This window comes from Paenibacillus sp. FW126-R14, from assembly GCF_058789495.1.
In genome coordinates this window covers 112,654-227,996 of the sequence record NZ_JBYTBS010000005.1, presented here as the reverse complement: position 1 = coordinate 227,996, position 115,343 = coordinate 112,654, and the positions used below count along the sequence as shown (strand labels likewise).

General features: G+C 47.8%; 105 protein-coding genes and 1 tRNA gene (2 of these 106 only partly in view). 26 read left to right on the top strand and 80 right to left on the bottom strand.

Translation table 11 applies throughout. From position 1 onward, the window contains the following. Both AC3WRW_RS05700 and AC3WRW_RS05695 read left to right on the top strand, forming a co-directional pair. On the top strand, positions 1-242 hold the end of the coding sequence (locus AC3WRW_RS05700) for a YqhG family protein (protein WP_492545379.1). It extends 748 nt beyond the left edge of the window; the window shows 242 of its 990 coding nt (coding positions 749-990); its start codon lies off the left edge, out of view; its stop codon occupies positions 240-242. Between the two features lie 116 nt (positions 243-358). Continuing rightward, on the top strand, positions 359-1,321 hold the full coding sequence (locus AC3WRW_RS05695) for a hypothetical protein (RefSeq protein WP_492545378.1): 963 nt from the start codon (positions 359-361) through the stop codon (positions 1,319-1,321). An 82-nt stretch (positions 1,322-1,403) separates the two neighbouring features. Here AC3WRW_RS05695 and AC3WRW_RS05690 read toward each other — a convergent pair whose 3' ends face one another. From AC3WRW_RS05690 to AC3WRW_RS05670, 5 genes are all read right to left on the bottom strand, one after another. Further along, complete coding sequence (locus AC3WRW_RS05690; RefSeq protein ID WP_171683522.1) at positions 1,404-1,595, bottom strand: YqzE family protein; 192 nt, start codon at positions 1,593-1,595, stop codon at positions 1,404-1,406. A gap of 79 nt (positions 1,596-1,674) precedes the next feature. Then, positions 1,675-1,956 (bottom strand): hypothetical protein, encoded by a 282-nt coding sequence (locus AC3WRW_RS05685; protein WP_492545377.1) that lies wholly within the window; start codon positions 1,954-1,956, stop codon positions 1,675-1,677. Positions 1,957-2,088: 132 nt separating this feature from the next. Next, positions 2,089-2,742 carry a Bax inhibitor-1/YccA family protein gene (locus AC3WRW_RS05680; RefSeq protein ID WP_492545376.1) on the bottom strand — a complete coding sequence of 218 codons (654 nt, stop codon included), beginning with the start codon at positions 2,740-2,742 and terminating at the stop codon, positions 2,089-2,091. Between the two features lie 96 nt (positions 2,743-2,838). Continuing rightward, positions 2,839-3,660, bottom strand: coding sequence for a DUF695 domain-containing protein (locus AC3WRW_RS05675; RefSeq protein WP_492545375.1), 822 nt, complete (start codon positions 3,658-3,660; stop codon positions 2,839-2,841). Between the two features lie 214 nt (positions 3,661-3,874). Next, positions 3,875-4,591 (bottom strand): TetR/AcrR family transcriptional regulator, encoded by a 717-nt coding sequence (locus AC3WRW_RS05670; protein ID WP_492545374.1) that lies wholly within the window; start codon positions 4,589-4,591, stop codon positions 3,875-3,877. Between the two features lie 127 nt (positions 4,592-4,718). Here AC3WRW_RS05670 and AC3WRW_RS05665 point away from each other — a divergent pair, with 127 nt between their 5' ends. Continuing rightward, complete coding sequence (locus tag AC3WRW_RS05665) at positions 4,719-6,134, top strand: serine hydrolase domain-containing protein (protein WP_492545373.1); 1,416 nt, start codon at positions 4,719-4,721, stop codon at positions 6,132-6,134. Between the two features lie 149 nt (positions 6,135-6,283). On the opposite strand, the gene AC3WRW_RS05660 is transcribed toward AC3WRW_RS05665, so the two are convergent. After that, complete coding sequence (locus AC3WRW_RS05660; RefSeq protein WP_492545372.1) at positions 6,284-7,246, bottom strand: helix-turn-helix domain-containing protein; 963 nt, start codon at positions 7,244-7,246, stop codon at positions 6,284-6,286. Between the two features lie 381 nt (positions 7,247-7,627). On the opposite strand from AC3WRW_RS05660, the gene AC3WRW_RS05655 reads away from it, so the two are divergent. Next, positions 7,628-7,810: a hypothetical protein gene (locus tag AC3WRW_RS05655; RefSeq protein WP_492545371.1), complete on the top strand. Its 183-nt coding sequence runs from the start codon at positions 7,628-7,630 to the stop codon at positions 7,808-7,810. A 167-nt stretch (positions 7,811-7,977) separates the two neighbouring features. Beyond that, on the top strand, positions 7,978-8,898 hold the full coding sequence (locus tag AC3WRW_RS05650; RefSeq protein WP_492545370.1) for an oxidoreductase: 921 nt from the start codon (positions 7,978-7,980) through the stop codon (positions 8,896-8,898). 174 nt (positions 8,899-9,072) lie between these two features. Here AC3WRW_RS05650 and AC3WRW_RS05645 read toward each other — a convergent pair whose 3' ends face one another. Both AC3WRW_RS05645 and AC3WRW_RS05640 read right to left on the bottom strand, forming a co-directional pair. Beyond that, positions 9,073-9,192 carry a winged helix-turn-helix transcriptional regulator gene (locus AC3WRW_RS05645; protein ID WP_492545369.1) on the bottom strand — a complete coding sequence of 40 codons (120 nt, stop codon included), beginning with the start codon at positions 9,190-9,192 and terminating at the stop codon, positions 9,073-9,075. Between the two features lie 53 nt (positions 9,193-9,245). Further along, positions 9,246-9,332 (bottom strand) — tRNA-Leu (locus AC3WRW_RS05640). Positions 9,333-9,453: 121 nt separating this feature from the next. Between AC3WRW_RS05640 and AC3WRW_RS05635 the strand changes: the two genes are divergently transcribed. Next, positions 9,454-9,633 (top strand): hypothetical protein, encoded by a 180-nt coding sequence (locus AC3WRW_RS05635; protein WP_492545368.1) that lies wholly within the window; start codon positions 9,454-9,456, stop codon positions 9,631-9,633. A 57-nt stretch (positions 9,634-9,690) separates the two neighbouring features. On the opposite strand, the gene AC3WRW_RS05630 is transcribed toward AC3WRW_RS05635, so the two are convergent. Together AC3WRW_RS05630 and AC3WRW_RS05625 are read right to left on the bottom strand one after the other, a co-directional pair. Next, complete coding sequence (locus tag AC3WRW_RS05630) at positions 9,691-10,407, bottom strand: adenosylcobinamide amidohydrolase (protein ID WP_492545367.1); 717 nt, start codon at positions 10,405-10,407, stop codon at positions 9,691-9,693. A 25-nt stretch (positions 10,408-10,432) separates the two neighbouring features. Beyond that, positions 10,433-10,693, bottom strand: coding sequence for a hypothetical protein (locus tag AC3WRW_RS05625; protein ID WP_492545366.1), 261 nt, complete (start codon positions 10,691-10,693; stop codon positions 10,433-10,435). Between the two features lie 144 nt (positions 10,694-10,837). Between AC3WRW_RS05625 and AC3WRW_RS05620 the strand changes: the two genes are divergently transcribed. Then, on the top strand, positions 10,838-11,155 hold the full coding sequence (locus AC3WRW_RS05620) for a hypothetical protein (protein WP_492545365.1): 318 nt from the start codon (positions 10,838-10,840) through the stop codon (positions 11,153-11,155). A 253-nt stretch (positions 11,156-11,408) separates the two neighbouring features. Here AC3WRW_RS05620 and AC3WRW_RS05615 read toward each other — a convergent pair whose 3' ends face one another. Then, complete coding sequence (locus AC3WRW_RS05615; protein WP_079413697.1) at positions 11,409-11,735, bottom strand: hypothetical protein; 327 nt, start codon at positions 11,733-11,735, stop codon at positions 11,409-11,411. An 80-nt stretch (positions 11,736-11,815) separates the two neighbouring features. Beyond that, a complete protein-coding gene (locus tag AC3WRW_RS05610) occupies positions 11,816-12,385 on the bottom strand; it encodes a xanthine phosphoribosyltransferase (RefSeq protein WP_492545364.1) in 570 nt (189 codons plus the stop codon). Positions 12,386-12,656: 271 nt separating this feature from the next. Here AC3WRW_RS05610 and AC3WRW_RS05605 point away from each other — a divergent pair, with 271 nt between their 5' ends. After that, complete coding sequence (locus tag AC3WRW_RS05605; RefSeq protein WP_492545363.1) at positions 12,657-13,370, top strand: superantigen-like protein SSL4; 714 nt, start codon at positions 12,657-12,659, stop codon at positions 13,368-13,370. Positions 13,371-13,429: 59 nt separating this feature from the next. On the opposite strand, the gene AC3WRW_RS05600 is transcribed toward AC3WRW_RS05605, so the two are convergent. Continuing rightward, positions 13,430-14,062 carry a DedA family protein gene (locus tag AC3WRW_RS05600; RefSeq protein ID WP_492545362.1) on the bottom strand — a complete coding sequence of 211 codons (633 nt, stop codon included), beginning with the start codon at positions 14,060-14,062 and terminating at the stop codon, positions 13,430-13,432. A 115-nt stretch (positions 14,063-14,177) separates the two neighbouring features. Between AC3WRW_RS05600 and AC3WRW_RS05595 the strand changes: the two genes are divergently transcribed. Then, positions 14,178-15,218, top strand: coding sequence for a YkvI family membrane protein (locus tag AC3WRW_RS05595; protein ID WP_492545361.1), 1,041 nt, complete (start codon positions 14,178-14,180; stop codon positions 15,216-15,218). Here AC3WRW_RS05595 and AC3WRW_RS05590 read toward each other — a convergent pair. The 5 genes from AC3WRW_RS05590 to AC3WRW_RS05570 all read right to left on the bottom strand — a co-directional run bounded on the left by AC3WRW_RS05590 (position 15,159) and on the right by AC3WRW_RS05570 (position 21,658). Beyond that, complete coding sequence (locus tag AC3WRW_RS05590; RefSeq protein WP_492545360.1) at positions 15,159-15,590, bottom strand: hypothetical protein; 432 nt, start codon at positions 15,588-15,590, stop codon at positions 15,159-15,161. The two genes, AC3WRW_RS05595 and AC3WRW_RS05590, sit on opposite strands and share 60 nt — an antisense overlap. Positions 15,591-15,620: 30 nt before the next feature. Then, positions 15,621-15,896: a hypothetical protein gene (locus AC3WRW_RS05585; protein WP_492545359.1), complete on the bottom strand. Its 276-nt coding sequence runs from the start codon at positions 15,894-15,896 to the stop codon at positions 15,621-15,623. Positions 15,897-15,969: 73 nt separating this feature from the next. Continuing rightward, a complete protein-coding gene (locus AC3WRW_RS05580; RefSeq protein WP_492545358.1) occupies positions 15,970-19,194 on the bottom strand; it encodes an AAA family ATPase in 3,225 nt (1,074 codons plus the stop codon). Further along, entirely contained in the window at positions 19,191-20,468 is a 1,278-nt protein-coding gene (locus AC3WRW_RS05575) for a metallophosphoesterase family protein (protein ID WP_492545357.1), read from the bottom strand. The genes AC3WRW_RS05580 and AC3WRW_RS05575 overlap by 4 nt, the downstream gene beginning before the upstream one ends. A 26-nt stretch (positions 20,469-20,494) precedes the next feature. Further along, positions 20,495-21,658 (bottom strand): glycosyltransferase family 4 protein, encoded by a 1,164-nt coding sequence (locus AC3WRW_RS05570; RefSeq protein ID WP_492545356.1) that lies wholly within the window; start codon positions 21,656-21,658, stop codon positions 20,495-20,497. Between the two features lie 173 nt (positions 21,659-21,831). Between AC3WRW_RS05570 and AC3WRW_RS05565 the strand changes: the two genes are divergently transcribed. Next, a complete protein-coding gene (locus AC3WRW_RS05565; RefSeq protein ID WP_492545355.1) occupies positions 21,832-22,968 on the top strand; it encodes a GGDEF domain-containing protein in 1,137 nt (378 codons plus the stop codon). Between the two features lie 292 nt (positions 22,969-23,260). On the opposite strand, the gene AC3WRW_RS05560 is transcribed toward AC3WRW_RS05565, so the two are convergent. Then, entirely contained in the window at positions 23,261-23,881 is a 621-nt protein-coding gene (locus AC3WRW_RS05560) for a DUF2306 domain-containing protein (protein WP_492545354.1), read from the bottom strand. Between the two features lie 186 nt (positions 23,882-24,067). Here AC3WRW_RS05560 and AC3WRW_RS05555 point away from each other — a divergent pair, with 186 nt between their 5' ends. Then, on the top strand, positions 24,068-25,507 hold the full coding sequence (locus AC3WRW_RS05555; protein WP_492545353.1) for an ABC transporter substrate-binding protein: 1,440 nt from the start codon (positions 24,068-24,070) through the stop codon (positions 25,505-25,507). 58 nt (positions 25,508-25,565) lie between these two features. Here AC3WRW_RS05555 and AC3WRW_RS05550 read toward each other — a convergent pair whose 3' ends face one another. From AC3WRW_RS05550 to AC3WRW_RS05485, 14 genes are all read right to left on the bottom strand, one after another. Continuing rightward, complete coding sequence (locus AC3WRW_RS05550) at positions 25,566-25,865, bottom strand: DUF6509 family protein (RefSeq protein ID WP_492545352.1); 300 nt, start codon at positions 25,863-25,865, stop codon at positions 25,566-25,568. 69 nt (positions 25,866-25,934) lie between these two features. After that, positions 25,935-27,026 (bottom strand): Gfo/Idh/MocA family protein, encoded by a 1,092-nt coding sequence (locus AC3WRW_RS05545; protein ID WP_492545351.1) that lies wholly within the window; start codon positions 27,024-27,026, stop codon positions 25,935-25,937. After that, positions 27,023-28,129, bottom strand: coding sequence for a Gfo/Idh/MocA family protein (locus tag AC3WRW_RS05540; RefSeq protein WP_492545350.1), 1,107 nt, complete (start codon positions 28,127-28,129; stop codon positions 27,023-27,025). The genes AC3WRW_RS05545 and AC3WRW_RS05540 overlap by 4 nt, the downstream gene beginning before the upstream one ends. 3 nt (positions 28,130-28,132) lie before the next feature. Next, entirely contained in the window at positions 28,133-29,095 is a 963-nt protein-coding gene (locus AC3WRW_RS05535) for an acetylxylan esterase (RefSeq protein ID WP_492545349.1), read from the bottom strand. A 6-nt stretch (positions 29,096-29,101) separates the two neighbouring features. Further along, positions 29,102-29,587 (bottom strand): NanQ anomerase/TabA/YiaL family protein, encoded by a 486-nt coding sequence (locus tag AC3WRW_RS05530; RefSeq protein WP_492545348.1) that lies wholly within the window; start codon positions 29,585-29,587, stop codon positions 29,102-29,104. Beyond that, complete coding sequence (locus AC3WRW_RS05525; RefSeq protein ID WP_492545347.1) at positions 29,584-30,564, bottom strand: ROK family protein; 981 nt, start codon at positions 30,562-30,564, stop codon at positions 29,584-29,586. Before AC3WRW_RS05525 ends, AC3WRW_RS05530 begins: the two co-directional genes overlap by 4 nt. Next, positions 30,564-31,256 (bottom strand): N-acetylmannosamine-6-phosphate 2-epimerase, encoded by a 693-nt coding sequence (locus tag AC3WRW_RS05520; protein ID WP_492545400.1) that lies wholly within the window; start codon positions 31,254-31,256, stop codon positions 30,564-30,566. Before AC3WRW_RS05520 ends, AC3WRW_RS05525 begins: the two co-directional genes overlap by 1 nt. A 37-nt stretch (positions 31,257-31,293) precedes the next feature. Continuing rightward, the gene (locus AC3WRW_RS05515; RefSeq protein ID WP_492545346.1) at positions 31,294-32,211 is read right to left on the bottom strand and encodes a dihydrodipicolinate synthase family protein; all 918 of its coding nucleotides are present in this window, start codon (positions 32,209-32,211) and stop codon (positions 31,294-31,296) included. Positions 32,212-32,308: 97 nt separating this feature from the next. Next, positions 32,309-33,637 (bottom strand): ABC transporter substrate-binding protein, encoded by a 1,329-nt coding sequence (locus AC3WRW_RS05510; protein ID WP_492545345.1) that lies wholly within the window; start codon positions 33,635-33,637, stop codon positions 32,309-32,311. 111 nt (positions 33,638-33,748) lie between these two features. After that, the gene (locus AC3WRW_RS05505; RefSeq protein WP_492545344.1) at positions 33,749-34,579 is read right to left on the bottom strand and encodes a carbohydrate ABC transporter permease; all 831 of its coding nucleotides are present in this window, start codon (positions 34,577-34,579) and stop codon (positions 33,749-33,751) included. Between the two features lie 18 nt (positions 34,580-34,597). Further along, entirely contained in the window at positions 34,598-35,491 is an 894-nt protein-coding gene (locus tag AC3WRW_RS05500; protein WP_492545343.1) for a carbohydrate ABC transporter permease, read from the bottom strand. A gap of 210 nt (positions 35,492-35,701) precedes the next feature. After that, positions 35,702-37,300 (bottom strand): response regulator, encoded by a 1,599-nt coding sequence (locus tag AC3WRW_RS05495; protein WP_492545342.1) that lies wholly within the window; start codon positions 37,298-37,300, stop codon positions 35,702-35,704. Beyond that, positions 37,272-39,056 (bottom strand): sensor histidine kinase, encoded by a 1,785-nt coding sequence (locus AC3WRW_RS05490; protein WP_492545341.1) that lies wholly within the window; start codon positions 39,054-39,056, stop codon positions 37,272-37,274. The genes AC3WRW_RS05495 and AC3WRW_RS05490 overlap by 29 nt, the downstream gene beginning before the upstream one ends. Positions 39,057-39,342: 286 nt before the next feature. Beyond that, on the bottom strand, positions 39,343-39,555 hold the full coding sequence (locus tag AC3WRW_RS05485) for a helix-turn-helix domain-containing protein (protein WP_171683552.1): 213 nt from the start codon (positions 39,553-39,555) through the stop codon (positions 39,343-39,345). 319 nt (positions 39,556-39,874) lie between these two features. On the opposite strand from AC3WRW_RS05485, the gene AC3WRW_RS05480 reads away from it, so the two are divergent. Further along, the gene (locus AC3WRW_RS05480; protein WP_492545340.1) at positions 39,875-40,261 is read left to right on the top strand and encodes a helix-turn-helix domain-containing protein; all 387 of its coding nucleotides are present in this window, start codon (positions 39,875-39,877) and stop codon (positions 40,259-40,261) included. Between the two features lie 645 nt (positions 40,262-40,906). Here the strand turns inward: AC3WRW_RS05480 and AC3WRW_RS05475 are convergent. Together AC3WRW_RS05475 and AC3WRW_RS05470 are read right to left on the bottom strand one after the other, a co-directional pair. Next, on the bottom strand, positions 40,907-41,209 hold the full coding sequence (locus AC3WRW_RS05475) for a Dabb family protein (RefSeq protein ID WP_492545339.1): 303 nt from the start codon (positions 41,207-41,209) through the stop codon (positions 40,907-40,909). A gap of 20 nt (positions 41,210-41,229) precedes the next feature. Continuing rightward, positions 41,230-41,919: a metal-dependent hydrolase gene (locus tag AC3WRW_RS05470; protein WP_492545338.1), complete on the bottom strand. Its 690-nt coding sequence runs from the start codon at positions 41,917-41,919 to the stop codon at positions 41,230-41,232. A 156-nt stretch (positions 41,920-42,075) separates the two neighbouring features. Here AC3WRW_RS05470 and AC3WRW_RS05465 point away from each other — a divergent pair, with 156 nt between their 5' ends. The 4 genes from AC3WRW_RS05465 to AC3WRW_RS05450 all read left to right on the top strand — a co-directional run bounded on the left by AC3WRW_RS05465 (position 42,076) and on the right by AC3WRW_RS05450 (position 47,913). Then, complete coding sequence (locus AC3WRW_RS05465) at positions 42,076-42,408, top strand: PadR family transcriptional regulator (protein ID WP_492545337.1); 333 nt, start codon at positions 42,076-42,078, stop codon at positions 42,406-42,408. Continuing rightward, positions 42,405-42,641: a permease prefix domain 1-containing protein gene (locus AC3WRW_RS05460; RefSeq protein ID WP_492545336.1), complete on the top strand. Its 237-nt coding sequence runs from the start codon at positions 42,405-42,407 to the stop codon at positions 42,639-42,641. The genes AC3WRW_RS05465 and AC3WRW_RS05460 overlap by 4 nt, the downstream gene beginning before the upstream one ends. Further along, entirely contained in the window at positions 42,562-43,722 is a 1,161-nt protein-coding gene (locus tag AC3WRW_RS05455; RefSeq protein WP_492545335.1) for an FtsW/RodA/SpoVE family cell cycle protein, read from the top strand. Before AC3WRW_RS05460 ends, AC3WRW_RS05455 begins: the two co-directional genes overlap by 80 nt. A 471-nt stretch (positions 43,723-44,193) precedes the next feature. Continuing rightward, positions 44,194-47,913: an alpha-L-fucosidase gene (locus AC3WRW_RS05450; RefSeq protein ID WP_492545334.1), complete on the top strand. Its 3,720-nt coding sequence runs from the start codon at positions 44,194-44,196 to the stop codon at positions 47,911-47,913. Positions 47,914-47,974: 61 nt separating this feature from the next. Here the strand turns inward: AC3WRW_RS05450 and AC3WRW_RS05445 are convergent, their stop codons facing one another. Beyond that, entirely contained in the window at positions 47,975-49,066 is a 1,092-nt protein-coding gene (locus AC3WRW_RS05445; protein ID WP_492545333.1) for a threonine aldolase family protein, read from the bottom strand. 99 nt (positions 49,067-49,165) lie between these two features. Here AC3WRW_RS05445 and AC3WRW_RS05440 point away from each other — a divergent pair, with 99 nt between their 5' ends. After that, positions 49,166-49,462: a Rieske (2Fe-2S) protein gene (locus tag AC3WRW_RS05440; RefSeq protein ID WP_492545332.1), complete on the top strand. Its 297-nt coding sequence runs from the start codon at positions 49,166-49,168 to the stop codon at positions 49,460-49,462. A gap of 75 nt (positions 49,463-49,537) precedes the next feature. Beyond that, positions 49,538-50,875 carry an amino acid permease gene (locus AC3WRW_RS05435; protein ID WP_492545331.1) on the top strand — a complete coding sequence of 446 codons (1,338 nt, stop codon included), beginning with the start codon at positions 49,538-49,540 and terminating at the stop codon, positions 50,873-50,875. A 2-nt stretch (positions 50,876-50,877) separates the two neighbouring features. On the opposite strand, the gene AC3WRW_RS05430 is transcribed toward AC3WRW_RS05435, so the two are convergent. Next, the gene (locus AC3WRW_RS05430) at positions 50,878-51,504 is read right to left on the bottom strand and encodes a LysE family transporter (RefSeq protein ID WP_492545399.1); all 627 of its coding nucleotides are present in this window, start codon (positions 51,502-51,504) and stop codon (positions 50,878-50,880) included. 163 nt (positions 51,505-51,667) lie between these two features. On the opposite strand from AC3WRW_RS05430, the gene AC3WRW_RS05425 reads away from it, so the two are divergent. Then, positions 51,668-52,432, top strand: coding sequence for a MerR family transcriptional regulator (locus tag AC3WRW_RS05425; protein ID WP_492545330.1), 765 nt, complete (start codon positions 51,668-51,670; stop codon positions 52,430-52,432). A 174-nt stretch (positions 52,433-52,606) separates the two neighbouring features. Here the strand turns inward: AC3WRW_RS05425 and AC3WRW_RS05420 are convergent, their stop codons facing one another. The 3 genes from AC3WRW_RS05420 to AC3WRW_RS05410 all read right to left on the bottom strand — a co-directional run bounded on the left by AC3WRW_RS05420 (position 52,607) and on the right by AC3WRW_RS05410 (position 55,991). Beyond that, a complete protein-coding gene (locus tag AC3WRW_RS05420) occupies positions 52,607-53,989 on the bottom strand; it encodes an MATE family efflux transporter (RefSeq protein ID WP_492545329.1) in 1,383 nt (460 codons plus the stop codon). 136 nt (positions 53,990-54,125) lie between these two features. Further along, positions 54,126-55,145 (bottom strand): Gfo/Idh/MocA family protein, encoded by a 1,020-nt coding sequence (locus AC3WRW_RS05415; RefSeq protein ID WP_492545328.1) that lies wholly within the window; start codon positions 55,143-55,145, stop codon positions 54,126-54,128. Between the two features lie 3 nt (positions 55,146-55,148). Beyond that, positions 55,149-55,991 carry a sugar phosphate isomerase/epimerase family protein gene (locus AC3WRW_RS05410; RefSeq protein ID WP_492545327.1) on the bottom strand — a complete coding sequence of 281 codons (843 nt, stop codon included), beginning with the start codon at positions 55,989-55,991 and terminating at the stop codon, positions 55,149-55,151. Positions 55,992-56,145: 154 nt separating this feature from the next. On the opposite strand from AC3WRW_RS05410, the gene AC3WRW_RS05405 reads away from it, so the two are divergent. Further along, positions 56,146-57,051, top strand: a complete 906-nt coding sequence (locus AC3WRW_RS05405; RefSeq protein ID WP_492545326.1) for an AraC family transcriptional regulator — start codon at positions 56,146-56,148, stop codon at positions 57,049-57,051. A 590-nt stretch (positions 57,052-57,641) separates the two neighbouring features. Here AC3WRW_RS05405 and AC3WRW_RS05400 read toward each other — a convergent pair. From AC3WRW_RS05400 to AC3WRW_RS05360, 9 genes are all read right to left on the bottom strand, one after another. Next, entirely contained in the window at positions 57,642-59,351 is a 1,710-nt protein-coding gene (locus AC3WRW_RS05400) for a hypothetical protein (protein ID WP_492545325.1), read from the bottom strand. Between the two features lie 36 nt (positions 59,352-59,387). Further along, positions 59,388-60,686: an efflux RND transporter periplasmic adaptor subunit gene (locus AC3WRW_RS05395; protein ID WP_492545324.1), complete on the bottom strand. Its 1,299-nt coding sequence runs from the start codon at positions 60,684-60,686 to the stop codon at positions 59,388-59,390. 11 nt (positions 60,687-60,697) lie between these two features. Further along, positions 60,698-63,802 (bottom strand): efflux RND transporter permease subunit, encoded by a 3,105-nt coding sequence (locus AC3WRW_RS05390; RefSeq protein ID WP_492545323.1) that lies wholly within the window; start codon positions 63,800-63,802, stop codon positions 60,698-60,700. 115 nt (positions 63,803-63,917) lie between these two features. Further along, positions 63,918-65,315 carry a sensor histidine kinase gene (locus tag AC3WRW_RS05385; protein WP_492545322.1) on the bottom strand — a complete coding sequence of 466 codons (1,398 nt, stop codon included), beginning with the start codon at positions 65,313-65,315 and terminating at the stop codon, positions 63,918-63,920. Beyond that, a complete protein-coding gene (locus tag AC3WRW_RS05380) occupies positions 65,312-65,989 on the bottom strand; it encodes a response regulator transcription factor (protein ID WP_492545321.1) in 678 nt (225 codons plus the stop codon). Before AC3WRW_RS05380 ends, AC3WRW_RS05385 begins: the two co-directional genes overlap by 4 nt. 37 nt (positions 65,990-66,026) lie before the next feature. Further along, entirely contained in the window at positions 66,027-66,731 is a 705-nt protein-coding gene (gene queC / locus AC3WRW_RS05375; RefSeq protein WP_492545320.1) for a 7-cyano-7-deazaguanine synthase QueC, read from the bottom strand. Positions 66,732-66,792: 61 nt separating this feature from the next. Continuing rightward, complete coding sequence (locus AC3WRW_RS05370) at positions 66,793-67,473, bottom strand: 7-carboxy-7-deazaguanine synthase QueE (RefSeq protein ID WP_492545319.1); 681 nt, start codon at positions 67,471-67,473, stop codon at positions 66,793-66,795. Continuing rightward, on the bottom strand, positions 67,473-67,946 hold the full coding sequence (queD, locus tag AC3WRW_RS05365) for a 6-carboxytetrahydropterin synthase QueD (protein WP_492545318.1): 474 nt from the start codon (positions 67,944-67,946) through the stop codon (positions 67,473-67,475). Before queD ends, AC3WRW_RS05370 begins: the two co-directional genes overlap by 1 nt. A gap of 69 nt (positions 67,947-68,015) precedes the next feature. Beyond that, positions 68,016-68,297: a hypothetical protein gene (locus AC3WRW_RS05360; protein ID WP_492545398.1), complete on the bottom strand. Its 282-nt coding sequence runs from the start codon at positions 68,295-68,297 to the stop codon at positions 68,016-68,018. A gap of 220 nt (positions 68,298-68,517) precedes the next feature. Between AC3WRW_RS05360 and AC3WRW_RS05355 the strand changes: the two genes are divergently transcribed. Then, positions 68,518-69,147, top strand: coding sequence for a nitroreductase family protein (locus AC3WRW_RS05355; protein WP_492545317.1), 630 nt, complete (start codon positions 68,518-68,520; stop codon positions 69,145-69,147). An 82-nt stretch (positions 69,148-69,229) separates the two neighbouring features. Here the strand turns inward: AC3WRW_RS05355 and AC3WRW_RS05350 are convergent, their stop codons facing one another. Further along, entirely contained in the window at positions 69,230-70,411 is a 1,182-nt protein-coding gene (locus tag AC3WRW_RS05350) for a hypothetical protein (protein ID WP_492545316.1), read from the bottom strand. Positions 70,412-70,466: 55 nt separating this feature from the next. Here AC3WRW_RS05350 and AC3WRW_RS05345 point away from each other — a divergent pair, with 55 nt between their 5' ends. Next, positions 70,467-70,550: a YjcZ family sporulation protein gene (locus tag AC3WRW_RS05345; protein ID WP_274467423.1), complete on the top strand. Its 84-nt coding sequence runs from the start codon at positions 70,467-70,469 to the stop codon at positions 70,548-70,550. Positions 70,551-70,610: 60 nt separating this feature from the next. On the opposite strand, the gene AC3WRW_RS05340 is transcribed toward AC3WRW_RS05345, so the two are convergent. From AC3WRW_RS05340 to AC3WRW_RS05310, 7 genes are all read right to left on the bottom strand, one after another. Beyond that, positions 70,611-72,044 (bottom strand): glycosyltransferase, encoded by a 1,434-nt coding sequence (locus tag AC3WRW_RS05340; RefSeq protein WP_492545315.1) that lies wholly within the window; start codon positions 72,042-72,044, stop codon positions 70,611-70,613. Positions 72,045-72,050: 6 nt separating this feature from the next. Continuing rightward, positions 72,051-73,922 (bottom strand): hypothetical protein, encoded by a 1,872-nt coding sequence (locus AC3WRW_RS05335; protein ID WP_492545314.1) that lies wholly within the window; start codon positions 73,920-73,922, stop codon positions 72,051-72,053. Between the two features lie 116 nt (positions 73,923-74,038). After that, on the bottom strand, positions 74,039-74,839 hold the full coding sequence (locus AC3WRW_RS05330; protein WP_492545313.1) for a Cof-type HAD-IIB family hydrolase: 801 nt from the start codon (positions 74,837-74,839) through the stop codon (positions 74,039-74,041). Positions 74,840-74,910: 71 nt separating this feature from the next. After that, positions 74,911-81,891 (bottom strand): PKD domain-containing protein, encoded by a 6,981-nt coding sequence (locus AC3WRW_RS05325; protein WP_492545312.1) that lies wholly within the window; start codon positions 81,889-81,891, stop codon positions 74,911-74,913. Positions 81,892-81,951: 60 nt separating this feature from the next. Further along, positions 81,952-83,067, bottom strand: coding sequence for an S-layer homology domain-containing protein (locus AC3WRW_RS05320; protein WP_492545311.1), 1,116 nt, complete (start codon positions 83,065-83,067; stop codon positions 81,952-81,954). 137 nt (positions 83,068-83,204) lie between these two features. Continuing rightward, entirely contained in the window at positions 83,205-83,957 is a 753-nt protein-coding gene (locus tag AC3WRW_RS05315; protein WP_492545310.1) for a pseudouridine synthase, read from the bottom strand. Positions 83,958-83,963: 6 nt separating this feature from the next. Continuing rightward, on the bottom strand, positions 83,964-85,508 hold the full coding sequence (locus tag AC3WRW_RS05310) for an RsmB/NOP family class I SAM-dependent RNA methyltransferase (RefSeq protein WP_492545397.1): 1,545 nt from the start codon (positions 85,506-85,508) through the stop codon (positions 83,964-83,966). Positions 85,509-85,655: 147 nt separating this feature from the next. On the opposite strand from AC3WRW_RS05310, the gene AC3WRW_RS05305 reads away from it, so the two are divergent. Continuing rightward, positions 85,656-86,165, top strand: a complete 510-nt coding sequence (locus AC3WRW_RS05305; RefSeq protein ID WP_492545309.1) for a thioredoxin family protein — start codon at positions 85,656-85,658, stop codon at positions 86,163-86,165. A gap of 41 nt (positions 86,166-86,206) precedes the next feature. Here the strand turns inward: AC3WRW_RS05305 and AC3WRW_RS05300 are convergent, their stop codons facing one another. The 15 genes from AC3WRW_RS05300 to AC3WRW_RS05230 form a co-directional block, all read right to left on the bottom strand. Continuing rightward, positions 86,207-87,304, bottom strand: a complete 1,098-nt coding sequence (locus AC3WRW_RS05300) for a GerAB/ArcD/ProY family transporter (RefSeq protein WP_492545308.1) — start codon at positions 87,302-87,304, stop codon at positions 86,207-86,209. 5 nt (positions 87,305-87,309) lie between these two features. Next, positions 87,310-87,549, bottom strand: a complete 240-nt coding sequence (locus AC3WRW_RS05295) for a hypothetical protein (protein ID WP_492545307.1) — start codon at positions 87,547-87,549, stop codon at positions 87,310-87,312. A 4-nt stretch (positions 87,550-87,553) separates the two neighbouring features. Next, complete coding sequence (locus AC3WRW_RS05290) at positions 87,554-88,753, bottom strand: Ger(x)C family spore germination protein (RefSeq protein WP_492545306.1); 1,200 nt, start codon at positions 88,751-88,753, stop codon at positions 87,554-87,556. 15 nt (positions 88,754-88,768) lie between these two features. Then, on the bottom strand, positions 88,769-90,370 hold the full coding sequence (locus tag AC3WRW_RS05285) for a spore germination protein (protein ID WP_492545305.1): 1,602 nt from the start codon (positions 90,368-90,370) through the stop codon (positions 88,769-88,771). 148 nt (positions 90,371-90,518) lie between these two features. After that, a complete protein-coding gene (locus AC3WRW_RS05280; protein ID WP_492545304.1) occupies positions 90,519-91,304 on the bottom strand; it encodes an ABC transporter permease in 786 nt (261 codons plus the stop codon). A gap of 21 nt (positions 91,305-91,325) precedes the next feature. Beyond that, positions 91,326-92,141: an ABC transporter permease gene (locus AC3WRW_RS05275; protein WP_492545303.1), complete on the bottom strand. Its 816-nt coding sequence runs from the start codon at positions 92,139-92,141 to the stop codon at positions 91,326-91,328. Continuing rightward, a complete protein-coding gene (locus AC3WRW_RS05270; RefSeq protein ID WP_492545302.1) occupies positions 92,138-93,142 on the bottom strand; it encodes an ABC transporter ATP-binding protein in 1,005 nt (334 codons plus the stop codon). Before AC3WRW_RS05270 ends, AC3WRW_RS05275 begins: the two co-directional genes overlap by 4 nt. Further along, entirely contained in the window at positions 93,135-93,563 is a 429-nt protein-coding gene (locus tag AC3WRW_RS05265) for a DUF309 domain-containing protein (protein ID WP_492545301.1), read from the bottom strand. Before AC3WRW_RS05265 ends, AC3WRW_RS05270 begins: the two co-directional genes overlap by 8 nt. Positions 93,564-93,566: 3 nt before the next feature. Then, positions 93,567-94,364, bottom strand: a complete 798-nt coding sequence (yjbM, locus tag AC3WRW_RS05260) for a GTP diphosphokinase (RefSeq protein WP_492545300.1) — start codon at positions 94,362-94,364, stop codon at positions 93,567-93,569. 26 nt (positions 94,365-94,390) lie between these two features. Then, positions 94,391-95,488, bottom strand: coding sequence for a quinone-dependent dihydroorotate dehydrogenase (locus AC3WRW_RS05255; protein WP_492545299.1), 1,098 nt, complete (start codon positions 95,486-95,488; stop codon positions 94,391-94,393). A 153-nt stretch (positions 95,489-95,641) separates the two neighbouring features. Next, positions 95,642-96,475, bottom strand: coding sequence for a PRD domain-containing protein (locus AC3WRW_RS05250; RefSeq protein WP_171683594.1), 834 nt, complete (start codon positions 96,473-96,475; stop codon positions 95,642-95,644). Positions 96,476-96,554: 79 nt separating this feature from the next. Continuing rightward, positions 96,555-98,009, bottom strand: coding sequence for a PTS transporter subunit EIIC (locus AC3WRW_RS05245; RefSeq protein ID WP_492545298.1), 1,455 nt, complete (start codon positions 98,007-98,009; stop codon positions 96,555-96,557). A gap of 136 nt (positions 98,010-98,145) precedes the next feature. Beyond that, positions 98,146-98,985, bottom strand: coding sequence for a carbohydrate ABC transporter permease (locus AC3WRW_RS05240; protein WP_492545297.1), 840 nt, complete (start codon positions 98,983-98,985; stop codon positions 98,146-98,148). A gap of 45 nt (positions 98,986-99,030) precedes the next feature. Then, positions 99,031-99,936: a carbohydrate ABC transporter permease gene (locus AC3WRW_RS05235; RefSeq protein ID WP_492545296.1), complete on the bottom strand. Its 906-nt coding sequence runs from the start codon at positions 99,934-99,936 to the stop codon at positions 99,031-99,033. Between the two features lie 87 nt (positions 99,937-100,023). Next, positions 100,024-101,382, bottom strand: coding sequence for an ABC transporter substrate-binding protein (locus tag AC3WRW_RS05230; RefSeq protein WP_492545295.1), 1,359 nt, complete (start codon positions 101,380-101,382; stop codon positions 100,024-100,026). A gap of 367 nt (positions 101,383-101,749) precedes the next feature. Here AC3WRW_RS05230 and AC3WRW_RS05225 point away from each other — a divergent pair, with 367 nt between their 5' ends. Next, positions 101,750-101,884 (top strand): hypothetical protein, encoded by a 135-nt coding sequence (locus tag AC3WRW_RS05225; RefSeq protein WP_492545294.1) that lies wholly within the window; start codon positions 101,750-101,752, stop codon positions 101,882-101,884. Positions 101,885-102,033: 149 nt separating this feature from the next. Here AC3WRW_RS05225 and AC3WRW_RS05220 read toward each other — a convergent pair whose 3' ends face one another. The 7 genes from AC3WRW_RS05220 to AC3WRW_RS05190 all read right to left on the bottom strand — a co-directional run bounded on the left by AC3WRW_RS05220 (position 102,034) and on the right by AC3WRW_RS05190 (position 111,486). Beyond that, positions 102,034-103,563, bottom strand: coding sequence for a L,D-transpeptidase (locus tag AC3WRW_RS05220; protein ID WP_492545293.1), 1,530 nt, complete (start codon positions 103,561-103,563; stop codon positions 102,034-102,036). Between the two features lie 129 nt (positions 103,564-103,692). Continuing rightward, positions 103,693-105,300, bottom strand: a complete 1,608-nt coding sequence (locus AC3WRW_RS05215) for an NHL domain-containing protein (RefSeq protein ID WP_492545292.1) — start codon at positions 105,298-105,300, stop codon at positions 103,693-103,695. 32 nt (positions 105,301-105,332) lie between these two features. Continuing rightward, positions 105,333-107,354 carry a FecR domain-containing protein gene (locus AC3WRW_RS05210; RefSeq protein ID WP_492545291.1) on the bottom strand — a complete coding sequence of 674 codons (2,022 nt, stop codon included), beginning with the start codon at positions 107,352-107,354 and terminating at the stop codon, positions 105,333-105,335. Positions 107,355-107,380: 26 nt separating this feature from the next. After that, complete coding sequence (locus AC3WRW_RS05205) at positions 107,381-109,228, bottom strand: CHASE2 domain-containing protein (protein WP_492545290.1); 1,848 nt, start codon at positions 109,226-109,228, stop codon at positions 107,381-107,383. A 142-nt stretch (positions 109,229-109,370) separates the two neighbouring features. Next, entirely contained in the window at positions 109,371-109,604 is a 234-nt protein-coding gene (locus tag AC3WRW_RS05200) for a ferredoxin (RefSeq protein ID WP_029193460.1), read from the bottom strand. A gap of 66 nt (positions 109,605-109,670) precedes the next feature. Then, complete coding sequence (gene mobB / locus AC3WRW_RS05195; RefSeq protein ID WP_492545289.1) at positions 109,671-110,177, bottom strand: molybdopterin-guanine dinucleotide biosynthesis protein B; 507 nt, start codon at positions 110,175-110,177, stop codon at positions 109,671-109,673. Positions 110,178-110,184: 7 nt separating this feature from the next. After that, on the bottom strand, positions 110,185-111,486 hold the full coding sequence (locus AC3WRW_RS05190) for a DNA polymerase IV (protein WP_492545288.1): 1,302 nt from the start codon (positions 111,484-111,486) through the stop codon (positions 110,185-110,187). A gap of 214 nt (positions 111,487-111,700) precedes the next feature. On the opposite strand from AC3WRW_RS05190, the gene cimA reads away from it, so the two are divergent. Further along, positions 111,701-113,320 (top strand): citramalate synthase, encoded by a 1,620-nt coding sequence (cimA, locus tag AC3WRW_RS05185; RefSeq protein ID WP_492545287.1) that lies wholly within the window; start codon positions 111,701-111,703, stop codon positions 113,318-113,320. A 59-nt stretch (positions 113,321-113,379) separates the two neighbouring features. Here cimA and AC3WRW_RS05180 read toward each other — a convergent pair whose 3' ends face one another. Further along, on the bottom strand, positions 113,380-113,913 hold the full coding sequence (locus tag AC3WRW_RS05180; protein ID WP_492545286.1) for a TlpA family protein disulfide reductase: 534 nt from the start codon (positions 113,911-113,913) through the stop codon (positions 113,380-113,382). A gap of 191 nt (positions 113,914-114,104) precedes the next feature. Here AC3WRW_RS05180 and AC3WRW_RS05175 point away from each other — a divergent pair, with 191 nt between their 5' ends. Then, on the top strand, positions 114,105-115,343 hold the 5' portion of the coding sequence (locus tag AC3WRW_RS05175) for an MFS transporter (RefSeq protein ID WP_492545396.1). It continues 6 nt past the right edge of the window; the window shows 1,239 of its 1,245 coding nt (coding positions 1-1,239); it begins with the start codon at positions 114,105-114,107; its stop codon lies beyond the right edge, outside the window.

Genomic DNA, 115,343 nt, shown 5'->3' with positions numbered 1-115,343 from the left:
GCGCCTATGATCATTCTTGGGCGGACGAAGCCAACGAGCAGCACCGCAGCGAAATCGACCGTGTGGAGTCTTACTATAACGGTCTTCTGCTAAGCGCAGAACCGGATAAAAGAGACGAAATCGAAACGCAATGCCGGAACCGCCTCAAAGAAATCGACTGGCAGCATAAGCCGCGCATCGCCGTTTCTGTCATCAATTGCGGACTGTTCCATTTGAACGCCGGACGTTCACCCAGGAACTGACGCTAGTCGCTAAAACATCCAAAATTAACACTACAGGTTCTAACAATCTTTTTATAGCATAAGAATTACAATAGATTCATACAAATGAGAGGTTAGCGATAGGCAGGTGAACACGAATGAAGTTGTGGACTGCATGGACAGCAGCCTGCTTCATATGTATAGGCAGCTTAATATTCATACCGGCGCAAAGTTCTGCAGGCGATAATCCCGACCGGACAAGCCTCGTGCACAATGCCGGACAAGCCGCAGCTGACAGCACGCTTTCTGCTGCAGCGAAGCCTGTGCCGGATCTGCGAAGCGAATCCACCTTGAATGCCACCATCGACAAGTGGCGTTTGACGCTCGCTCGCGAAGAAGGGTTCAAGGGCTGGCAAACAGCCTCTTGGAACAGTTACCCGCTAGGCCCCGGCACACACGGCTGGGTCGTCATTCTCACGGATCACGGCGAGGATATCGGGTATATGATTGTACATGCCACAGAAAACGGCTCTTTCCGTTTAACGGAGTATGGAACAGGCAAGCATCCGCTTTTCAGCTTGACCACGCTGTATCGCTCTTTGGTACAGCAGGAACTCATCCCAACTGCTACTTCTTATTCTGATTTTACCGCTGATAACACGATTGCCAAAGAACGCTTATATATGGATGCCCTAACTGCTGTTTGGAAAATCAAACTTCAAAACCAAACCTATTACTTAGATGCCAAATCAGGCGAGGTGCTTCCTCTAACGGAAGACCCGGCGCCGAAGTCATTGGACAAGGACAACGTCCTCCCTGCCACAGATTTGAAGGGCGAAGCCACTACAGCTCTGCATGCGGCATTCGACCCTTATGACCGGATGCCTTGGATTCTAGGCAAACCGCTTCAGGTCGCAAGCCTTGCAGAACTTCAAGGCGCGCTCGAAACGCATACGAATCTGACCTATGTCACTGAACTTTATGAAAATAAGGTCACATTGCCTCTCGCTGTTCTTGGCTATCAAGCCTGGCAGGAAGACTCGGCATATCTTGTTTTGGATCATGAGGGACCGAGGTACGTCCGACTGGCGACTGCGCTCCAAACGGGCCGTGTCTATTAAAGCCTCCGGTACGGTCGCAGGCACAAAATAAAAGCTGTCTCTCAGGTCTTGCAGACCTTTGCAGACAGCTTTTTTGCGCCGTTTATTTTTTGGGCTTGAACTGATCAAACAGCATCCGTGCTGCTAAGGGCAGCATGCCGAACCAGCGTGTTTGCCAATGCTCGCGCTTCTCTTTGTTCATTGCTTTTGCCTGCTGACGAACATCCCGAGGCGTGTCTATATAGGTCACGACTTGCTGTGTTATGTACTTGACCAGCTCATCACTTTTGGCCATACGCCCACCTGCCTTTTTCTCCCTATTGTAACCAGAGAGCTCCGGGCTTAAACGGCACAGACAGGTGGAAGCCATGGATTCAACTGACTTTTCCGCCGCTCTCCGCAACAATTTTATCCGCAAATGATTTAATCGTACTGCAGCCCAGCAGCATCGGCTTGTTATCACACTGCAATAGCAAGGTTTGCGCATTCATATCCCAAGCATATTGGAAACCGACATTCATGCCAACTACGGTGATCATGAATTTGCCCGATGCCGCATTAGGAATCGAGAATCCCTGTTTCTTTCCTACTTGTTGTAACGATCGAAATACCGAAGACGAAATCCCTCTATACGTCCAAGTACTGCAAGCCGCCATAGGTCAATCTCCTCTCTCCCTTTTAGGATCACTAAATTGTATGAAGAGAGGGCGCAAATCGTGCTTGTATCAATTAAAAAGCACCCTCGATCCCCTAAGCGGGTTCGAAAGTGCTTTTTCATGCGTTACATCCTAATCTCTGCTGATGCCGACAATAGAAGCTATGAAACGCAAGATGTACAGGAACAGATTAATGAAATCCAAATAAATATTGAGCGCTGCCAGCGGAACCTCTTCCGATGCTACGCCATTGCGATATTGCGCTACATCGTAAAGCACCCAGCCGCTGAAAATTAAAATGCCGATCATCGACCAAACCAGGTTCGTTACCGAGCCGAAGTTAACGAACATGCCGATTACGCTCATCAGCACAAGTCCGATCGTGCCTGCGAACAAGAAACCGCCCAGGAAGCTGAAATCACGCTGCGAACGGTGTGCATAGAAGGCTAGACCGCCGAATATTGCCGCTGTGGCGAAGAAGGCGCCGGATACGACATTGGCTCCCAGCATGCCGCCGTATGCCATAATGACCGGATACAGGGTCACACCGGAAATCGCAGTAAAGGCATACAGAAATCCGTACCCGATATTTTTGCCGCGAATCCGAATCACGATAGCTGCAATGAGCATCACCACTTCAGCGACAACGAAAAACATGATCATAGAAGGCGGAACAACCATAGCTCCGATTAATGTTCCGAGAAAGGAGATCAGGAGCGAAACGGCAAATGTTTGAAGCACATGAGCAAAACTGCCTGTATGGGATACCGTCACTGTTCTATCCATGAAACTGTCAACTCCTTTAATGAATACTTGTACGATCTATACTATGTATTATACCTAAATTCCATGAGAACTGCTATACTCCCGAAGGCCAGGCTTTTATTTGAAGGCGGAAAATAGTCGCAGGATCGTCCTTTTAAAATAGGCGCGCACTTTCGCAGGAAACTTTAGAATAAGCCGCGTTCCCCAACCGTCATAAGTCCCGCCGGCCTCAGAAGCAAGAACGAACAATTCTTTCGTAATGGCATTGACCGTGGGAACATCCAGCGTGTGCAGCTTGCTCAGGTGAAGGACGTACGGCTCATCTACTTTTCGCGTAGTTTCCACTTCCGGAACAATGACGATGTAGCCAAGCTTGCCGACTTTGCTCTTCATCTCATTCATCCGCGCGGAATCCGGAAAATGAAGCCAATGCTGAACCTCTCTGGCTATGGCCAAATTGTCCCCCCGGCGCTTCAGCGCATAGGCGATTTTCGCATTGCGCATCCACTGTTCCTCTAACGGAGACGGGGCCATTTCTTCCAGGTAGAAACTCCAGTCTTGATCTGCCGTCATCACAGAATAGTAGCGAAAGCTTGGAAAATCCGCCATGATCCGCTTCAATTCCGGTTCCCAGTCCCCGTCATCCTTCGCATAGAAGAACATTTCCATTTTATTATGTGAAGAAATACGCCCAGCATATATGGCATATCCTCTATGTTTCATACGTGAAATGAGCTTATCTTCCAGCTCGTAAAACAGCTGCTGCGCCTTTTGCGTCGAGCTCCCGGAGATATCCCACAAACTATACATATTGAATACGATCGTAATTCGTTGGCCATAACCTATGAATGGGGCCTTCGTCTTCAAAGCAGTGTTCATAAAAACCAGAACCTGCTCCCGATCCCGGATGCGCTCAAATAAATTCCAATCTTCTTCCATAGGATGACCCCCTATTTGCCGCCAGATGATATTTATTATATAAGGCTTAGAGCAAGCTGCCTACCCCACCTGCTTGTCCATCGCACATAAAAAGCGCTCTCTGCTAACCTATGCGTCATTTCCCAGGCAATAAAGAAACGACCCCTTCAGATTTGAAGGGGCTGCTACGATGGATGCGGCCAAGCGGACTCGAAGTCGATTTCAAGCCGCTTCCTCAAAGATTTTTTGAACGTTTGCTGGCTGCCATTGCCTCCAAGCCAGCCATTAGGAGGTCTGTGCCGAACTCAAAATGACGTTCCGTTTCGACGCGAGCAGCAATATTCGGGGCTGCTTCAACGAGCCATGGATATTGTTGCTGCGGAAGGTCTCCATAGAACCCCCTCAATTTAGCCCCCCATACCTGGCGCTCTTCTTCCGACCCTTGTACGTATCCATCCCCCGTCACAACTAGCGACACCACTAGATTTAGCAAATGTTCAAAAATCAAGAATGCTTCTTGTGGCTCGAAGCCGGCGCTGCGAAGGACGCCAAGCGAAGTATCGAAAATTTTGAGCCTGTTCGTTGAAGGCAGAGATCGCCTGGACAGCAAGTTTCTGCCTGATGGATGTACGAGCAACACCTGACGCAGAGCGTAAAGTAAACCCCTCACCTGATCCCGCCAATCCGCCTCTTGTACTGCCGAGGTATCGAATGAAGCCAGCATATGTTCGGTCATAGCGTCTAACAGGTCATCCTTATTGCGGACATGCCGATAGATGGCCATGGGAGTTACGCCGAACCCGTGGGCTAAGCGTCGAAAACTTACTGCTTCAATTCCTTCCGTATCCGCAATATGCAATGCCAGCCCTACGATTACCTCTCGACTAAGGCGAACAGGAGCTTTCTGGTTATGCGTTCCTCCAGAAATTTGATCATTGTTATTGTGAACCAAAACTCAACGCCCCCGAAAGAAAAATGATAATAATATTATAACACAAGACAGTTGACGAGTATACACTGTATACGTATAATACCCTGTATACGGCGTATACTTTTGGATTCGAGGAGTTGGGCGCGAAATGACATTCCACAAAAAACGCAGATTTACTTTGCTTGCAATCGCAGTCATTTTAACACTATTCGTTAGCTCAGGGTTTGTGCTTTATCAACCATTGATGGTTGCTTCAGGTTATACCAGTAAAGAAGTCTGTTCTGGAACCTTTGTTTCGGGCATGGATGCCAATCAGGTTTACGCGGACATGGTCATGCCTGAAGGGGCCATCAGCCTCATCAGCAGTTTGATCCACATCAACGTTGACCATGAAAAGCGCGATGTAACAACGACAATAGCAGGACTTTACAAAACTCAGGCAGTGTACGGCGATGGGCTGGGGTGCATGTTGGTGCATTCACCCGAGGACGTTACTCTAGCTACAACTGCTGATTCGAATTCTATCGACGGCCCGTCGGATTCGCAAGCTCCAGAAATAGCCGGACCCGCCGTGGTTGTGCCTAAAAACGAACAACTTGCCGCCGCGCTCGACCGGGCTTTTGCAGAACGTGAGCAACCGCCTTATATTCGCACCCAAGCGATCGTTGTGGCCAAAGACGGAAAAATCGTTGCCGAGCGTTATGCTCCTGGCATAGGCGTAGATACGCAATTATTGGGATTCTCGGCGACAAAATCCTTCACTAACGCGCTGATAGGCATTCTGGATCGGCAGGGAAAACTGAATGTCGGCCAACCCGCACCTATTGCAGCATGGCAAAATGAAAAAGATCCGCGTCGCATGATCACAACAGATGAATTGTTGCGGCAAACAAGCGGACTCGCGCTTAAACAAACCAGTACAGGATTCGATCCTGCATCCAGAATGATATTTCTCGAGCGAGACATGGCGGGCTTCGCCGAGAAGGCTAAACTAATTGCTGCGCCCGGAACCCAATGGGCTTATACCGACGGCAACTTTATACTTCTCTCACGCATTATCCGCGACGCCGTCGGTGGTCAGGCCTCTAATGTCAGACAGTTTGCACAGCGTGAGCTTTTCGGGCCGACCGGCATGAAACACGTGACGCTGGAGTTTGATGCGACCGGCACACCAAACGGTGCGATGTCCATGTTAGCATCTGCTCGCGATTGGACTCGTTTTGGGCTCTTATACCTGAACGACGGCTTGGTGGGAAGCGACCGCATCCTGCCGGAAGGGTGGGTGAAATACTCATCCTCACAAACGCTGGATACAGGCTATGGAGCTGGATTTTGGATTAACCTTGCTGTGAGTGGCAATGCGCCGTATGGTCTTGCTTGGGGGATGCCCCATGTGCCGCATGATGCATTTTTCGCCATGGGCAATATGGGGCAGTATGTTGTGATCGTACCGTCCCAGCATCTGGTCGTCGTACGATTGGGGATGACCTCTTATCCAGACGGTCTTATCGCTGGAACCGACCGGTTGGTTGCCGATGTCATCGCGGCGCTTCAAGCAAATTAATTAAAAGTAATAGAACTTTTTTGCCTTCCGCTACCAAACCAATAACCGAGGCTATCTGCTGTTGTCGTTTCGACGATGCCACCTTATGGTTGGCGAGGGCGATTGCATTGGCCATTCATGATTGAGTTTCCTCATGAAATTACCCTGAATCACTCAGCTTTCATCTTTCTATAATCAACGGGACTCACACCTAGCTGCATTTTTATAAACTTGGTGAAACTGGATGGTTGTTCAAAGCCAAGCCTCTCTGCAATCAGATATATGGGTTCTTTTGTTGTCAGAAGTAGCCGTTTAGCAGTCTCCAATATGTGCAATTTTATAAATTCTTGTGCCGTTTTCCCCGTTTCTTTTTTTAGCATATCCGAAAGATAGTTAGGAGAATACCCCATCGCTTGAGCGAGTCTTTTTACGCTGGGCATCCCCGCTTTTTCAATGGCTTCTGTAGAGCATTTCTCCTGCAGAAGCCTCTCAAATTTGGCAACGGAGTCTTTGACGACGGCCGTTCTTGTAATAAATTGTCTCCCATAAAAGCGCCTGGCATAGTTCAGGAGCACTTCCAGATTTGATATAAGCAGGTCGTTGCTGTATGTGTCCAGATTTCCGCTATATTCAACCTGAATATGGTTGACGATACGTTCCACAATTTCTTTTTCCTGATTCGAAAGATGCAAAGCTTCATTTGCCTCATATTCAAAAAAACTATATTCAGACATTTTATGCCACAATGCGCTGCCTCTAATCAGATCGGGATGGAAACAAAGCACCCAACAGTCCGATTTCTGGTTGCTATTCCCGTTTCCATTGGCGAGTATTTGTCCAGGTGCTGCAAACATAAGGCTACCTTCACGAAAGTCGTAATACTTTTTCCCATATAGTAGTTCGCACTCTTCGGCATTAGTTTTCAAAGAAATCATATAGAAATTCAGCTTGACTGGGACGTTGTAATATGAATCATGAGGATTCATTGTACTGTAATCTATCAACGTGATTAATGGATGCTTAGGTTTTGCATAGCCCAAAATGTCATGCAGTACGGATATCGATTCTATATTTACCATTTGTAAAAAACTCCCTTTAAGCAAAGCGCGAATGTGAATTTTGCCGATAGTCATTTCAAATTCAATGTAATTATACACTTGGATTTACGCCTAATACATAGTCAAATCTACGATGAACTTGTGCCAATTACGGCTTTTAACCCATCAGTAATTCAGACAAATTGTTCTGTAATCAGGATATGTAACAGCAGGGGATTTACGTTTAATGTTAAGAATAGAAACAAAAAAATGAGACCGCTAAGGTCAGAAAAAGGAGAATGCTACGTTATGAAGGATTTTACATTCTACAATCCGTCGAGAGTTGAATTCGGAAAAGATAAAGAAAACTTATTCGGCAGTTACATGGCACCCTTATGGCGTTAAAAACGCTCTTCTTGTTTACGGCTCGGAGAGAATACAAGCATCCGACTTGTTCGATAGAGTCGCGAAATCGCTGTGCTTGATACGGCAAAGGTTATCGCGGCCGGAGTCATATACGATGGCGATGTATGGGACTTGTGCAGCTATAAGAAATATCCGGATGCTTTGCTGAAAATTTTCGATATTTTGACCTTGTCGGCAACCGGCAGTGAAATGAACGTGAAGCACATTTGCCGAGATGGAAGGAAATCGCTATGACACCCATATAATTGAGCATTTTCTTTCGGCCTTGTACGATGTGCGCCATGGCGCGGGTCCGAAAGAAACGATTGCAGAATTGTCGAATCGTATGTAAAGAACTTTCCGAGTGAATAGTCTCTTTCAAGGGGCTATTCATTCGTATTAATATGACGGAGGTCAAGTATATGAGCAACAGATGGACAAAAGATAATATTCCCAATTTGTCGGGTAAAGTTGTGGTGATCACAGGTGCAAACAGCGGAATCGGGTTCGAGACAGCGTCCGTATTGGCAGAGAAGGAAGCAACGGTTATTCTTGCCGTCCGAAATGCGGATAAGGGCCAAGCGGCGCTCCATAGAATCAAATCTGTCAACCCTACAGCTAAAGTGGAGCAAATGAAACTCGATCTTGGCGACTTAAGCAGCATTAGAACGTTTGTAAACTTATTTAAACAGAAGTATGAGTCCCTATCCATTCTTATTAACAATGCAGGCATTATGAATACCCCTTATGGATTAACCAAGGATGGCTTTGAATCTCAGTTTGGCTGCAACCATCTGGGACATTTTGCATTAACTGGATTGTTGCTGCCTCTGTTGGTTGCTACTCCTTCTTCAAGAGTGGTCACATTAAGCAGCTTGGCCGCTCACAACGCCGCCATTGCATTCGATAATCTAGACGGTTCCAAGGGATACAGCGCCTTTAAATTTTATGGTCAAAGCAAGCTGGCGAATCTGCTCTTCGCCAGAGAGTTGCATTACAAGCTCAGTCACAATGAAATGAATCCGAAAAGTATCGCCTGCCATCCAGGATATTCGAATACCAATCTCGCTTCATTTGGTTCGGGAAAACGTCCCAATCTTGGGATGCGACTACTAGCATTTTTCATGTCACAGCCGGCGCATATGGGCGCATTGCCCTCGTTGTATAGCGCCACATCACCTGATCTTAGTGGCGGGGAGTATATTGGGCCGGACGGAAGAAGAGGCTTAAAAGGTTTTCCAAAGAGCGATCCCATAATCGAGAAGCTGTATCATTCTACAGAAGCAAAAAAACTATGGGAGGTTTCCGAAAAATTAACAGGAGTTTCCTACAACTTGGATTGACTTTTGAGATTAGAGGGGTTCAGCCACGGATCTTCGGAGGGGATGCATTGTGATTGAACAACAGAAACCGGATAAGACATCAAACTATCGCTTATCCGGGTTATCCATAACGATCACAAACGCGCCATTTGCTCCCCGACTTTTATCATTTGCTCCTGAACGGGTTCCAAGCTTTTACCAAAATCGGTTAATGTGCATTTCAACCTTCGGCGGTATCGTTAAAAATGCGGTGCGTTGAACGATACCGTCTTCTTCCAGCTTCCGCAGTTGTACAGTCAGAACATGCCTGGACACATCCTTAGATCAAAAAGAAAAACCCTTCCTAAGAAGAGTTTCATTTGTAGGTATGGTGCGGTCAAGAGGACTCGAACCTCCACGGGGGTAAGCCCACACGGACCTGAACCGTGCGCGTCTGCCAATTCCGCCATGACCGCGTATGATGTTTTAACAAAAATAAATATAACACGGGACTTGAAAGCTCGTCAACGAAACTTTTACAAATCGTGCATAAATCCGAAGACCGCTCCTAACCCTATTGCCAAAGGAGGGATGACGATGGATAAAGAAGACATCAAAGCACTTGAACCCAAATATACAGGCAATGAGCGGCATCTCACGGAAGGTGAAGCTGAAGGAATCGTGCATGATCCGAATTTCAAAAACGAAGAAAACGAAGCAGACGGCACTGATGCCATGGCAACCGGGCTTGCCTACGGCGTTTTTCGCAGAACATAAAGCGTTTTATACTGCCGTCATAACATTCAAAAAAACGCGCTACAGCATCCTTACGGATCAGTAGGGCGTTTTCTCATACAATTGTCCCGACGCCATAATGGCTTCGTAAACCGTCCTTCCAATCAAGTGCCCCAACACGGTGGCTGTACCCGCATAGCTGCACATTTGGCCGCGGCATGTGGTCGCGATGAGCACAGCATCCGTCGTCGTTCCCGTAGCAGGCTGTCCATCGACCTCAATGCCTAAAGCCTGAAGCGCAGCCGTCTTCGCTTCGGTTGCCGTAATGACCGCGTTAACCATCGCGGCATCGGTTAGCTGCCCATTGATCACGACGATTGTATTAATCGTGCCGGGATAAAGCGAGGCAGCCGGCAGCTCAGCTCCGGCCCTGGCTTTATTTCCTAGACCAACCGTAACCCATGCGCAAACGTGGAGGCGCTCCTCCCCCTCTGTCTCTTCACCATGCGCAACCCCATGACAGCTGAGATCCTGGACGCTGTCTCCCATCCAGGTTAAGGTGCTGTACCCGACATCTTTGACCTTAGCCGCTGTAAGCATACCGGCCGTTTCGAGCGGGTTCAACCCTTCGCGCTTAATGAAAACGTCCATCTCGCCCAGGGGATCCGCTTCATTGTAATGCTTGTCCACCTGCCGGTTCATCAGCGTTCTATGCATCCCGAATCCCCCGCCCCAAGGCGAAGAATTTAACGTCCTCAGCGGGCTATCGCTGCGAATTAGCACGTAGCTGCCGTATTCGGAATTCACCAACTTCATTCGAATTTCGGGGATTGGAATCCCCCTATTCATCGTCAGAGGCATCGTCCGGTTCGATCGGTTCCTGCGGGAGCATATATTCCGGCGGTCGTTCCGCCTCATAAGGCTGATAGACATAGCCCCTTGAAAGCTTGACGACCCGACGATTTTTTTTACGTATTAAAACACTCTCATCATCCCAAGCGACAACAATGCCGCGGACATCGTTCCTGGGACTCACATCGCGAATAACGCGGAGCAGTGTGCTTTCAACACGATAAAGATCCAACTGATCTTCCGATATCATTTCATTTTACCTCCAAACATCCATTATACACCTTTAGCATACACCAATTCCGATCCAGTTGAAACTTACATAATTCCGCTAGACTCGGGTTAACTTAATGAAGACGAAGCAAAGAACGCCATCTTAGCCATGGGGGTTTTGATTTTGATCAAAAAAACGTACTACGTGAATGTCGGCACAGGCGAAGTATTGGAAGACAGCACCGCGCTCAATTATGAATTTGTCATATCCGCCACGGATGAGGAACTTGATCAGCTCATGGAGCTATTTGAGGAAACGGATAACACTTCTCAAGCCGGCTATGCGACCTCTTGGCTTCCTTGGAAGGTCTATTACTCCAACGGGGTCAATCAAGAATACGATTATTATTTGACCGAGATCTATCGGACCTTGCACCGGTTAGGCAACGAACAAACAAAAAGGCATATAGAAAGCATGAATGTTCTACAGAATGGCGTCTAACGCTCTGATTGAAGGACCTCCATTCCCTTCGGCGAAAAGCGGAATATCGGTCGGCCGTGGGGAACTACAGGGTCTTATCTGCCTTGCATCGCCCACATATTTATCCAGCTTAACGAAATAGCGGACCCTAGTTCTCGTCCCCTCACCTAAAGGGCAGTTTTCAGAAAAATAGCACCCTGTAGTTCCCCCTAAAAAATAAAAGGCCAACGCATCCGCAACGGATCCATTGGCCTCTTGCCTATTGGGCTATCTTTTAGCTTACATGCTCTTTAGAGTCATTCGTTTCGAACCAGAAATCAAGAACCTTGCTTGACATTACACGCTTCTGAATATATTCCACTTGCGCCGCCGAAAATTGCTGCTCCCATTCAATGGTCAACTCTGTGCAGAGCTTCACGATGGTTAACAACTCCGACCAAGCGACATAGCGTTTGTACCAGAAAAATTGAGGATGTTCGATCATATACGGATATAGATCATCAAATTCTGTATGCTTACAATCAAGAGCACGTTCAAAATGTGTTTTGGCTTCACCAAGCTTAGTCATGAAATATTCAATGGAACCATTTTCGATACCCATAGATGCCAGCCTCCTCTCTTACCTTGTAACCATTATAATGGATAATTGAGTTTCAGGGAAGTCACCGACGGGATGTAAAATCAGTCAAAAGTGATTTGCCCGTTGGCCAAAGAGGCGATCCGCGCCAGCGACTCCACTCGAATGCCGCGCTCTCTAATCGAACTGCCGCCGGACTGGAACGATTTCTCCACGGCGATGCCGACTCCGACCAATTCAGCCTCCGCTTTCTCAATAATACGAATCAAGCCGCGTGCGGCGTCACCATTCGCAATAAAATCATCGATCAGCAAAACGCGCTCCCCTTTGTGAAGCAAATGAGAGGAAACCATAATGTCCGTCACAATTCCTTTGGTAAAGGACGGTACCCGTTCACTATACGTATCTTGATCCATCGTTAAAGTCTTCTTGCGGCGTGCGAAAATCATAGGGATTTCAAGATGCAAAGCTGTTGTAAAGGCAATTGGAATGCCAGACGACTCTACGGTCAACACCTTGTCCGGCTTGGTTTCTCTAAAAAGTCTTGCAAACTCCCGTCCCATCTCCATGGTCAGAACCGGATCCACCTGATGATTAAGAATGGCATCCAGCTTAAGTACTTTATCCGATACAACGACACCGACCTCTTGGATCCGCTGTTTTAACAATTCCATGTTACTGGCCCCCTTAATCCTGTCTATTATGAGTAAGTTACCATAATGATGAAGTAGGTTTCAAGTCCCAATTTGCGAATATCGCTCATTAAGGTGAAACTTTTCTTGCCTATTAGGTGTCTATATTCATATAGGGACTTAAATTTTTTAATATTTGTACATAAATGCTCACAATTAGGCTGTAAGATCCATTGTGATTAACAACAAGAACGCAGTATGATTAGTAATGTTGTTTTTTTGAATAAATATTCGGCAGAAAGGATAGATGAAGATGAAGAATGCTATGAGACCTGTTATGCTTGGCTTTGTGCCTGTTGCATTTGCTTCCCTTATCGTAGCTGGATGCCAAGATTCATCTGCTCCTTCCGCTCAGCCTTCCATAGATCCATCGGTGTATGTGCAGAATCACAGCACATCCCCGGTCAGCACACCTCCAGCGTTTGTTGTGGAAACTCCGACTGCTTCGCCAACACCGGAAGACACAGCAAAACACGAAGCGCAAGTTGCGAACACGAACAAAACGGACTTGTCGGACCTGCCGCAAACCTCGGCAAACGCGAAACCGACGTCAAAGCCGAAGGTGAAAGATGAGGATGCCTATCAGCTGGAGAAGCCGACCCTTATGGGGCTAAAGCTTGGAACGAGTAAGAACTTGGTATTGGACCGCTTCGGCAAAGCAAAGAAACAATTCGTCATGGATGAAGACGACGACGCCATGCAAGTGTATGAATTCGGCGATTTTTCCGTTGGCTTCAACGCCAAAGACGCTTTGGAATTCGTGGATGTACACTCCGCCGAGATCGATCCTGGGCTACGTGGCCTGCACCTCGGTCAGAAGGCTGAAGATGCCCTCAAAATCCTAGGCAAACCGGATTCAAACACCACCTACGTGCTTTCTTACAAGTCGCAAGGCACCCTGTTGAAAATCGACGTAGACCCGAACGAGAACAAGATTCAATCGATTAAGCTTTTCGCAGACCGTTAAATGAACAACGAAGACCATGCCGTCTCCGCAAGGATGACACGCATGGTCTTTATTTGCGTTTAGACCGCTCTCCTTTTGCGAAAGCGGAAATAAATAGCGATCACAACCGCAGCGACAACCGCGATAATGATGAGACTGAAACCTAAGTATTGATGTATCAACTCAAACAGGCCTTCCAAATTGCTGCCGATAAAATGGCCCAAGGTCAGGAACGTCGTACACCACAGCAGCGCCCCTGTTCCCGCGTAAAGCATGTATTTGTAGAACTTTACTCCGCTTACCCCAGACAAATAACAAGTAAAATGACGTACCCCCGGTACAAAATATCCGAAGAAGACGGTCCAAAGTCCGTATTTATGAAACCAGCCTTCCGCCTTTTCAATCCGTCCAGGTGTTAATTTGAACCATTTTCCGTAGCGGTATAGAAACGGCTTGCCCACCCGGTGACCAATGAGATAACTCACAATCATTCCCGTCATCGTTCCGGCATAAATCACCATCAACGTAGGCGCAAACTCAAATGGACCCCCGGGTGCGGTCAGAGAGCCCACAAAAGCCATCAAGGTTTCATCAGGTATCGGCACGCCAACGATCCCGGCGGATAATAAGAGATAGAGTGCAATATAACCATAATGCCCAATAAAATCATAAAGAGCTTCTTTCACCAAAGACACACTCCCAAATTCGTTCATCTTCCTGTTCATGACTATTTTACCAAAAATGAGGACTTGCCCCAAGTTGCAGTCATGCCGCTGTCTTTGCGAACATACCTTGTACTATACCAAACGAAAGAAAGCGGGGCAATCCATGCGAACAAGCTCACAGATCGTCCGAATTGCCTTTACCTATATTGGAACTGTCGTTGGAGCAGGCTTTGCTTCCGGACAAGAGATTTTGCAATTTTTTACGCGGTATGGCTGGATAGCTACCTTAACTATCGCCTTATCCAGCGTTCTGTTCATATGGATTGGCATTAAGCTCATGCTGATGGCTCATGAATTGAAAGCTGATTCTTACGAGGATCTGAACCGGGTTATTTTTGGCCCGAAAATCGGAAATGGGATCAGCTTGTTTACCATGCTTGTCCTGTTCGGAATTACTACCGTCATGCTTGCCGGCGGAGGCACTGTTTTCGAAGAACAGCTTCATTTGTCGTATCAAACGGGTCTTTTGGTCACCTTGGTTCTTTCCTATTGGGTGCTGTCCCGAGGGATTGGAGCCATTATGACCGTCAATTCGATCGTCGTTCCCATCATGCTGCTTTTCAGTGTCGTTATCGTCGTCTATACGTGGCATTCTCCGTCTTCGGGAAACTGGCTGCGAATCACAAGCGATGAATCGCTGGGACAAATATGGTTCGCCCCCTTCCTCTACACGGCCTTTAATTTGGCCATGGCACAAGCCGTTCTCGTACCGATGGGCGCTTCCATTCAGAAGCGGTCCGATCTTTACTGGGGCGGACTTATCGGAGGGGCAGGCATCGGGCTGCTGCTCCTCTCGGCCCACTATGCACTGTCAGCTCAAATGCCCGGCATCGCGCAGTATGAGATTCCAATGGGAAATATCATTAACCGGTTGGGCTCCATCCCGCAAATCGCCTATTTGCTCGTGATCTACGGAGAGATTTTCACGACGTTTATCGCAGACGCGTACGGCTTGTCCTTGCAGCTGCAGCAGCGCACCAAACTTAACCCCAAGCTGCTGCTTCTCGGCATTCTTGCTTGCAGCTATTTGGTCAGTCAAATTGGTTTTAAAACGCTGCTCGCCGCCCTGTACCCTATATTCGGCCTAGTTAGCGTGGTTTGGCTCGTCCTGATGATCTGGCGCAACCGCAACCGTGCGGTGTAAGGCGCCTGTATCGGCAAAGCCGAGAACGACAATCAAACGGGCAACCAGCAAGAGCATCCCCATCCCGCAAAAAATAAGGCCTGTAAGCAAATACGAAAATTGAAAATTGGCTGCCGCCGACGTTTGATCGCGCAGGATCGCAAACAACTCAGCCAAAAGCAGCAAAAGACCGATGATAAACAGCCCGATCACCGCATAATCCATGACAGTCCAGCGCGAGAAATATTTCACTGCAATTTCCACTTGGCTTAATGGCTTTGGCGCCGCAGCCTGCTGACGCCAAAGCTGATGGACCATCCAAGCCGTATAAAGCGCAGCGCCGGTTACAAACAAACCCAGAAGACCGCCAATAATCGCTAATAGCATATTCATGCCTGAATCCTCCCCTTCCTTGACTGCTTGCTACCCGTGCCGCAGCCCATAAATGAGTATAAGCGTTAAACCAAAGCATAGAACCGGAAGCGCATAAAGCAGCGGGAGCATCATCCAGTTTGGAAGCTTCATAGCCGGCTGCCACAGAAGCCGAAGCTGTTGATCGCCGGCGTCCTCCGGACGATCAACTGATTTTACGGCCAGCGCTTCCGACGCCCCTTCATTCCACTCGATCTTGCCTTTCTTCCAACCGACCTGGTAGGTAATCTCCCGATGCTCTTTCTTCTTCTCGCTTCCTGATTCCACGTTCATTCCTCCAGCTTTTTTCTTCAACGTATATGATCGTTCGCCGCTCCCCATGCCACAAGGGACAACGCTGCTACAAGTTTATTAATCGATGATTCGCAATGACGCGTGCGGCCGCATCCCGCACATGGCCATGACACGTGAACAACAGCACTTGATGCCTGCTGCTCAACTCAGCAAGAACGCGCAAGCAGCTCTCCATCCGTTCCTCGTCGAAGTTAACGAGAATATCATCCATAACCAGCGGCAGCACCGCTCTGCCGGCGTATTCTTCCACAAGCGCGAAACGCATGGATAAATAGAGCTGCTCCGCAGTTCCCCGGCTGAGTTGACTCGTGTCCATCGACTGTCCGTTCGACCGGATCGCAACAAGACGCTGTTCGCCCAGCGGCGCTTTGACGTGCGTGAAGGCTCCGTTCGTCAGCTTCGCCAAATAATCGGAAGCTCGCAGAAGCACGCCGGGCTGGCGCTCCTGCTCATACACTTCGCGGGCTTTCTTCATCAGCAGGGAAGCAAAGGACGCAGCTGCGTACTGATCCACCTGCCCCCGGATCGAAGCCCGGTAAGCTTCTGCCTGGAGCAGGCCGTCAGCATGCTCGGACCCCTGCTCCATCTGTTCGATCTGCGCTGTCAGCTTGCCGGCCGCTTCACGGAGCTCATTCGTTTGGCTCGCGGTTTCTGCCAGCTGCTGCTCAAGAATGTCCAAACGGTGCGTCATGGCCGCTTCCCCGAGCGTCTCCAATAGCTCCGTATAATCGGCAAGCGAAGAACGGCTAAGCAGTGCCTCCAGCGACGATTCCAGCAGCTTCTGTTCTTCTACTAGCCTCTTGCGCTCTTCTTGCTCTCTTTCCTGAAGACGTAGCACTTCTCCGTCCTGCGCAGAAGCTTCCTGCAGCAAACTGGTTAGCCGCTCGCGAGCACGCTGCCCGGCAGCGTCCAGAAGCTGCAGCTCCTGCTCAACTTCCGCATGAAGCCCTTCGCCATGCGTCAGCTCGGCAAGCAGCCTCAACTGCTCCCGCTCCTGCTCTTTCCAGCGTTTAAGCGCAAATAAAGGCTCCTGTCCCGGGGAGAGCTGCAGCCGCAAAACGATTGCCTCCTCATACTGCGCTACGCTCGCTCTCAAGGAAGAAAGCTTCGCTTCCAACTTCTGGAGTTGGCGAAGATTATCCTGTCCCTGTTCAATCGTTTGCATCGTTTCCATCGCGGCATCCGGCGACAATCGCCCGCTTAAGCCGAGCGATTTCAACCAATCGCTCCACTCGCTTTGCAGCTGCTCCAGTCCGGCTGCCAGCTGCTCATACACAGCCACCCGCTGTTCTTCTTGGTGCTGCAACGACTGCCGCACTTCCTTAGCATCCTGCAGCTTCTCCGCCTTCCGAAGCTGCTGGCTGAGCTGTTGTTTGTTCAGCTCGGCTTCTCTCATCCATGCGTCCAGCTGCGGCTGTAAGGTTTGGAGAGCCAGGCCCGTCCGCTCTGAAGACGAGGGATTGAAGGCGGACGCAGCAGCCGCTTCGTTAAAGCCCGTTTGCGGTACCGATGTTTTCATATACGCATGGATTTGATCTTGCAATCGCCCTTCCAACTCTCGAAGCTCCCGCACCGCTTCGTTCAGAGAGGACTCCTCACTCGTGGACGAAACCATCGCCCGGGATGAGCGGTTGTCCGAAGACGAACGATCCCCGAACCGGATATAGAGGGCCGCCCCGGCAAAAAGCAGGATCGCACAGACGGCTATCGCCCAGCTCCCTTGCCACGCCAACAGAATGGGAGCAATTACTGCAAGCATCCCGATTAAAGCGGCCATCCGCCCGCGAAGCTTCTGCGAAGAGGCTTTTCCCGCTTTGGCGGCTTCTTCCAAGCTAAGCTTGAACTGGGTCTGCACCGCATCGCTCTCTTTACGGTGTTGAACTTCCTTCACCAGCAGCTGCCATCCGGCGTAATCTCTTGCTATTCTTTGCAGCGCCGCCGAAGGGTCCAGCCCTCCCGGCAGGGAAGGGGCAGACCGCAAGTCGGCCTCCAGCATGCGAATGCCGTCTTCCGCACGAATGAGCTGCTGTTCCAGGCTTTCCAGCTCTGTTCGAACACGCAGTTCATCGCCCCGGCGCTTGAGGAACTGTTCCTTGTACCAGCGAATTTGCTCGCGAAGGGAGATCGACACTGCAAAAGCGCCTACATCCAGCGCCGACTCCCCATCGTGAGCTTCTATTTGTTGAAGCAGCCTGTCGATCTGCGCGTGCTGGTGCTCCTGTTCCACGCGCAGCCCATCCAGACTGCGCTTCTGCTCTTCATACGTGGCTGCTTGTTCCAGCCAGTGATTCAGCTCCGTCTGATGCTCAAGCACATCAGGCTGAATGCGGATCGCGCCAAGCTGATCCGCCAATGCCTGCCGCCGCAGGCTGAGCCGCGAGCGCTCCGCATGCAGGCGCTCCAGCTCCGCCTCCAGCGCGTCCAGCCTCGCCGAGGCGCGCTCGGGGAAGCCTGCGAGCTCCGGCAGCGCCGCCAGCTCCTGGCCGACCTGACGCAGCCGGATCCATCCGCTGCGCGCTTTGCCGGCCAGGCTGAGCCGCATCTGCTCCGCGCGCAGCGCCTCCTGCTGCTCCTCCAGAGCGGCAATGCACTCCTCCGCGGAGCGGCGCTCTCCCTGCAGCCGGTCATAATCGGCTGCCATGTCACGCCTGCGGCGCAAAGACTGCTCCAGACCCTCAAGCTCCTTCAGGAGACGATTCATCTCCTGGTTGCGTCCGCGGGGTCTGTACAGGCCTTCGGCCTGCGCCGCCAGCTTGCGCTCGGCCTCCATAATGGCCGAGCCGCTTACGCCGAGACCGGCGCTGTATAAATAGCCGCTGAGCTCGTCCGTCTGCAGGGTGCGGAGCTCCTGCAGCTCGGTTAGCCCGAAGGCGAACAAGCTGCGGAAGAGGTCGGCCGAGAGGCCGCCCAGCAGCGTGTTCAGCAGTTCCTCTCCCCCGGTGGCGCCATCGCCGAGGGTGACCTTAACGAGCCCCGCGGAGGCTCGTCTGCCGCCTGCGGCAGGCGCGTCGTAGCGCTCGACGCGAATCGTTTGACCCTGCTCGTCCAGCAGGGTCAGCGCGCCTCCATGGGCGCCTCCGCCCAGCGGCTCGTAGCGTTCCGACCGGTTCTGACGGGTCGGAAAGCCGAACAGCACCGCGCGGATGAAGCCCATGAGCGTGCTCTTGCCCGCTTCGTTGGCGCCATAGAACAGCGTAAGCGGGCTATCCGTGTCAAGCTGCCGCTGCCGGAGGCTGCCGAAGCCATCCACCTGGATGGAAACGATTTTCATCCAGGCCACCCCCCATCCGCGGACAGCAGATCCGCGGCCATTTCTTCTGCGGCGCGCAGCCATTCGCGCAGCCGCTCGGGATCAGCCGCAGCCGGATTCCCGGCTGTCTGCGGCAGGCTTTGCAGCGCGGCGAGCGCCTCGCTGGCGAATGCTTCCAGCGCCGCGTCGTCGCTCCGCAGCATAGCCGAAATCCGCAGGAGATCGCCAAGAAAGCTCTTCTCCTGCTGCAGCGCCTCCAGATCGAGCATGCTTGCCGTGCGGTCCTCGATCGACTCCACCCAGACGAAGCGGCTTATCTCCGCTTCGTCCAAGCGAAGCTCAGCGGTCAGTTCCTGCAGCACGCGCCCTTTGCGGAGCAGGCCGGATATCGCGCTGCGCCCTTCCAGAACCATTCGGACGACGGCATCCCGTCCGTCTGCCGCAGTCCTCACTTTTTCCATCTGCTCGTCTATGCGATCTTTCAATTCTTGCTCCGTCTGAATGTCGGTTACAGACAGCCGCTGCTGAAACCATCGCACCTGATCAAGCGGACGAAAGTCGAGCTCCGCCCGTCCGTCTTCGGACATCTCCACGATATAACAGCCGCGCGGCCCTGTTTCCCGGATATTCCGCCCTTGCAGGTTGCCCGGGTATACGATAGCCGGGTGTTCATGAAGCACATTTCTTGTATGTACATGACCTAATGCCCAATAGTGCATACCCGCCTTCAGCAAATCTTGCTTGCTGCAAGGCGCATAGTTATCATGACCGAGGTCCCCGTCGACATTTGTATGTAAAAGCGCGATTTGCGCCGCATCTTCCTGACCAGCCTTGAATTGCAGGGCTAAATTATCCGTAACCGCTGAGCTGCGGTACGAAATCCCGTGGATCTGGGCGATAACGCCTCGATCCGGCTTCACGACCGTCAGCGTCTCCACGCTGTCGCACGCAAAAAAATGGACGTCTGCCGGCCAAACCAGCTTCGCGGCGCGTCCATCCTCCGGGTCATGATTACCATGAATAATATAAGTAGGGATTCCATGCGCGGCCAACTGCTCCAAAGCTTTCTGAAAGCGAATTTGCGCGCGAAGGGAACGGTCCGACAAATCGTAGACATCTCCGCTGACCAGTACAAAATCCACTTGCTCCTGAACAGCTGTCGCCACGAGCTCTTTGAGCGCGCCAAACGTCGATTCGCGCATTCGCTCGCGGACTCGTTCAGGCAGCGCCGACATGCCTTTGAACGGAGAATCCAAATGCAAGTCGGCGGCATGCATAAACCGCAGTCGTTTCATCTCTCTAACGCCTTCCTGCTTTAGCTTTATTCGTTCTGCTCACGAGGAGTATCCGCTGCATCTTCCTCAATATGATAGCTCTCATACACACTTTTCAGCTGCCGCAGCACGCGGTTCAAGGAATAGGTCTTTTTCGCCTTTTCCCATGCGGTACGGGCCAGATTGTAGCGGAACGTCGGATCGATGACGACCTTCTCCAACGCGTGGCTTAGAGCCGCCGCATCACCGACAGGCACGAGCAAACCGTTATGCCCGTGTTCAATTTGCTCTGCAATCCCGCCGACATCGGTACCGATCAAGGCTAGCCAGCATAACGCGGCTTCTGCAAATACGGAGCCGAATGCTTCTGCGCGGGACGGCAGTACGAACACATCGAAAAATGGCATGAACTCCTCGGGATGCAGCATATAGCCGTAAAAAATCGTATCTTCATAAATATTTTGCTGAATAGCCAGTTTTTCCAGTTCTTCCCGGCTCGGTCCGTCCCCAATGATATGTAAAACGAAGGGATGACCTCGCTTTTTCAGCTCGCCGCAAGCAATCAGCAGCGTATCCAGCCCTTTGGCAGGAACCAGACGACACACGGTTATGAATTGCGTTACGGCATTTTCATGGGAAATCGGACGGAAGCGCTTCTCATCAAATCCGTTCGGGATGACCCCGATTCTTTCGCTATCCTGCACATAATCCGCGATGTATTGCTTGAACGAATTCGACACGGTGATGATCTGATCGACCTTTGCTTCAAGCTCGCCATAAATTTGAGTAAGAAACTGATGCTCTATCCCATTCTCCTGAATTCGCCCGTTCAGAACGAGCTCCCGCTCAAAACTGGAGTGAATGGTCAGGATAACCGGTGTTTCCGGATAAATTTGCTTCATTGCCATTGCTGCAATCGGATGATGCGCATGGATAATATCATACTTCTTGGTAATTCTCAGCTTCGTCCACCATACATAATCCTTGTAAGTCTGAATGTATTTATCAACGATCGGGTTTCCGGCATACTTCCGCCAATCGAAAGTGGCGAATTCCACTTCCTCTGTGCCCTTGTTCCGAATCCGCTTAGGCAGCGAAAATAGTTCCATTTCCCATCCCTTTTTATTAAAACGGTCCAAAATATAGGGAACCATGGATGACACCCCACCCGGTTGTTCCGGGGGGAAAAATAATGCTTGCAAGATGTTCATTGCATGAGCCCCTCTCCCAAATCCTTGAGCTTTCCTTCTTATTGTAACTTGTGCGCGCCGAATAGAAAAGAGAACAACAGAAGAGCCTCATGAATCGATTCTATCCCTCTCTCCCAATTTCCTTTATAATAGAATCACTACTTGTCGAAAAATAGGTTTTTTTGGGGGAAAGCATGGGCACTGTTGATCTCTTATTCGGTGATTTGGCATTATTATTATCGAATGCTATCGTATTGGTCATTGTTACACTTATGTTTGTCATTTCTCTTCGGTTATTTTTGGATCGTCGCAAAAAGGGCTACATGTCGATGACCGTTTCGCTTATTTTCGTTGGCATTCATTATCTGCTTAAGTTATATGTCTTGCTCACGGCTCTGGATACCAGTCTAACGACTTACCTGCTGCTTATGCTGAAAATTGTTTCGTTCATTCTCTTGAACTTGGGTATCTATCAACTATACAATCGCACGAACCGCAATCAGTATGTCTTCTTCTATGGACTGATCATCATGGGGTTCGTCGTTTCCGTTCTTCATTTCAGCGGACCGCAAATGTACAGCGGAACCGTTCATCAAGTCAGACTGTTGCAGGACATCGGTCTTGAACTGTATGTGTTTGTGCTGATCTTCCTCTGCTTTTACATGGTTCCTCCCTATATCGGCCAGCAGGTGAAATATCAAGCTGCACTCACGATCTACTTTTTCATGCAATCCGCGCATCTCGTCAATGTCTATATGTATGGCGATGCGCAAATTTGGCTAACTCTGGCAGGCAATATTTTGCCGATTGTCTTTTACTTTTTATTATTTACACTGCTGTTCGACCGCGTGGTTGAGCTGATGCAGGCCATCTACAATTCGTCCATTACGGACGGGCTAACCCGTTTGTATAACCGCAAATTTTTCTATAATCGTGTTACGCAATATGTAGGAAGGCATCTACCCGTGTATATCTTGTTTAGCGATATTGATAATTTCAAGAAATTAAACGATACAAAGGGCCACCAAATGGGCGACGATGTACTGAAGCAAGTAGCTCAAATCATGAAGGAAGAAGTCGAGGAGTGCGGCATTGCCGGACGATACGGAGGGGAAGAGATGGTGCTTATGGTCACGGACCCGAGTGTCAAAATGGATGCTTTTGCGGAGCGCGTCCGCAGCCGGATCGAGAAGGAAACGATTGTTACCGCCAGCATCGGGTACAGCAAATACAAAAACGGCGTAAGCGCCGAGGAACTGATCAAGCAAGCGGATGAGGCGATGTATAAGGCCAAAACAACCGGCAAAAACAAAGTCGTCAAATATGCCTAGCTGAATGGCCTGTTTGTTCGACACACTTAACTCCGTCGCGTCCCCCTGCCTGTTACGGACTGCAAACTGGTTTGGGGCAAGCTCATCTTGGGATCCGCCAGATTGGAGGAACTCCATTCCTTTATTTTGCCGTAATGCAGGATTATGAGGGGGAAGGGGAACTGCAGTCTCTTATTAAGCCTCATTCCTCCAATTCCTGTACAGAATGGAAAAATAACGCCCCCCTGTTCCCTCTCCCTAGCTTATTGGGCTGTTTTTGGCAAAATACAGCCCCGTAGTTCCCCTCTTGATCTCATTTTCGGTATCTGATGATGATCTCCATCACCAATAGATTGGGAATCCAACACAGCCAGGCCACAGTTTGATAAGCGGAGATAAAATTACCTCCGTAAGCAAGCAGCAGCAAGGGCAGCCAAACTCTCAGTGTAACGGCAGCAAAAGTGAGCGAGTAGCTGCGCAGCATCCACTGCCTATGTTTCCGGATATCCTTGTCTGCTATTATTTTTTTCACACTGATCCAAGTTGCGGCCATCCACAGGACATCGAGCGTTAAGAAACCGAGTCCTGCCGTCCACCCGCCTGTCGCGTAAAGCGATAAATAAATGCTGACGAGCCCGCTAATCGAAATCGACAGAACGTACAAATAGCCGAGCAGGCGGTGTCTCCTACTCCCCTTCAAGCCAACAGGCTTCCAAAACAATTGAAACGGGCCGATCGCAATAGCCAGGACCGCGGTCACGATATGGACATACAGGACATAAACCCACGGTTCCAGGGAAAAATCGGGCTTTCTCAGCTTGATAGAAACAAAGCCGGCATCTTTGGCGTTCATAAAACCGTATTGAATCAGAGCATAGGCACCCAAAGCAAAAGCCAAAACAAAGACAACCGCGCGAAGTGTGATTTTACTCAACGACACAACCTCCTCTATGCTTTCCCTCATTAAAGTTAGACGTTTCCCGTAATCGTTTCACTGCAGTATTTTCCATGCTTCAACTCTACTAATTTTGGCATAATTTGTATTTTCATCGGGATCTGTGTATGATAGTGATAGTTTCGTTACAATATTTGGAAATAGAAACAATGTGGAGGGAATCAAATGAAACGTTGGATGTGTACACTCGCTGCCATCGCGGTAACCGCCTCGCTGACGGGGTGTAATTTTTCGGCGAAGGCTGGCGGCAGTGCAAGAGAAGCCGGATCGCTTAAGAAATTGGGGAAAGACGAGAAAGCCACGATTAAAGTGATGTATTATGACAAAAATTCCTTTTACCAACAGTATGGCAATCTGTTCATGGCCAAAAACCCGAATATCGACGTAGAGGTCATCTCAAATCAAGGCATTTATGGAGCAGGCAAAGACCCTCAGGAAGAGCTTGAAAAACTGGTCGATGAAGAAAAACCGGATGTCCTCTTTGTTAACGGTACCGACCAGCTTGAAAAGTTCGTTCAAAAAGGACGCCTGTATGCACTCGACGATGTCATAAAACAGGATAAATTCGATATCGAACATATTCTGCCTGCTTCGCTGGAAACGATTAAGCTCAAAGGCGAAGGCAAGTTATATGGACTTTCACCGGAGTTTTTCAGTCAAGCTCTGTACTATAACAAAGATCTCTTCGAGCAGTATGGCATAGAGCTTCCGAAAAATAAAATGAGCTGGGAAGATGTGATGAATCTCGCCAAACGATTCCCGACCGACGGTCAGGGGGATCAGCGAATTTACGGGTTTTCCGCTTACTCTTATATGCGTGAAGGAGTCGCTTATCAATACATGAGCAGCATCGGTACGACGCTGGGTTTGTCTTTCATCGATCCTGAGCAAATGAAGCTGACGATCCAGACAGATGCTTGGAAGAAGGCGCTGCAGCTTACCGTCGACTCGTTGAAATCCGGTGCGTTATATATGCCAAATAGTCAAAATACCGATTCTAATACACCACGCATGTATGAGGATTATCTCAAAGAGAATTTGTTCGCCATGGGCAAGGTCGCGATGACGATTGACGGCACCTATATGATTCAAAACCTGCAAGCGGCCAAAGACCGCCTCAAAGATGTTAAGCCTGTCAATTGGGATATTGTCACGGTTCCCGTCGATCCGCAAAATCCGGACTTTTCTGAATCGGTTTCCGTATCCAATGTATTCGGGATTAATGCCGAGTCGCCGAATACGCGTGCAGCCTGGGAATTCATTAAATATATCAACAGCGACGAATTCGCTAGAGTCATGTCCAAATCTTCGAGCGGCCTGATGACGCGCACCACATACTCCAAAGAGAGGGATGGCCATAATCTCGAGCCGTTTTATCTCCTGAAACCTAATCCTGACAAGAGTTTTAAAGGCTACGAGAAAATCCCGGGCGGCTTCTATCAGCCGTTCAGTATGCTTGCCAATCAAGAGATTCAGGCTGTCTTAGATGGGAAGAAATCAGCTGATGAAGCACTGAAGGCGATTCAAGACAAGGGACAGGAACAATTAGTGCAGGCTAAACAAGCGGATGATGCCCAGAAAGAGGCGCAGTCCAAGCAGAAATAAAAACCAAGGGCTGCCTCCTAGGTTGTTTGCAACCTTCCGAGACAGCCCTTCGTTCGTTCTATTCGTCGTCCGCTTCCAGCACATGCTCTTTGCAAAATGCTTCCACGGCTGCGACTTCCTCATCCTCAAGATCAAAATCCAAATAAATTTGCGTCGTTTTCTCATAAAGCTCGTACTTCAGCAAACCTGATTTGCCTTCATCCACGTTATAAATGGCGCGAATATACAACCCGCTCTCGGAGTATAGCTCATCATCTTCCTCAACTTCGATATCTATGAGAAATTCGTATCGCTGCCCGCTCAAGATGCCAAACGGATCTTTGATCACTTCAACCGTATAACTCGTAATCGTAAACATCGTATCCCCCCTTTTTCATCTGCAGGCTATAGTATACCTGATTATGGGAAGATTCGCACACAACTACGGTCAGGGTAAGGTTATCCAAGATTGCTCCTTGAGCGAAACCATAGCGGCCTCTGCGGTTGCGATCGAAGAACGGGCCGAGGTTCCGTCAAAGAGTGGGATGTACGCCGGATCCACCGGCTTGCCTGCGATCGCATTGCGAAAGCATCTCATTTCCGCTGCCATCGGCTTTCTTAAGAAAAGAGGCGGCCGGGTTTGAGGGCTTGTAAACACCACTTTCCCTTCGACTCGCCTATAGTCATTGACCCGGTCCTCATCTTCATCCGGTTGTCCGTTAATACCGAACGTTTCTATGTGATCGCCGCTTTTCACAACAATGGCGGACTGTTTAAAGTCGATAAGCACAGCGCCTTCCGTTCCGTTGATCTTGACGAAGTGCCCGCCTTGCCGGAATCCGGAGCCATATTGCATCGTGCCCAGAGCCCCGTTCGCAAAGGCCATCGTCAGCAGCAAATGATCGGGATTACCGGAAGCCTGCAGTGCCCTATCTATCCAAGACCCTGCCAAGACAACGGATGACGCTGGCCCAAGCAACGTTTGGACCAGATCAAGCTCGTGGATAAAATGAAATAATGTTCCTCCGGTCTGCGCAGAATCATGTTTCCAGCTGCTGCCGGCCCGCTTATCCTGCCAACCCGTTCGTTCCGCGTGCGCGACAATCGGCTTCCCGATTGCTCCCTGCTCGATCAAGCGCTTAAGGTGCTGCAGACCGCTCATAAAATGAAGGATATGCCCGGCCATCATGTGAACAGAGGCGCTCCGGCAAGCCTCCATCATAGCCTCGCAGTCCCCCAAAGACAACGCGACCGGCTTCTCGCAAAACACGTGTTTGCCGTGCTCCGCCGCGAGCATGACATGCCGCTTGTGCAGATGGTTCGGACTGGCCACAATGACGGCGTCCACATCATCGCGAGCGACCAATTCCTCCACGCTTGCCGCTGCTGCACAGTGCAGCTCTTGGGACAGCCGTTTGGCGCTATCGTCGGCTCCGCCAACGACCGCAACCGTTCTCGTGCCTTCCAGTTCATTCAAGATTCTGGCGAACTCGCTTCCGAAGTTGCCGCATCCGATGACGCCAAACCCCAAAGAAGTCATACGCTGACCCATCTTTTCTCACGAAGAGATAGCATAGCCGCTTCGGCTGTCGCAATCGATGTCGTGGCTGCTGTTCCGTCAAACAGCTTGTACACGCTAGCATCTACCGGCAATCCGAGTACTGCATCCCTGAATGCGGACATTTCCTTCCCGATCAGAGTAGCTAACCAGCCCGGCATCCGGGAAGCGGCAGTCCCGTAAGCGACACCGCCGTCGACCTTTTGATACGATAGCGCGCGTTCCATATCCTCTTCGTCGGTCTCGTTAAGATTGCGGGAGACGATGCGTCCATTTTGATTCAACTCAACTTTTGACTGTTTCAAATCCAGCAGAATAGCGCCTTCGGTTCCGTTAATTTTGACGAAATGCTCGCCCCAGCGAAATCCTGAACCGTATTGCATCGTCCCGAGCGTACCGTCAGCGAACGCCAATGTCAGTAGCAGGACGTCTTCTTCGTCACCGAAGCCTTCTCCCTGATGCGCCAGATTGCCTCCCGCCATGCAAACCGAAACCGCAGGTCCCATAATGGCTTGCAGGAAATCAAGCTCATGAATGTGGTGGAACAGATGCCCGCCTGATGTGGCATTGTTCTTCTTCCAGCTGACGTTAGCCTGCTTGTCCTCCCATCCGGTCCTCTCCCAATGACAGACCAGAGGCCGGCCAATCTCGCCGCTGGCAATCCACGCTTTGACTTGATTGACGCCGCTCATAAAATGCATGATATGACCGGCCATAAACACAACGCCAGCCGACCGACACGCCTGCACCATCGTATCACAATCGCTCAATGTGAGAGCGATCGGTTTCTCGCAAAACACATGCTTGCCATGTTTGGCGGCGAGCATAACCGGTTCTTTGTGTGCATGGCTCGGGGACGCTACGATAATGGCATCGATATCCTCACGACGCACCAAGTCTTCCAACGTTTCGACGGCTTCACACTGCAGTTCCTCTGCCAGTAAAGCCACTCTGCTGCCGCCATGAACGGCAACGACCTTTGAGCCTTCAAGCCGGTTTAACGTCCTGGCCAGCTCTCCGCCAAAATAGCCGCTGCCCACTACTCCAAAACGCACGCTTTTCATCTCGCTAAGCTCCTCTGCCATGTGCTATAAACCAGCCATAAACTGCAGAATCTGATCGTTCAGGCCAGGGATCGGCTCATGACCAAAATCCGGATATATGGCAAGTTTGACGGATGTTTTCATTTTATTGATCGCAGCGAATTGGGTCGACGGCGGACAAACGGTATCCATCAAACCGACGCCGATCAGTACGTCCGCTTGAATCCGCGGGGCTAGAAATTGAATATCAATGTAACCCAGCTTGGTAAACCACTGCTCCTCCCGCAGATGCTGCGGATCGAAATAGCGGAAGAAGTTTTGCAGCTCCCAATACGCATCCTTCGCTAAATCCATTTCCCAGACACGCTTATAATCGCTCAAAAAGGGATAAACCGGAGCCGCTTTGCGAACTCTCGGCTCAAGAGCCGCACAGGCGATTGCCAGCGCGCCTCCTTGCGACCAGCCTGTTGCACCAACCCGATTCGCATCCACCTCCGGAAAGTTCATGACGATGGCGGCCAGCTGGGCCGTATCCAAAAATACATTTCGGAAGAACATCTTGTGCGGGTCCTGGTCCTGCAGTCCGCGAATGATATGGCCTCGCAGCGTATTGCCGAGGACACCTCCCGTATCTTCGGATAGCCCGCCTTGACCGCGAACGTCTAGCCATGCGGTTGAGCAGCCTAGCGCTGCGTAAGCCAGCATTTGCGACCACTCCCCGCTGCAGCCGGAATAGCCGTGAAACTGCAGAACAGCCGGATGCTGTCCCCTCGGAGCTTTGGGTCTCACATATTTGGCATGAATGCGCGCTCCATTGACGCCTGTATAATACAAATGAAAGCATTCGGCAGAAGGTACTTGAAATTCAGCCGGAACGAGTTCGACGCAGGGATCGATTGCCCGCATTTCTTGAAGGGCCTCTTCCCAATAGGCGTCAAAATCGACCGGCCTCGGATTGCGCCCTGCATAGGTTTTCAGCTGCTCCAATGACAAATCAACGACAGGCATACAACATTAACCTCCTATGATAAGGTCTTTGTTGATTTTCACGACAACTTTCCGAATTCGGGAAGGATGGTGATCGTCTCTTCCCATCAATCCGGGACGATGAACATCATGCGGATAAAAGACTGCGTACATGCCCGGAGTAAGCTCTACGAACTGCTCTCCGGAAGCGGAATCATACAGGCTGTAATCATTTTCGATGCTGCTTTCCACCACGGTATGGTTAGCGGATTCTCCCGCCCAACCGATCGTTTCTTGCCCGTCTAGCAGATAGTGAACGTCGATATACGTGTTATGCTTCTCTGCCCGGGTTTCTTGCTTATCCCTTGCGTTCAGCTCCATAACGGTATAGTAAATATCGTCGCCTTGTACCGTATATTTGCCATTATCCATCTGAGAGAAGTCTATGTTTTGTATCTCATCCATGATTTGCCTAAGGACCGGATGGACAAACAGGCGTTCTTTCTCCCAGTTTTCCTTGTTTCCTATGATCACAGCTGTTCCCCTCCGTCTGCATATTCCCAAATTTGCAATGCCGCGCCGATCATGCCGCCCCAATTGCCTTTGTAAGCCGGCTCGATGCGTACGGTCTCCAGCATGGACGCCATCGTTCGACGGCTCACTTCTTGACGCAGCCGGTCAAACAGAAGCTCTCCCGCTTCCGCAACGCCGCCGCCAATAACAATCAGCCCCGGATTAAAGGTATGGATCAGCGAAGCGATGCCTGTGCCTAACGCGGCTATGGTCTCTTCCATAATCGCGCTAGCCAGCGGTTCGCCTGCCTGCCAGCGGGCAAACACTTCGCGGGTATCCACCTTTTCCACAGGAAGGCCTTCCGCCTCCAGCTTCTCCTTCATCCTTCTGGCAATGCTTGTCCCGGATGCGTACTGCTCCAGACAGCCTCTCCCGCCGCAGATGCATAAGGGACCTTGAAAGTTAACGGACATATGGCCAAGCTCGCCTGCCCCGCCCCATGCGCCATGCACTAAGCGGCCATCCACGACGATGGCTCCCCCAACGCCGGTGCCGAGAGCAAGACAGATGAAATGATCGATGCCCTTCCCGGCACCGAAACGCTTTTCCGTTAATGCGAGCACATTCACGTCATTATCGACGCGAACGGGCAGAGAAAAACGGTCCTCCATCATTCTCTTCAGCTGCGTACCTTGGTAACCCGGTATAAGTTCGGAGGCGAATCGAATCTGGCCGCTGCTCCATTCGATCTGCCCCGCGCTTCCGACGCCGATACCCCGTACCTTTAAATCCGGCTGCTCCAGCTCCAATTTCTTCAACAAACCTTGAACAGCTTCCAATACCCGACCGCCGGTATCCGTTTGCCCGGCTAAAGTGCTGAGGCTTATCGAGTGAAGAACTTCTCCCGAGCTGCTAACGATGCCCGCATTGATCTTGGTTCCGCCAATGTCTACGCCTATCGCATATGGGGACTTAGCGTCATACCATCCGGATCTCATCACTTCACATCCTCGGATGCAATGACTTTATTCAGCGCATTCACATAGCGCGAAGTGATCAGCTGCGGACGAGTGATCGCGCTTCCGACGACGACGTAGGGAACTCCGGTCTCCATCGCCTTAGCCGCATCCTCCGGCGTCCAAATGCGCCCTTCCGCTACGACGGGAACTTGAACCGCCGCGCACAATTGAGCCAGCAGCTCGAAATCGGGAGCTTCTTGCTGCCGGCTATAAGGCGTATACCCCGACAACGTCGTACCGATCAAATCAACGCCCAGCTTCTCGGCGGCCAGCCCTTCTTCCAGCGTGGAGATATCGGCCATAACCGCCGCTCCATGCTCGTGAGCGTAAGCAATAAGCGGCTTCACTGCCTCAAGCCGGCCTTCGCGGTCCGTCACATCCATAGCTACAATATCCGCTCCGGCAGATATAATGGCTTTCACCTCTTTAAGCGTAGGCGTAATAAAAATATCCGATCCCGGAATATCCCGTTTAATAAGTCCGATAACAGGCACATCAACTTCTTGTTTTATGCAAAGAATATCAAAAACACCGTTCGTGCGAATGCCGATCGCGCCGGACTGTACTGCGGCTCTTGCCATTTTCGTCATCGTATCGCCACTGTGCAAAGGCTCATCCGGAAGAGCTTGACACGAAACAATAAGACCTTTCTTTGGAAAAATACTGCTCATCCCACTCATAATTAATCCTTCCTCTCCCAACTATGAATTAGTCTTGAGCTTGACTGATATACGTCATGATTTTCTTGTTGATACTTTCCAAACGGCCCATTTCCGCTTCAGGCACAGGCAAGAACGGCAGTCTCGCTTCGCCGGTATCCAGACCGCGCAGCTTCAGAATCGCTTTGCAAGCGCCGTACAAGGACGGGAACGCAAGCAATTCCGCAATCAGCTCATTCACAATAAATTGCCAGCTGCGAGCTTCTTCCATTTTGCCTTCGACATAGCACTTCTCAATTTTCATAAAAAGCTCCGGCATCACGCCGTATGTGCCGCCGATACCGCCGTCCGCACCAATGCTGCGGCCTGCCAAATACTGCTCGTCCGGACCGTTAAACACAAGGAAATCTTCTCCTCCGGCCGCTTTGAACTGCTGTAACTCGAACGTGCTCTCAGCAGAAATTTTCACGCCGATGACTTTGTCTTGCGCGGCCATTTTCGTCAATAAAGCTTTGGACAATTGAAACCCTGTCGTTTGGGGAATGTGGTAAATGATGAACGGCAGGGACGTGCTGTCAATCATCTGCTGCCAGTGATGTTCCACGCTTTGCGGGGACAAACGGTAATAGATGGAAGGTACCGCCGAAATCGCATGAGCCCCTACTTGCTCAGCATGTTTGGAGAGCTCGACGCTATCTCGTGTAGAAGGCGCTCCGACATGCGCGATAATCGTCATTTCGCTGCCGACTTCCTCCATTACCGCCTCAAGCGTTTGCTTCCGCTCCTCCACGGATTGAAGCATGCCTTCCCCGGAGCTTCCTCCGACATACAACCCATTTACGCCAATCGACGCATAGTGACGGGCTAATTTTTTGGCTGCTTCTGTGCTGACTTCGCCTTTCTCGTCATAGCAAGAGTACATCGCTACGGTTATTCCTTTGAATCGATCCAAGTTATAAGATTTCATGTTATTCATTCTCCTTTGATTTTGTTTTGAATAAAATACGTTTCCGATGGTGGAGTTTGTCCTAACACCGGAAACGTATTTTCAACTGATAACCCGATTATTTAGATGAAGCTGCAATAATATCGTTTGATTTCTTTACCCAGTCGTCCAATGCTTGCTGAGCTGTCTTCGCCTTCGTCAATGCGGCTTGAACTTCAGGGTAGAAAGCTGCGCGGGTTTGCGGGTATCCGGGCACGGACACACCGATGTCTCCGGCGTATTTAAACAGCTCGATGGTTTTGCTTTTCATCGTGCCTGCCTCATAGCTTTTAGCAAGCGATTTGCGCGCTACGATGACGGATTCCGCTTGGGTCATTTTCGCCATATTTTCCGGGCTGTTCGCATATTTCACGAATTCTTTCGCCCATTTCATTTTCACTTCGTTCTTCGTATTCCACATCCAAGTTCCATAACCGAACAACACCGTGTTGGAAGATTTCCCGTCCGCAGATGGGAATGGAACGATATCGACATCGAATTTCTTGGCATTGCCTTCTGCAAACGCTTTATTCAGCGTCGGTAAATTTCCGATGTTTCCAAACGCCATTCCAAGCTTGCCTTGCACGAACATATCATTGAATACAGCAGTCGCTTTAAGGCCGGCCGCTCCCGGAGGAACAACGCCCTCATCCACAAGCTTGGTCAAGAATTCAAGCCCTTTAGCGCCTTCCGGCGAGTTCAGAGTTGCCTTGGTATCGTCCTCATTAAACGATTTTGCGCCAAAACCCCATAGGATCGAGTGCGTGCCTTGGTCGCCGCCGGAATCCCCAGCGTAAAGTCCGTAACCGTATGTTTGCTTCGACGGATCGGTCACTGCTTTTGCCGCTTTTAAAAATTGGTCGGTCGACCACGGCTGCATGTTTTGAGGAAGCAGATCGAGCGCGCCTTTCGCCTTGAATAAATCTTTATTCACTAAGAGACCGATAGCTACCGTGCTGTTTGGATAAATATAGACCTTGTTGTCTACCGAGACGCTTTTCAATGTTTTTTCTTCAAAATCTTGCTTATCGATAATATCGTCTAGCGGAACCAGCAATCCTTTTTTCGCATAGGACAAAGGCCAGAAGAAAGAGCCTTGCTGAATGTCCGGAACTTCGTTCGTATTCGCTGCGACGCTGATCCGTTCATTGATTTTGTCGTCCGGCGTTACAACCATATTAATTTTCACATTTGGATTCGCTTGTTCAAATCCTGCTTTGATGTCATCGTAAACCTGTTTCACATCGCCGCGGGCATCAACCCACCAAGTAAGCTCGACTTTTTCTTTTGAAGCTGCAGTCGCAGCCGGTGCGTTGCCCGCATTTTTTTTCTCGTCTGTTTTGGCGCATCCCGCGGCAGCTGTTACAACGATCGCGGAAGATAATAAAGTAATGGCCAGCTTTTTCATGTAAACCCCTCCAATTAGTCATTCATCAAACCGAAAACCGCAAAACTAACTGCTTATTCGAATCGGCGAAGGATCACCTCCTAAAGTAGTATCCAAGGAGCTAACAGGGCTTTAACCCTTAACACCGCCAAGCGTGATGCCTTTAACGAAATATTTCTGGAAGCTGATGAAAATAAGGAATACCGGTATAAAACCAAGTGATGCGGCAGCCATTTGCAGCCCGTAATTGGCCACATATTCGGATACAAGCGTGGAGATCCCGACATTGATCGTCATTTTGGTTTTATCGCTGAGCATGATCAGCTGCCAAAGGTAATCGTTCCACGCATACGTGAATGTGAAGATGGCAAGTGCGCCAATGGCAGGTTTAATGATCGGAAAGAACAGTTTAAAAAACAACCCGATTTCAGAGCAGCCGTCGATTCTTCCCGCTTCCAACAGCTCAGTCGGCACGGATTCGCTGAACTGCTTCATCATGAACACCGCGAAAGGGATGGTCAGCACCGGCAAAATGGCACTCGCCAAATTGTTAACAAGACCAAGGTCCCGCATCATCGTAAACAAAGGGACAAGTGTAATTTGTCTGGGAATGAACATCGCGATCAAGACGGCAGTAAAGAAAAATTCTGAGCCTTTGAACTTCCGTTTGGTCAACGCGTAACCCGCCATTGAAGCTATGATGACAACGCCTACTGTGGCAACAACGGAGACGAAGCCGCTGTTATACAGCCAATAAAAGATGGAACCTTCATGGATCAGATTGGAGAAGTTCGCCATCGTTATTTTGCTGGGAATCCAGTCGGGGGGAATCTTCACGCTTGAAGACTGGTTCTTAAAGGCGCCGGTAATCATCCAATACAGCGGAAAGATAAACAACGCGGCGGAAACATACAGAAGGATATTCCCCAATACCTTCATGAGCAAGAAAGATGATTTAGCCATGAGTGAGTACTCCTCCCTTTAGTATTGAATGTCTGACTTCATGAGCTTAAACTGAACGATGGCCACAATCGAAATCAATAAAGTAATAATGATGCCCATTGCCGAAGCTGAGCCCAGCTTTCCATATACGAATGCGGTTTCATATAACAAAAACATAATCGTGGAAGTCGCGTAGTTCGGTCCGCCGCCCGTTAACATTTGTACAACGACGAAGGTTTGAAACGCCCATATCGTAGACATGACCAGAATATACAACGATGTCGGCTTGAGCAGCGGGAGCGTAATATGCCAGAACTTTCTTGGCGCCGAAGCCCCGTCGATATCTGCAGCCTCATAGTACTCTGGAGATATGTTACCCAATGCAGCCAATAGTAAAATAATCGGTTGTCCGACGTTGAAGGTCACAACGACTAGAATCAGCGCCAGCAAAGCAACGCGTTCATCGGAGAGCCACATGACCGGCTTTGCGCCGAATAGCGATAAGGCGTAGTTCGCAATCCCGTTGACAGGGTTGTAGATCCATGCCCAAATCAAGGAAAGAATGACTTGAGACGTGATGATCGGCAAGTAGAACGCACCCCTGAAAAACGAGGCGATATGCTTATGTTTGCCATAAATGAGCACTGCCGCAAAGATGGCAAATATAAATGTCAATGGTACCGTGCCGAAAACAAAACCGAATGTGTTGGCGATGGAGCGCAGAAAGACGCGGTCTGAAATCAATTCCGCATAGTTTCCAAGTCCAATCCATTCCTTCTTCCCGAGCCCATAGTCGAAAAAGCTCAGATAGAAGGCGTTTACAATCGGGTAAACCTCAAAAATAAGAAATAAAATGGCAAACGGAGCTATAAAGAAGAGCCCCCAAAATTCACCTCGAATAGACCGCGACGCTTTAGCAACCTTGGTCGTCATCTTCACCCCTCCAAATCGTCATCTGGTAATCTTGCTGTTTCCTTCTCTTGTATAGCGCTTACACAAATGATTATAGGTTACGGAAAGTTTATAAAACAGGAACGTATCTATCGGTTTTGTTCATAAAAATAAGCAGTTTTAATGGGTGTTCACTTTTTTAAGATCATTGTTCACTATTTTATGATGGGACAAACAATAAAAAAATCCTCCTTACGAGAAGGAGGATTGAAACTTCGAGCGGTATTGTTGAGGGCTTACCCCCATCGTTTTCTTAAAAATCCGGCCAAAATAATTGAAATTTTCATAGCCTACCCTCTCTGCAATCGCATACACGGGGAGCTTGGATTCCAGCAATAATTCCGCCGCTTTCCCCACCCGAATTTGATTGAGATATTCAGAAAAACCGACCTGCGTTTCTTTCTTAAACAGGAAACTCAAATAATTTTCACTCATTCTGACCATTTCCGCGGCATGTCTCAAAGAAATATCCTCTTTATAATTCGTTTTCATATACAGAATTAATTGTTGAATATCCTCTCTGAAATTGCCTCCCCCGATGGATTTCCCACCGCAGCAATCGTCAATGAGCTGCTCAAACCATTGCTTCGCCGTGCTTAGTTCATCAAGCTTCAGAACTTGTTTGTATAACGGCTCCTCCTGCTCAAGGTGCTTGAAGCTATCTCCCTGGTAGGGCTTTAAACCGTTCTGAATCGTATGCAGCAGCTGCAAGCACAACTGGATGCACTTGTCGACAGGACCTTTCCACTCTTCCATACGATCGAAAATACGATCCAATACGTGCTTGATTCCCGCCGCGTTCATCCGGTCCAGCTCCACTTTCAATACCGTCTCATCCTCTTGCGTAATCACGCTCCCCGCCTGAGTGTCCTCCAGGTGATCCCCATATACATAAACTGTTTCTTTGCCCTCATAAAAATACATTTGAAGCGCTCGTTTCGCCTTTGCATACACGTCAGGCAGACTTTCTATACCGTTAGACTCTTCGCTGATCCCTATGCTAATAGATAGATTGATAAAACGTTTAGCGGCATCAATGATTTCCTTAGCGAAACGGATCGCATCGTCTACGGGATGGAGTACCCCGTCTTTTTTGGGAAAAAGCAGGACGATTTCCTCTTCGCTCACATCGTGAAACAGGGCATCTGTGTTCTTATTCAGCTGTATGGCAAGAAGATTCATCAGCTTTTGCTTGTCTGAACGATGGGATCGATGCTGGTCGCGGTGAATGGTTATCAGCACAAAAACATAGCCATTCACAAAGTAAGCCTTTTCTTCTTCCTTCATCCCGTTCTCTTGGAGCGCTGCATTCCCCTGATAGATCCAATCCTTCAACTGCCGCGACAACCTATTGTCACTAGGTTCCGCCGCGGGCTTTGAATCGATTTGGCGCTGCCTAACCTCCCGGCTTGATGCAATTTTCTTCGAAACCTCGAGCAGCATTTGCAGAAGTTCCTCCGGCTTTAATGAAGCTTTCAGGATATAGTCTTCTACGCCTAATTTCATCGCTTTTCGCACATATTCATAATCATTATGACTGCTAAGCACGATGATGTGCGTATCCGGATACTCGCTCTTTACTTTCTCAATCAGCTCAATCCCGTTCATTCTAGGCATGACGATGTCGGTAAGGATGATGTCGGGCTTCGTCTTTTCGATAATCTCCAACGCTTCCAGTCCATCCTGCGCATCCCCGACATAGATCAACTGATGCTGCTCCCAGTCAATCAATGATTTTATGCCTAATCGAACCAAAAATTCGTCATCTACCAGCAGTACTTTCAGATGCATAAGCGTTCCCTTCTTCTATCGTTTTGAGCGGCAATTTGAACTCGACCGTCGTCTCGTTCGCCTTGCTTTGGATATGCAAACCGTACCCTTCGCCGTATTGAAGCCTGATACGCTCATGCACATTCATGATCCCGATGCTTTGCGATGGGGCTTGTCCTTGTCCTTGGAGCAAACAGCGATTGATTTCATCTATTTTGTCTGGAGGGATGCCCGAACCATTGTCGGTCACGGTTAATATCAGTTGATCTTGTTCCGCCACAGCCTTGATGGCAATAACGCCTCTCCCTTCCATCTGTTCGATCCCATGGAGAATGCTGTTCTCGATGATGGGCTGCAGCATGAATTTGATGGCTTCCTGCTTCATTAACGGCTCGGGGATATGAAACTCGACAGTCAGTTTATCGTTATATCTTAATTTCATAAGGGTAATATAATGCTGGACATAGTCCATTTCCTCTTTGAGCGAGATCAGCGTTTCCCCTCTTCCGATACTTGCTTCCATGATACTTCCCAGGGAAGACAGCATCTCCCCGACCTCCCGGTCATTGCGAATATAAGCCATCCATTTAATATTGTTCAACGTATTCAAAATGAAATGCGGATTAATTTGCGCCTGCAGCGCGCGAAAGCGCATCTCCTCTTTTTGAACATATTCGTCCTTCAACCGCTGAAGCAGGTCCCGAATTTGTCTGGCCATGTGATTATAGGTATCGATAAGCGTAGCAATTTCATTGGGCCCCGATAGGGACAGCGAGCTGTTAAAATCATTCTTCTCTATTTCTTTCATTCGTTTATTTAACAGCTTGACCGGCTTGGATACCCGATAAGAGATGCTGAACGCAAGCAGCATAAAGACGACCACAATGACACCGACCGTAAACATATTCGTTCTGCGCAAAACAAATATTTCTTTAAACACCGTATCGTAAGGTATAAACTGTATTAACTTCCAACCCGTCAATCCGATGGTATCGAAACTGGCGATCCATTTCTTATGATCCTTGTCAACGATCAATTGCCCTTTGGACGAGTTCCATACACCGGAAATATCCTCCGGCAGAACCTTTATCGGGTCCATGCCTTCTTTCACGGAGCTGGAAATAATTTTCCCTTGATGATCCATGATCATGACGTTTCCGTCCAATTTCGAGATATACTTGCGCAAATCGCTTTCGTTCACGCTAAAAAGCTCAATGCCGATATTTTGATTGGTCTGCACATCGGTGATAGTTTTAATCAGCGTCACGATCTGGCTCTTGTCATAATAAATATAGTTACGGCTATCGTTCGCCATCCAGCTAATGCCAAACGGTTCTTTGAGCATCTCTTTATACCAATCGGATTGAATATATTCATTATACAAATCCTGCTGGACAATTTTGTTGCTTATCCAGTTGCCGTGCATATCGAGCAAAGTCACATAGCTCTCCGAAAAATAGGACGTATATAGCTTGTTCATTGCATTATCGGCAATCCGCAGCTTCTCATAATACGTAACGGAATCCGGATGTTTGAGCAGAGACGTAATATTCGGGTTGGTTGAGATGTCGACTGCAGATCTTAGCATATCTTGCAGCAATAACTCCAGATTGAAATCGATCTGATACAAAGCTTCGGATGTAGCGTTGCCGATTTTATTCTCTATCACGCGCTCTAACGGCTTATCGATCCAAAATGTGCTTATAAACAGTGGAATAATGAGAAACAACAGAATGAAAAAAAGAATCTGGTTATGTATCGAATTCCAGCGCTGCATTGATTTTCTCACCCATTGCATGGCGTGACCCCACTCTGCTTAAGATTTACCTGTATGCTTCCCCTAATTCTCCGTATTGAGAATCCAACCAACGAAGAGCGACTTTTAGGTGAAGTCTACCACACTAAGCACAATGGCACAATTTCAATCTGCATGCGTGAGATCCCATTTTTCCATGAACATGTACGGTTGGATTGGAAATGCGGTTAAGAACGAAGGAAGTGCAGAAGGATTAGGGGGCAAAATAGCGCAGAAATGACGTCTATGATATTCCTAAAGGAACAAATCATAACGATTCAATTCGAAACATTTCCTCAAAATCCTTGCCTAACAAATCGCACAATTTCTTGGCTGTCGCAGGTCCCACCGATTTATGCGATCTTTCCAGCAAGGAAATATAGGAGTGGCTTAGACCTGAATGCTTCGCTAACTCTCTCTGTGAATAGCCTTTAATAATTCTTGCCTTCATGAATGCATCCGTATTTGCCTTTATCTTCATATTCCTGTTGTCCCCCTTCATACATCTGTTTACATTTGCAAATTTCGTTTCATAGCGTTACTTCGGATTACATGGTTCCATTTCGGATCAATCAACCGTGTGTAATCTCCTCACTCAGCGTTTCGCAACAAGTGTTCCCATTTTGTTCCCTTAATTTCAATTATATCACGTCATTTAACTATTGTAACCAAAAATGTTTACTTAAAGTAACGTATATTTCAAACCTTTCCAGATTTCCAGTTATTGAAATAACTAAAGTATACTGGTATTATTAAAATGTTTACTACTGTTTACTTTTCATAGGTTGAGGGGGAAAATAATGTACTTCTATGATAAATTAAGAGATTTGCGTAAATTAAAAGGTTTCACCCTTCGGGAGCTGGCTGACCGTTCCGGCGTTTCCGCGGCGTACATCTCCCAATTAGAAAACGGCAATCGTGGCATCCCGTCGCCCGAGGTGCTGATGAAGCTTTCCGAAGGGCTCAATACGTCGTATTCCGAGCTTATGGATATTGCGGGATATTTGGAATCATCGCCATCCATGGAAAAATTCCAGAGCAATCCCGTGAATTTGCGCCGATTCCTGCGCGAGAATGAGCTTATGTTCGATGGGCATCTGCTAACGGACGAAGACAAGGAATGGGTCGAGCGGATGCTGACCGTGCTGTTCTGGAAGCAGCGGCAAGAAGCGAAGAATGAGCTGTAAGCTTACCCTGATTCAAGTGTGTGGGGGGCTGTTCGTGGAAAAACGAGATGAAAAAATGGGATGCCACATCGCGCTTCGGACACAGCGGCCGTTATATTCGCGAACAGAGGCGTGTCTCTACTAAAAAGGACACCAGAAACCTTATTTGCCGATTTCGGGGCGAAATCAGTCCCAAAGCGAGCAAGTAACAGCGATGGTGTCCGTTGCCTGTCCAAAAAGGACCTTTTCCATCGAATAAGAGCCTCTCTGTCCGTTAGTGAGAACAGCGACTGCGCTACCGACTGAGCAAGAATCGCCGGGCAGTTCGGGCGATCTTTTGCGTGCTTATCCCAAACATGAATGCCTCCCCACCTTAGTAAAGGGAACTCCATTCCCTTATTTCAGCGAAAAGCTGAATTCCAGGCGCCCGAGAGGAACTCCAGGGTCTTATTTCTGCTCAATCATCCACTTGGCTGCTCAAAATGGTGAAATAGCGGTCTCGAGTTCCCCTCCCCCTGCCCAAAGAGCTGTTCCTGGCAAAATAGTGCCTCTGAGTGTCCCCAAGTGTCCACGAGTTCCCCTCCCTGCCTGCCGAGGCAATGAAACTAGCCTTCCGTCACAAAAAAAGAAGGGACCGGCAGTAGCATGCCATGTCCCTTCTTTTTGTTACCGTACCGGGTAGTCGATAACGATCACATTATCAATGATGCCGGCTATCGATTTCACGAATTCCTGATGCACAGGGTGAGGACCATACTGCCGCAAAGATTCGCGATCCTCGAAAGTCACCCGTAATCCCAGCGTATAGCCCTGGACATTGTCTGTTTCTTCCGTTTCATTCGCGCCTGCCGTAATTTCAACAATGCCGGGTATTCTGCCTTTAAAAGACAATAACATCTCGATCAGTTCCTGTTCTTTCTGTGCAGCTAAAGCCTCTTTAAATCTGAAACAAACCAAATGCTCAAACATCGCGCTGGACAGCTCCTCTCTTACAACGTGACGTGTTTGCCAGCCTCGAGAACAAGCCCTTTTATGCCTTCGGCAGCCAGGCCTTCCACATAAGCATGCGGATTTTGCTCGATGACCGGGAATGTGTTGTAGTGCATCGGAATGACCGTTTTGGCTTGTAAGAACTGGGCTGCGATCACCGCATCGCGAGGCCCCATCGTGTAGTTATCGCCAATCGGCAGGAACGCAAGATCAATCTCATTCAATTTGCCGATTAATTGCATATCCCCAAACAGCGCTGTGTCCCCTGCATGGTAGATCGTTTTCCCCTCTGCCTTAATGAGGAACCCGCTGGCCATGCCCGTATAAATATTTTCTGTCGTTCCGGGCGGATTATAGGAAGAATCGTGCAGCGCCAGCGTCATTTTCACCTTGCCAAAAGGAAACGCAAACTCCCCGCCAATCCCCATGCCATGGGTCTTTGCCCCTTGAAAGCCTAGGTATCTGGCCAAGTCGTTAGGACCAATAACGGTAGCCTCATTCCGCTTCGCAATTTCGAGCGTATCCCCTACGTGATCGCCATGACCGTGCGTAACGAGGATGTAATCCGCCTTGATGTCTTCTGCCTTCACGACAGCTTGAGGATTATGGTTCAAAAAAGGATCGATGATAAGCGTATGCTCCTGCAATCGAATCTCTACACAGCTTTGTCCGTGAAAAATAATATCCATGTCATAATCGCTCCTTTGGTTATCTCGTAATTTTTTATTCTTCCATTGGTTCAATAACTATTTTATCATACTTTATTTGCCAAGTTGAAATGCTTCATCTATACTAATATATAGATATACGATGCATCGAATACATACATATAAGAGGAGATTCTAATGAAAATTAATAAGGAATTAATGAAGGGAAGCACGGTCATCTTAATCCTCACGCTTTTGAATCGAAAAGATATGTATGGCTATGAAATGACAAAAGAGATGGAAACTCACACGGACGGCGTCTTTACACTAAAAGAAGGCACCTTATATCCCATCCTTCATATGCTTGAATCGGAGAAATACGTGGAAGCTTATTGGGACGAGCATGAGGGACGTAAGCGGAAATATTATCGGATTACGAAAATGGGCAAAGATGAGCTTCATCTGAAAAGGGAAGAATGGTCGCTCTTTCGAAACACAATCGATCGTGTTTTAGGGGAGGGCGGCGTATGAATGCAATACGACATCATGACGAAATCCGCTTCTTTTTGAACGAAGTCTGTTCTCATATCAAAGCAAGAGAAGTCCATAAAGAAGTAAAAATGGAACTAGAAAACCATCTTGAGGATTTAATCCAAGAGAAATTAGAAGGTGGAACAGACATGGATGACGCGATCAGAGAATCAATTAGCCAAATGGGTTCTCCTGAGATCATTGGTCTCCAAGGTGCATCGCCCTCTTTTTGATTGGAAGTTATTTTCTCTGTTATCGGTTTTCGTTGTATTAGGACTGTTTGCTGTCTATGCTGCACAAGCTTCTCTTTCTGCCCGGGTAGGTTTCGCTTCCATAGGCTTGAGACAGATTGTTTATGTCTGTATTGGAGTGGTGCTTATGCTTATTCTAAGCTTTACAAACTATCGTAAATGGGCCAAATATTCATGGATGCTTTATATTGGTACTATCGTCATTATGCTTTACAGCTTGAATACAGGGTCGACGGTCAATGGTGCAAAAGGCCATATACAAATCTACAGTACAATAGGAGTTAACATCGTTTCCCTCTCGCCTTATTTACTGCTTATAGCTCTGGCGGGTATTTGGACTCAACAACGGGAAACATTGAAAACAGAGACTTTAACTCAAACATATACACGAGTCATTTGTAAGAATATCGCTACTGTCTGGCTGCCTAGTGTGCTGTTACTAGCTGCTCCCTCAATTACGGACTTTGTTTTATTTTTCATTGGGAGCCTCGTTATGCTTCTTGTCTTAAAAAAACATCGCGTTATTCTATTATCTCATTTGTTCATTTTCCTTATCTCATTGTTTATTTTCATTTTAAGTCAACTCTCTTATCGCATGGGAAGGCTAAAAGCTTTCTTTTTGCCAGATAATCAGTTGAACTATATGATTATTCAATCCAAAAAAGCCATTGTTTCTGCCGGTTGGTGGGGGCAAGGTTTTGGATCGCCTCTGAAATCCTTGCCTAACCTTCATGATGAAATGATGTTTAGCTTTCTCATCTATTGCTTCGGTTGGGCTGCAGGTATCTTTATTTTTATGGCGGTGATTCTATTCATCTTTCGCGCTTTGTCAATTTGCACCAACGTGAAAGAAAAGTATGGGAAAGCAATGGTATCGAGCCTTCTGACCTTATTTTCCATACAGTTTATGTGGAACATGATGATGAGTCTGGGGTTGGCCCCATTGGGCTCGTTTACACTGCCATTTATTAGTTATAATGGTGCTTTGGTCATCATTCACTTTGCAGCAATTGGAGTTATCTTAAACGTATATAGGCGAAAGAATCTAATTTTCGTGCGATAAACCCCCGAAACGTCGTCGATCCGGCAGCACAAGCGCGGCTCAATCCACTGCGTGCTGCCCTCCTTTACCATGCACATCGGCTTAACTAACTCGAGAAATACTTCCTCGTCCGCTTGGGCAATGCCCGCTGCCATTTGGCTAATCCCTTCCAAATTCCATGTGTATCACAAAAGTGGAACAAATCATAGATTTACCGCATAGCGGAAATCGAACCGGCACGCTAAGATTTATTGATAAGCTTCCATTATGATTCGAGAAACCACTCCTCTTTACTTATGAACTCTAACACCTGTAAATATTAAACTAATATAATAAAATTTTCTATATTTTCAATAAAATATATCGTATATATTTTACTTGTAACCCCGAGGAGGTGGCTAATTAGATGGTTTCGATTTTTGGGTAAGCAATTGACCTTGATTTGGAAGCGCTTTAATCCATGAAAAATTCGATCTTTAGGAGGCTATCGAGTTGTTATTGAGACGAATAAAGAAAACGGCTGCTACACTAGTCGCTGCTCTTCTGATGTCCGGTATTACGCTGAACGTAATGGCTTCTGAACATGTACCTGCTAAGTCGCTATCGCAAAGTAACGTCGCCCCTTCTCCTGTGCAAATTATTCATGCGCAAACCTACACAGACAAATCCGGCAATATTATCACCGAAAAAGATCTTGCCCCTGACGGCGAAAGCATACGTTCCAACGGAATCGGAAATTGGGTCAAGTATAGTTCAGTAGATTTTGGCAATGGAACTATTGACTACATGATGGCGGTGCTGTCGTCCTCTAGCGGAAAATCCGTAGACATTAGAATCGACTCGCCAAATGGGAAGCTGATTGGCACTTTGAATCTCTCCGCCACCGGAGGCGTTTATAAGGAACAGTATGCGTCGATCTCCCCTGTTTTCGAGAAGCATGATGTGTATCTGGTATTTTCCGATTCAGCCGATGTCAGCATAAGCTGGTTTGTATTTGGCAAAAATCCCGACAATGAAACGGAAGCCGGTAAAACCGAAAGGATGAAATGGTTCCAAGACGCCCGCTTCGGCCAGTTCATTCATTGGGGAGCTTACTCGGTCCTTGCAGGAACTTACAATGGGGTTCGCACGAGCGGAGATTCCGAATGGATTATGAGCAATATGCGTATTCCGAAAGACGACTATTTGGCACAGGCCGTTCAGCCGTTGAATCCCACCCAGTTTAACGCAAAAGATTGGGTCGACCTCATGAAGAAGGCCGGGCAGCAATATGTTGTCATTACATCCAAGCATCACGACGGCTTCAGCATGTTCGATACGCAGGTCAACCATTTCAAAGATTGGAGCATTGTGAATACGAGCGCTTATGGCAAGGATCCAATGCTTGACCTGTCCAAGGAAGCCAAAAAACAAGGAATCAAATTCGGCTTCTACTACTCCATTATGGACTGGTCCCATCCCGCCCAAGATAACACAGGCCAATTCTCTAATAATATGAAGCCAGGGATGAAGGACCAATATGTGTCGGAGATGAAAGCTCAACTGCGCGAATTAATTGAAAAATATGACCCGGCTCTCTTATGGTTTGATGGGGAATGGAACAGCTGGTGGACCAAACAGGACGGCAGAGATTTGTATAAATATCTCCGGACGATCAAAAACGATCTGGTTATCAACAACCGGGTCGGGAAAAAAGAGGAAGACGACGGCGATTACGGCACACCGGAGAGAACAATTCCGGCAAACGGTTTGCCCTATCCCTGGGAAACGTGCCAAACCATCGCCGATTCTTGGGGCTACAGATCGTGGGACAGCTATAAATCGGCCAAAACCTTGGTCACGGAGCTGGTCAGCACTTCATCCAAAGGCGGCAACTATTTATTGAATATCGGTCCGATGGCCAATGGGCTGATCCCGGATCAAAGCATCGACCGGTTGACCGCAGTAGGCAAATGGCTTGATGTCTTCGGCGAGAGCATCTATGGAACTAAGCCGAATGTATTCTCGTCCAAGCCTTCGTGGGGATACGTCACGACAAAGCCGGGCAAAGTGTATCTGCATGTGATGGATTGGCCGGCAAACGGGAAGCTGGAAGTTCCTAAGCTGGCGAACAGAATCAACCATGTCAATCTCTTGAATAAACCGGGGGAATCTTTATCTTATTCGATGAAAGCCGACGATCTCGAAATATCCGTTCCGACCGGCGCCCCGAATGACATTGACTCCGTCATTGTGATCGATGTGGCCGGAGATCCGCAAGGATTCCCCTCTCCTTTCGCTTCCTTGCCGGACCTTGCGCTAAACAAACCTGCAAGCGCGAACGTGCAGTACAGTTCCTCATACAGCGCGGCGAAAGCGGTAGACGGGGATCCCGGCACCAGATGGGCAACGCCCGATGCGATCAGACCCGATGGCTGGTGGCTGGAAGTGAACTTTGGCAGCCAAACAACCTTTAACAGTTTGCTGATTGATGAATGGTTCGATGACGACGATCATATGCCCCGGATAACGAACTACAAAATTCAGTATGACGACGGTGGACAATGGAAGGACGCCTACACGGGCACGACGATTGGCGCAGGCAAGATGATTACGCTCGATCAACCGGTTACCTCGTCCAAGGTAAGGCTAAACATTCTTTCGGTACGGACCCAGCCTGTCCGCGGTCCGACCATCAACGATCTCAAAGTGTATAACTATCAAGGTGCCTCGCCGGACCTGGCTCTAAACAAACCTGCCAGCGCCAACACGCAATGGAGCGCCTCATACAGCGCAGCCAAAGCCGTAGACGGGGATCCCGGCACGAGATGGGCAACGCCCGATGAAAACAGGCCGGATGGCTGGTGGCTGGAAGTGAACTTTGGCAGCCAGACAACCTTTAATAGTTTGCTGATTGATGAATGGTACGATGACGACGCCCATGTGCCCCGGGTAACGAGCTACAAAATTCAGTATGATGACGGCGGGCAATGGAAGGACGCCTACACGGGCACAACGATTGGGTCGGGCAAAGTAATCACGCTCGAACAGCCGGTTACTTCTTCCAAAGTAAGGCTGTACATTCTTACTGTGCGAACTGAGCCCCTGCACGGTCCAACCATCAACGATTTCAAAGTATTTAACTATCAAGCATCCTCAATCAAGCCGGTCATTACAATTCTTGGGGATAAAACCGTGAAAATCGTGGCTGGGGATACGTATACGGATGCGGGAGCGACAGCGATCGATTATAAGTACGGGGATATTTCAGATCAGCTCCGTGTAAATCCTGCCGCACTCGATACAAGCAATCCGGGCATTTACACGGTAACTTACAACGTTAAAAACGAAGAGGGTACAAGCGCACTGGAAGCTTCAAGAAAAGTGATCGTAGCTCCCAAAGCCGTTACGATTACAAATGGAGCGGGAACCATAACTGTGCGTAATGCGATGGATACAGCCCGATTAAAGCTGTATAATCGATCGAATCAAGTTGTGGATGAACATGATGCTTCCCAAACCCTTCAATTCACATCGGTGCCGGTGGCAGCGGGGTATTATGTCACTCAAACGGTAAATGGCGTGGAAAGCGGTCCGTCGAATATCGTTCAAGTTGGCGATTCGCAATTCGTGGGAGCGACTTTAACAGGTCCCGCTAGCGTCATATCCGGTCAACCGTTGTCTCTGACTTTTGGATTAAGCAGTGTGTCCGAAGCGATCTACGCGGAAGATGTAACGTTCACCTATGATCCGTTGAAAGCGGACTTTGTATCTGCCGAGCCGCTGCATGAAGGCATTCAAATCATCGATAAAAAGGCAGGGAACGGCCAAATCCGGATTCTGGCGGCGAGTTTAGGCGCGGCTCATGCGGTGAGCGCAGATGGGGATTTGCTGAAGTTGAATTTCTTAACCAAACCGGTTAGCGAGAAGGCACCGGCAGAAGCCGTATTCACCCTATCCAAGGCAGTCATCGCAGCCAGTGACGGAAAGGAATCGGAGCTGCAGGCCATAACGCACAACGTCACAATCACTCATGTAGACACAAAACCGGGCGATTTGAACGGTAATGGAACAATTTCCATCGGAGACCTGGCCCTGTTGGCCAAGGAGTATGGCAAAGATTCCAGCGATCCGGATTGGGAACGAATCAAGCACATGGATTTCAATGGGGACGGCAAAATTGACATTGCCGATCTTGCACTTTTGGCTAGGATGATTCTGGAAGAAGTATAATTGTGTACCCGCCATGCAACCCATGCATGGCGGGTTTTCTTGAATTCGCTCCGTTTGGGAACTACTTGGCGCTTAACTGGCTATCCATCCATTCAAAAGCTTGCCTAAGCTCGTCCTTCGGAACATGCGCATACCGGTCACCGATCGAAACCTCATAACAGCAGGATGTTTCATTCGTCTCCCTGACATAATGAGTAAAGCCTACTCCCGTCGTCTCATACAGGTTAATTAGCAGGGATTCCAGCTTCTCTTTTGGCATGTCCACATGAACATGGAACATGTTCGTCACAGGCTCAAGCGGTTTCGTGGCAACGCCGGGGAGCTGATTGTACAAGGCGGCAAGCTCTTTCGCTTCCACATAGTACTGATCCATCTTGTGCAGCCGCTGTTTGAAATAATAGCTGGCGCTAAGAATGTACGGATACAGGCTGATTAAATCGCCGCCGTGGCGCCTTTTCCACACTTTCGACGCTTTCGTAAATGTCTCGTCTCCTGCAAGAATGGCCCCTGCAATGCCGCCGATTCCCTTATAGAACGAAACATACACACTATCAAACAGCTCGCAAATTTCACGGGCAGACTTCTGATAATAAGGCAGAATCTCATACAGCCTGGCGCCGTCCAAATGCAGTTTAATGCCATGACTGCGGCAAAAGGCAGAAATCTCGGTCAGCTCTTCGTAAGCAGGAAGCTGTCCGCCGATTTCCCGCTGCGGCAATTCCAGCAGCAAACAAGCGATTTTGTCTTTCATTTGAAGCACGTCTTCCAGACGGATCAGCCGATCTTTGTCACCGAGCAGCACAGGCTCGATATGGTGAAGCTCCTTTAAGCCATCTTCTTCGTGGATTTCCAGATGACTCAAAGGATGATAAGCGACCTTCTTCACGCCTTGATTATCGCACCAAATTCTTAGGGCAATTTGCTGGGCCATCGTTCCGCTAGGGAAGAATACGGCGGATTCTTTGCCCAGATACGCAGCCATTTCCGCTTGAAAATCCTCTATTAACTTTCCGGTCCCATACATGTCACTATCCATATTTCCATCAATATCCTGTAAGGCTTCCAGCAAGACTTGAATATTTCTTTTGCCGTGTCCGCCCAATGGGTACTTGGTTAGATGAAATGCTGCTAGCAATGGATTGATTTTGTTCATTTGTATCGTACTCCTTTGTTTGTCATGACTCCTACTTGGTCTCGGATCAGCAATTGGATTATAATCGAGCTAACGCTAATTCGAAAAGGAGATTCGATCATGAAGGAAGTCCTCATCGGTCCCAAAGATCAATTTACAACTTTTCCAGTGGAGGTTCAGCTTGAACGGGATCTGTATTTCTTGATGCAGCTCGACGATGACCAATACAGCTTGTATGGAAGTATTTGCCCTCATGGCGGCTATACCGTGGACCTCATTGACGGAGAGCTGGAGTGCCCCTTGCACGGATGGACCTTTGAAGTGCATACCGGACGCTGCCATAACGTGCCCAGCGCCAGACTCGCCACTTATAACGTCATTCTTCGAGACAACCTGCTGTTCGCTCAGATGGCATGACCTAACGTATATTTTACCAGTGGTCAAGCTATAATAACAGCTATTGTTATCAAATGAACGGCTGCAGGAGGCTTAATGTCCGACAAAGTGACGAGAAGCAAGTCCAAAGGAATGAAGTGGTGGCAGCTGAGCCTGCTCGGAGCCGCCTGTACGATCGGGACCGGCTACTTTCTAGGCTCCGGCATTGGCATTCAACTGGGCGGCACATCGATTATTCTCATGTTCATGCTTGCAGCCTGCGGCACTTATCTTGTCTTCGACGTTCTGGCCCGGATGACGGAAGCCGACCCTGAGCAGGGCTCGTTTCAAACTTATGCGGCCAAAGCCTTCGGGCGCTGGGCAGGCTTCAGCAGCGGTTGGGTGTACTGGTGCTCTGAACTTTTAATTATGGGAAGCCAATTAACCGCTTTATCTTTTTTCACCCGCTTCTGGTACCCCGGGGTACCGATGTGGGTCTTTGCGTCGGCCTACGCCCTCTTAGGCCTAGGCGTTATTCTGCTCGGTACGCGTGCATTTGAACGCGCCGAGCATATTTTTGCCATGATCAAAGTATCTGCCATCGTCATGTTTGTGATCATCGCAGGTGCCGCCCTCTTTGGTTTCATTGCCGGCACCTTTCCGCCGAAGTTTCCAACCTCGAAAGCAGCCTTGCTTCCCAAGGGGCTGCTCGGGGTTTGGTCTTCGTTCATCTATGCCTTCTACGCGTTCGGCGGCATTGAAATCATGGGCTTAATGGCCGCCAGACTTAAGCGCCCCGAAGAGGCCCCTAAGGCCGGAAACATGATGATTCTTCTACTATCGATCATCTATCTCGCCTCTTTAGCGCTTGTCATGGCCTTGGTCCCGCTGCATGCGCTGCAGGGCAAAGAAAGCCCTTTTCAAGCTGCATTGAACGCCTACCGGCTCCCCTTTGTTCCCCATGTATTTAACGCGATCTTAATCATTGCCGGCTTTTCGACGATGGTCGCCTCGCTTTTTGCTGTCACAACGATCCTTGTCACATTAGCGCAAGACCGCAATGCTCCCGCGATATTCGCGAAACAATCCCGCGGCAAACGCAAAATACCGTTCCCGGCCGTTGGATTCACAACCGGAGGAATAGCGGCGGCGGTGCTGATGGCTCTTTTGCTGCCTGAAGAACTGTACGCCTATATCACAACGGCGGCAGGCATTATGCTGCTGCTGAATTGGCTGTTCATCCTTCTTTCATCAGGACGTTTATTGCGCTTATCGGCATGGGGGCAAATCAAAAGATATACAGGCATGCTCCTCATCCTTACCGCTATTGCAGGTACCGTCTTTCATTCAACAAGCAGGCCGGGTTTCTGGATTTGTCTCGTGTTTATCGTAATAATTGGTGTGATAACGGTTGGAATGAAGTTCAAATCCAACAATCGTGAAGGGGCTATATAGCGTTAAGCAAAAAGTGCCTGGAAAGCTTTTAATCCGAAATGCAAACCAAAGCCGATCAGGGATAAGCCTGATACGATCGAGATCGCCGAAAGCCCGCGAGGCGTAAGAAATTTACGAAATCCACTGGCTAAGGAAGCCATGACAAGATCCCAAAGTATGATGCCGACGAACATAATTCCCGTATACAGCAGCACGTGGGTTCTATCATACTTAGCAACAGTTTCCGCTAACACGGACCCATAGATTCCTAGCCAAAAAAGGATAGATAAGGGAGAGCTGATCGCCATCATAAAGCCTGCGAAAAAAGACCGGGTCAGCGACTCTTGGGAGCTATGGCCTGCAGCTTTCATTTTACCGGCACTAATCACGCTTTCGATCCCTGAATAAAGTAAAATAAAACAGCCAAATAACCACAAGAATGTCTTCATAAACGGTGTCGTTAAAAAATGGACAAGGCCAAAGTAAATGAGGATGATCAAAATCACGTCAGCGAGCATTCCCCCTACGCCCACCATCCAAGCATGAGTAAAACCGCGCTTTATGCCTCTGTCGAGCATGGCCGCATTAATGGGACCAATTGGCGCGGAAAGCGATAATCCGAGCAGTAAGAAACTTAGCATGATATACATCTCATTCACCCATTCATCGGTTAGACATTTAAGCCTATCGGCTCGTAATATTCTATTCTTCGGGCAGGGCTTGTATAACTTTGAGACTCATTTCAGTCGTAAAAAAGTGTTTGACATTGACGCTGCGTAAAGCTGTACAGTTACATTGTCAGGAGGTGAACAGATGGAATACACCGTGCAAAGCCTGGGCAAGTTGGCAGGCGTAAGTACCAGAACGCTTCGCTATTACGACGAAATTGAACTACTTAAGCCGGCAAGAATCAATTCCTCGGGATACCGCATCTATGGCCAGGCGGAGGTTGACAGGCTTCAGCTCATCCTTTTTTACAGAGAACTGGGTGTGAATTTGGATCGAATCAAAGAACTGATTACCGCCCCTGCCTTCCATGCAGCCGATGCTTTGAAAGAACACCGCGAGCAGCTCCTCGACAAAAGAGCCCAGCTTGATGCGTTGATTGCCAATGTCGAGAAAACGATTGCTTCACACGAAGGGAGAATATCCATGACCGATAAAGAGAAATTCGAAGGCTTCAAGCAACAGCTTATTGATGAGAACGAGAAGAAATACGGGGATGAAATTCGGGAAAAGTATGGCGACGATGCTGTCAATTTCTCCAATCAAAAAGTGAAGAACATGACCCAAGATGAGCATGAAGAGGTTGCGCGTCTGGCGAATGAAGTGGCCGCTTCCTTATCGGAGGCTTATCAAACAGGCGATCCGGCAGGCGAAGAAGCGCAAAGAGCTGCCCATTTGCATAGACAATGGTTGTCCTGCTACTGGAATCAGTACAGCAAGGAAGCTCATGCCGGTCTAGCCCAAATGTATGTCGATGACGAACGGTTTAAAGCTTACTATGATCATAAACAACCTGGAACTGCACAATTTCTGAGAGATGCCATACACATTTATACAGGTTATAAGAAGTAAAAGCGTTGTGACCGGGACACTAGCAGTTTTTCTACTCTATGATTCAAACATCCAATTTTTTAGAAGAATCCTGCATAGAATAGTATTGTACCAACAACCAACAACCAGCAGCCATGTGTATCATCCTCCAACCCCCAAAAAAGCACAGAGCCCTCAGGGCCCTGTGCTTTTCGGTTATGACTCTGCTGCGACGCCGACGCCAATGGGTTTGACCAGCGCCTTGCTCTCCCATACGCGGCTTCTCCAACGCAGATACATGATCAAGCCCCGCAGCCATTCGTCGACAGCAAAAGCAATCCATACGCCGAGCAGCCCCATCTGCATATGAATGCCAAGCCAGTACGCAAGCGGCACCGCTACGCCCCACATGGATAGAACCCCCATGGCAACAGGAAATTTCGCATCGCCCGCAGCGCGGAGGGAATTAATAACGACGAGATTAAAGGTCCGCCCAGGCTCCAGAATGACGCTTAACAACAATATTCCCGAGCCCATCGCGATAATTTCCGGATTGTCCGTGAACAACCCGAGCAGTTCTTTGCGGAACAACGATGCTATACCTACAACCACAAAGGTCAGTAAGAAAGTAATCCGCAAACTCCGGATTAACTTATGATACGCGGCCTTAAACTCCCCGGCGCCAACCATATGGCCTACGATGATTTCCGTCCCCATGCCGATCGCCATGCCAAGCGCCATAAAGTAATTCGTCACATTCATGACGTACACGTGCGTGCTTAATGCAACTTGACCGATAATATTGACGAAGCTCACGATCATTAAATATTGAGACTGCCAAGACAGGTGCTCGCCGGCCGAAGGGAGCCCGATGCTCAAAATTTGCTTCACGATCCGTTTGTCAAACGTCAAATAATCTTTGAAGCGAATCGGAGACGGAATCCGTCGGTATAAGATCACAAAAAGGACGATAATTCCAAGTAATCGGCTTATGACCGTTGAAACGGCCGCGCCTGTCACACCCCATTCAGGGAATCCAAGGTTCCCGAAAATGAGCAGGCTGTTGCCGGCTACATGTATCAGGTTCACCCCGAGCGTCACATACATCACATCCCGGGTTTGACCGTTCGAGCGAAGTACGGAAGAAACGGCATACGACAGAGCTTCAACCCATATAAAAGCGCTAATCAGGTTGAGATACTTCTTGGCGATCGCAATCTGGTCTGGCGCCAAATTCATAAGCTTCATGATCGATTCGCCAAAAACGACAAGGACGATACTGACCGCGATACCAAATAGGAGATTAATGGTAATGGCGAGCGCGGATATACGGCTGGCTTCCTTGGCTCTGCCTGCGCCTAAATTTTGGGCCACCGCTACGCTCGTTCCGATGCCGACGAAGCCGAACATCAGGATGCAGAAGACGATGATTTCATTCGCTAACCCAACCGCTCCGGTTACTTCATCTGAGATCCGACTGAGCATGAACACATCCGCAGTGCCGAGCATCATCCGCAAAACGGAATCGATGAAGATCGGCCACGTAACGGCGAATAGACTGAGCTTTTTCCAAGTTGCAGTTGATGGGGTGTCTATCATTTTGGTATGCTCCTCAATTTCAAATGCTATTAGTTTAGGATACGTAAGCGATTTCAGTCAAATGTTACTATAAACCAATAAAAAACCTTGGCTATCTCTCTTCCGAGGATGTCCAAGGTTTACTAGGATTGACCAATTATTTGACGCGAACCCATGCTCCGCGATTGTCTGCCGACTCAATTTCGGCTTCCGCAATGACGATGCTGTCCATCGTGCTGAACGGCGTAGCTGTCGCAATGCTTTGTCCGGAAATAAGCGTTTCTACGAAATATTTGAGCTCTTGGTAGTAGCCCATTTCCGCCGAAAGCTCAGGGCTGAAGCCAGGTCCGTCGTTCACGTTCACTTTCAGGCCGTCCGCTGTGAAAACGATGTTCCCTTTTTCAAAGTTAACCCGGAACTGCATATCAAAGCCGTAGTCTCCTTGCAGCGTCCAATCCGCCTGTGCGTTAATCACCTTGCCGTCTTCGTACAAATAGTTCGTGGACACAAGGTCATACCCGCTGCCCGGAACAACGTTGCGGGCTAAGCTGGAAACCGATTCCGGCTTGCCGAACAACCAGTTGATCATATCGATGTCATGAACGTGCATGTCAAGGAGAGCCCCGCCGCTCTTCGCATTTTGCAGCAGCCATGGTCCCCAAGTCGGCGTGCCGCCGCCGCGGTAGAAATACCCGGCCAATACTTGGCCATACGTTTCGTTTTGCACGGCTTGTTTCAAATACTCATAGGCCGGCCAGAAGCGCAGACATTGCCCGATCATCAGCTGTTTGCCGTTCTTTTCAGCCGCTTCAATCATTTCCTTGCACTCACCGGCATTCAGCGCCATTGGCTTCTCGCACAAAACATGAAGACCATGATTCAAGCATTGAATGGAAATGTCTCGGTGCAAAAACGTAGGCAGCGTCATGTCCACACAGTCCAGTTCTTCTTTTTCAAGCATCTCGGCTACACTGGTATACTTATTGTAAACGCTGAAGTCGATGCCGGACGATCCCGTGTCAATGTTGCCGCCGGAGGCTTGACCTTCCAGCTTGGCGATATCAACATCGCACAACGCGACAACTTTGATAGGAACGCCTTCCGCCTCAAGGCGAATATAGTTTTCCAGATGCGTTCTTCCCATAAAACCTAGTCCGATTAATCCGATTTTCAACATGGCTTATTTCCTCCCCAAAATTACGTCCATCGCACCTGATGTATTGTAAATGATTTGCTGACCGTGGTGCGTATAGCCAGGAATCATCTCAGCGATCACATAGTCTTCATATCCGATGGCTGCAAGAGCTTTCACAACTTCCGGGTAATTCACATCGCCGGCAAGCAGATCCACGAAACCGTGCAAGCCTCCCGCCGCGCGGCGGTAATCTTTGAAATGCACTTTTTTGATGCGGCTGTTCAAAATGGAAATCCAATGTTCCGGGTAACCGGAATATAAGACATTCCCGACGTCGAAGTAGGAACCGACATACGGAGAATTGATTTTATCGATAAAGTCTCTCAGCTCCAGCGGCGACAGCAAAAACTTGTTCCAAACGTTCTCGATGCCAATGGACACTTTCAACGATTCCGCCGTTTCCGAAAGCTCTCGAATGCCTTCCAGCGCATACTCATACGCTTGATCGTAAGGGACAACTTCGGAGTCCGGGATGAAATCGACCCCAACGGCGCCAGGCACAACCAGAATCGTATCCACGCCCAAAATCGCTGCGCTTTCCAGCTGCTTTTTGACGATGTCTTTCGCTTTTTGACGTGTACCGGCATGTCCGCTTGTTAAGGCGTATGTCCAGTACAGGCCGCTGGCCAAGCTGGTTAGCTCAATGCCTTTGTCGTCCGCAAGCTGGCGGTACTGCTTGATTTCGCTTTCATTGCTTTCCAGGCTGAGCTCCCCTGTTTCGTTCAAAGCCAGCTCAATGCCGTCGAATCCTGCGTCTTTCGCTACCGCTATACATTGCTCCACATTCATGGAGCCTGGGAATGACCAAATATTGATCCCTTTTTTCATCGTTATCTCCTCCGTCTCTTGCCTTTATTATAAAAGAGGCGAAGCGGATTAGATTTATCCAAAAAGCCGATTTATTTGCACTTTTACAAAACCGAATATGTTAAAATAAGGCTGGTTCCTATCACCGGCAAGCCCCTTAGAAAGGACGGACAGCATGGAATTCCCGCGCATACAACTACAAGAATCAATAACCATTCAAAATCTCATTTCCTTTCACTATTTCGAGTATGCCAAAGGATATGTATTTGACGGCGAGCAGCACGACTTCTGGGAAATTCTCTATGTTGACAAAGGAGAGGTCGAGGTTCGGGCCGACGATCAAATCCACACCCTGCAGCAAGGGCATATGATTTTCCATAAACCGGAGGAGTTCCATACCGTCAGTGTAAAACACGAGCATAAGCCGCCTAATCTGATCGTTATTTCTTTCGAATGCGCATCGGAAGCGATGACTTCATTGGAAAATAAAATCGTACCCTTGGGAGACCGGGAGAGAAATATGTTATCCCTCATCATCCAGGAAGGGTTTCAGGCATTTCTGCCGCCTTTTGACCGACCTACCGTTCACATTCTTGAGCGGAATCCGGAGGCACCTTTTGCCAGCGAACAAATGATCAAATCTTATTTGGAAGCCTTGCTTATCACGCTGATTCGCAATCAGAAACAGGCCTCCTCCTCCATAGATGCCTCACTCAAATATAAGCAATCCTCCTTGCAAAAGGAAAAAGCCGAGCAGCGCATTGTTCAGCAGATTATTGCCTATTTGCAGGACAATCTCTCGCAATCTTTTACGCAGGATCAGCTATGCCAAACGTTTCACTTAGGCAAAAGCCGGTTGAAGGAGCTTTTTCACACACAGATGCAAACCGGCGTTCTGGAAGCTTTCAAAGCCTTGAAAATTGAACAAGCCAAAACGTATATCCGAGAAGGCCGGTACAATTTCACTGAAATTGCGGCCATGTTAGGATATGCCAGCATCCATTACTTTTCCAGAGACTTCAAAAAAACCGTGGGCATGTCGCCTTCCGATTATGCCAAATCCGTTAAGGCGCGTGTGTGACGATGCGCTCCCTCATCTGAGGCCTGCTTGCAACCGGCAAGCAGGCTTCGGCTTTAGCCCCCTTATCTTGAGACACGCCAAAGGGAGGGAGAACTACGTTCCCTTATTAAGGCAGAAAGCGGAATTTCGGGCGCTCTAGGGGAACTACAGGGACTTATTTCACCCTCGTGATGTAACCAACTGCTCGGAATGTTGAAATAGAGGACCGTACTTCCCTTTCTCCTGCCTATAGGGCTGTTTCAGCCGAAATAGCGCCCTGCACTTCCCACTTTCTCCCTCCCCTCGCATATCCATCCCCTTTTGTCTTCTGTCTCAGCACGCTTCGGACACAGCGGCCGTTATCATTGGAAAAAGCGTTGCGTTCCTCTGCTGACGGACACCAGAGTCCTTATATGCCGATATCGGGACGAAATCACTCTCAAAGTGAACAAGCAGCAGCGCTGATGTCCGTTACATGTTCGAAGAGGTCCTTTTCCATCGAATAGGAGCATCTCTGTCCATAGTTGAACGCCACTTTTAACGGTTTCCCTCTATAATAAAAAGCTGCCCCCCAAGTAAAAATCTACTTGAGAGACAGCTCTCCTGAGCATTTATTTAATCACTTTCAACAAACGTTTAGCCGTGCCGTTCGGCGTCTCAATCGTTTCATACACATTCACTGTGAATGGATAGTTGTATTGATCGGTTGTAATGTTCGTTGCATCGATCATTTGTACGCCGGTGATCAGTTTATTTGCACCTGTAAACGTTGCATCCTTAGCACCGAGGACACGTCCCTCGCTATCCACGATCTCGAATCTCAATTTGGAGAAGTTGTTGTCGACAACCACATTCTCTTGTTGTTTGATTTCCAGATCCAGACGAACCTTGTACGTGTACATCAATTGAGCCGTCGTTTGCGTGTTGACAGCCACATCTTTAATTTTCAGATCGAACGGATACAAGGAAATGCTGGAATCCGTTTCCTGCTGCAGATCCGTTTGCAGCGCTGCGATCGTCGTCGTGAACGGCGCGGCAGCCGCAGAATCAAGCAGCTTCAAGGAGAAGTTCGTGCTCTGTTCGGATTGCGGAACAATGTAGGAGTAGCTCACGACGTAGCTTAGTCCCGGATTCATCATTGCCGTCACATTCGCTTGACGCGTGCCTTGGTACGTAACGCCCTGCGCATTCACCAATTCGGATAGGAAAGCCGGCATAGCCATAGGCGTCGTGCTCGTGTTCGTTAGTTTGAACTTCGCCACCGCCGTTTGGTAGCCTTCTCCCGGATTCTCATGAAGATGAAGTTCCATTAAGGAAACTTGAGTTGATTTGTCGACCACTTTGGTCAAAGCGTCAAACGCGATCGGTTGGCCGATAGTGTAAGGAACAGCAGCTGAAGTCCCCTGATCTTTCGGCCATGCCATGGCCAGTTTGCCTGTCGCTAATGTCTCCGCTTGGCCTCCGCCCTTAGGAACAAAGGTATCCGTCGACAAGACAAGCAGGTTGGAGAGGGTCACACCGTTTTCCACTGGGATAGCGAAGTGAATATATTTTTTCTCGCCGGCTTCCAAAGTGACCGGGTCCGCTTCAGCGCGTTTTCCTTCATAATTCTTCGTCTCCGATTGAGCATCCAATCGGAAAGCAGGAACCGTTTCGCGGCCTCCGCCAGGGTTGCTGGCCAGGACCGTAACTACGGCTACGCGGCCTGTGGCCGTATTTTGCATGGATGCTTCAACCGTCGAATAGGTAAGCCCGGAATTCACGCCGGGAATCGAAAACGTTTGACCCCATGCCAGATTGTCAAGGTTTTGAGCAGCGGCGCTGCCCGTACCTCCGTACCATACGGATTTGGTCGGCATAGCCAACAGCGTCGTTTCAACCTTCGGATAAGCGTACACATCGACGTTAACGAACGAAAGCTGATCGATCGTACCGATTTCCTTCGAATCGACGGACGTCATGTAAACGAGCTCGCCAATCTCTTTGGGCTGAAGCGACTCTTTATTGGTTCCGCTAGGTTTCAACGTATAGGAAACGCCGCTGGAAGTTTGTACGCGAAGCTCGTGCTCAGGCACCCGGTTCTGTGTAACCCCTCCGTTGTACAACCGCACGGTAACGGAAAGCTGCGAGCCGGACGCGGTTGGCGTCACGGCTACACTTTTCACTGCTGCACGAATGTCACTTGTCAGTCCATAATTGACCGTAGGAGCGGCAACAGGTGCCGGATCGGAATCGGCAGCCCATACGGCGGTGCCTCCCTGCACAATTAATGCGCCTAGCATAATCGCGGTCAGACTGGATTTCCATGGTCTTTTTTTCATGTACATACACTCCTCATTGTGTAGTTTCGCTGATGTCTATTTCGCTGCTGGTGTCGTTGTTGCTGCTGGAGAAGCGCTGGCGCTCTCTACTTTCTGGCCGTCCTTCAACGTGTTCTGTCCGGTAATGACTAATTTGTCGCCATCTTTTACGCCGTCAATCACTTCTTGATACTCACCGTTAATACGTCCAAGCTTCACTTTACGCTTCACATATTGGTCGCCTTGCTCCACGAATACGAAGGTATCGGAATCTTCACGAATTACGCTAAGCGTTGGGATGGCTGCAACTTGCTCTTCGGTTTCCGTTGTAAGCTGAACCATGAACCGGGTACCTGGCTGCAGCTGATGATCGCTGTTCGGAACTTCCAGTTCCAGCGTGTACGTTTTTGTCGTTGCACTCATGATCGGCGCTAAATAGCTAATCTTTGCCTTGCCTTTTTTGTCCGGTGTATCCGGATTATAGTAAACGAGTTCTTGCTTGCCTTTGACGAGTTGGTAATTCGTTTCGGTAAGCTCCGTTTTGATTTTGATCGGATCGATTTGCTGCACTTGACCGACTTTCCCTGCCGCGGCAGCTACCGTTTGCCCAACGACAACATTGAAATCGGTGAGCACGCCGCTGCCTGGCGCTTTAACTTGATAGTTATCTAAGGAACGCGTCGCATCGTCAAGCGATAGGCTCGCTGATTCCGCCTGCGTTTGCGCGGCCGAGATCGAATCCGAATTATCAAATGCCGCCAGCTTGCTCTTTGCCGCATCCAAGCTCATTTGCGCGTTATCCAAGGCTTGTTTCATTTGATCCACTTGGTGCTGAACCGCGGTACCGGCGTCATAATCGTTGCGGATTTTGTTATAATCCTGCTGCGCATTCGTTAGAGCGGTTTGCGACCGGGTCACATTATCAACCAAATCCTTGCGGTTGTTCACTTTATTATCGCGTGCTTGCTGCAAAGATTCTTGAGCGCTTTTCAAAGCCAGCTCGCTTTTCCGTTTCGCGGACACGGCGTCTTTATTATCGATAACGAACAGGACTTCGCCCTTCTCCACGTACTCTCCGCGTTTTTTCAGCACTTCAAGCACTTCGCCGTTCGCTTTGGACACAACATCCAGTGCCGTACCTGCCGCGACATCGGCCACCTGTTCGATCGGATTGCTGATCTTTTGCTTTTTAACAACCTCTGTTTTAACCGCTCTTGGCGCAAGCTGAACCGTCGAGGCACCCTTGGCTCCCGGAGCGGAACAAGCGGACGCTAAGACCGCTGCTGCGGTCAATAGCGCAATCACGCTCATCGAGCGATATCTAAATTTACGTTTTCGCGAACTGTCGTTAATCATCTATGTGCCTCCTATACCTCTAACGTTGTGTTTTGATTACTTTTTTTACGATTGAACATGCGACCCATTCGGTTCTTTATGCTTTCAATCAATTCGTACACAATAGGTACGACAACTAGCGTCAGAACGGTAGAGGTAATCAGACCGCCGATTACGACAACACCCAGACCTTTACCGATTAATCCACCTTCTCCGGAAATCCCCAGTGCCAGCGGCACCAAAGCCATAATGGTAGCTCCGGCTGTCATAATAATCGGACGAAGTCTCACTTTTCCAGCCTCAATCAAGGCATGGCGTACCGTGTAGCCTTCTTCACGAAGCTGCTGCGCACGGTCGATTAAGACGATGGCGTTCGTGACGACGATACCGATTAACATGAGGAAACCAATCATCGATGTAACCGTTAATGGCTCTCTTGCGATAACGAGTCCAAGCAGTCCCCCGATTACGGCAAGAGGCAGAGAGAATAGAATAGCGAATGGCGCACTTGCATTTCCAAAAGCCAGAACCATGATCAAGTAGACGACGAATACCGCAGCCGCCATGGCAACGAACAATTGACCGAAGCTCTCATTGACATCGTCGGAAACACCGCTCACTTTCGGTGTCACGCCTTCAGGCAATTCAAAATTTTTCAATGCCGCGCCAATTTTCGCAGAAACGCCAGTTTTGTTGGAGTCATTAATTTTGGCTGTTACTTTGACAAGCTGCTGCTGATTTTCACGCGCAAGGGACGCAGCGCCCTTCGTTTCATTAATTTTGGCTACTTCTTTTAACAGAATCGTCGATCCATTAGGTCCTGTTAAAGGAATGTTGCCTAGTTTTTCAAGCGTATTTTTGTCCGATTTGTCTAACGATACCGTTGTTGTATACACGATATTATCAAATTTCATATCTCCCAGATTTTGTTTTTGAATCCAGGCGCGTGCTGTATCACGGACAGACGATGCGCTTAAGCCGTAGGCTCTCGCTTTTTTCTGATCCACAGCAATCTCTATCTCTGTTTTTGCATCGCTTAAATTATCTTCAATCTCGGATAGCTCAGGGAAGGTTTGCAGCTTCTCTTTCACCATCTTAGCGGCTTTCTCCAGTTGAAGCTGATCGTCACCTTGCAACGTATAAGCAAAATCCGTCGATGAAACGCCGAAATCACCTTCCATGGATTTAGGCTCAACTTCAGAACCGCTTGGCAATTCAGAAAGAATATAAGCTTTCATTTGATCTTTCACTTGATTCGGATCTACACGGTCGTTCACTTGGACGAAAATCTGTGAAGCATATGGCATCCGTTCGTCATCTTTGCCGGCATAACCGACCAAGGATTCAACGAATTTAAACACAGGCTCGCCATTCGAATCTTTGGTATCTAATAAGACGGTTTCGATCTCTTTCGTTTTGGCATCTGTCGCTTCAAATGAAGTCGAATAGGGCAGCTTCAATTGGAAATACATTGTTGCCGATGCTTTTGAGCTAGGCAAGAAAGAAACCGATAGAAACGGAACCGTACCTGCTATCGTCACTACAAGCATAAGCAGGGAGAGAAGCAATGTTTTGATGCGATTTTTTAAGCTCCAAGTCAATACTTTTTCATAGAACGTTGACAGCTTCGTCGGCTTCGACTCATCGTGGCTTACTTTGCCTGGTTTACTGCGCAGTACAAGCAATTTAGCCAACATCGGAATGACCGTTAAAGCTACAACCAAGGAGGAAAGCAGCGCACACGCGATCGTCAGAGCGAACGGTCTAAAGAACCCGCCGACAACGCCCGTAACCAAAGCAAGCGGTGCGAATACCCCTACGGTGGCAAGTGTGGAGGACGTAATCGCCATCGATACCTGCTTCGTAGCTAAAGCAATAACGGACTCTTTGCGCTCCTGCGCTTTTTCCAAAGAGGCGTATATGTTTTCAATAACGACAATCGAGTCATCCACGACCCGCCCTACTGCGATAAAAATACCGCCGAGTGTCATCGTATTCAGCGTTAAATTCAAGGTAGACATCAATAGCAAGGTAATCAAAATGGAAAGCGGAATCGAGACCAGAACGATCAGCGTCATCCGTACATTGCGGAGGAAGACGAGAATCATCAAGGATGCCAATACAGCCCCCACGATTCCTTCGCGCACAAGTCCGGTAATGGATTCCTTAATCTGGTCTGCACTGTCGTAGGTGTTTTTAAACGTAATGTTCGGCAGCGTAGTTTTCCATCCGTGAATTTGCTTCTCGATAGCTGCTGAGAATTCTACCGCATTAGCGCTGCCTGCTTTGTACAAAATCATCCCAATAGCAGGTTTGCCATCCAATCGGCCAATGAAATTCGATTCTGTAATCGATTTGACGTTGGCAATCTGATTGAGCGTTACAATATCTCCCTTAGGCGTTGTGATTTCAAGCTGCTCCAACTCGTACAAACTGGAGATATTGCCTGTCACACGTGTCATCTTGCTGTTGCCGCTAATTTCTACACTGCCGATCGGACTTTTCGTCGCGGCGGCATTAATGGCGTTGGACACTTGGCCCGGGGACAAGCCATAGACGTCAAGCGCAGAGGCATCAAGCTCAATATCAAGCGAGGTATCCCTGGCTCCGATTATGTCCATATGGTCAATCCCTTTAATTCCTTCAAGACCCGGCTTAATTTTATCTTTAAAAGATTTATCAAGCTCCGTTTGGCTGATTCCGTTATCCGCATAAGCAACTAAGTAGTTGGAAGGGAAGGAAGCCGCGCCAAAGGTGGAAGCTTTCGGTGTTCCCGCAGTTGCCGGAAGAGAAACTTCAGCCAGCATATCCTGCACAGCTTGTTTCTTCTTATCCGTGTCCACATTTTGCTTGAACATCAGAATGATCATGGAGAAGTTATCGCTGGATGTCGATTGCATGGAATCCAAATCTTCGAGATTCGCAAGCTTCTTCTCGATCGGAGATGTAATTTCATCCATGACATCCTTCGGCGCACCGGTATATGTTGTCGTTACGGCAACAACCGGGAAAGAAACGTTCGGCATGTTCTCTACTTTCAGCTGCGAAGATGAATATAAGCCGCCTACAAAAAGCATGATCATAATAATGAATAATGCCGAAACATTTTTCATGGAAAAGTGTGTAAGTCGATTCATTCCTGTACTCCCCTCATATCATCATTGTTTCTATAAGATACAAGTCGAATATGAACCCAATATGAACAAACAGCAAAAAAGCTTGAAAATATGCTTTCCAAGCTCACCCTGTTCATTATTTCTTCAATTGATAGGTCAAAATCGGTATTGTAACCAGAAAAAGGGAACCTTTTCCTTCTTCGCTCTCTACTTCGATCGTCCCTTGGTGCAGATCGATAATTTTCCGGACAATCGCCAGCCCCAGCCCGCTCCCGGTATCCCGCTGTCTCGCTTGATCCGCTTTGAAGAACCGTTCGAAAATTCGACCTTGATCCTCTTGGGACATACCGATGCCATTATCTTGGATCCAGACCTGAACACGATCTCTCAACGGGAGTAGCTTAATAAAAATATGTCCGCCGGCCGGCGTGAATTTGACGGCATTCCCAATCAAATTCATCCAGACCTGATTCAATTGGTCGGCGTCCCCCGAAATTTTCACTCTTGGCAATGACAAATCCATATCGAGCTCTTTCTCTGACCATAGCGGCTCATAGAAGACAACGATTCTTCTCAGTTGTTCATCCAAATCAAACGTTGTCGGGTGAAACGGATGATGCTCGGATTCCAGCGAAGCGAGCTTTAATAAATTATCACTGAGCCGCGACAACCGCTCACTTTCGCGTTCGATGATTTCCAAATAGCGGGCACGCTCGGACTCATCGATTTCGGACCCCCGCAGCGCTTTAGAGAAACCGCGGATCGAGGTCAGCGGCGTTTGGAACTCGTGGGACACATTCGAAACGAAGTCCTGGCGCATTTGCTCAAGCTGCTTGAGCTCGCCTGCCATATGATTGAAGCTGTCCGCCAACTGCCCCAGCTCGTCCTTCTGCTTCATAGGTACATGCACGTTAAAATTTCCCCGGGCGAGCCGCTGTGTAGCCACCGTCAACTTCTTCAGCGGGTTCACAATATAGCGGGAGGCGACGAGAATAAGCCCGCTGCCGACAATCAGCACGATAACCAATACGGTAATGACCGCTTTCTGCACTTGACGACGGGTCTCATCTGTAATATTCGGATGAATGAAAAGAGCAAATGACTTATTTCCGACTTTGAGCGGAATGCCCACTTTCATCTCTTTTAGAGGGTCTCGAATGATGCCATAATCCAGGCTCTTATACACGCTGCCTTTCAAAACGATAGCAACTTCCGACGGTTCAATTCGCGGAACTCCATTTTTATTGTGAAATGCCGTCGTCATGGGCTCCCCGTTTTCATTAAATAGCGTGAAAATGAAATTCTCATTAAAACGGTTGCTCCCTGCAACAAAGGTATCCAGCTGCTTCACCTGCATATCTTCGCTGAGCTTGATGATTTGATTGCCGATCGCAAGCATTTCGTCCTGAAACTCGGTATTGATCAGATTTCTGAAAAATATCGTGGCCAACGGGAAGGCCACCGACACACTCACGACCACTACCGCCAGGAAGGTTAGAACGACACGGAGGTAGAGCGACTTGATCTTGATCATCCCTTCACCTCAAGTCTGTACCCCAATCCGCGGATCGTGGCGATCCGAAACTCGTCTGTCAGCGGCTCAAAGCGCTCCCGCAACCGTTTGATATGAACATCAATCGTCCGGTCGTCGCCTTCATAATCCATTCCCCAAATTTGTTCGATGAGCTGCGTTCTTGTGAAAATTTGGGCAGGATAGCTGGCCAGCTTGTACAGCAGTTCAAACTCTTTCAAGGGGAGGCCCAGTCGCCCATCTTGGAAGCGAACTTCAAAAGCCGTGCGGTCAACGATGACACTTCCGATCGCGATCGTCTGAGAGGCGTTGATGCGGTAACGCTTCAAGAGCGCTTTAACCCGCATGACAAGCTCCATAGGATCAAAGGGCTTCACGAGGTAGTCATCCGTCCCCAGCTGAAACCCTTTTACCTTGTGGACGGATTCGCTTTTGGCTGTCACCATCAGAAGGGGCATATCTTCGTAACGTGCTCTCAACTCGCGGCAAAGCTCCCAACCGTCCATCAAGGGCATCATAATATCCAGAACGACTAAATCCGCCGGTGTCGTTTCGAGCATGTTGAGCGCCTCAACGCCATTGCCGGCTTGCATCACCGTCAAACCTTCTCCAACCAAATAAACGCGTATCAACTCTCGGATATCTGCGTCATCATCCACCACCATGATTCTGGTCACGATATGCCCTGCCTTTCCTTGGCTGCCTATCTGCCTTTTACAAATACGGAATAGGGTCCTTAGAACCTGCTTCCTCGAAACCTTTCAAGCGCAAACGGCAGCTGTCGCAAACTCCGCAAGCTTCCGCTTTTCCATTGTAGCAAGAAGTTGTCAGCTCGTACGGAACGCCGATTTTCAAACCTTCTTCGATGATTTTCGCTTTCGTCCAGTCAATGAGAGGCGTTTGGATCGTGATTCCTTTGCCTTCGACACCGACTTTGGTAGCGAGGGCAATAACTTCCTCAACTTTATGAATAAATTCAGGACGGCAATCCGGATATCCGCTGTAATCAAGGGCGTTCACCCCGATATAAATCGCCTCGGAGCCTGTTACTTCCGCATAGGACGTTGCGATAGAGAGAAAGAGCAGATTGCGCCCCGGCACATAAGTCACTGGGATTTCGGATTCCTCGGATTCTCCGTTCATAACATTTGGCACGTCAATGCTGTCGTCCGTTAACGCGCTGCCGCCAAAATCACGCAAAAAATCAAGTTTGATGATTTTGTGGCGCCGGCTCACACCATAGTGCTCCGCAACTTGCTTCGCATTTTCCAATTCAATCTTATGGCGCTGCCCATAGTCAAAAGAAATCGGATACAAATCGTACCCTGCTTCCCGGGCAAGGCCCATGCAAGTTGTGCTGTCCAATCCGCCGCTCAAAATAATAACGGCTCTCTTCTTGTTCTCGTTGTTTACGCTCATGTAAGACACCTCTTTTTTTCTATTTATATTGGAAAAAAGGGATACCGCGGCTGGCGCGCGACTAAACGCCGCGCATCGCCGGATCCCAAATGATTTTGTGCAGCTGCATATTGAGCTTTACTTTGGAAAGCCCCGCTTCCAGCATCAGCTGGACGAGCTTATGCGGCGGCATCGTTTCCCACACCGGGCTGAACATCGGCAGCGCCTTCGTCGGATGCCGCTCCAGCACGTCCACCGCTGTGCGGAAATCGTGTTCGCTGCCGATGACGAACTTCAGCTCATCCTGCTCGCGCAGCAGGCTGAGGTTGCTGACAATCATCTGCTCCATCTCACCGGAGTCCGGCAGCTTGAAGTCCATAATGTATCGCACCTTCGGCGAGGACACACGCTCTACAAACATCGCTAGGTCGATCGCGCCGTTCGTCTCGATGTGCAGGTCGTCGACCTGCTCCAGCTCGGCGAGCGCTTCGACCAGCGCAAGCGACTTCTCGCCGTACAGGAGCGGCTCGCCGCCGGTCAAACAAATATGCCGGGAGCGGAACGTTGTGACTTTGCTGATAATTTCAGCAATGGTCATGACGTTCTCCGCTTCCGCGGGCGGGTAGCTGTACTTGGTGTCGCACCAGGTACAGCGCAGGTTGCAACCAAAAAGACGGACGAAGACCGTAGGGAACCCGGCACGGGTTCCTTCGCCTTCAACCGTCTCGAAGATCTCGACCATCGGAATGCGGATATCTCGCATTACTCTTCCTCCTCCATCATCGAGCGGGTAATGGCCGCGTAAGAGGTCGGGGTCTCCCACAGCCGGATTTCTTCCAGCTGAATCGCAGGATGCAGCTTCTCATCCAGCAGAGCCTGATGAATTTCCTCATACATCCAAACAATCATATTCTCAGCCGTTGTATTCATAGGCGGCAGCACGTCATTCAAATATTTATGATCCAAACGATCAATGACGCGTTCCTTCGCAATGCGTTTAATATCTCCAAAATCTATCGCGATCCCCCGGCTGTCTACTTTGCCGCGCATAATGACTTGCAGCTTGTATGTGTGGCCGTGCAGATTTTTACATTTTCCCTCATAACAATGCAAATGATGCGCACTGTCAAACGTAAATTCCTTGGAAATCAAAACGGATTTGTGATGATATTTTAATTGGTTCTCTGTGATGTCGCGCCCCAACATTTGTACATCTCTTGGGATTTCATAGCTCATATCTATCACCTCTTAATCTTAGAAAAAACAGTACTCTACATTATATCATGAGGTGCCATTTCTCACAATCTATCTAATATCTTCCTCCGGATGAGTCCTCTTTCTTTTTTGCACCCAATCCAAGTGACCCCTGATTTCCTGCATCCGCTCATTCTCATCGCGTAAATCCGATTCAATCATGGCCATTAAACATGCGATCTGGTCGACAACCGTGTCGGGAAGTTCTACCTCTTCCACCGATTTGACAATATAAAGAAGGCATTGCAGCGTTTCATCCATGAGGCTCTTCTTCTTGCCGGTTAGAACAACTTCTGACAAAAAAATAAGATGGCTCAGCTCTTTTTGGGTCATTTTCAAGAGGGACATCCCCTTTCCTGCTATCATTATCCAACATTTTCCGACATCACGAAAGACCCCTTGACAGGTTCAACTATAACATTTATGATTACAGTAAATTGTTATTGATTAGTTTACAGTTCCAACTCTTTTTTTCAATCATTTTACAGAATTCTTTGGAGCCTAAGAAAACACACTAAAAAGAATCAATTCAAATCCTTTGGAGGGAAATTACATGAGCACACAAGTACAAACCGATGTTTTGAAAGTTTTGGAAGACCGTCGTTCCGTGAAGCAATACCAAACTGGGCACAAAATGCCTAAAGCCGATCTTGAGCAATTATTAACTTCTACTTCGCAAGCACCATCCGCATGGAATCTTCAACACTGGAAGCTTCTTGTGATTGACGATCCTGCGCAAAAAGAAAAATTGCTTCCAATCGCCTACGGTCAAAAGCAAATCATCGAAAGTTCTGTCGTTATCGCCGTTCTGGGTGATCTTGAAGCGAACAAAAATGCTGAACTTGTTTTCGGTCCTGCGGTAGAAGCTGGTTTCATGCCGAAAGAAGTGAAAGACAACCTCGTCGCTCAAATCAATGGCGCCTATCAATATCCGCAAGTCGCGCGCGACCAAGCGCTTACGAATGCTTCCCTTGCTGCAATGCAGTTGATGGTTGCTGCAAAAGCGATGGGCTACGACACTTGCCCAATGGGTGGTTACGATGCGGCCAAATTTGTTGAAGCTTTCAACGTTCCAGCGCGTTATGTGCCGGTTATGCTGATCAGCGTTGGTTTGGCAGCAACACCTGCGCGTCCTTCAGGCCGTCTTTCCTTGGATCAAATCACTGTTTCCAACACGTTCTAATTCTAATACCCTTCCAATTTAACGTAAAAAGGCATGGCTCTCATTTGTTGGGAGTTCATGCCTTTTTATCATTCATTGACGGTTAATGAATCTGATCCGTTTCAAACCAAATTTCATCGATCAGCTTATTCCGGTACAACATAGACACATTGAAGGTTTCGTAGTCTTTTTCCTTATCCAACTCCTCCAGCAGCAAGGCCGCAATCAGCTCCCGATCATCCGAATCCCCTGGTTCCCGGAAGTCTATGAAGCCGGTTAGCTGACGGGAACTGATATCCACCGTCGCCGTCCCAATGGGCAAACCGCCATATGACTGCTGGTAAATTTCATACGTCAGCGTGTCTCCATCGTCCCTTGCCAAAATAATCGAGTAATCCTCCCGCTCGGGTGGTCTTTGCGATTCCTCCTTCATATCCGTCACCAGATCCAACAAATCAATATGCGTTAGTTCCACCGTATCAATAGTTTCGCCATCATACATCATATTGAAAATAAATGTATCCGTTTCATCCTCATCAAAATCAGCCACAACCAGCTCCGTTACCGAGTCCATTTCCTCATCAAAGGGATCGAATTGCCAGATGACTTCTCCGACAACATCAGATCCATAAATATGTGTGATCACTTCGGCAACCAATTCCGACTCCTTGTCGTACACATGGTATTCCACACGGTTTCTATACTCGCCCACATTGACAAGCTCATATCCCAGTTGCTGCCTGCGCTGCTCAATCATATCCAAGCTTTCCGGTCCGGTTGCAGCGTCGATATCGTCGAATCGGGTTGCATCGTCATTCACCCATTCATAGTCGGCATCATCATCGTCCAAATAATAGTTGGTTGATCGTGAATCCGCTTCAACAATTGTCTGGTCGATGGCCTCATTCGTGGCAATGACATAGTCATAATCGCTGTAGCTTACGCCTACCTCGCACGCCTTAATATTTAAGGCAGCAAGCACATTCTGAACATACGACTGGGTGAATGCGTATACCTGATTCTTGTCCACCTTCGTTATGGACTGACGCTCCAGATGAATCGAGCCTTTAAGTCGATCCGATTCCCTGTAGACTAGCGTTAACGTACCGACAAACTCCCCATTATACATAATATCGCAGACTTCTCCGCCTGCTGTTTTCAGGTCGGGTCTAAGCATCATATCGGCCACGACTTTCTTCGCCTCCTCTACAGATCTAATCACTCTTCTGTAGATTGTCCCAATTTCGACCAAAATATGAGTAAAGCAGGATAAACGTCCATACACATCTGTCCCTCCTTTCATATTCTATCGTATAGATTGAAAAGGGAGGGATTCTGACATGTCTGCTGGTTATAATAACGTTGGTGCGATCTTAGTACTTTTCATCTTGCTGGTTATCATCACTAGTGCATTTGTGCTTTAAGATAGTAGAAAAGCCAAAAAGACGGTTCCTCCGTCAATTGAGCAGGAGGAACCGTCTTTTTTATTTGCTTTGTTGATTTAAGCGTTGGCGTTCGGCTTCTATAGCCGCGAGTTTTTTTTGCATGCTTGGCCTTGCATCTGTATGATTGGCGTATTTGGCAAAAATCTTTTCCGCTCTGGCTAATTTGCCTGATCGCATTGCCAGTTCGCCAAGTGATGCTTCGGCCTTCCACTCCCCGATCTGGTAATCGGCACTCACATTTCCCCGGTATGCCGGCAAACTTGTCACTGCCTGCTTAATGCCCGACTCTGCTAGCCGGAGAAGCTCATCAGCCTGTCTAATACGCACTTGAGCAAGCAAATAATGCGCATCAGGAAACTCAGGATGAGCTTCTATAGCTTTGTGGCAATAGGCTTCCGCCTCCTGGTAATTCTTGCGCTGCAGCATCACCTGTATGAGCAGTCTGTAAACTTCCGGCATCCGTCCAAAAGCGCTTGTCTGCAAGCCTAAACGTTCAGCCTCAAGCAATGCAGAATACGCTTGCTCTTCATAGCCTAATCCCAGTGACTCTCTGCCCAAAAACAACCAGTGTCCAGGATTGCCCGGCTCTTCCTGAATCATGAATTGAAGCAAGCGGTGGTTTCTTTCCAGCTTGCCTTTGTTGCTCATGACCGTCGGTTCATAACCGGTATGATTCAGCCTGATTTTTACCGCACGCCGGTACGTATCATGCTGATAAATCCCTTTGGAAGTGCCCACCTGCTCATGAATTCGGCCAAAATAACGGAGCCCTCTGTGCGCCGGGAACATGCGAACTTGTGAGAAATCGTGCCGAACGCTGCCGTTTACCTGATTCAAATGCCATGCATGGAGAATCGGGGCATCCGTTACATGGTTGAAAACGCCCGCCGTTTCCCTCACTGATGCTGCATCCTCGGGGACAAGCCGTTCATCCGCATCCACCCAAAGCACCCAATCCGACTGTACGTAGTGAAGACCCTTATTTCGGGCGGCTGCAAAGTCATCCTCCCATTGAATCCTCACAACCTTTACTTTTGGAAACTGCATAGCGATCTTGGATGTTTCATCCGTTGACGAATCTATCACGATGATTTCATCTACAGCGTCTAGCAAAGCCTGAATGCACGCGGCAATGTTAGCTGCTTCATTGTAAGTCAGAATCGCCGCGGCAACGGTTACCTTGGGAACTTGCAGCAATTGATCTATATCCGGCCGCGGCTCGCCTGAAGGAACATGCTGCAAGCCTTCATAAATGTGATTGACCCATTGCGCTTGCGGATCCAGCAGCCAAGCGCGATCAAATGCTTTCTTAGCTGCTTGTCCGTAGTTTTGGAGTAAGAGCGTTTCACCAAGCAAGACCCAAAGCTGGGCATTCAGTGAATTTCGGCTTATGGCCTGCTTCAGCTCCGACTCTGCTTCCATAAACTTGTTTGCTTGGATAAGAGAAATAAGCTTTTCTTCTTGATTATCCATAGCCACCTAGTTCGGCAGCCTTTTCGTATAAGGTATATAAGGAACGTAGTAAACGCGTTTGCCTTGATCCAGGTCTATTTTAAATAAAATCTGAGTTTGTGTCGGGACAGTATCCTCTAACCGGATAGACATCAAGGAACTTGTCTCATAAGTCCAGAACAACTCATCGTTAAAATCTTCCGGTATGACCGAAACGGCTTCTCTAATATTGTAAGGCCCTGTCCAGTAGCCGCCATAATTATAATTTGGATACAAGGATCTAAGACTAATAGCCGGAATATTGGTATCGGGATATTTCGTGTCCTCCGTTGAGATCACCCTGAAGTTAAAGTCATCCTGGTACAGAATCGATGGAGCGTCTGTCTTGTGTCCATAAATTTTTATTTTTGAGTTTTGCTGCGTATAATCTTTTGCTTCAAATTTCAAGTATACATCTTGATACACGGAAGCTGTAACCGCATTATTATCGCTATTATGTATATCTGCCTCTGTAATCTTCGTAAGATTAAATCCGTCGAAACCGACATCGCTTTTGAAATTAAACAGGTAACTGCTGGTTCCCGAAGCATTTGATTTATACATATCCAAGGTAGCAGGGAACGGGTCATTATTGGCATGTTCGATGTTCACATTCAATATGGTTTGTTTGGACTCATTCCCTTTCTCATACGCCTGGAATTCCTTTATTTTCTTTACGCCGTTCGGCAATGAGAAAGAATTCCACGTTAATTTTGGCGATGATCCAAGTGAGATCGTGTTAAGCGCTGTGCCTGGGGAACCATACCCTTCGACAACAACTTTATAAGCAAGATCAGCGTTTTCCGGATCATAAAAGACTTCGCTAAGATCAATTTCAGCATCGTTAGATAAATACATGACCGGATTATTCACGCCATCAAGCGAGAAGTGCTTGGCTAATACACTGTCTGTTTTTAATTGCGGCGGCATGTTAACGACAATATGAAAAGGAATGACACCTCTAGTCATGCCCCCATGGTGATCGACAACAAGAACGTTCAAATCGAAATCGCCTGGTACTAAGGGAGTTAGCTCATAGCCCGCTACATATTCATTACTGTAGTCATATTTTTCTTCTATTCGGATATGCGGGTTATTTTTATCAACGAACACAACATCTAGGTCATCGGATTCATAAAATTCACCCTCGACATACCTTCTGTCGGAATCCTCGAAATAATCTCTTAAACTTAAATTAATATCATAGCTCGAGATTTTTTTCCCAACTTCACCTTGAAATCGTTTATCGGTCTCAAGCTGATAAGGCGCAGAATTTTCCAAATTATACTCAATCGGGTTATCGTTGATGACCGTTTTAGGACTTATATTGCTGAGCAAGCTCTTTACTTTGTCACGGGTTTGCAGCTCTGCAGGCACTTGACTCATGACTGTAAACACATTTGATAGATCAAACTTATAGGAATCCGGATCGCCAGTATTCGGTACGATAACGACTTCAAAACTATCGGTGAATGGCTGGAATGGCTCAACTTCGTTTTTTGGATATTTCATTCCGCTTACGGTAAAAGTAGCTTTGCCGATTTCTCCAGCCTTGATTTCATAAATTCCTCCTACACCTGGAGTCTCGCTGCCTCTTGCTATATACATCTCATTTTCATTCTGGGTAATATGCAAATCAAATGTATCATATAGCGCTCTCAAAGCATCCATATCAATGTATTTCGTTCCGTTTTCAGGAATAACAATCGTTTCGATTTTTTCAATATGTATTACCGGAGGTTCATTTTCCGTGTTCGCTGCAGCAGGAACAGCCATAAACGGCACGGCCATCATCGCCGTACTCGCAATAGCTCCTGCAATCTTTGTCCTTTTACGAAAAAACGTTTGCTCTCTCCCCATCATTTACACCACCGTCATCTAGTTTATTTCCCTCATTCTACCATAGCCAAGAAGGAGGAAGAACCCCTAAAACGACAAAAATCCTCAAAAAACGAGGATTTTATAGGAATTTAATATTATAAACAATATTTGACTAGGGCTTTATGCACACCCTCATCGTTATTTGATGCCGTCACCGCATCCGCGGCTTCCTTCACGCCGTCTGGCGAATTGTCTACGGCAATACCGAGCCCGGCGAATGCCATCATTTCCAAATCGTTATAGTAATTGCCGATGGCCAGAATTTCGCTCGGATCGATCTTTAATGAAGCTGCCAAAGCTTCAAGCGCATTTCCTTTATTCGCTTTGGCGCTCATCACATCAATGAATAAATCACCGCTGCGAATCATCCGCAAATGGCCGTACAGCTGCTGTTCTTCCCACTCTTGCTGAACACGGTCGAGGATCTCCGGCTGACTGAACAGCGTAAACTTCACAATCGGCAGATCCAGCTCAGACACATCCGTCACGAGTTTGGGACTGATCAGAAACTTTTTGTACATTTCCTTTTCGTATTCGCCAATACGTTCAATATACATGTTAAAGGAAGTGTTAACGTCGAAATGAATGCCTTCCCTTCTCACATAGTCGAGCATAGGAGCGATTTCCGGCATAGTGAAAGAAAACTCATGGATTAAAGATTGCCCGCGTTCATCCGCATGAACCGTTGCCGCCCCATTATGTGTAATCATCGTTCCTTCCAAACCAAGCTGTTCCAGGATCGGCAGCGTACTGCCAGGGGCTCTTCCGGTACACAGTACGATATGGCACCCTTGATCATGAACTTCCTGAATCGTTTCAATCGTCTGCTGCGTTAATTCATGCTCGTCATTCAACAGTGTTCCGTCAACATCCAATGCAATTAATCGATAGTTCAAGGTTTCTCTCTCCCTTATGCCTAGCCTTTTTTCGACTAATTGTAACATAGGACCTCAATTAATTCCTATTATTATTGAACTCTATGAACGCCGACGGATTGATTGACATTGCCGATGATATGGACCGGGATATCTTCTGTTTTTACAACCCCGTTGCGATATCGGATCCGAAAATGTATCGTTTGCAAGCCTGGCGGCAGCCCCTCCGAAAATGATTGAAATCTGGCATCGAAAATTTCTCCGCCAAATAGCGTAGAATCTCCTGCAGACGCCGTTAAACGTTCCGATACATATAGCGGCTTAGCATCCAAGCCGGTCGTATCCAGCCAAGCTGTAACTTCCTCAACAGGAGCCGGCGAGCTCCGACAGACTGCAACGAAGATTTCCCCGGAGTAGAAATCCTTCGGTACAGCGGCGGTCTGGTGACCGCTTTTTTCGTGTAAAAGCAGCCAATTGTCAGTATACGTTACATCAGAGCGAATCGTCAGCGGAGCTGCTGCAATCATTTTAACCACTGAACTTGATAGCAGGCCATCTGATACCGTAAGAGTTACCTTATATGTGCCAGGAGCTGGAAACTCTTGCTTGATCTCTTTTGTGTAAAATAACAACACAATCCCATTGGGTTGTTCCAATTTCCATGCATAGCTAAGCGTATCGCCATCAGGATCATATGAAGAATTGACGCTTTGCATCACATCGCCTTCCCAAACCGGCTTTGGCGTCCAATCAAATTCAGCCGCAGGAGGCCGATTGATGTAAAACCATGTTTGCTCTGAATAGTCAGACCAAGCCGTTCCATCCAATACTCTGACTCTGGCACGAAGTTTTTGACCGGGAGGAAGATCGCGATCGGCTTGCCAACTGCCTTGCGTTGCGTTAGTTCCCTGGTAAAATTGCCCAGTGTCCAGTACCAGCACATCATTCGCTTCATTGGTAATTTGAAGCTGAAAATAGCTGAACCGTGTACCGGGATCGGGGTCCGTTTGTGTCCATTGAAACGTGGGCCGAAGTTCGGAGAAAATCGTAGGCGCAGCCTGGGTACCATTCGGTACATTCATAGTCGCAGAGGGAGGTCTGTTCAATAAGAACCATCCTGAGTTGGACCATTCCGACCAGTACTTTCCGTCATTCACACGAACCTGAACCTGATACGGGCCGGGCATTCCTGCGATTACTGACAAGCCAAACTGCTCAATGGGATGTGCCGTCCAAGAACTATTGGAAGTATAGTACTTACAACTATGCCACGTACCCGAACTATTATCATAGCTGCATCCATGAGCGTAACTGCCTCCCCGGATGGCGTTATTGCCATATCCATTATCATTGTAGGTAACTTGACCACCGCTTTCATCAAGAATTCTATATTGGAAGTATTTATATTCCGTAGGCACGTCCTGGTCCGTTTGGTTCCATGAAGGTATTAGCATCCCACTGGCAATCGGAGTAGGATTTGACCGTGTCCCGTCTGGAAAAGTCAAAACAGCAGAAGGAGGATATCCTTTAATGAAATATTTCTCCGACCACTGGGACCATGCCCCTTTTTCGTCCTGCACGCGAATCCTTACCTTGTAAATCCGGTTATCCTGCAACGACATTGCAGCGGTATAACTTAATTCAACTGTCGCTCCGTCGCTTTTGATGCTGCTAATTGAAGTAATAATTGCAGGATAAAACTGACTTACCCATCTATACTGCGGGTTGCTGTAAGAATCATAATAGTAATATTGAATATCGATTTCAGATTTCACAATATAACTATCCGCGTCGTAATCAACTGCATTCCACGTGATCAGCGGATTTGATGCCTGCGCCCCGGATGGGTTGTTGAAGTCAGCACTGGCGGGATTCGTAATATCGACAAAAGGGGCATGATTGACAGGCGGAGCCTGCAGCCAGATATAAGCCTCTGCCCAATCGGACCATGCGCCGTATTCATCTTTTACAGCTACCCTGAAAGTGTATAGCCCCATCTCTTTGACCCGATCGATAAGTCCCGATACCGTTGTTCCGTCCGGTAGGATATATTCATATCTGCGGTCAAGTATCCCTTTTGTAGCGGCATAGTTAATCCCTGTGGACTCGGTGGAATAATGATCAGACGATAGCCATCGATCCGGGTCATAGCTCATAGAATCATCGCATCTCACCTTGTAATACAAATCTTGGGTGCAGCTTATCCTGCTTACCGGTTTACGATGAATCAATATATTTCTCGAATAGGGATCGGACTCAGATACGTAACTGGCAAAAGTCCCGTTAGGAAACGCATAGCCTGGTGGAGCCGGGTCGTCGGAACCCGTATAGGTCAGCTTATACAAACCGACTTTATCCAGTGTTTTCACTGGGCCGCCTCTTACCACTTGGCCGTGATAGACAGATAATCCACTTTGTCCGTCCCCAGCATCCAAAAATTTGGCAGCATTCGTATGCTCATACTTCCATTTGTCTTGCGCACTAAGATGCGGGTCATTTTCGGGGTCATCATACGTTATTTCGTAAGTTAATTCTTCTCCTGCAATCCCCGTATCACTGATTACCGTGTTATCAACGATTGGAATTTTAACAAAAACGTTGCGAAAATGAGCGCCGAAACTCCCAATGAATGCTCCGTGGGTCCCAGAAGCAAAAGTGGAATCCGATGCTTCAAAGATAGGAAGCTGCCCTAATCGGACTTTCACTTTTGACCCTCGAACCGAAATTTTGAGGTTTACAAAATCCGTCGTAGGCAAACTAATCGGGCTTGATTTCAGCTCGAAACGATGCCCATTTACTATTTTAACGAACGAAATCCGATTCGATGTCATTTCCATTCTGTACATGTTGTTATTATTTTGCGCCCTGAAAATAAAGCCTGAAGGTGCACTTATGCTAGTATTCATACTCGTTTGCATAAAGTCAAAGTAGTAGTCCGCATCGGCAATATCGGTGTCTTTTTTTAGAATTTGACCAACCTCCGAGGAAGCGTACACTTTGGGACTGGCCATTGCACCTTTAATGGTGTATAAATAATATTTGTTAAAAGAGCCGGTCGTATCTTCGTCATAGCTGGATACACGACTGCCGGAACTACAGCCGCCACAAGAATCCCATTTAAAATTATACCTTCTGAGCTTGTGGTATCTTTCCTGCAGCTGCAAGTAATATTCACCGTCAGCTCCAAATCCAGAGGCTAATATCGTAAACTTTCTATTTTCGAACAACGTTTGCTCATTACTATTCTCGTTTTTGGGACGCAAGTTGGCAGTTGTATATTCTGCTATCTTAGTGGCAAATTTATCTGCGACAATCACCTTATTAAATCCGTCTGCCACATACACATACCCATCTTCAGAAACATCCCACCTCACTTGTACGAATGAACTCGTTGAGCGTTCCCAAGCATCCCCATTTATCACACTTCCATACCTGGATTGACTGCTATCGTTCCGATTGACGATACTGACATCTAATCGCCTGGTAACCCCCGTTTTTTTGTTATACGAAGTAAGATAATTGGTGTAAGTCCCTCTATCCGCTGAGTTACCGCTACTGTTTGTATAGTTGGAATTGCTGTATGTACTCGCATAATCTTCATGCGCATAGACGGCTACTTCGGAGTCCTCATAGATAGCGCCACTATCTAAACTCGGTCTTGTGATCGTTGCGGCTGGCACTTCCCGCCCTGTTTCCACGTCATACCATAGCGAAGGATCTCCGCCACCGCAATAATAGCAGTAACTGGGATTTAACAGCGTATACGGTATTTTTATTTTTGTGCCATCGTCATTGATCTCCATATTGTTAGCATTAGCAATTTGGTTAGGCTGGGTAGGAAGAGCGAAAAAACTGGAAATCGATTTGCTGTAATTTTCAAAGCTTTTTATCCAGGAAGTTTGGCCAGAGGCATCTTTTCTCGTATAATCGCACCACCAATGATAGGTATCGTTAACATCTGAATTTGCTTCATAGTAATATTTGCAGGATAGACCATAACTTCCCCCTTTAGCGTCATAGGTTAAGAAATTGCTAGTATGGTTTGCCGTTGGTGCAGAGTTATCCCCGCTAAGCTGGGTAGTCGAAGGTTGCCCGTAAGGTACTCCTTGCGAATTGGCCATTTGCACGGAATATGGAATAGTACCGCGAACAGCCACTCCGCTTTTATTGCCTAAGTACTGAGTGCCGTATAGGGTTGGAATACTGTAATTGCTTCCTACGTCAAGTCCCAAAGTCGTTACAGCGTTGGTGAAAATCAAAGCACTTGCGGGAGCCTTGTATGGCGCTTTTGCGTAGTGAGAAGTAAATCCTTTAGTTACAGGGTTAAAGGTTAGTCCGAGATCCTTTGTTTTATGCAAATTTGTGTTTGTAAGTGTTGAACCTTCCCACTGTGCGCCAAAGGCCATGAACATTTCATTCTCAGTTACCGTTTGAAAAATTGGAGGTTCTGGATTTGCGCTCGTAACCGTAAATGCGGCCTCGGGAGAATCATTTTTGATATCAATGACAAAGGAATTGGTATCTGTTAATCCCCAATCTTCTTTTGTTGTAACCGTTAGCTTATAGTTACCCACCTTGGCAGCAGGAAGCCGTGCAGATCCGCCAACAGTGATAGGTATATGAAGCGGCATATGATCATTAAATAATCCGTCGTTATTACTGTCGTACACATAGGTAATCCCAGTCTCTACAAGGATATCTCCGTCCGGGCTGTACGAAATGTCTCTAAAAGGAACGTCACCGCGAACCGTAATAAGCGGAAGGTTAATCCCGGCAACGGGCGGCTTATCCTCGACAACATTCAGATTTTTGATCGCCTTATTTTCCGGCAGACTTCGTACGCCATAATTATCTTTAACTTCGAGCGTGACCGTTTCAATACCGATATGGGGGTAGACTGGCAGCTTATTCGTCCAAAAATACTCTGAGATGGTCCGGTTCTTGGCTGCTCGGCTGCATGCTCCATTGATTGCGTTAGCGGCCAAAGGACGATTTTGCACGACACGGTTGGGGACATTTATACAAGGATCAGGTTCAGGACGAGTAATGGTTATGGTGGCATCCCTCTGTGTGCAGCTCCCTTTATCATCACACATTTTTGCCGAAATCTTGTGTTCAGCGGCTATTGATGGCGTTAGCTCTGTCAGTTTATCTTCTCCTTTGGAATAGCCCAAGGAAGGAAAGCTTTTGATCCAAGAACTTGAACTGTCCGAAAACAACCATTCGAAAGTTACAACATCATCGTCAGGATCATAATGATATGGTGACATTTCAGGCAGCAGCCTCACGTTTACTTTATCGCCGAGAACAGCGTCAGTGATAGGCGTACGACTAGTGTAATCACTGTCTGGAAACCATCCGATTTCGAACTGGGGCGGCCTATTGGGAGGCTTCGGACCCAGCGTAAACTTTCCCTCATAAAAATAAGAAGTCCCTCCACAGCTATCCTCAAGCTTGTATGAAATATCTATTTGACCGCTTTGCATGTTTCCGGGATAACCGATGAAGCCCATCATGCCGTAAGAAAAAATAGACATATCGCTCGTTGAGGCACTGCTGAGCGTGCTCCAGCCATATTGAACATATTCTCCAGTCGTCTGAGAAAGAATGAAACGTCCTCTAACAGGCGTACAGCCGGAAGAGATTGTCCAATCTGCCTTGATAATGTTGGAATCTCTCCATGGGATGGAAGCTTTGTCGGCAGAAGTTTTGCCGGAGTATTTGCCGCCTGTAGGCGCGCAGCTCGTTTGTGGATTAATAATTTGAGAAAATACATTATTCGAGGTCGTCGATTCTGAGATATCGTCATTGGCATCGACGGTTAGCGTGATGTTTTTCATACTGTTGAACGTATAGGAGGTTGTCTCAGTTTTCGTTTCTCCTGGCGGCAGTCCTGCCGTATAGGTAAAACTCTTGAATACTTTGCCGTCAGCGGCCAGGGTTACTTGGAAGGAAGTACCGCTAGGGATGGCAGTACCGGTGTTTTTGAACTTGATGGTGAGGTTTGTGCTGGAACCCATGGGGACACAATTACCGGCATCAATGGATAGTGCCGCTAGATCGGGTTTGTTTGGCGGGGTGTAGGTGACTTCGATAGACATTTGGTATTTGTATGTATCTCCTCTCCATAGACCAATGGCAAACATTGCATAATCACGTAATAATCCGCCAGAATTATCTGAGTCAGGTCTATCTGTGAATTGAAGGGGGTACGAATCATCCAATAACATTCTAGTTCGAATCATTCCGAACCCTAAACCACTCCCTTTACCAAAAGAAAACGGCTCTGCACCATAACCTTCTTCATAAACATCAGCATCATAAATTTCTATTGAGTCTTGTAATAATTTATCTCCGTCTGTGATATTAGCTCCAGCACCACTAATCTGAGCATCAGCACTTACTAAATACCAATTATTAGGTCTCGGCACTTCATATGCTGTAGTAACTGCAAACCCCTCTTTGTTGTAATCTGGTGCTTTTTCATAACTTATACCGCTTATATTATATAAGTGTGAAAGGTAGGTGTACCTTAAATCTGCTCCGTATGTATTAGGGTTAGAATAGTCAAAATCTGTACTGGTATAACGTTTTTTTCCTATTACAGGTATTAATCCAGGATACAGTGATTTTGGGCTACCGTATACACCATTAAATTGAACAGGAATTGTTTTACTACCTTTATGCTCCCAAACTTGTCCCAATGGTTGCCTATATATCTGGTGCATAGGATTTGTTTCAGATTTTCCGTAAACTTTAATTTTATCCCCATTTAAACTAGGGACAGTGATTGTAGTTCCATTGAAAAAAAGTCCCGAAATACTTACACCATTATAGACACCACTAATGGATGTGATATTCCCTGAAATGAATTCACTCAGATCTTTATTAAAAACAGACTTGGTCAAGGAAGCAGAAAATTGTACTGGGACAGCAGTGTCGACAAATGTACCTTGTTCAAAATTAAAATAGAGTTTTCTAGAAGATGCAGCTTGAGCAATGTCCGGAGCCAGGGGCAACACTAGCTCAATAAGTAATAAAAAAAGCAACAATCGATTAATTAAGTACTTCAAGTAATTCAGACCTAAATGCACCTCCTAGCCTTATTTTCTCGGTTTCAGGAAAGAGAAGATTTATTTCAGAGAAGCTATCGGATTATTTGATCCGCTTGCAAATTGAACATGTCTTCCAAAAACATTAAAAGATATTAAATCTGTGTTTTTAATATTTTCCTTTTGCGTTATCACGTCATGCTGAACATAGTGGCTACTTGCTACATAAGCAACGTATCCCGAAACAACCATGGCTTTATCAAAACGAATTACTCTGCTGAATTGTTGATCATCCACAGCTAATAAAGTTTTCTTAGTATCCAACAAACTAAAATTTTGAGAAGCAAAAAAAGTTACTTCTGGATTGATACCTTCTTGTTTAATTTCCATAGTAAAACGAGCAAGAACAATGAATGTTTTCCTTTTGTCTAAGCCACTATACCACGTACGCATATCAATGATGGGTAAATAAGGATCAGCTGAATCATTTGGATCTACAATAATTAACTGATTCAATGTAGCCGAAACCCCTTTACTATACTCCCATGTTTGCCCAATTGCTAAAGCCTTCAAACCCAACATCGTCCCCACATTACTCCCAGTAGCAGCAATCTCCGCCGCACTCGCCGCATACTTATCGATCGGCAGTATTTCCCCATTCCTAGCAGCAAGAATCCGCTCTATGATCGTAATCGCCTGGGCACGCGTGCTAGTCCCATACACGTCCAAATCAGTCCTGCTTACCCCATGAATCAATCCCTGTTTCGTAGAATCAACCATAGTCCCTTTCAAAGTCTTATCAACACTTCGCACACTCAAAATAGACATCTCGTATCTCTGCAGCGGTTCATTGTATCGCTCGGGAAACTCGGCAGGGATAATTTCGAGCGATTTCAACCGATCCACATAGGGCTGAAACCATCCATCTCCTCCCGCTTGATTGACTTTTTCCCCCGTAGCGAGCGCCACCATTTTGATAAATTCAGCACGGCTGATCGGCAAGTCAGGCTTAAATGTTCCATCTTCATAGCCATCGACGTATTTCTTTTCAACAGCCGTTAAAATGGACGGCTCCGCCCAATGCTCAGTCGTATCTTTGAAACTAATCGGACTCTGCGCAGAAGAATCCATCACATCATAGCCAATGGATGCCACACAAAGCATTGCAATTCCAAAAACAGATAATTTTCCTTTCATACAGAACCCCTTTTCTCCACAAAAAAACCGCCCTGCCATCGCGATGTAGGAAACTCAACGATGACATGGGCGGTTCTTCCGCACAAAGCTATTATTATTATTTCAAAAATACCATATACTAGTAGTTTTGTAAATCTCTAATTTTGAGCTTCGTGAGCATTTTGCAGAGCAGTCAGTTCTTCAGCCGTCAATTCTCTCACTTGACCTAATGCCAGATTCGGATCCAACGCAAGCGGACCCATGGAAATTCGTTTTAAGTACGCGACTTTCTTACCTACCGCTTGGAACATCCGTTTTACTTGATGAAACTTGCCTTCCATAATCGTTAACTCGATTTCGGAGAGCACGCCACTAGCTTCGTTACCGGTACTCACAATTTTCAATATGCCCGGAAGCGTTTCATAGCCATCGTCCAAGGTGACACCTTGCGAAAATGCTTCGATATCCGCCTCTGTAACCTCCCACTCTACTTTAGCAAAGTAGGTCTTTGGGACGTGCTTGCGGGGAGAGAGCAGATTATGGGCCAGCTTCCCATCATTAGTAAGCAAAAGAAATCCTTCCGTATCCTTGTCCAATCGGCCGACAGGGAAGACTTCAAATGGCGCATAAGCCGCATCCAAAAGATCAACCACGGTCCGATCGCGATTATCTTCCGTAGCAGAAACAACGCCTTGCGGCTTGTTCATCATCAGGTAGACGAACTCCCGGTAATGCACCGTTTCGCCGTTTACCTGAATGATATCCTTGTCGGGATTGACTTGCATCCCGCTGTCCTTGACCTTCACGCCGTTGACATAAATCGCGCCTTCCTTAGCAAGGCGCTTGAGTTCAGAGCGCGTGCCGACGCCTACATGGGCGAGTATTTTATCGAGCCGTTGTGTTTGTTTCATGACCGCTTAGGTCCACCTCCAGCCGGGCGGGTATTCGTTCTTCAGCATCCCGTCCAGCCACTTGCCCCAGCCGACGGGATGCTCATCAATGCAGACAAGGCAGTAGCCTTTGGCTGCCTTGGTCACTTCCGGGTCGCGGATAATCTCGCTCTCCGCGACTTCGAGCGTCTCGCCCTTCAAGTACCGAAGGGCTCGCTCGTCGCTCGAAGCCAAGCTCAGCGCTCGCTTGGCTTCGCGCATGCGCAGTCCCATGGCTAGCGCATGGGACGGCTCGAATCGGCCGCGGTGCAGCGCGCCGATGTACCAGCCTGGCCGCACGACTTTCAGTCCGTGCAGTTCAGGCAAGTTCGCCGGCGACGCATAGGCGTGCTCGCCGTAGCATACAAGCCGCAAGTCGGCGAAGGGCTCGCTGCGCAGCAGCTCGTCCTCGAACGCCTGCAGCGGCTCTAAGCTCACGCGGGAATCGCTTCCCGCGCGGCCCTTTCCACGCAGCACCTCGCGACCGCTGCGCGCCCCCGCCCCCGATGCCGACACAAAGTCGGCAGCCTGCCTTCCATCATTCCCGGCAACCAGCCTCGCATCATCCACAGCATCCTGCCCTTCATCCTTCCCCTCACCCCTCCGAAGCACAGCCACATAATGCCCCTCACCGCGCAAACGATGCGGCCAAAGGCGCGCAGTACCGGCAACCGCCTCACGGGCACGAGGCGAAAACTCCTCCTCACACCACGGCTCACGCAGCCAATCCGGATGTCCAGCTTCAAACCGTATAACCGGCACCACTTCAAACGCGGGATGCTTGTCCAAAAACTCCGCAATCTGGGCCTCATTTTCTTCCGGCGAGAACGTACAAGTGGAATACACGATCGTGCCGCCGGGCGCAAGCATTTGAGCCGCTTGCCCAAGCAGTTCCCTCTGCATCCCGGCAAATTCCTGCACCGTATGGCGCTCCCACTGCTGCATCATATCTTCTTCCTTACGGAACATCCCTTCCCCTGAGCAAGGGGCATCTATTAATATTTTATCGAAATAACCCTGAAATGCGTTTAACATCCGTTCCGGCCGCTCGTTCAACACGACTGCGTTCCGAACGCCGAAGAGCTCTAAGTTTTTGACCAACGCCTTCACCCGGTCCGAATGGTTATCATTCACGACAAGAACGCCTTCGCCTTGGAGCTTCGCGGCAATCTGGGTAGACTTGCCCCCCGGAGCCGCACACAGATCGAGCACCTTTTCACCCGGCTGAACCTGCAGCAGCTCCGCCGGCGCCATCGCGCTGGGCTCTTGAATATAATAAAGTCCTGCATGATAATAAGGATGTTTGCCAGGACGATCTCCTTCTTCATAATAAAACCCTTCTGAAGTCCATGGCACAGGCTCAAGCGCAAAAGGGCTTTTTTCCAAAAAGTCAGCTTTCGCGATTTTGCCCGTATTCACTCTTAAACCGTAAGATCTCGCTTGGTCATAAGAGGACAGAAAGAGCTCAAATTCTTCTTCCCCTAATAAATCCATCATTTTATCCCTAAACAAGGGAGGCAGCTGCTTCGTCATCTGATCTACTTCTCTTTCCTCTTTTATCATCGCTATTATAGCTGAACTGTCACGAAACAGCCAATTATTTTCAAAATACCAAAAGGATATGCTATACTTTTTATCGAAAATAGTAGTAAGTAACCAACATAAGATGAGGTGCATGAAATGAAGAAACTGCTTATTTATCTAGGCATTGTCGTTATTTTATTTGGGGGTTTGTATTTCGTCAATCAGCAGTCTACCAAATCATCGGATAAAGCGAACGCTGGCAATCCTTACGGCGTTGCAGCATCCAAGCTCAATCCCGAAACGGTGAAGCAGTTGAATGACCCGAACTATCAAAATCTGATTCTGCCTAAAGACCTCGATCAAAGGCTGAAGAACAAAGAAACTTTTTTCCAATATTACTACGCATCCACCTGCCCTCACTGTAAAGTCACTACTCCGGTCCTTGTTCCAATGGAAAAAGAACTGGGTCTTGATGTGAAGCAATTCAATTTAGAAGAATTCAAAGATGGTTGGGAAAAGTATAAAATCGACTCCACACCGACCCTCGTTTATTACAAAGACGGGAAAGAAGTTGACCGTATCGTTGGCGGTGTTCCTGAAAATGGCGGCACTGGCGGCAATACGCCGGAAGTATTTAAAGCTTTTTTCCAAAAATACAAAGGTTAATACGCACGGCCCAAGCAGCGGAATCCGCTGCTTTTTTTCATTTATTGGCTACTGAGTTTTTTTCGTAAAATAGCGGAGAGGAGCAGCAACAAGGGGATGATGAGCCCGAAGGTTCCGGAGAAAAAGACCCAAATTTTAGAGGAAAACTGAATGAAATAAGACGCATCCGGGTAAGCGATGATCGAAAGAACGAGCAGGCTCATTCCCAGAGGAACATATAACTGGCGAATTTCTGTCAATTTAAAAATTTCACCTAATGCCACAGCAGACGCGTACAGACAGAGCGTTAGCTTAAAGTAAATGGTAATGAACCAGATCCCCGCCATCACAACCTCAAGACGTTCGAGGAAATTGCCGATCGAGATTCTTCGGGCTAATGAGAAGCTCGGATACATTTGAATCGCGGTTAAATCGTCTCCCAGCACAAGAATAGATAGAAGCGAAATGACAATTAGCAAGCAGCCCCCAATGGAAACCCCTGTGAGAAACGCCTTCCCCAGCTTCGGGGTCTGCTTGACGAATGGCAGAATCATTAAGAAGACGACAAGTTCCATATACGGCGTTCCAATCAGAGGAATAGACGCACGTACAACAGGTTTGAGGCCATATCCGAGTATCGGCAGCATATTGCTTGTTTTCATTTGGGTTGGAAGCAGGATAAACATGAGGAAGAAAAAGGTCAGCACCCAAGGTAGAAAAATTTCCGATGTGCGTGTAAAAGTTTCCAACCCGTTGCGAATACCCAAAATGACGATCGCCAGAAAGAACATATGCGTAAACTGCAGCGGTGTATCCACCAGGACCTGGGTTGAAATAAAATCGCCTAAATTACGAAGCACCAATGCGGCCAACAGAAAGAAAAAGCAGAAATAGAGCAAGCCGATCGCTTTGCCGAACCATTTTCCCATGAGCTCCTCGCAATAGGCTACCAACGTTTTCTGGGGAAAACGCCGACCAATAGCTAGATACAAAATGACAAGCAGCAAGCCGAATAAGAGTCCTAAAATAGCTGCAACCCAAGCATCCTCCTTAGCATCATAGGCAAGCCCCGAAGGTGCGATGAGAATCGAACTGCCAATTGTAAACAAAATGGTCAAAATCGTAAACTGATGGACGCCGATCCTTCCCTTCTCAATCATTCGATTCACCTCAATTTTAGAATGCCAAAAACAAACTGACTGACCGGATGATACACATAGGTAATCCAGTCCAGCGGATTCGGAAGCGCCACCCTCTCAAAATGCAAAATGCAAAACAATGCTCCTATGAATAAGAGGGAAGCAAATACCCAGATTTCTGCAGCGAGCTGTTTGCTCAGCAGGTCCGGGAGTTCCAGCAAACACGTGAGAACGACCATGATGACAATCGAGATGAAGATCCACATGTTATCACTCCTCCTTAGGGCGCAATATAATGGAGTTATTCGTTGTACCTAGGCGGCGAATATGCAAATCGATAGAGATATTGACTTGCAGCTCGGTGAATTCATTGGGCCAATCCTGCTTTATTTGCTCCCACGTCTTGGGGGACGCATCCTCAATGAGCTCACCGAAGCCGAATATATCCGCTTTATTCTCTTTGGCTTTGTTAATGGAAGAAGTCATGACTTTTTGCAGGGAGTTAGAGGCGATTTTCTCGATCTCATGTATCGTGTCCGGGTCGAGCAAATCGATTTTACATTGAACTTCGCTTATATTTTCCTCCATCATGACGTGAATGTTGATTGACGGCTTGCCGTTTATTACTTGCCCTTTGGCTTTGGTTTTCGAACGGATAATTTCTACGGTTAACGTTCCGCCTTTGGGACATTCGAGATGCCCCATCGTGCTTTTGACATTGCCCATAATATAGTTATAGCCCTTGCTTTCGTCCTGGTTCAGCCAATCGATCAGTTTGTCCTGTTTAAATAGAGCTAACCCGGTATACTGCAAATTGGTGATGGGTTCCGTCTCCGCTAAGGACGACTTCGAATTCCCCGCCTCTGGATCGCCCTTGATTCGAATGCCGGTTAATACCGCCTCCGTTGTCGGTTTGCTAAGATTGCTTATAAACTGATCGATGCGAACGCTGACCGTCGGGGCCCACGCCTTTTCTGAAGTTTCCAGCGTTTTGAACATTTTGTTGGCTGGAATTCTTTCGATCGGCGTTAACACTTGCAGCACTTTGGAGGCAGTCGTACCTCTGGCAACGATGATGTAGAAATCGGACCGGATTTCATGGTCTCTGGTAATGCCATCCAAGACTTTGGCCACCCCTTCGCGGGCCAGCTCCTCCCCAATGACGATAATGCGCAGATGGGAAGCAAACAATTTACGGGGAGCTGAAGTCGTCAATTTCCTTGCTGCTTCCAACGTTGAAATTCCCTTCGCTGAAAGGGTCGTGATGGGCGTACTGTAGCCTGCCCCTTTTTTCGAAGCTACCTCATTGGGGTTTACGATTTGCGCAGTAACTAAGTACTCGTCTCCGCTTTTATCGAAACCTACGCCAACCGTAATGGCCAAATCGTTCAATTCATGCCGGTCCCAACATCCGGAGAGCACAGTGCCAAGTAAGCTTAGCGTACACAGCATACGAACTAATCTTTTCATTGGCAGATCCCCCCTTTATTCTGGTCTTGGTTTACTCGTCGGGGCATTGTTTTCGCGAATCACATTCGTTTGGCTAATAAATCGAGGTCTGGAGAACAAGCCCCATTGCGGAAATTTGAGGATGGTATCCTTCTGATCGGCCAACACGAACGGCGCCATGGGAGACATGTACGGAACTCCAAATGAACGCAGGGAACAGAGATGCTGAACCATTGCGATTAAGCCAACCGTAATACCGAACAGGCCAAAGGTAGCTGCAAATATCATCAAAATAAAACGGATGATTCGCACGGGGATTCCCATACTAAAAGCCGGAATGACAAAGTTCGCGATCGCTGTAATCGCCACAACAATAACCATTGCCGGCGATACCAGCCCTGCATCCACAGCTCCTTGCCCGATCACTAACGCTCCTACGATAGATACGGCTTGACCTACCGTCTTAGGAAGCCGCACCCCGGCTTCGCGCAAAATCTCAAAAGTCACTTCCATCAACAGCGCTTCCACAAAAGCTGGAAAAGGAATGCCTTCCCGCTGTGCGGCTAAGTTGAACAGCAATGAGCTGGGCACGAGCTCTTGGTGAAACGTCGTCATCGCAATATAGAAGGAAGGTGCCATCAATGAGATAAAAAAACACATATACCGCAGCATGCGTAGAAGCGTCGCAAATTCAGCACGTTGATAATAGTCCTCCGCCGATTGAAAAAACTGTGTAAAGAACACAGGAGCCTCCAGCACGAAAGGCGTTCCATCCATCAATATGGCGATGCGCCCCTCCAGAAGGCCAGCCGCAATCACATCGGGCCGCTCGGTATTGTACACGGTCGGGAACGGTGTGAAGGTTTCATCCTGAATGAGCTCCTCGATGTTGCCGCTTTCCAGAATGCCGTCAATATCAATGCGTGCCAGCCGCTGCCGCACCTCGTCTACAATTTTGTCGTTCGCAATGCCGTGAATGAACATGATCGCCACTGTTGTTTGCGTAACTCTGCCGATTGTCATACTTTCCAGCCATAAATTCGGGCTTTTGATACGCTTTCGGATGAGCGAAATGTTCGTACCTATCGATTCCGTAAATCCATCGCGGGGACCTCTCACAACGGATTGCGTAGACGGTTCCTCCACGGATCGCTGATCTTCCGCAGATATATTCACGGAGAGTACCTGTGTATAACCTTCGACAAAGATGACAGTTTCCCCTGACAAAATCCGATAGCACACTTCTTGATAGTCGCTGATCGTTTGGACTTCTCCATACGTCAGAAGCATGTTCTTCATCAAATCAGGTAATTCATAGAACCCCGTTTCCATGCCTAGCAGGAGTTCAGTCGATTTTACCGTTAAACCGTTCATCATATCCTGAAACATTGTTTTGTTTACCATCTGCTCCAGGAAGGCAAAGCCTATTTTGCAATCCGTTTCTAGAGCTAAGTAGAGTTCACCGGTTTTGAGATCGGCACTCTTGCCAAAGGTTAGTTGGATTTGCTCGATGTTTAATGTGCTGTCGCCGGAAATGCTTATTTGCGTAAAGGGCTGTTTCTGCTCTTGAGATTGTGCCGTTGGCATTTTGTCACGATTGAATAGTTGATGCAGTGTCTTGGTCCACGTTATTCGCATTGTCACCACCACCACATTCATATTAAAATCGGGCCTGCTCAAGGAAAGTTTTCCCTGATGGTCACAAAATTATGTATATAAGGTCAGTTGAGCAGCAAAAAAGGACCTCATCCCCAACCGGAGAGAAGTCCTTGTTCGCAGACAATTTTCAGCTGCTTGCACTCGTATAATGACGCAGCGCAAATTTCCATAAAACACGTGTCAAAGCCAAACAAACGAGCGCAATCCCCACACTCCAAGCAACCTGCCAGCCACTGATACGTCCAATGAGAGCGGAAGCAGGGAAGGTTGTGATGAAAGCTATAGGAAATATATACGTTAAAGTGAAACGTAGAAATCCTTTGTACACCGAAACCGGAAAACGTGCCGTCTCAAAAAAAGAGCTGAATAAATAAGACAAATTGTCTACCTTTACAGCCCAGAAGGAAAACATCATCATCCCCATCCAAAGCGAATAAACCACCGCAAGCGATGCCACAAAAACAATCGCGAACTCGATAAGCATCAGCAAGCTAGGAATAGCTTCAAGCTGCCATAGCGCGTAGGCAACCAACGCAAGTCCGAGTACAACGTCCGACAACCGCCAGAAAACAAGATGTCTGAAGCTAATATAAAACTGGCTATCTACGGGCTTCGTCAATACGAAATCCAAAGTCCCTTTGCGGATATGATTAACGAGACGCGACATATTAGGCTGTAAAACAAATTCAATAAACCCATGCACCGCATTGAATATGCCTAATAGCACAAGCACTTCGTCGAAGTCCCAACCGCCAATCTCTTCTGTCCGGTAAAAGTACAATTGCACCGTCAGTATCGCCATCGCCAGCCAGAACACCGTCGACAATACATTGGCCGCAAAATTAGCGCGATACTCGAACTCTTCAACGATGCAAGCACGCATAAACTCTCGAAGCAATTGCGCGTATTTCATCGAAGGCTGCACTCCCCTTTCTCATCCGCCAACAGCCCCATATTTCTTAATCCCTTTCTTCCACAGCAAACGAAACGTTACGAGCAGAATGATCAGCCATGCGAATTGGATCGCGAAATTGTATAGAATTGCGGGCGAACCTATCTCGATTTTGCCCACTAAGAGCTCTACCGGAAAACCAACGGTTCCATAGAAAGGCAGCCATGCCGCAACTTTTTCAACCCAGGAGGGAAACATGCTTAATGGCGCAATCCGGCCTGCAAGAAACAGATGAATACCCTCGTAAAGGCTGTAAATGGCCGTCGCCCGATTCGTCCAAAAGGCCAACAAGCCGAACTGGAAACCGATCAGGAACCGGATGGTAGATGAAAAGACAATGGCGCAGAAGAAAAGCACGATTATTTCCAAGGAAATATTCAGCCTTAGCATCGGGAACAAAGCTCCCGCTATCGCCCACGCCGGTAGTAATATAAAAGCGAAAAACAGCTTATACACAAGGTTTTGAGAGATGCTCCAGTGCACGGGGTGAAAAGGCCGTACGAGCTTCGTTGACAACGATCCGTCTTGAATGCTGGTGTCCAGCTCCCATACGTCCCAAGTACTTGTCAAACGATCAACCAAAAGGACACCAAGAAAATACACCATATAATCATGCGCATCATAGCCGCCAACAGTCTGATTATTGCTGATCGACAGCCAAACGGCCATAGAAACAAGCGGCTGAATAAAGGCGCCAACCATCCAGATCAGCGATTCGCTTCGGTATGCAAACATAACCGCCCATTCAACCCGCAGCAGCATACGGTACTTTTGCCAAAATAGAGCCATTCCCTTCATGAGCCGCCGCTTCCCCCTTCGGTCTTCGCCTCAAAGGCTTGGGCGATCACCGATTCCATGGATGGATCTTCGATCGTCAAATCGAGTACGCTGAGCTTGGATAGCAGCCTTGCCGAAAGCTCGGACACCTGCTCTCTGGGCACATCCACATCGACATGTGGAAATGCAAAATGCACTAACGTTCCCATCCCGTGAATAGCATCCGCAAGTTCATGCTCCTGCGTGCGTTCAGCCAATTGAAGACGAATGCGCTTATTAGGCGCATACTTGTCTATCAATTGGCTGATCGCTCCATCGTATAGAAGCCGGCCTTTGCCAATGACCAGCACCCGTTCGCATAGCGCCGTAACATCAGCCATGTAATGACTCGTGAGCAGAATGGTCGCTTTGTATTTGCGGTTGTAGTCCTGAATGAACCGCCGCATCACTTCCTGCATATTGACGTCAAGCCCAATCGTCGGCTCATCGAGAAATACGATTCTGGGCCTGTGCAGCAGCGCTGCGGCCAGTTCGCACTTCATTCGTTCTCCGAGCGACAGCTGTCTCACCGGCTTTCGGATCACTTCTTCCAGCTGCAGGAGCTGTACCAGATCCGACAATGTTTCTTCATAGGCTTGATCGGGAATTTCGTAAATCACTTTATTCACCAGAAACGTTTCTGCGGCGGGAAGATCCCAGATCAGCTGGCTTTTTTGCCCCATGACCAAAGAAATCTGCTTCTTAAATTCCTTCTTATGTTGAAAAGGAACAAAACCGCCCACCGTCACCTCACCGCCTGAAGGATGCAGCAGTCCGCTCAGCACTTTCATCGTTGTTGTTTTGCCCGCCCCATTCGGCCCAAGAAAAGCGACGATCTCTCCCTCCGGGATGTAAAAGGATACGTCATCTACGGCTTTAACCGTTCGAAACTTGCGATGGAACAAACTTTTGAGCGAAGCGATGAAGCCCGGATCCCGTTCGTGGACCTGATACCATTTGCTCAGCTTACGAACTTCAATCATGGCCTTCCTCCTCGTCATGCTGGGGCGGATGCTGCTTCATCTGTTCCAGAAGCTCAACGAGCTCCGGGTCAACGAGCTGAATCGTAAGGTCATACGGAGCAAAAGGTTCTTCTTTAATACGGAGGAGCTTCGAAACATAGACCTTGCTATCTTCGACCAAGCTTCCCAAATCGATGCCAAGCGAATCCGCCGGATAAGGCCCCAGTTTATCCAATCCCGCGCTAAACAGCTTAATGGAACCGCTTACGTTTCCATTTGCATGATGATAAAGGCCCACTGCAATTTGCAGTAGACCTTGATATAGAGGGCTCCGGCCTTCTTCCAGCCAAAGCTCCTCCATCACCTCATGACATTCAAAATAATCGCGCAGTTCGTTAAAATAATACAGGTAAGCTACATATAAACGATCGTAAGCAGCCATAGATCAGTTTAGATCTCCTTTTTTCGCTCGGGCGATTGCGATCTCAAGATCGGAAGACAAATCGCTCAAGCCGTCTTCCGTTTCCCAAATCTCGTTGAATCTTAGCTGAAATTGAGCTGCTTCCCGAACCCTATGATAGAAATAAAGCTCCTGAATATTGCTCAGTACTTTATTGACTAAATTCGAGTTATCTTCAAACCTTTTCTGCGATTCAACAATTTCACCGCGAATGCTGGACATTTCTTGATCTAAGAGATAAGCGGCCTCAGCCGCTTTGCTCAAACGGGCTCTGACATCAGCCGGCAGCTGCTCTTTATATTTATAATTTAAGGAATGCTCAATCGTAGCCCAGAAGTTCATAGCGAGCGTTCGGATTTGCACCTCAGCCAAAATTCTCTTCATACCTAAAGCCGTTTGCACCGGATACTCGATAATAATATGAAAACTCCGGTAACCGCTCGGTTTCTTATTGGTAATATAATCTTTCTCGTAGACAACGCTCATATCCTGCCTGCTGCGGATGAGTTCTGCCAGACGCTCGATATCCGCTTCAAACTGACACATAATCCGAATGCCCGCGATGTCCTCGATACCGGATTCCAATTGATCCATCGGTACGTTCAAACGCTTCGCTTTTTCCAGCATGCTTGATATTTTCTTAACGCGGCCTGTTACGAATTCAATGGGGGCATATTCTTCCCTGCTTTTAAGCTCGCCGCGCAGCGTTTTAAATTTTACCTTCAATTCTTCCACCGCTTGTTCGTAAGGCAGGAGAAATTTCTTCCAGTCTCGTCCATCCATTGATTTTTCCTCCATTTCAAATGAAGTCAGTTGTGATCTGCACCGATTGCCTGGGAAATATGAGTATATCCATCTTTTTGGAGCAAATCTTGAAGTCCCCTATTAATGTTAGTAAGAATGCCGGGACCCTCATAAATTAACCCTGTATAAACTTCAACTAAGCTGGCACCGGCCCGAATCTTGTCATAAGCGTCCCTAGCCGTGAAAATCCCTCCGGCTCCAATAATCGGCAGCTTGCCCCCGGTCAACTGATAGACGCGCCGAATGACCTCAGTGGACCGCTCTGTCAGCGGTCTTCCACTAAGCCCGCCTGCTTGCGAACGGTTGGCATGTACGAGTCCGGCTCTGCTTAACGTTGTGTTCGTCGCAATGATTCCCGAAACTCCGCTGTCCTTAATCGTGTGTACGGTTAATTCAAGCTCCTCTTCGGTGAGATCAGGCGCTATTTTGACGAGGACAGGCTTGCCCGTGTGCGCATTCTTCGTCTGTTGAAGCTGCATTTCGGCGGTAACCGCATCAAGCAATCGCTTCAAATCATTCCCATGCTGTAAATTACGCAAATCCGGCGTGTTTGGTGAGCTAATATTGACGACAAAGAAGTCGCCGTATGTATATAAGTCCCGAATGCATGCCCGGTAATCCTCTTCGGCCTGCTCGTTCGGAGTCGTTTTATTCTTACCTATGTTGATCGCTACGGGAATGGTTCGTTTGCCTGTCTTCTGCAAGTTGTGAGCCATCTCATCCGTTCCTACATTATTGAAGCCCATCCGATTGATCAGCGCCCTGTCTTCGGGTAAACGAAATAACCGCGGCAGCTCATTGCCTGGTTGGGGTTTGGGGGTTATGGTACCAACTTCCATGAATCCAAATCCAAGCTGTGAGAAGCCTTTCACTGCTTTTGCATTTTTGTCTAATCCTGCAGCCAAACCGACCGGATTGGCAAACTCGAGTCCCCATATACGCTGGTTCATGAGAGGCGAGTTCTGCACTCCGTACATCGATTTAAGTAATTGCGCTCCGCCTGGGAAACGAGTTACCGCGCTTAGACCGTCAATGGTCAGATGATGCGCCTTCTCAGGGTCCATTCGAAACAAAATCGGTTTTGCTAACTTCTTATACAGCATGTCCTATGCACTCCGTTCTCTAATGACTCTAACAGTCAGTTTAGCTGACATTGTGCAATTATGCAATCCACTGTAAGTCTTAAACACCGGATTCAAACAAAAAATCCCTGCTCCATAACGGTTGCAAGGGAAGAGATCCTACTATGCCAAACTCTATACTTCCGAGCGCTGAAGCAGCCGTTCCAAGTGCATGGTGAGATACCCAGTTTCGTCGTCCGCCACTTCCATTTGCAGGGCATCGCTGAGCATAAGCGACAGAACTTTCGCCTTCACAAAGGTGTCTCCGTACTCTTCTTTGATTTTATTCAGGAGCGTATTTTGCAGTGTCTTTCTTTGTTTCACCCGCTCGATGACGCCTTTCAAATGACTGATGAATCGCAATGTGGAGAAGGAATCGTCGAAGTTAAAGCCTAATTCTTTCGCCGATTCGATCGTCTTCGAGACGATTCTGACAACCGCTAAGGAATCTGAAGCCTGATCTTTTTTGCGGGCGCTATTGAAATGCATCGTCAAGAACGCGACTTCATCCTCCGGCAATTTAACATCCAGATGTTCATTGAGGAATTCGACGGACTTCTTGGCTACCTTATATTCCTCCGGGTACATATACCCAATTTCATAAGCAAATGGATTTGTGATGAAAATGCCCCTTTTTTGCCGCTCCACCGCAAAATTAATATGGTCGACTAACGAGGCGTGAATCGTTTCTGAGAAATCGCCTTCCAGCATGCTTTGCGCGTAAGCGATCACCTCTTCCGTGATCCCGATAATTTGCAAGTCAACCGCATTCAGGATTTGTTCATAGTTCCTAAGCACCTCTGATGTATGCAAGAGGAATTCTTGCGTAATTTCCGCTTCATCGATAGGCATACCCGGTGTTTTCTTAAAACCAATCCCTTTGCCAAAAGCAATCGAGTTTTTCCCTGATGTCAAATGCGCCATCACCACATTGTGTGAGAGAACATGGATGATCGTCCGTTCAATCATTAGACACCTCCTAATCTTTGTTTCGGGGTCCCCGCAAAGCATTCGGAATAGACTTCGATGGCATATGTCACTTTGCGGGTTAAATTGAGGCTTGTCCTGATTTGTCTTTAGACTTGTGAAGCATAGGTTTAATACTTTCGCGAATATGCTCTGACTCCGTACCGAATACGACGTGTACGTTGCCTTTTCCCAATCGGATGACCCCTATGGCGCCGAGCTCTTTGAGTTCGTTATCCAATACGAGCTTCTCTTCATTGACGAGCAAACGCAGCCGCGTAATGCAAGCATCAATCGAAATAATATTTGAAGGCCCTCCGATATGTCTCAATATACGGGCTAGGCGGTCTTCCTTAATTTCCACAGGCGGACTAACGTCCACCTCTGCCTGCTCAACCGTTTCGTCCCGGCTGGACACTTTCATCGGAAAGAAATACAAATACACCCGAAACGTCAGATAATAAAGAATAAAGTATCCTGCACCTACAAGGAGAATCAGATAAGGATTCGTAGAGATGTGCCAATTCAGTACAAAATCGATGAAACCGGCGGAAAAACCAAACCCCATTTTCACCTGAAGCACATTCATTAGCAGCATCGATATACCCGTTAAGCAGGCATGAATAACGTATAAACCAGGGGCTACGAACATAAAAGCGAACTCGATGGGCTCCGTAACACCCGTTAAGAAGCTGGTTAGACCAGCGCTCAGCAGAACAGGGCCGAGAAGTGATTTATTGACCGTTGAGGAACTTTTAAACAAAGCGAGAGCTGCAGCAGGAAGGCCAAACATAATGACAGGATAAAATCCAGTCATAAACATGCCCGCTTCCGGATCGCCCGCAAAAAAACGGGAGATGTCGCCATGTACGATTTTGCCTGTTGATGTGGTATAATCCCCGATTTGAAACCATGCGATATTATTAATGATATGATGCAAGCCCGTGGGAATCAGCAGGCGATTCATAATCCCATAGATAAGAACGCCGATATTGCCATTATCAACAATCCATATGCCGAAAATGCTGATCGCTTTTTGGACCGGTGGCCAAATGGAACCCATCAGCAGCCCGAGAAAAACCATCGCCAAAGCCGTTAGTAAGGGGACAAAACGCTTCCCTCCGAAAAAGCCTAACGCTTTCGGTAATTGAATATGCTGGAACCGGTTAAAGAACGTTGCAGAAAGCACTCCGACAAGCATGCCGCCGAGTACCCCCATATCCAAAAATTCCGCCGAATCGGTACCGGTATGAAAAAGCTGCAAAACCTTGTTAAACACGAGATAGCCGACCGTAGCCGCCAATGCCGCAATTCCGTCTCCGGACGTCAGCCCGATGGCAATGCCAATCGCAAAAATTAAAGGCAAATTATCAAAAATCGCGCTTCCGCCGGACTCAAAAATATGAGCCACCTGCATAAGAAAAGGATCGCTGAATGTCATATTGCCTATACGTAAAAGAATGGATGCCGCCGGCAGAACCGCAATCGGAATCATTAAAGAACGTCCCATTTTCTGCAATAAATACATGGATCTCATGTTATGTCACCTATCAAGCCCATAAGTTTGGCCGTTCCTTATTTGCTCTTTCTATTTCCATTATAGTGGAAAAAACACCCTCCCGAAAGGATAAAATACTCTAGGATAAGGTGTTTTTTCTATGCAGCATATGCGATTATTTCACCGCTCCGGCCGTTATCCCGCTTGCGATTTGGCGTTGGAAGATGATATATACGATCAGGGTCGGAATCGTTGTAATCAGAAGTCCTGCGAACAACGGCCCCCACTCTACGCGATATTGCATCTCCGCCTGCATAACCGCAAGACCGACCGGAAGCGTGTACTTCGTTGGTTCATTCGTCAGCACGACGCCTAAGAAATACTCATTCCAGTTATTCAACATATTCGTAATCATGACCGTAATCAGTCCCGGCTGCGACAAAGGCAGCATAACGCGGAAAAACGTACCATAGTGGGTTGTCCCGTCAATGATAGCGGCCTCTTCAATTTCTTTCGGCAGCGATTTGTAGAATCCGACCAGCAGAAAGATCCCAAACGGCAGATTAAGTGCGGCATAGACAAGAATTAAGCCCAGCCACGTATTAACCAAATGCAAATCGTTCAGCAAGAAGAACAGCGGAATGAGCGCCAGCGCGAACGGAATCATCATCGAGGAGATGTAAATCGTAAAAATGATTTTATTCCCTTTAAAATCATACCGGGCTAAGATGTACGCTGTCATCGCCGCAAGAATCATGCCCAGCAGCGTACTTCCAACCGTGACAACAATTGAGTTTAAGAAATAGGTGCTAAAGTTATATTTACTCCATACATAGGAGAAATTGGACCATAACAGCGGGAACTTCGGCAGCGCCCATGGGGCATTCAGGAAAAATTGCTCGTTATTTTTGAGCGCATCGAGCAGTGTCCAAATCAAAGGATAGAGGACGGCAACACTCCAAATCAGAAGAATGATCCAGACAATCAATTTGGCTAACGGATTTTTGATCTCCATACGATAGTTCCCCTCCTTCAGAATCTTTCTTTTTCTAAGATAGCCTTAATGCATTTCGATCGTTTCTTGGCGCATGACACGCTGCAGAACGAGGGTTGTGATCAGCGAGACGATTAAAATCATGACACCGATGGCCGCTCCATAGCCGAAATGATATTGTTGAAAAGCCATCCGATACAGGTAAGATCCCATCACTTGGGTTGTATTATCAGGCTGTCCGCCGTTCGTCATCAGCTGAACAATGACAAAGGACCCATTCAAGGTCGTGATGACAATGTTGACGACGGAAACTTTAATTTGCTCCCAGATAAGCGGCATGGTGATGTTGCGGAATTGCGACCATTGACCGGCTCCATCTATATTAGCTGCTTCATAATAGGAAGCAGGAATATTCACGATTGCAGCAATCATCAAGATCATGTAGAAGCCGATACCTGCCCAAATTGTAGGCGGCAGCAGCATCCAAATGGTGTGCTGTGGAAAGCCCAACCACGTAATATCGACTTTTTCACCGGTGAAAAGCGACAAGAAGGCATTCAGGAATCCAATTTGAGGATTATAAATGAAGTTCCAGAGGACACCGATAACAACGACCGAGATCACATTGGGGATAAAAAAAATCGCCCGGAAAAAGCCGGAGCCTTTCACTCTGAAGCGTGTCAATGCAACTGCGAAGAACGTTGCCAGAAGCATAATGCCAATCACTTTTCCTACGACCAAGAAATAATCGTTCCCAATGGCTCTAAGAATAATTGGGTCTTTAAACAGTTCTTTGAAATTGTCAAAACCGATAAACGTGCTGTTCTCCGACATTCCTGACCAATCATAGAATGACTTCTGCAAGGCCTGTATAACAGGGTAGATCGTAAATACACAGAAGAACAGAAAAGTCGGAATGATGAATGAAGCGATGAATAAATTCCTTTTCCATACTTTTGACTTGGCCTTCATTCTATCCTCACCGTCCTATCATTAAAATGGCGGAGAACGCCTAAGGCGCTTGACCTTAAGAGTTCTCCGCACTGCCGCATTCAGTTATTATTTCTTTTGTTTAGCAACGACATCTGTTACACGTTTGACCCACTCTTCAGGCGTGATCGTTCCGATTGTCAAAGCAACCGTCGCATCCTGCATCGCTTTGTCGACGTCAGCAGCGAAGGACACAGTAGGAACAACAACCGTATCAGGGGAAGACAAGAATTTCGCTGCATCTTTTACAAAGTTAGGCGCTTTGGAAGAAGAGATATCGCCTTTGATGTTGGAAGGCGCACCGCTAAGCTCTGCCCACTGGGAAGCTTGTGCTTTGGAGAATACAAACTGCATGAACGCTTTCGCTGCATCTTTGTTTTTCGCCTTTTTCGCAATCGCGAATGTCGACGTTGACGTATTCGCTACCACTTTCCCACCTTTATCCTGCGTGATGGATGGGATGAAGCCGAAGTCGAAGGAAGCTGGAACGTCTTTCGCCATTTCGTTTGGCAGCCATAGACCGTTCGGAATGAAGGCATCTTTATGTTGAAGGAATAACGATTGGGAATCCGTGTGATTGATTTGTACGGATGCTTTATCGATAAATCCTTTGTCGCGAAGTTGAACGATTTTGTTCAAACCTTTCAAGATTGCCGGGCTTTTCCAAGCATCCAGGTTGTTCGAAGCCATATCTTGCAGCAATTTGTAGTCGTTGTTGTTCGCTGATACAATCGCTGGATACAAGACAGCACCGTTGATGTAGTACGGGTATTTACCGGTATGAATGAAAGGATTAATGCCCGCTGCTTTAATCGTTTCGCTAACTTTCAAGAAATCTTCGAAATCTTTAGGCTCAGCCCAGCCTTTGTCTTTGAACAAAGCCTTGTCATAGAAGATACCCCATGAACTCATAACGAATGGGATGTTGTAGATTTTGCCATCGTACTGCGGCGGTTGCTGCGCAAGCAGATCAAGAATTTTTTCGCCGTCAACGTTTTTCGCATCTTTCAGCCAGTCTGTCAAATCCTCAAGCTGACCGTCTGTCACCATTTGACGATCAAACAATTCAGGTCCGTCGATATATACGAAATCAGGTGGGTTACCAGCGATCCAACGGGGTTTCGTTTGTTCGTTGATTTTTGGTCCCGCACTTTCTTTAATTTTCAAATCCGGGTTTGCTGCTTGGAAATCGGCAATTACTTTTTTCCACCATTTGTCGCCATACCCGCCGACAAAGTATTGGATTTCAAAATCGCCGGTTAATTTTTTTGCGGCTGCCGCAGTAGGCGCAGCGGTTGCTGCGGTGGTTGGAGCAACGGTTGCAGCTGGTTTTGTCGATTCTGCCGGAGCAGCGGATTTACCGCAGCCTGCTGCTACAAGTACCATGGAGGCAGCTAAGCCCAGTGTTGACCATTTTTTCATCTTCATGTGTTCATCTTCTCCCTTTTTTAATCAATCTGTTTGATATTTGGAGTAACGAATTCCCGCTTTAACAAGCTTCCTTTTTTGTGCTACCAACCCCTTTCATCGTTCAAGTACTGAAAAAAAATAAAAAGGGCATAGTTATAGAAGAAAACTTGCGTTCTTCTAATAACTAATGCCCTAATGGTAACATGTTATCAAAACTGACATATTCAATTGTTTTCACTGCTTCACGTGACTAAATATTACAATAAAATGACATGGTCGTCAATACATGTTTATAAAATTTCTTTCGATCCACTATATTCTATGATCGACCATACTTATGATATGATAGATGATATCGTATAAATTCTAAAAAAGGGTGATTTCAATGTCCAAACGCAAACCAACAGCCGTTAATCGAAGAGCCAAAGAGGAAATCAATAAAAAAGCCATCATTTGGACAGGTTCCATTTTTCTTGTCGTCATCCTAGCCATGGCACTACTGCTCATTTTGAACAAATGATTGCGAGCCAAATGATTGAAATCATCACATTTCGAATTGTAATCGCTTTCTATATGAATGTCAACAGAAATCCTTTGTGTACATGAAATCGAAGATCGAGGCTGCCTCACTTGCAGAATATCCTGCGCATGAGGCAGCCTTTCTCTCTTTTAATCCAGCCATTTGTATTTCTTGCTTGGATTGCTGTCATTCGTCTGCAGCGGCAGCCCGAACGCTTGCTCAGGCTTTCCTCTGCCCGCACCGATTCCCGGATTACCGCCACCAGCCCCAGGCTGAGGCAGCACCCCTTTGCCGATCGTCACTTTGGTTTGATGTGTCACCATGTTATAAAGCTCTTCGATATCCCCCTGCAGCATCCTCACACAGCCATGCGACTCGTCTTTTCCGATGCTCGAAGGCTTATTCGTGCCGTGAATGGCATAAAGCGTGTCGGACAACGTCATCCCGCGGCTCCCGAACTCACCGTTCGATTTCCCATTCGGATTGCGCACCTTTTCGCTAATGATGAAATCGCCCTGCGGCGTTTTCTCGCCGCCCAGCCCAACAGGATAGCTGCGGATGATTGTATCTCCGCTAACTAGGGCCAGAACATATTTCTCCGTATCAATGACAATTCTGAGCGGTTCGCGCAATGGATCTGTAGAAGCTTTAGGCTGCGAGGAGCTTGGCACCGCATTCTCTTTGGCCTCTGGATTAACCTGGGCCTTCTCTTCCGTTTGCTTCGGCTCCTGCCGTTGTCCTGCTTGGGCAAGCTCCGCTTTAAGCATGCTGAGCGTCTGCGGAAACAGCTCCTGCATCTCCGGTGTAAGCCCAGGAAGCAGGTTATCCGGGTATGGCTTCGTTAACTGCTCTGGTTTCTCAGGCAGCATTCCCGTCCTTTGTTCGTAAGCCTTCATAGAGCTCTGCAGCACAATCGCCCGCTCCCGCTCCTGCATCCACTGATCAATGGCCGGGACGATGGCCGAGCTATCGGCAGCTTGGCAGGAACAAATCTGCGATTGATAGTACTTTAATGCCGCCGAACCTCCGCCGCCTCCTTCAGAAACAACGCCAATCAGCGGACTCACCGCTTTGTTCCACTCCGTCCATTTACCGTCTGCGCTTCGCGGCGCTTGCATAACAACAGATTCCCCGGCTCCCTGCCCGGACGATGTCAAGATTTGTTGAAGCTCCTTCCCCCAGTCCCCCTTCGAGAAAAAGAGCTTCGTTCTTGCCTGGTCTTCCTGTTTCACAGAGGTTTGGACCACGGGCGTCACACTTGCGGACGGGCTCTTTCGGCCAACGCTATCGGCCCATTGCTCCTTCGCAGAATCCATCGCAGCCGGAACGGCCAATAGCAGCAAAATGACCAATAACGGCATCCATTTCCCTGCCCCTTTCAGTCCCTTCTTAGATAGGGGCACGCTGACGTTATTAAGGACGGGAGGAGGGTAAGTAGGGAGCGGACCTTCAATCGTAATTTTTTGCCGCTCAAACGCCTCATAAATCTCCCCAGACTGAGCGAAGCAGTAAGCCGCCTTGCCCTCTTTCCCCTGCGCCGCGTATTCCCGGCCTAACAAATACCACGCCATTTTATGATCGGGATGATCTTTCACGTATTTTTTGAGATACAGCGGATCTTCAATCGGATTATGTTGGAAAAACCGCTCCAATTGATCATGATGATTCTTGGGTTTCAACCCGGACACCTCCCCCGCACGACTTCGAGACAGACTCTCTTTGATTTTTATCGGCATAAGGTCCTTGGAGTTGAAGCTGTAAAATAAAACGAGCCTGACGAAGGTTGCCCTTGGCCAGACTCATGACATTTACTTTGCAAAAGATTTTGTACGCAAAATCGCGGTTTGCGTTTCGGCATCCCACTGAACATCCAGCCCGATCTGCTCCGCGAAGAAACGAATCGGCACGAACGTACGGTCCTGCTTCACATATGGCGCAGCGTCCGTAGCTTGCTTGACGTCAGCTTGGCCTGCCTGCTTGCGAACGACCCCCGTGTCATCGATCGTCAATTCTACTGTCGTGTCGCCTTTGATTAGCTGTACAACCTTGGTACCCGAGCGCTCGGCATATTTGACTTCAAAGCCGAAGGTTTCACCGATAGCGCGGACTGGAACCATCGTTCGTCCGTTTTGAATTTCAGGCTGAGCATCGAAGGAAATCACTTTCTCTCCAGTTACGACCTTAATGCCCTGACTTGGCAAATCAGCAGGCAAATGATAAGGCGCTATTTTACGAATTTTGTTATTCAAAGTGTCTGCAACGACGATATTGCCTTGAGCTGTCACAAGAACATCATTAGGGCTGTAAAATTCAGCTGCCCGCTCCACGCCGTCGGTTTCGCCCGTTTGAACGGTTCCGGCAATGGTTGTCACTTTGCCGTTCAGTAAATAGCGAATGGCATGGTTTAAGCTATCCGCAATTACAATTCCGCCCTCAGAGGTCACTGCGAGACCTTTCGGGAAATCAAACTTCGCTTTCGACGCCTCACCATCGGCATAATCGCCGCCTGCGTACAGCTCATTCTTCGCATAGCTCACGCCGCTAGAAGAGCCCGCAACGGTCTTCACCGTTCCTGCTTGCAAATCGATATACCGGATAACTTGATTCCCCGTATCGCTTACATACAGGTTGCCTTTGCCGTCCAGCGCCAAACCGGAAGGTTCATTGAACTTGGCCGCGGTTAAATTGCCGTCTTGGAACTCGCCTGCGGAAGAAGCTTTGCCGGGACGAATTTCAATCGACCGGGTGGAAGCCGCGTTTAGCGTCGAAACCGTACCGTCCGCTGCGATTTTACGAATGACATGATTAAGCGAATCCGCTACGTACACCGTCCCGTCTGCCGCTACCGCAACATCGCTTGGGTGATTGAAGCTTGCGTCCGCAGCTTTCCCATCCTTCTTGCCTGGCACGCCATTGCCTGCCAAAGTGGTGACTTGTCCGTTCGTGTCCACTTTGCGAATCGCGTTATTTCCCGAGTCGGCTACATACACATTCCCCTTGCTGTCAACGGCTAAACCGGTAGGCTCGTTAAAAAAAGCTTGTGAAGCTTTGCCGTCAAGAAGGCCGCCGGTTGGAAACCCTTGGCTATTCTTCGTCACCACGACCTCTGGACCTGCGAACGTCGTGACTTTGCCTCCCGAAACTTTTCGAATGAGATGATTGCGGGTATCCGCAATGAGAATACTGCCGTCAGGCAGCTGAACGACACTCCCGGGAGCACGAAAACCGGCTTTAAACGCATCTCCGTTAATATCTTCAAAATCACCGATTCCCGCAAGCGTCGTGACATTCGACATGATTTGGCCATTGCTGGAAAGCAGCGCATCCGCTGATAATCCTGCCGCCCAAGCTGACGAACCTCCCCATAATGCTGCAACAGCCAGAGAGGAAACGAGTATATATTTCAAAGGTTTCATAGGTTTCTCCTTTTAAGATGATGAAGTGAAGATTAAACCCTGAGATCAGGCAAATTCACGATGATTTCAGAATTTCCGGCAACCTCTACTTTTTGTACGTCAGAACCATTTTTATGAATAATAACCACTTTCTCAACTTTAATTGTGTAAGGAGCTGTCCCTGTTTGCAAAGAACGTCCATTCATAGGGATTGCAACTAAATTTTTCTCCCCATTTACTTCAATATTCGCCGCTGAGCCAAAGTTAGTTACCGCATATACAAGCTCATTCTGTGTTTCACTCGGAAATTGTTTAATGTAATCCGCACTTGAAGCTGCATCGAAGATAGCTGAGTTGCTTCCCCATGAATTCGCTTTGAAATTAATATTCGGACCATAAGTTACGTGCAGCTCTACCCCATAAACGGAGTTATCGCCAATGAAATCACTTAAATTCACATTCAGTAGAAAATTACCCGAGGTGCTAACTTCACCATGGCTTAAGCTTAATCGTGGCGTTGGAGCTTCCGGATTCCTAAATTTGATTTTAAATTCACCGGAATTTACATCTGCGTTCGCTCCAGTAATTTTCTCTTTGGCGATCGTAACAGAAGCATTGGTTACATCATCGGCAGATGTATGTGCGATAGCATTTCCATTAAAAGCAACCGTAATCTTCGTATTGCTGTTTCGAGTTACTGAAGCAGTCAATCCTGCCGGTAGATGATTAACCGTAACACCCGTGCTCATATCCGAAGCAAATGTGCCATTTGCCAGTGTAATCACTTGCGTAGCGGAGATACTGCCATCATTCGCAGGCGATTCTTCAATAACTGGACTTTCCACACTGAGTGTTGGCGGCGTAGTTGGCGTCGAAGGCGTCGAAGAATCTGACCCCGATCCGCCCGATCCTGAATCTTGCTGTTTTTTCTTCTCTTCAATCAATTTAATCTGCGCTTCCAGCTGCTTCTTAACTTCAGCTTCTTTCTTCTCACGCTCAAGCTTGTTTTTCAACTTCTCAGCTTCAAGCTTTTTCAACTTCTCTTGCTTCGCTTTCTCTTTCTCCGCATCAATACCCGCTGTTTTATCTAAATCTTTGACTGTGCTTAAGTCTAATTTTCTACCTTGCTCGGAAATCTTCTTATTCGTTTCATTGATCAGTTTATCCATCGCCGAGCGGTCGATCTTGTTGTCCGCTAGCGCTTTTTTGGCAACATTTCCGATTAGATTATCGAAATTTTGTTTCACCTTTTCGAGCTCTTCTTTGCTCTTGATGACCAGATTTGGATCAATGGTTACTTTGCCTTCCGCAAGCTCCTTCGCTTTCTTGGCAATAAACTCATCGTTTTCCTTATCGATTTCCGCTTTATTAAGAATGAATTCCCTAATGACTTCCGGCGAAGCTTGGCTAATGAAATCATCCAGGTTTAGGAAGTCTACTTTCAGCGACAAATCTTGTGTTTCATCTCTGGAATCAAGCGAGATTTGTTGTGTTGGGTACAAGTAGGTAATGCTCGTCTTCTGTTCAAAGTCCTCGCCAATCGTTACGGTCGATGCGGAAACCTTCCCTGCTCCAACGGCCATCTTGATGCTTCCTGTCACCGGATCAACCATTACAAAGAACTGAGTTCCCCTTACTCCCATGACGGCAGTCGGCGTTTCAACTTCAAATTCATCATTAGAACCAGCTAATGACTTCACCTTAACCCACATGGAACCGGCCCATACTTTCAGCTTCGATTTCTTTTTCCCGTCAGCGGAATTCAGGTCCGACACGTTGATCTCGGCATTTTCGCCTAAAGTTACATCCGCATCCCCATTGCTCAAATTAAGCGTCACAGAAGAATTAGCCCCCGTATACACGGTATCTCCTTGATTTAGACTCATATTTTCATAGGCATCGTACGATTGGGAACCACCGCCTTTTTTGACGGTTACCTCTCCCGATAGTGACGCCACAACGGCCACCCGAACGGTTTTGGCGTCGGCCGGCTTAGCAAGCAGTCCCGAAATTAAACTGAGCACCAAACTCAGGCTTAAACATAATGAGACAAATGATTTCTTGGACATCCACATCTTGATTTCCTCCCCAGTTTCCATCCTTAAAGATTCCCGATCACTTCGTACACAGCAACGGGTTTTTCTTTCCCTTTGACCTTAATTTCGCCGATTGACTCGATGACAAAAAGGTCTTTCACACGCTCATAAGTCTGCTCGCTAATGAGAATTTGACCGGGCTTGGCATTGGATTCCAAACGCGCCGACAAATTCACCGTATCCCCGATAGCCGTGTAGTCCAATCGCAAATCCTCGGACCCGATATTCCCGACAACGGCAGGTCCGCTATTGATGCCGAGTCCGAACTTGACGCCGATCCCGTACTTCTCGATCAATTTCTGTTCCAGCACATTTGCCTGCGACTTCATCTCAATCGCTGCGCGAACAGCCATTTCCGGATGATTGTCATACTCAATGGGAGCGCCGAACATCGCCATGACGCCGTCGCCTATGAACTTATCGAGGGTTCCGTTAAATTTGAAAATAGCTTTTGTACATACGTCCAAATATTCATTAAGCACTTGGATAACCTGCTCAGGCTCCAACCGCTCAGACATCGGGGTAAACCCGCGGATATCGACGAAAATGAGGGAGATATCCTTCCGGCTGCCCCCAAGCTTAACATCCTCACCGGACTGCAGTAATTCATCGACGACGGACTTGGAAACAAACCTTCCGAAAATCCCTGTTACCCGGTTGCGCTCCTTGCGTTCCTCTAAGTAATGACTCACTAATGACCCTATGTAAATAGCAACTAAAGCGAATTGCGGATATACAAGCGGAGCAAACATGGACCCTGCAATATAGAAGGTTAACCAAACGCCGCCATAGAGCAAAAACAACCCTATAAAAATAAGAAGCGCCGTCTTCCCTCTGAATCTCTCAAATAAGAAAATAGCAATCAATGAAACCAAAAGAATAAGGCCGATACCGGCAGTCTTGCTCATGTCTTTGTAAAATTTGCTTTCCAGCAATGTTTGAATCATATTGGCATGTATTTCAATTCCAAACATCTTAACGGAGCTGATAGGCGTAGGATATTCATCCTGCATCGCTGTGACGAAAGGCCCAACCAGCACGATGCTTCCCTGTAGAGGCAATGGATTTTTGCTATTCAACACATCCACGAACGAAAGCATTTCGTAGCCGGTAGCCGCATCTACTTTCTGTCTGGGCAGCGTAAAAAACTCGGTCGTTACTTGATTTCTCTCATTCGTTGGCAGAACGGCGCTGCCGCGCTTCCACTCACCTGTCGCGTCGTCTCTCTTAACTTTCTCTTTGTCGTCAAGAACTAGATTGGCAAGCGCGACACTGAATGCCGGAATGTAAGATCCGTTCTCGTCCGGCAGCCCGACAGGCAGTTTGCGCGCCTTTCCATCCTTGTCAACAAATACGTTAATATGCGCCATTTGCTGTCTGTTGGTTGTTAAGGTTGAAGTTGGATAGTCGACTTTCTCAGGCACCAAATCTCCTGCTTGCTGTTGTTTGGAGGGATAATTGATTTGGACGGGCAGGATGATATTCTGATACTTGGCCAAGACATCAGCCAAAGCTTTATCGTCGGCGGGGTTTTTCGAAGGTTCGGCCAAGACCACGTCTATGCCGATAGCGGCTGCGCCGGATTGCTCCAGCTTTTCTATCAATTGCGCATACGTTGTACGGTCCCACGGGAACTTCCCGATCGCTTTTAATGACTTCTCATCAATCTTGATAATTTTGATTCGATCCTCGGGCTGACGCTCTTCAACTGACTTCGCTTTACGCAAAACATCTTGAAGGGGCCCCTCGACAAAATAAAATAATCCGCTCGAATTCACCGTGTAGAAATATGTCGATAACAGCATGAGGACAAGTCCTGCTGCCAGCGACTTGATCCATTTCTTTTTACCCATAAGAGCCTCCCTTATGTATACTAGCTTCATTGTAAGATGGAGGGAAACAATTGGCAATGAAAGATTACAAATAAATACAAATTGTAGCAAAAAAAAGCTCGGCCCCTTGGACAGGAACCGAGCTTTTTCGACATTTTTATGATTAGTTAAAAGGTGTATCCGCAACTTTGATGGAGTCTGTAGGGCAGCCATCTTGTGCATCTTGCAGATCATCGAACAGATCTTCAGGAATTTCAGTTACCCCTTTGTTGCCGTCTCCATCAAAAATCACTTCCGCCAAGCCTTCATCATCGTAATCATAGATGTCTGGTGCTGTAGCTCCGCAAGCGCCACAAGCAATACAAGTATCTTTATCAACGAATGTATACTTTGCCATAGTTTAACTCCTCCTCAATTTATCCTCATTGTAAAATATAATATAAATGAGGACAAAGTTCAAACCTTAAAATTGTTCTCCCTTAAAATACCTTTCAATAAAGTCCGCTAGAGCGACAATGTCATCTAAATCAAGGCTTGGCAGTGTTGAAAAATAAGAATCTAGCACCTCCACATGCGATGCAATCGCTACGGGCTCATGCCCCAGAGCTTGAATGATTGCACTCTGCTCCATTGTACGAAATACAGCGATCTTTGGATGCTTTTCCTTCTTAAATCCTTCAACAAATACATAATCCAAATGGTCGAAAGCTTCGATCTGTTCTTGCAAATCCGGCATCCGCCTTTTCTCGTAAATATGAATGGCTTCCGGAGAGATCGTCACAACGGCTTCTGCGCCGGACTGCGCAAAAATTGTAGAATCCGCGCCGGACGCCTCTTTATAATGTCCATGCGCATCATGTTTAATTACCGCCACTTGTTTGCCGCGGCGCTTCATTTCTACAACCAGCTTGGCGATCAGGGTCGTTTTGCCGCTGCCCGAATAGCCGGCAAAGCCCATGCAATGTGCCATATGCTCCTCACTTCTCCTCTTCTTTATGAAGCGGATTGTTCTTTAAGTGGTCCATCTGCAGAGAAGTCCCTCTCGCCTTATGATTTCTAATAAATGCGGAAGGATCGTCGCTCATCATCCCTGCGGTCAGAATCGCATTTTCCCCAAACTTGTCCCGCAGTCCATCCATAATCTTATTCAGACTTTCACGCTTCGGCTGCTTCTCATAGTCAAATAAATCAAGCTGCACGAACGTTTCTTCCTTGCTGGTCAAATTTTGCAGGGTGATACCCAACAGACGAACAGGGTTGCCATCGTCCCACTGGTGATCGTAGAGCTGACAGGAAGTTCGATAAATATCGTCCATATGCTCTGTCGGCGTAGGCAAAGTAACGGATCGCGTAATCGTTCTCATTTCCGGATCGCGGATCGTAATTTGAATGGTGGACGCCATCAATTCCTGCTTGCGAAGCCTTCTGGCTACCTGATCCGCAAGATTTAAGAAAACCCGGTGGATCTCTTTTCGATCGATATAATCCCGCGGCAGCGTGGTCGTATGACCGATGGATTTGCTTTGTTCCTGCTCGGGATTAACAGGCGAGTTGTCGATGCCGTTAGCCGATCGTTTCAGGTGCGGACCCATCACGCCGAAAAATTTGCTAAGCAAAGCCTCATCGCCAACCGCCAGTTGACCTATCGTGTGAATGCCGAGCTTTGTGAGCTTTTCAGCCGTCTTTTTCCCGATTCCATATAAATAATTGCACGGCTTGTCCCACAAGACAGCGGGTACATCCCGCAAGCGCAAAACAGAAATTCCGTTTGGCTTCTTCATATCCGAGCCCATTTTAGCTAATAATTTATTAGGCGCTACACCAATGGAGCAGGGCAGTTGAAGCTCGTTCATAATCCGTTGTTGGATCGCCCCCGCGATTTCCAGAGGCGTGCCGAACTGCTTGGAGCCCGTAATATCTACGAAGCATTCATCAATTGACATCGATTCGACCATTGGCGAATAACTATATACAATTTGCATAAAACGCCGGGAAAAACTACGGTACAATTCAAAATCCGGACGGATAAGCACCAAATCCGGGCAAATTTTCACAGCCTGTCTAACCTGCATGCCTGTCCTAATCCCAACGGAGCGCGCGGCATAAGAGGACGTAACAATAATTCCCCTGCGCAATTCGACGCTGCCCGCGACCGCAATCGGCTTTCCTTTATATAGCTCGGGCTCAACCGCCTCATGCACCGAACAATAAAATGCATTCATATCGATATGCAAAATGACTCTGCCTTGTTTGGGATAGTGATGCTCGACTTTCCTCATTTCACAATCCCTCCCGTGTTCAAAAGACCTAGATTAGAGCCATTTTCAGCATACAAAAAAATAATGTTTCAAGCAAACGCATTTTTGATGTTATGATGTCTTTACCCGTAAGATTATGATATAATCGTAAATTATACATTAGCGCTTTAAAGCAAACACACTAGCTTTTCTACAATCACCCATGTCACTTTGCCAGCTTTTGAAGGAGGAACCCATGCCAACATCAGTGAAAATCTTCGACACCACATTACGAGACGGAACCCAGGGAGAAGGCATCAGCCTATCCGTAGAGGATAAAATTAAAATCGCCCGCAAGCTCGATGAACTTGGGGTTCATTATATTGAAGGCGGCTGGCCGGGCAGCAACAGCAAAGACATCGAATTCTTTGAGCGCGTCCGTGACATGAAATTCACCAACGCGAAAATCACCGCCTTCGGAAGCACTAGACGCAAAGATTCCATCGCTGCGGATGACATTAATTTGAACAGACTTGTAGAGTCAGGCGCACAGGTAGCAACCATCTTCGGGAAGTCATGGGACTTCCACGTTCATACAGCCATTCAAACGACGCTAGAAGAAAACCTGGCTATGATTTATGACTCCGTGCTTTATTTGAAAAGCTGCGGCTTAGAAGTCATTTATGACGCGGAGCATTTTTTTGACGGTTACAAAAACAATCCCGAATACGCTCTGCAAACGATCAGCAAAGCCCAGGATGCCGGTGCCGACTGGATCGTGCTTTGCGATACGAACGGGGGCTCGCTGCCCAGCGAAGTAACAACGATCGTGTCAGCGGTTAAGCAGCATGTTTCCACACCAGTCGGCATTCATGCGCATAATGATTGCGAATTGGGCGTAGCGAACAGTCTGGCCGCCGTTCAAGCGGGCGCCGGACAAGTTCAAGGTACGATTAACGGCTACGGCGAGCGCTGCGGGAACGCCAATTTGAGCTCGATTATTCCAAACCTGCAGCTGAAGCTTGGTTATCATGTCATCACCGATGAGCAACTAAAATCGTTAACTCCGGTATCGAGATATATTAGCGAAATCGCCAACATGCATATGCCGATCAATCAGCCTTATGTCGGAAATGCGGCTTTCGCCCACAAAGGCGGCATTCACGTTTCTGCAATTCTGAAGGATGCCAGCACCTATGAACACACCAAGCCTGAGCTTGTCGGCAACAAGCAGCGGGTTCTTGTTTCAGAGCTTGCCGGCCAAAGCAATGTGCTTGTCAAAGCGCAGGAATTGAACTTAGACTTCAATAAAGAGCATCAGAAGACCAAAGAAGTCATCGAGAAGATTAAAGATCTCGAGCATCAAGGCTACCAATTCGAGGGAGCTGACGCCACCCTGGAGCTTTTGCTGCGCGAAGCCTTCGAAGGACTTGAAGAAATTTTCACCTTAGAATCGTTCAAAATGCTGGTGGAGAAATCGGCGAATCAATCCGTCGTCTCCGAAGCCATCGTCAAGGTTAAAGTGCACGGCGAAACGATCTATACCGCGGCAGAAGGCAACGGCCCTGTCAATGCTTTGGATAACGCCTTGCGTAAAGCGCTCATCCAGTACTACCCGGATATCAAGAATATCCACCTTTCCGACTACAAAGTACGTGTCCTCGACGAGAAAGGCGCTACCGCGGGTAAAGTTCGCGTCTTAATGGAAACGACGGATTTCAACACAACCTGGAACACGCTCGGGGTATCCAGCAACATCATCGAAGCCAGCTGGTATGCCCTTGTGGATAGCTTGCGTTATGCCCTCATCGGCCGACAACGCGTTGAGCCGGCCAACAAAGAGCAGAACGAGCGGCTCGGTTTGATCAATCACTAATCTTCATGCACAAAAAGCTGCAAAGTTTGGTCCGCGAGGCCAAATTGCAGCTTTTTTTGTTAACCTTTGATGAGATTCGCAATCTTCTTGTCCAGCTCTTTGGGCGGAAGCACGTGAATTACCTCGCGAACAACCCCATTTTTATCAATTAAGAAGCTCGTTGGAATGGCAACGACACGATACGTGTCCGCATTCGTCCCTTGCTTGTCCAAAAGCACCGGGAATGGATATTTATACGTTTCCACAAACTTCTTGATATTTTCCATTTTATCTCCAGGCGTTACATTCACCGCATACAGATCAAACTGTCCCTCATATTTGTTGTAGACATTGACAAGATCCGGCGCCTCTTCTTCACAAGGACCACACCAAGACGCCCAAAAATTAACGAGCAGCGGCTTCTCACGCGGACCGCCTATCGTATAAGCGTTCCCGTCAAGACCCGTCAGTGTAAAGGAAGGGGCCAAGTAATTCACCTGGGGCGCTTGTTCGGTAGGCATCAATGTCTCTTTATTTTGACGCTGGGCATTTTGATAAACTGCTATCCCGGCTAGGACTACGACCAATACGATCACCAATACATTCTTTTTCAAAAAGTCTTCACCTCCACTCTGTCTATATTATCTCCAAATCGGGCCAATTTCCAACATCCCCTCGTCTGCAAGTATTGCTTTCTCTTTAATTGGGAAAGTTAAGCCTACCAATCATGCAGAGAGGAATCACCAAAGTGAACAAAGTCGCAACATCTCATGCCAAATCCAGAACCAAGCATCCATTCACTGACATGTCCGGCAAAAGCGCAGGCAACAAATCCGGCGGCCAGTCGACCAAAGGCTCCATTTGGGAGTACATTGCTCTAGCAACCATCCCTTTAGTTCTCGTTTTGGGTAATTCCATGCTAGTCCCCATTTTACCGGATTTACAGGAAAAGATGGGCATCTCCCGCTTCCAAAGCTCGCTCGTTATCACACTGTTCTCTGTCGCGGCAGGAATTATTATCCCTGTTTCAGGTTATTTGTCCGACCGCTTCACTCGAAAATCAGTTATCATACCGTCGCTTATCGTCTATGGCGCTGCAGGGGTTCTGGCAGGCTTCGCAGCCGTTTGGAACTCTTACTCCATCCTTATTATCGCCCGCACTATACAAGGCCTTGGAGCAGCAGGTACCGCCCCTATAGCCATGGCCCTTGTCGGGGATTTATATAAGGGAGGAGACGCGAGCAAAGCTCTGGGGCTCATCGAAGCCTCCAACGGGGCTGGCAAGGTGGTTAGCCCGATTTTAGGCTCTTTGCTTGCCTTGATGATCTGGTTCGCGCCTTTTTTCGCATTTCCGGTTTTTTGCTTATTAGCTTTGCTAGCCGTCATTTTTATGATCAAAGAACCGCCCAACGAGAAGAAAGCCGATCCTCTCGGCGTTTACTTAAAGCAGATAGGGAATATACTCCGAGAAAAAGGACGCTGGCTTATCCCTGCCTTTTTCGCCGGATCGATTACGCTGTTCATTCTTTTCGGCGTACTCTTTTATTTATCGCAAATATTGGAAGAGAAGCCTTACAACATCGACGGAGTCCGCAAAGGCTTCGTTCTGGCCATTCCTCTGCTCTGCATGGTCATCACCTCGTATACAACCGGCGCCAAAATCAAGCAAAACGGCCTGCTAATGCGATGGTTAATGAACATCGGTCTGATCTTGATGACTGTTTCTTTAACGTTAGCCATCTTTCTCAACACGAATCTGTATATATTCATCGGCTTGCTCTCACTCAGCGGAATCGGAACAGGTCTCCTGCTTCCCTGTTTAAACACCATGATTACCGGTTCTGTGGAGCGCGAGCAGCGCGGCATGATCACATCGATGTACAATAGCCTTCGCTTTATCGGCGTAGCTTTCGGCCCGCCTTTATTCGGATGGCTCATGAATATGTCGCACAAAACGTTATTCATCGCGGTAGCCGCCATGGCGCTCCTGATGCTGGCTCTCGTATTCTTCTTCATTAAACCGGATAAGGAACTGAAACAAAAA

What these genes read in the sequence shown, in the direction of transcription:
- AC3WRW_RS05525 (WP_492545347.1), bottom strand. Translation starts at nt 30,564, where the DNA reads ATGAGATCCGGATGGTATGACGCTAAGTCCCCATATGCGATAGGCGTA.
- AC3WRW_RS05520 (WP_492545400.1), bottom strand. Translation starts at nt 31,256, where the DNA reads ATGAGCAGTATTTTTCCAAAGAAAGGTCTTATTGTTTCGTGTCAAGCT.
- AC3WRW_RS05515 (WP_492545346.1), bottom strand. Translation starts at nt 32,211, where the DNA reads ATGAAATCTTATAACTTGGATCGATTCAAAGGAATAACCGTAGCGATG.
- AC3WRW_RS05550 (WP_492545352.1), bottom strand. Translation starts at nt 25,865, where the DNA reads ATGTTTACGATTACGAGTTATACGGTTGAAGTGATCAAAGATCCGTTT.
- queD (WP_492545318.1), bottom strand. Translation starts at nt 67,946, where the DNA reads ATGAGCTATGAAATCCCAAGAGATGTACAAATGTTGGGGCGCGACATC.
- AC3WRW_RS05445 (WP_492545333.1), bottom strand. Translation starts at nt 49,066, where the DNA reads ATGAACAAAATCAATCCATTGCTAGCAGCATTTCATCTAACCAAGTAC.
- AC3WRW_RS05485 (WP_171683552.1), bottom strand. Translation starts at nt 39,555, where the DNA reads ATGAAGATAAAGGCAAATACGGATGCATTCATGAAGGCAAGAATTATT.
- AC3WRW_RS05370 (WP_492545319.1), bottom strand. Translation starts at nt 67,473, where the DNA reads ATGCGAGATATCCGCATTCCGATGGTCGAGATCTTCGAGACGGTTGAA.
- AC3WRW_RS05215 (WP_492545292.1), bottom strand. Translation starts at nt 105,300, where the DNA reads ATGAAACCTTTGAAATATATACTCGTTTCCTCTCTGGCTGTTGCAGCA.
- AC3WRW_RS05565 (WP_492545355.1), top strand. Translation starts at nt 21,832, where the DNA reads ATGGGCACTGTTGATCTCTTATTCGGTGATTTGGCATTATTATTATCG.
- AC3WRW_RS05300 (WP_492545308.1), bottom strand. Translation starts at nt 87,304, where the DNA reads ATGATTGAGAAGGGAAGGATCGGCGTCCATCAGTTTACGATTTTGACC.
- queC (WP_492545320.1), bottom strand. Translation starts at nt 66,731, where the DNA reads ATGAGCGTAAACAACGAGAACAAGAAGAGAGCCGTTATTATTTTGAGC.
- AC3WRW_RS05435 (WP_492545331.1), top strand. Translation starts at nt 49,538, where the DNA reads ATGTCCGACAAAGTGACGAGAAGCAAGTCCAAAGGAATGAAGTGGTGG.
- AC3WRW_RS05440 (WP_492545332.1), top strand. Translation starts at nt 49,166, where the DNA reads ATGAAGGAAGTCCTCATCGGTCCCAAAGATCAATTTACAACTTTTCCA.
- AC3WRW_RS05315 (WP_492545310.1), bottom strand. Translation starts at nt 83,957, where the DNA reads ATGAAACAAACACAACGGCTCGATAAAATACTCGCCCATGTAGGCGTC.
- AC3WRW_RS05570 (WP_492545356.1), bottom strand. Translation starts at nt 21,658, where the DNA reads ATGAACATCTTGCAAGCATTATTTTTCCCCCCGGAACAACCGGGTGGG.
- AC3WRW_RS05265 (WP_492545301.1), bottom strand. Translation starts at nt 93,563, where the DNA reads ATGGCTGCTTACGATCGTTTATATGTAGCTTACCTGTATTATTTTAAC.
- AC3WRW_RS05660 (WP_492545372.1), bottom strand. Translation starts at nt 7,246, where the DNA reads ATGACTATCGGCAAAATTCACATTCGCGCTTTGCTTAAAGGGAGTTTT.
- AC3WRW_RS05430 (WP_492545399.1), bottom strand. Translation starts at nt 51,504, where the DNA reads ATGTATATCATGCTAAGTTTCTTACTGCTCGGATTATCGCTTTCCGCG.
- AC3WRW_RS05535 (WP_492545349.1), bottom strand. Translation starts at nt 29,095, where the DNA reads ATGCCTGTCGTTGATTTGTCATTGGAGCAGCTGAAAACCTATGCAGGG.
- AC3WRW_RS05395 (WP_492545324.1), bottom strand. Translation starts at nt 60,686, where the DNA reads ATGATTAACGACAGTTCGCGAAAACGTAAATTTAGATATCGCTCGATG.
- yjbM (WP_492545300.1), bottom strand. Translation starts at nt 94,364, where the DNA reads ATGGATGGACGAGACTGGAAGAAATTTCTCCTGCCTTACGAACAAGCG.
- AC3WRW_RS05510 (WP_492545345.1), bottom strand. Translation starts at nt 33,637, where the DNA reads ATGAAAAAGCTGGCCATTACTTTATTATCTTCCGCGATCGTTGTAACA.
- AC3WRW_RS05680 (WP_492545376.1), bottom strand. Translation starts at nt 2,742, where the DNA reads ATGGATAGAACAGTGACGGTATCCCATACAGGCAGTTTTGCTCATGTG.
- AC3WRW_RS05285 (WP_492545305.1), bottom strand. Translation starts at nt 90,370, where the DNA reads ATGCGAATAACGTGGACCAAGACACTGCATCAACTATTCAATCGTGAC.
- AC3WRW_RS05230 (WP_492545295.1), bottom strand. Translation starts at nt 101,382, where the DNA reads ATGAAGATGAAAAAATGGTCAACACTGGGCTTAGCTGCCTCCATGGTA.
- AC3WRW_RS05630 (WP_492545367.1), bottom strand. Translation starts at nt 10,407, where the DNA reads ATGAAGTTGGTGAATTCCGAATACGGCAGCTACGTGCTAATTCGCAGC.
- AC3WRW_RS05665 (WP_492545373.1), top strand. Translation starts at nt 4,719, where the DNA reads ATGACATTCCACAAAAAACGCAGATTTACTTTGCTTGCAATCGCAGTC.
- AC3WRW_RS05275 (WP_492545303.1), bottom strand. Translation starts at nt 92,141, where the DNA reads ATGAAGGGAATGGCTCTATTTTGGCAAAAGTACCGTATGCTGCTGCGG.
- AC3WRW_RS05400 (WP_492545325.1), bottom strand. Translation starts at nt 59,351, where the DNA reads ATGAAAAAAAGACCATGGAAATCCAGTCTGACCGCGATTATGCTAGGC.
- AC3WRW_RS05610 (WP_492545364.1), bottom strand. Translation starts at nt 12,385, where the DNA reads ATGGAATTGTTAAAACAGCGGATCCAAGAGGTCGGTGTCGTTGTATCG.
- mobB (WP_492545289.1), bottom strand. Translation starts at nt 110,177, where the DNA reads ATGGCACATTGCATGGGCTTTGCCGGCTATTCGGGCAGCGGCAAAACG.
- AC3WRW_RS05335 (WP_492545314.1), bottom strand. Translation starts at nt 73,922, where the DNA reads ATGGGGAGAGAGCAAACGTTTTTTCGTAAAAGGACAAAGATTGCAGGA.
- AC3WRW_RS05470 (WP_492545338.1), bottom strand. Translation starts at nt 41,919, where the DNA reads ATGGATATTATTTTTCACGGACAAAGCTGTGTAGAGATTCGATTGCAG.
- AC3WRW_RS05500 (WP_492545343.1), bottom strand. Translation starts at nt 35,491, where the DNA reads ATGACGACCAAGGTTGCTAAAGCGTCGCGGTCTATTCGAGGTGAATTT.
- AC3WRW_RS05355 (WP_492545317.1), top strand. Translation starts at nt 68,518, where the DNA reads ATGAGCACACAAGTACAAACCGATGTTTTGAAAGTTTTGGAAGACCGT.
- AC3WRW_RS05415 (WP_492545328.1), bottom strand. Translation starts at nt 55,145, where the DNA reads ATGTTGAAAATCGGATTAATCGGACTAGGTTTTATGGGAAGAACGCAT.
- AC3WRW_RS05480 (WP_492545340.1), top strand. Translation starts at nt 39,875, where the DNA reads ATGTACTTCTATGATAAATTAAGAGATTTGCGTAAATTAAAAGGTTTC.
- AC3WRW_RS05290 (WP_492545306.1), bottom strand. Translation starts at nt 88,753, where the DNA reads ATGAAAAGATTAGTTCGTATGCTGTGTACGCTAAGCTTACTTGGCACT.
- AC3WRW_RS05200 (WP_029193460.1), bottom strand. Translation starts at nt 109,604, where the DNA reads ATGGCAAAGTATACATTCGTTGATAAAGATACTTGTATTGCTTGTGGC.
- AC3WRW_RS05545 (WP_492545351.1), bottom strand. Translation starts at nt 27,026, where the DNA reads ATGACTTCTTTGGGGTTTGGCGTCATCGGATGCGGCAACTTCGGAAGC.
- AC3WRW_RS05235 (WP_492545296.1), bottom strand. Translation starts at nt 99,936, where the DNA reads ATGAAGGCCAAGTCAAAAGTATGGAAAAGGAATTTATTCATCGCTTCA.
- AC3WRW_RS05425 (WP_492545330.1), top strand. Translation starts at nt 51,668, where the DNA reads ATGGAATACACCGTGCAAAGCCTGGGCAAGTTGGCAGGCGTAAGTACC.
- AC3WRW_RS05650 (WP_492545370.1), top strand. Translation starts at nt 7,978, where the DNA reads ATGAGCAACAGATGGACAAAAGATAATATTCCCAATTTGTCGGGTAAA.
- AC3WRW_RS05305 (WP_492545309.1), top strand. Translation starts at nt 85,656, where the DNA reads ATGAAGAAACTGCTTATTTATCTAGGCATTGTCGTTATTTTATTTGGG.
- AC3WRW_RS05625 (WP_492545366.1), bottom strand. Translation starts at nt 10,693, where the DNA reads ATGATATCGGAAGATCAGTTGGATCTTTATCGTGTTGAAAGCACACTG.
- AC3WRW_RS05575 (WP_492545357.1), bottom strand. Translation starts at nt 20,468, where the DNA reads ATGAAACGACTGCGGTTTATGCATGCCGCCGACTTGCATTTGGATTCT.
- AC3WRW_RS05675 (WP_492545375.1), bottom strand. Translation starts at nt 3,660, where the DNA reads ATGGAAGAAGATTGGAATTTATTTGAGCGCATCCGGGATCGGGAGCAG.
- AC3WRW_RS05320 (WP_492545311.1), bottom strand. Translation starts at nt 83,067, where the DNA reads ATGAAAGGAAAATTATCTGTTTTTGGAATTGCAATGCTTTGTGTGGCA.
- AC3WRW_RS05210 (WP_492545291.1), bottom strand. Translation starts at nt 107,354, where the DNA reads ATGTGGATGTCCAAGAAATCATTTGTCTCATTATGTTTAAGCCTGAGT.
- AC3WRW_RS05555 (WP_492545353.1), top strand. Translation starts at nt 24,068, where the DNA reads ATGAAACGTTGGATGTGTACACTCGCTGCCATCGCGGTAACCGCCTCG.
- AC3WRW_RS05360 (WP_492545398.1), bottom strand. Translation starts at nt 68,297, where the DNA reads ATGACCCAAAAAGAGCTGAGCCATCTTATTTTTTTGTCAGAAGTTGTT.
- AC3WRW_RS05225 (WP_492545294.1), top strand. Translation starts at nt 101,750, where the DNA reads ATGTCCAAACGCAAACCAACAGCCGTTAATCGAAGAGCCAAAGAGGAA.
- AC3WRW_RS05595 (WP_492545361.1), top strand. Translation starts at nt 14,178, where the DNA reads ATGCGAACAAGCTCACAGATCGTCCGAATTGCCTTTACCTATATTGGA.
- AC3WRW_RS05605 (WP_492545363.1), top strand. Translation starts at nt 12,657, where the DNA reads ATGAAGAATGCTATGAGACCTGTTATGCTTGGCTTTGTGCCTGTTGCA.
- cimA (WP_492545287.1), top strand. Translation starts at nt 111,701, where the DNA reads ATGCCAACATCAGTGAAAATCTTCGACACCACATTACGAGACGGAACC.
- AC3WRW_RS05690 (WP_171683522.1), bottom strand. Translation starts at nt 1,595, where the DNA reads ATGGCCAAAAGTGATGAGCTGGTCAAGTACATAACACAGCAAGTCGTG.
- AC3WRW_RS05685 (WP_492545377.1), bottom strand. Translation starts at nt 1,956, where the DNA reads ATGGCGGCTTGCAGTACTTGGACGTATAGAGGGATTTCGTCTTCGGTA.
- AC3WRW_RS05345 (WP_274467423.1), top strand. Translation starts at nt 70,467, where the DNA reads ATGTCTGCTGGTTATAATAACGTTGGTGCGATCTTAGTACTTTTCATC.
- AC3WRW_RS05410 (WP_492545327.1), bottom strand. Translation starts at nt 55,991, where the DNA reads ATGAAAAAAGGGATCAATATTTGGTCATTCCCAGGCTCCATGAATGTG.
- AC3WRW_RS05280 (WP_492545304.1), bottom strand. Translation starts at nt 91,304, where the DNA reads ATGAAATACGCGCAATTGCTTCGAGAGTTTATGCGTGCTTGCATCGTT.
- AC3WRW_RS05245 (WP_492545298.1), bottom strand. Translation starts at nt 98,009, where the DNA reads ATGAGATCCATGTATTTATTGCAGAAAATGGGACGTTCTTTAATGATT.
- AC3WRW_RS05615 (WP_079413697.1), bottom strand. Translation starts at nt 11,735, where the DNA reads ATGGGTATCGAAAATGGTTCCATTGAATATTTCATGACTAAGCTTGGT.
- AC3WRW_RS05385 (WP_492545322.1), bottom strand. Translation starts at nt 65,315, where the DNA reads ATGATCAAGATCAAGTCGCTCTACCTCCGTGTCGTTCTAACCTTCCTG.
- AC3WRW_RS05340 (WP_492545315.1), bottom strand. Translation starts at nt 72,044, where the DNA reads ATGGATAATCAAGAAGAAAAGCTTATTTCTCTTATCCAAGCAAACAAG.
- AC3WRW_RS05600 (WP_492545362.1), bottom strand. Translation starts at nt 14,062, where the DNA reads ATGAACGAATTTGGGAGTGTGTCTTTGGTGAAAGAAGCTCTTTATGAT.
- AC3WRW_RS05695 (WP_492545378.1), top strand. Translation starts at nt 359, where the DNA reads ATGAAGTTGTGGACTGCATGGACAGCAGCCTGCTTCATATGTATAGGC.
- AC3WRW_RS05240 (WP_492545297.1), bottom strand. Translation starts at nt 98,985, where the DNA reads ATGGAGATCAAAAATCCGTTAGCCAAATTGATTGTCTGGATCATTCTT.
- AC3WRW_RS05205 (WP_492545290.1), bottom strand. Translation starts at nt 109,228, where the DNA reads ATGGGTAAAAAGAAATGGATCAAGTCGCTGGCAGCAGGACTTGTCCTC.
- AC3WRW_RS05255 (WP_492545299.1), bottom strand. Translation starts at nt 95,488, where the DNA reads ATGCTGTATAAGAAGTTAGCAAAACCGATTTTGTTTCGAATGGACCCT.
- AC3WRW_RS05405 (WP_492545326.1), top strand. Translation starts at nt 56,146, where the DNA reads ATGGAATTCCCGCGCATACAACTACAAGAATCAATAACCATTCAAAAT.
- AC3WRW_RS05270 (WP_492545302.1), bottom strand. Translation starts at nt 93,142, where the DNA reads ATGATTGAAGTTCGTAAGCTGAGCAAATGGTATCAGGTCCACGAACGG.
- AC3WRW_RS05495 (WP_492545342.1), bottom strand. Translation starts at nt 37,300, where the DNA reads ATGCATCTGAAAGTACTGCTGGTAGATGACGAATTTTTGGTTCGATTA.
- AC3WRW_RS05580 (WP_492545358.1), bottom strand. Translation starts at nt 19,194, where the DNA reads ATGAAAATCGTTTCCATCCAGGTGGATGGCTTCGGCAGCCTCCGGCAG.
- AC3WRW_RS05455 (WP_492545335.1), top strand. Translation starts at nt 42,562, where the DNA reads ATGACGCGATCAGAGAATCAATTAGCCAAATGGGTTCTCCTGAGATCA.
- AC3WRW_RS05490 (WP_492545341.1), bottom strand. Translation starts at nt 39,056, where the DNA reads ATGCAGCGCTGGAATTCGATACATAACCAGATTCTTTTTTTCATTCTG.
- AC3WRW_RS05295 (WP_492545307.1), bottom strand. Translation starts at nt 87,549, where the DNA reads ATGTGGATCTTCATCTCGATTGTCATCATGGTCGTTCTCACGTGTTTG.
- AC3WRW_RS05590 (WP_492545360.1), bottom strand. Translation starts at nt 15,590, where the DNA reads ATGAATATGCTATTAGCGATTATTGGCGGTCTTCTGGGTTTGTTTGTA.
- AC3WRW_RS05460 (WP_492545336.1), top strand. Translation starts at nt 42,405, where the DNA reads ATGAATGCAATACGACATCATGACGAAATCCGCTTCTTTTTGAACGAA.
- AC3WRW_RS05475 (WP_492545339.1), bottom strand. Translation starts at nt 41,209, where the DNA reads ATGTTTGAGCATTTGGTTTGTTTCAGATTTAAAGAGGCTTTAGCTGCA.
- AC3WRW_RS05635 (WP_492545368.1), top strand. Translation starts at nt 9,454, where the DNA reads ATGGATAAAGAAGACATCAAAGCACTTGAACCCAAATATACAGGCAAT.
- AC3WRW_RS05420 (WP_492545329.1), bottom strand. Translation starts at nt 53,989, where the DNA reads ATGATAGACACCCCATCAACTGCAACTTGGAAAAAGCTCAGTCTATTC.
- AC3WRW_RS05250 (WP_171683594.1), bottom strand. Translation starts at nt 96,475, where the DNA reads ATGATTGAACGGACGATCATCCATGTTCTCTCACACAATGTGGTGATG.
- AC3WRW_RS05465 (WP_492545337.1), top strand. Translation starts at nt 42,076, where the DNA reads ATGAAAATTAATAAGGAATTAATGAAGGGAAGCACGGTCATCTTAATC.
- AC3WRW_RS05505 (WP_492545344.1), bottom strand. Translation starts at nt 34,579, where the DNA reads ATGGCTAAATCATCTTTCTTGCTCATGAAGGTATTGGGGAATATCCTT.
- AC3WRW_RS05540 (WP_492545350.1), bottom strand. Translation starts at nt 28,129, where the DNA reads ATGGCAGAGGAGCTTAGCGAGATGAAAAGCGTGCGTTTTGGAGTAGTG.
- AC3WRW_RS05390 (WP_492545323.1), bottom strand. Translation starts at nt 63,802, where the DNA reads ATGAATCGACTTACACACTTTTCCATGAAAAATGTTTCGGCATTATTC.
- AC3WRW_RS05310 (WP_492545397.1), bottom strand. Translation starts at nt 85,508, where the DNA reads ATGACGAAGCAGCTGCCTCCCTTGTTTAGGGATAAAATGATGGATTTA.
- AC3WRW_RS05190 (WP_492545288.1), bottom strand. Translation starts at nt 111,486, where the DNA reads ATGAGGAAAGTCGAGCATCACTATCCCAAACAAGGCAGAGTCATTTTG.